Origin of the sequence: Bacillus sp. SH7-1 (genome assembly GCF_008042405.1) — a bacterium.
Lineage (GTDB): Bacteria > Bacillota > Bacilli > Bacillales > Bacillaceae_G > Bacillus_A > Bacillus_A thuringiensis_N.
Genome location: NZ_QNUD01000041.1, coordinates 1 through 115,343, shown reverse-complemented (window position 1 = coordinate 115,343; position 115,343 = coordinate 1). Strand labels below are relative to the sequence as shown.

Genomic DNA, 115,343 nt, shown 5'->3' with positions numbered 1-115,343 from the left:
AACATTGCGTTAAGTGATTTAGAGCTATTAGCGACAGGGGGATATAGCCCGCTTACTGGTTTTTTAGGAAAGAAAGATTATGATTCGGTTGTAGAAACGCTTCGTTTAGCAAATGGGAGCGTTTGGAGTATACCAATTACATTACCAGTCACAGAAGAAGTTGCAGAGACTCTAAAAGCTGGAGAGGAAGTAAAACTTGTTAACGGTGGAAAAGTATATGGTGTTATTCAAATAGAAGATATTTTTGTGCCTGATAAGGAAAAAGAAGCGTTACTAGTGTATAAAACGACGGATGAGGCTCATCCTGGAGTGGAAAAATTATACGAAAGATCGAACGTATACGTTGGAGGAGCTATTATTCTTACAAAACGTTTTGAAAATAATCCGTTTCCTTCTTATCATTTAGATCCAATTGAAACGAGGGAAGAATTTAAAAAACGTGGTTGGAAAACGGTAGTCGGATTCCAAACGAGAAATCCGGTACATCGTGCCCATGAATATATTCAAAAATCTGCTCTTGAAATTGTAGATGGCCTCTTTTTAAATCCGCTCGTTGGGGAAACGAAGTCAGACGATATTCCTGCTGATGTAAGAATGGAAAGCTACGAAGTATTACTTCAAAACTATTATCCGAAAGATCGTGTCTTTTTAAGTGTATTTCCTGCAGCAATGCGTTACGCAGGACCGAGGGAAGCGATATTTCATGCATTAGTCAGAAAGAATTTTGGATGCACCCACTTTATTGTAGGGCGTGATCATGCAGGGGTAGGAGATTATTACGGTACTTATGAAGCACAAGAAATTTTTACAAACTTTACAGTGGAAGAGTTAGGGATTACACCGTTATTTTTTGAACATAGTTTTTACTGCACGAAATGTGAAGCGATGGCTTCGACGAAAACATGCCCACACGGAAAAGAGGATCATGTCATTTTATCAGGTACGAAAGTAAGAGAACTATTAAGAAACGGTGAGGTTCCACCGAGTACATTTAGTCGTAAAGAAGTAGTGGAAGTGCTAATTAAAGGTTTGAAAAAAGAAGTAGTAACAGAATAGGGAGAGAATGACATGGATACGAATATTACTTGGCATGCAGCTTCTGTTTCAAAAGATGAGAGAAGAGTGAAGAATGGGCATCATAGTTTTGTAATTTGGTTTACTGGTTTATCAGCTTCGGGTAAATCTACAGTAGCGAACGCGGTTGCTCGTAAACTATTTGAAAAGAATATTGGAAACTATGTACTTGATGGAGATAATATACGCCACGGTTTAAATAAAGACTTAGGTTTTTCTGAAAGTGATCGTATGGAAAATATAAGACGGATTGGCGAAGTAGCAAAGTTATTTGTAGATCAAGGTACTGTTGTTCTTACGGCGTTTATTTCACCGTTTCGAGTAGACCGAAAACAAGTAAGAGATCTATTAGCTGCCGATGAGTTTATAGAAGTGTTTGTAAAATGTCCAATTGAAGAGTGTGAGAAACGTGATCCGAAAGGGCTTTATAAAAAAGCAAGAAAAGGTGATATTAAAGAGTTTACAGGTATCGATTCACCGTATGAGGAACCAGAGAAAGCGGAATTAATTGTAGAAACGCATAAGTATTCTATTGAAGAATGTGCAGAACAAATCGTGCAGTACTTACAAGAGCGTAGTTTTACCCCGCTATTTGGCGGGCAGTAAAACTCCCATCTCAAAATTTAGCTAGGGCAAAGAAGTTAGGTGGGAGATGAACTGCCCGTAAATGCCCGATTGGTTCAACTAATAATCAGTGGGGGATAAACACTCCCCACTGATTAAAGTTTCACTTTATATAGGGGGATAAAAAATGAGTTATGAAAAAGTATGGGCTAACAATGAAAAATTAAATCAAACTGAGAAAAATAAATTAAAAAAAGATGGATTGGAAATCTTTAATGATATTCCTTACTATGCAGAGAATGGCTTCGAATCTATTCCGAAAGAAGAGTGGGACGCATTCAAATGGGCAGGGTTGTATTTACAAAGACCGAAAGAAGCTGGTTATTTTATGATGCGTGTAAATATTCCTTCGGGGGTGATTACGAATGCACAGGCAGAAGTGCTTGCTTCTATCGCTGAGGATTATGGGCGCGACGTAATAGATATTACGACAAGACAAGCGATTCAGTTTCATTGGTTGGAAATTGGGCAAATTCCAGATATTTTTAAAAGATTAGCAAGAGTTGGGTTATCTTCAGCTGGGGCGTGTGGTGATATAACGCGTAATATTACAGGGAATCCACTTGCTGGCATTGATGCAAATGAACTGTTTGATACAACTGGTATTGTGAAAGAGGTATATGACTATTTCCAACATAATGAAGAGTTTTCTAACTTACCACGTAAATTTAAAATGTCTATTAGCTCTAACATTTATAACTCAGCTAACGCAGAGATTAACTGTGTTGCATTTACACCTGCTACGAAAGAAATAGATGGTGTGAAAAAAGTTGGTTTTCATATAAAAGTAGGCGGTGGGTTATCAGCTCGTCCGTATTTAGCTGATGAATTAGATGTATTCGTTTTACCAGAAGAAGTGAAGGCAGTAGCGATTGGGATTGCTACGATATTCCGTGATTTTGGATACCGTGAAAAACGTCATTTAGCTCGTTTGAAATTTCTTGTTGCAGACTGGGGAGCAGAGAAATTTAAAGAGAAACTAATAGAGTATACAGGACCATTGCAAAGTAAGGGAGAAAGTGCAGTTAAAGGCTGGAATGCAGGATACTTTTATGGTGTTCAAAATCAAAAACAAGATGGATTAAAATATGTAGGTTTTAATGTGCCGGTAGGACGCCTACATGCAGAAGAAATGTTTGAAATTGCAAGAATTGCTAAGCAGTATGGGAATGGACAAATTCGTACATGTAATTCGCAAAACTTCATTATTCCGAATGTTCCGCCAGAGAATGTAACTGGTTTACTAAATGAACCGTTGTTTGAAGCGATATCAGCAAGTCCAAAATCGTTTATTGGTCACGCGGTTTCTTGTACTGGTATTGAATATTGTAATCTTGCTTTAGTAGAAACGAAAGAAAGATTGCGAAAAATTGCCGAATACTTAGATACACAAATTGCACTCGATGTTCCGGTTCGTATTCATATGGTAGGATGCCCGAATTCGTGTGGTCAACGTCAAATCGCTGACATAGGATTGCAAGGTGTGAAAATGAAAACGAAGGAAAAAGGAATCGTTGAAGCATTTGAAATATATGTAGGTGGAACGTTGTTGGATGGCGGTGCTTATAATCAAAAGTTAAAAGGAAAAATAGATGGCGAGGATCTACCTGATGTACTTGTATCATTTATAAGTTATTTCAAAGAAAATAAATTACCGGCTGAAACATTTTATGATTTTGTGGGCCGTGTGGGTGTAGAGACATTACAAATAGCGTTAAATAACGTGTTAGAAGAAGTAATAGCGTCTTAGGAGGGGCAATATGGATTTATATCGATTTGAAGCTGTATTAGTAAATAGTATTGTGCCAATTGTTGTTGTTGCTGAAAGTGAAGAACAGGCATTTAAGATGGCGGAGATTGAACTTGAAAAACATTTTTTACCGTTACCAGAGGTAAAGGAGATTGCTTTATTTGAAAAAAAGAAAATTCGAAAAAGCGCAGCCTTTGTTATTCACGAGTAAGGAACATTGAAATATGAAGAAATGTAAACTTCCATTCATATATAAGGATGGAAGTTTCACTTTACTAGTAGAAATGAGGAGAGATGATGGGAAAAGTATATATCGTTGGAGCGGGCCCTGGTGATCCAGATTTAATTACTGTAAAAGGATTGAAGTGTATTGAGAAGGCAGATGTCATTTTATACGACCGTCTCGTGAATAAAGAGTTGCTATCATACGCGAGGCCTGAAGCGGATTTGATTTATTGCGGGAAACTCCCGAATTATCACACGATGAAGCAAGAGACAATTAACACATTTCTGATTAAATATGCGAAAAAAGGAAAAGTTGTAACGAGGCTTAAGGGTGGTGATCCATTTATATTTGGTAGAGGAGGAGAAGAGGCTGAAGCGTTAGCAAAGCAAGGTGTACCATTTGAAGTTGTCCCAGGTATTTCAGCTGGAATAGCTGCACCTGCATATGCTGGTATTCCGGTGACACATCGTGATGCAAGTGCGAGTTTTGCTATTGTGACAGGGCATAGGAAAGAAGGTGCTGAAGAGGAAGTGAAGTGGGAAAATTTAGCGAAAGGTGTAGAGACTTTAGCTGTATATATGGGGGTTAGCAATTTACCCTACATATGTGAACAACTGATGAAGCATGGAAAAGATAAAAGGACGCCTGCTGCTATTATTGAGCGTGGAACGACATCTATGCAGCGCACAGTTGTAGGGACGCTAGGAACAATTGTAGATGTTGCGAAAAAAGAACAAATTCAAAATCCGAGCATGATTGTAATTGGTGAAGTCGTCCGTTTTAGAGAAAAAATCCATTGGTTTGAGAAACAGACAGAAAGTACGTATCAAGTAAGTGGAGTGTTATAAAATGAAAGCCGTCTTATATATATGTCATGGAAGTCGCTTGAAAGCAGCTAAAGAAGAAGCGGTTGCATTTATTAAGTCATGCATGAACCGTGTAGAGGCAAGTATTCAAGAAGTTTGTTTTTTAGAGTTAGCGAGTCCAAATATTGATGAAGGATTCCGTACATGTGTGAAGCGTGGTGCTACAGAGGTTATTGTTATTCCAGTTTTTTTATTAGCGGCAGGTCATGTGAAAACAGATATCCCGTTTGAATTGGAGAAGTTAACTAATCAATTTTCGAATGTTAAAGTGACCTATGGTAACCCGTTTGGTGTATCAGAAACACTTGTTAAATCGGTGTATAGCGGAAGTGGCATTGAACAGGAAGATAAGAATGAAGTGACGTTACTTCTCGTTGCAAGAGGGAGTAGTGATCCTGAAGTATTAAGAGATATAAACTGGATCGCTTCTTTATTTCAAACAGAAGAGAAGATTAAAAAAGTAGAAGTTTGTTATTTAGCGGCTGCAGAGCCAAAATTTGAGGAGAAGTTAAAGGAAGTTGTAGAACGAAAAGAAAAGAACATCGTTGTGCTGCCCTACTTATTATTTACAGGTTTACTTATGAAACATATTGAAAAAGAAGTGCGCCAATATGAGTTGGATGAGATAAAAATAAGTCCGTATTTAGGAAAGAATGAAGCGTTTCGGTATATGTTAATTCAGAAAACGAAGAAATTATTGAAGGGAGATCAATATGTATCCACTTACAGTGCGAGTTGAGAAGAAACGTGTTGTTGTCATTGGTGGAGGGAAAGTCGCGGGATTTAAAATTATTCCTTTACTAAAACAAGGTGCAGATATAGTTGTGATAAGTCCTGAATTGGATGCGAATTTAGTGAAACTTGTAGAAGAAAAGAAAATTCGTTGGTATCAAAGGGAGTATGAAAAAAGTGATATTAAAGACGCTTTTTTAGTTGTTGCAGCGAGTAGTGATGCTGTATTAAATGAACAAATTGCTGAAGATAGCGCAGAGAATCAATTAGTAAATGTTATTACGAACCCGGAAAGTGGTAATGTTCATTTTCCGGCAGCGATGCATCGTGGATTACTGAATGTGGCTGTTTCTACCGGAGGGGCAAGTCCGAAACTTGCAAAAAAAATTCGTGATGATATCGCAAATAAATATGATGAGACGTATGAAGCATATCTTGATTTTTTATACGAAGTTAGAGTAAAAGTGAAAGCATTACAAATAGAGAAAAGGCAGAGAAATATATTGTTGCAAGAGGTATTAAAGTCGATATATGTTCAAAATGAGCAAAAAAGAGAATTGTTTTTACAAGAATTAGAGAGAAGAGTACATATAGGATAATGAATAAATTGTACTTTACAACTATAAAAATATAATTTATAATCACAAGTAACTTCAATAGATGAAATCGATGAGCAAGAAGAGTATGTATATTTGATACGTTCAGAGAGCTGGGGTAAGGTGTGAGCCCGGTACGATAAAATATACAGAATGGGCTTGCGAGAGGTATGTTGAACATTGTAGTAGGCAACCCGGGTTCCGCCGTTAAAAGGATAGAGTATCGGAATTTTTCCTGTACTTGAACAAGTGGGATTTATCAATCCAATTGAGGTGGTACCACGGTATTAACATTACATATATCGTCCTCTACATGCATATTTGCGTGTAGGGGACTTTTTTATTTTCTAAAGGAGGTGTGCGGGTATGAAATGAAAGTGTATAATTAATAAAAGTTTAAATATTCAGAAAAGGAGAAATTATGATGAAAGAAACACAGCAATGGACGTCGAAAATAGGCTTTGTACTCGCAGCAGCTGGAGCCGCAGTAGGTCTTGGTGCGATATGGAAATTTCCATATGTTGCAGGTAATGGCGGGGGAGGCGCATTCTTCCTTGTATTTTTACTATTAACTTTATTTATAGGTATGCCGCTTCTTATAGCTGAATTTGTTATTGGACGTAGTACACAAAAAGAGGCAGTTACTGCGTATAAAGTATTAGTGCCAAATAGCAAGTTATATCCTTGGATTGGTCGTATGGGAGTTGTTACTTGTTTTAGTGTACTATCTTTTTATAGTGTTGTAGGTGGATGGATTTTACTTTACTTATACTATAGTGTGACAGGAAGTTTCTGGAATGGAGTGACTGATTATGGGCAATTATTCGGTGAGACGATTTCAAATCCAGTAAGCGCGATTGGAGCGCAATTTATCTTTATGCTTTGTACGATTTTTGTTGTAAGTAAAGGTGTAGAGAAAGGGATAGAAAAGGCAAGTAAGTATATGATGCCGTTATTATTTATTTTATTTATTGCGATTATTGTTCGTGCGTTAACACTTGATGGTGCTATGGCTGGGGTAGAGTTCTTCTTGAAACCAGATTTTTCAAAGCTGACAGCAGATACGATTTTATATGCGATGGGACAATCGTTCTTCTCGCTAACAGTAGGGGCCTCAGTAATGGTAACGTATAGTTCATATTTAAAGAAAGAAGAACATTTAGCGAAATCAGCAACATCTATTGTAAGTTTAACTGTTTTTGTTACAGTACTTGCAGGATTAGCGATTTTCCCGGCGATTTTCGCGTTAGGTGTTAAGCCGACTGAAGGGCCAGGGTTACTATTTATCGTCCTTCCAGCAGTATTTGCGAAAATACCATTTGGACAATTTTTCTTCATTATGTTTTTAGTGCTATTCTTCTTTGCAACGTTAACATCTGCGATTTCCATGCTTGAAATTGTAGTAGCATCTGTTGCGAAGGGGAATGAGAAGAAGCGTCCGTCAGCATCATTATTAATTGGTATTCTAATTTTTGCAGTTGGAATTCCGTCAGCTCTATCGTTTGGAATTATGAGTGATGTGAAAATATTTGGGAAAACATTTTTTGACTTAGTCGACTTCTCAGTAAGTAACGTATTACTGCCGTTAGGGGTACTAGCCATTTCGTTATTCGTACCAAATAAAATGAGTAAGGAAATGTTAATGAAAGAATTAGAAGTTACGGAAACGAAAGGGAAAACATTATTTAATATTTGGTTCTTCTTACTTCGTTATGTTATTCCGATAACTGTAATTATTGTATTTTTAAATGTGATAGGCGTATTTAAAATGTTTGCATAATAAAAAGACGGAGAAATCTCCGTCTTTTTATTATGTTGTAGGTGTATTTAATAAGCGATTATATGCTTTATAGGCTGTTACGACTGCTATGAATGATCCGATTAAAAATAATGCTGAGCCACCAAAGGTAAATAGTCGGCCAATGTAAGTTTCTCTAGCTTCTTCTATTTTTTGCTGTAATTGTGTATTCATATGATTCACCTCGTAAAATATAGGCATTTAGTTGTAGTCTATGTAGAAAGCCTATATTGTGTGAAGTGTAAATAAAAAAACTCGGTATGCACCGAGTTTTTTATAATCCGATATAAGGAGATGGGTCAACTGCGTTTGTCTTGCCGACATTCCATTCTCCAAGGTGAAGTTCGAAGTGTAAATGCTGTCCGTATGATTGACCAGTGTTCCCCATAAATCCAAGTTGAGTTCCTTGTTTTACAGTTTGTCCATTTGATACTGAACGGCTGCTCATATGAGCATATACTGTTGTGTATGTTTTCCCGTTAATACGGTGAGATAAGTACACAACATTTCCGTAACTAGATGATAATTCTGAGCGAATAACAACGCCATCAGCAGCGGCGATAATCGGAACGGTTCCTGAAGCTGCGATATCGATCCCTTTATGGTTATCTATAGAGCGCACGCCAAAACCAGAAGTTTTTGATCCAGCAGCTGGCTTAATAAAGCCGCCAATATTTGTATCATGCGGTGTTGGAGCTGCTTGCGCTTTTTGAGCAGATGTAGTAGCTTGTTTACGAGCTTCTTCTGCCTTGCGGGCTTCTTCAGCTTTACGAGCCTCTTCGGCACGTTTTTCTTCTTCAATTGCCTTTTGAACAGCTTGACGCTGATTTTCTAAAATACCTTTAGATTCTTCTAATCCTTCAATCTCTGAATCTACTTTTGTTACTTTCGTATGTAGATCACTAATAAAGGTTTGCTGCTGTTGCTGATTCGTTTGCAACTCTTGTTGTTTTTGAACTAATTTCTGTTCGGATTCTTTTAATTGTTGCTCTTTTTTCTCGACAGCCTCTTTTTCCTTTGTCACAGCATTTTGATCCGTTGTTTGTTTTTTCACAATATCGGTATCGTTGTTTAAAATTAAACTTACAGAATACATATTATCAACAAGATCAGCAATGTTTGTAGAAGTTGTTAATACCTCTGTAATGATATTTGTACGAGGTTTTTCTTGCATAGATTGCAAACGTTGCTTAATAACTTCCTGGCGTGTATCTATGTTTGTTTGTAATTGCTCTATATGTTTCTTTTTTTCAGTGATTGCTTGTTGTGTTTTACTAATTTCTTTTTTTGTATCGTTTAATTCAGCTTCGTTTTTATTAATAGAAGTAGTTAAATCGTCGATTTTCTTTTGTAATTCTTGAATTTCCTTTTCTATTTGTTCTTTCTCGGCTGATTTATTTTGTAAGTCATTTTGTTTTCCTTCTAATTCAGATTGAATATTAGATAATTTATCTTGGTTCGTTTCAGCGTATGCGGGTGGAAGTAACGGAGAAACAAAAATCGTTCCTGCTGCTAAAACACTGAACGCTGCAAATTTCTTTTTCATGGTTGTCTGGCTCCTTTCCCTATGAATGTTATATATCATAAGAAGAAGAGTGTCTATCGTTGTAACCATAATGTAAAGAAAATTTTATGAAATTGCTAAGTTTTGTCGGAATTTATCATCTTTTAACGATAATTCTCCTGGTGGATGTATTTTTTTAAATCGTATAAAAAGGATGTATTATTTGATTTCCGTTGTAAAATAAAGGGAAAATATATTTGTTTTATATAGTGAAATGTTAGATGAGAATCCAATGAAACACTGATAAGGAATCGTTCTCATGTGAGGTTTTCTGACATGGGTTTTGTTTTTGTCAAGAAAATTATTTGCGTTCGGGCAAACTTATTTTGTTGTCAGATTTAATTTTTTGATTTATGATTTTTAACAGGGACAAAATGTAGTGAATTGTCGAATAATATGTAATACTCTTAATTTCATGTTATATAGAGATAGAGTGAGAGATAGAGTGACACATCGAAGAGGGGGTTACAACAAATATGAAAAGAATAGGACTTGCATGGCAAATTTTAATAGGGCTTGCGCTTGGTATTGCAGTTGGGGCGATTTTCTTTGGCAATCCGGCAGTGGTGAGTTACTTACAACCAATTGGTGATATTTTCATCCGATTAATTAAAATGATCGTTGTACCGATTGTTGTAGCAAGTATTGTTGTTGGGGTTGCTGGTGTTGGTGATGTAAAAAAACTGGGCCGACTAGGCGGAAAAACAATTATTTACTTTGAAATTATTACAACAATTGCAATTATTGTCGGTCTATTAATTGCGAATATTTTCCAACCAGGAAAAGGCGTAAATATGGAGCAGTTAACGAAGACAGATATTTCGAAATATACTCATACGACAGAGCAAGTACAAAGTCATTCATTTGCAGATACATTTGTAAATATTGTTCCAACGAACATTATGAAGTCATTAGCTGACGGAGATATGCTTGCTATTATCTTCTTCTCTGTACTATTTGGTTTAGGTGTAGCAGCAATTGGTGAAAGAGGAAGACCGGTTCTTCAATTTTTCCAAGGTGTAGCTGACGCAATGTTTTATGTAACAAACCAAGTTATGAAATTTGCACCATTTGGTGTGTTTGCACTAATTGGTGTTACAGTTTCTACATTTGGTCTTGCTTCATTAATTCCATTAGGGAAATTACTAATTGTCGTATATGGAGCAATGATTTTCTTCGTCGTAGTTGTCTTAGGACTTACAGCGAAAATATTTGGAATTAACATTTTCCAATTCTTTAAGATTTTAAAAGACGAGCTGATCTTAGCGTATTCTACAGCAAGTTCAGAAACAGTTTTACCAAAAATCATGGAGAAAATGGAGAAATTCGGTTGTCCGAAAGCAATTACATCTTTCGTTATTCCGACAGGTTATTCCTTTAACTTAGACGGATCAACTTTATATCAAGCAATTGCAGCTCTTTTCTTAGCACAAATGTACGGTATTGATTTATCTATTACACAACAAATTACATTATTACTTGTATTAATGGTTACATCAAAAGGTATCGCAGGTGTACCGGGCGTATCATTCGTTGTATTATTAGCGACACTTGGTACAGTAGGTATTCCAGCTGAAGGTTTAGCCTTCATCGCCGGTATTGACCGTATTTTAGATATGGCTCGTACAGCAGTTAACGTTGTAGGTAACTCTTTAGCAGCTGTAGTTATGTCTAAGTGGGAAGGTCAATATGACGCTGAAAAAGGACAAGCTTATTTAAAAGAGATTTCTGAAAAGGGTCAAGCTGCTTAATTATAATATGAACAAGCTCTCACATAATATGTGGGAGCTTTTCTGTATATAGAAGAGGAGTAGATATAATGAAACGTAAATATGGTGACGGTTCTTCGTGGAAGAGACTAATAGAAAAGAGTTATACGGTTAAGCAAGTGGAAGAGGGAATGCTCGGAATACTGGATATAAAAAAGGTGAGAGAGCCTAGTTGTAAAGAATATGATGGTAAAGAACTTTGTATTGCAGCGGATCAGTATACGTGGATTCAATATTTCATAAACGGGAAAAACTTTGCGATTACAGCTATGTTAGATGATCAGAAAAAATTAGTGCAATATTACATCGATGTGACGAAAAAGTATAAAATAGACAACCGTGGTTTACCATATTTTGATGATTTATATTTAGATGTAGTATTATTACCGAACGATAAGATGTATATATTGGATGAAGATGAGCTAGAGGATGCTTATAAAAGAGGTGATGTTACAAAAGAAGAGTATGAGTTAGCTTGGTACACTACGAAATGGATAATAGATGCAATAAAAAATAATGAATTTTATTGGATTTCAATATTGGATGAAGAAATCAAAAAGTTAAAATGATTGTGGTATTCAAATTTTTGTATAATTACCAAAAAAAACTACACAAAAAATAATTGACTTTTGTTTTGTAAGCGAGTAAAGTTAGGGAAGAAATTATTATTAAAAAATAAATATGAAACCTTCTTATAAAGAGAGGCGGAGGGACTGGCCCTACGATGCCTCGGCAGCGGACTCGATTTCAGAGTGCTGTGCCAAATCCAGCAAGCATGTGCTTGAAAGATGAGAAGAGCGTTTCTTATAGATGTATAAGACCTCTTCTCATTGGAAGAGGTCTTTTGTTATTCATTAGAAAAAGGTTGAAACTAGGGAGAGATGGTACTTTGAAAGAAACGAGAGGAAATGGTTTGGCTTTATTACCACTTGGGATATTTTTGGCGCTATTTATTGGTTCTGGAATTATTACAGGTGATTTCTATAAATTGCCGATACTTGTAGCAATTTCAATTGCTGTAGGAGTCGCTTTAGCAATGAATCGTAAAGAAAGTTTTAATGTAAAAGTAGAACGGTTTGCTAAAGGTGCAGGGAACCCAGATATTATGATTATGGTTCTGATTTTTGTACTGGCAGGAGCGTTTTCTGAAACAGCAAAAGGGATGGGCGGCGTTGATTCTACAGTTAACTTAGCGTTATCCATTTTACCGCAAGGGTTTATCGTAGCTGGCATTTTTGTTATAGGGGCATTTATTTCATTAGCGATGGGAACTTCAATGGGAACGATTGCTGCATTAGCACCAATAGCTGTAGGTATTAGTGGGCAAACTGATATCTCAATTGCACTTACGATGGCTACCGTTGTTGGCGGAGCGATGTTTGGTGATAATTTATCATTTATTTCAGACACAACAATTGCAGCTGTACGCTCACAAGGAACAGAAATGAAAGATAAGTTTAAAACGAATTTTTTAATTGTATTACCAGCAGCTATTATTACAATTGTACTATTAGTAATCGTTACTTTAGGAAGTGACACGCAGATTAAAGCGCATAGCTTTGACTGGATAAAGATTTTACCGTATGCAGGAGTACTTATTACAGCGCTACTTGGCTGGAATGTACTTATCGTGTTAACTGGTGGAACTGTACTATCTGGCGTTATCGGTCTTTTAGATGGAAGTTACACGTTAGAGAGTTTCTTTAAAAGTGTAACGACTGGAATGGGCGGTATGATGGAGTTAGTATTACTTGCTATTTTAATTGGCGGTATGGTCGAACTGATTCAATATAATGGTGGCATTCAATATTTAATGAATATTTTAACGCGTAACATTCGTTCAAAAAAAGGAGCAGAGTTCGGTATCGCTGGTTTAGTAGGTATGACGAATATGTGTACAGCGAATAATACAATTTCTATTATCTTTACAGGCCCACTTGCGAAAAACATCGCAGATCAATATGAAATTGATCCTCGTAAATCAGCGAGTGTATTAGATCTTTTCTCATGTTGTGTGCAAGGGTTAATTCCGTATGGTGCGCAAATGTTAACGGCAGCAGGATTTGCGGCGTTATCTCCGGTTGAATTGTTGCCATATGCGTTTTATCCAATCTTAGTTGGAGTATGTGGAATCATTTCTATATTAATTGGTTTCCCGAGGTTTTCTAAAGTAGCGGGAAAGAAAGAGTATCATAAAACAGCATAATGAATAGTAAAGAAAGCCGTACAGAGAATATTCTCTGTACGGCTTTTTATGTGCGATAAAAGAGTGAATAATCCTATCCTACCGTAAGTTTTTTACAAAAGGCTGAATGCAACTCAGTCTTAAGTCTGAGTCGAAAACGGTTCTTAAGCTCGTTATGGAAAAATGAAAAAATAGTTAAGATAAGAGTATCAAATTGAAGGGAGGCAAGCACAAGATGAAACAATTTCTAGCGTTTATCGCGGCCGGTATTTTGGCTTTAATTGCTCTTGGTAGTCTTGCTGGCATTGTAGGATTCGCAATCGGAGCAGGAGTTGTGTACTGGAGCTATAAATCATTTGTGCGAGCACAATCATTTTTTGGAAAGTTAGCTTGGGGTATTGTAGGTTTAATCGGTTTATCCATTGCACTTTCGCACTCCCCAGCTTTAATTGGTATCGCAGCATTAGTAGTTTTATACTACGGATACCGTGAGTGGAAAAAAGAAAAAGATGTAGTTGTTGATTCTGCTTCAGAAAGTTCTAAACCATATAGCAACTTTGAAGATGAGTGGAACAAGTTAATGAAAAACTAATATTAAAATAAATCAAATTTATAAAGTAGAAGAGAGGAAGATTATAATGAAACAATCTTTATTCGGACGTGTACGCGATGCAATTTTAGCAGATTTTCATAATGTGTTAGATGAGAAAGAAAGAAAAAATCCAATTGCTATGTTAAATCAATATTTACGCGATAGTGAGCGTGAAATAACAAAAATTGAGAAGTTAATTCAGCGTCATAAAACATTAAAATCTAATTTCGCTCGTGAGCTTGAGCAAGCGCGTTATTTCGTTAATAAAAGATCCAAGCAGGCTATCATCGCTCAAGAAGCGGGCGAACTACAATTGCACGAACGTGCGTTAGAAGAGGTAGCTTATTATGAAGGGCAAGTAACTCGATTAGAAGAAATGTATGCGGGTGTTGTAGAGCAAATCGATGAGTTAGAGCGTCGTCTTTCTGAAATGAAAAATAAATTAAAAGAAATGCATGCAAAGCGTATGGAATTAATGGCACGTGAAAATATGGCACATGCAAATCGTCGTATGAATACTGCTATGCATAAAATGGATGAAAATAATCCGTTCTTACGATTTGAAGAAATTGAAGATCATATTCGTGACTTAGAAACTCGTATGAATGAAGAGCATGAACGTGACACATTTGATATGAAAATTGCAAAGCTTGAGCGTGAAATGAAAGAAAAGAATGATGTATCGTTAACGAAAGAGTTAACAAAATAATAGTAGTATATTATAAAACAGGCTTATGATATAGTGATAGGAGAAAAGGTGTTGGAAAGCAATGCCTTTTCTTCTATGTATATGTGACAAGAAGGGGGGGAGCTGAAATGAAGAAGCATTTTTCAAAAACACAATTAATGGGGATGCTCCTCATCATATTTGGATTCGGTCTTTTTCTTGATATGATACTTGGACATTTTGAACCAGGTGGTCTCATTTTTGCATTTATTATGCTTATGTTTGGAAGGCATTATCGTAAAAAGAATCGTTATGTACGAGGAAATGTATTTTTATTTGTTGGTGGTATCGTATTTTTATTCTTCTTATTTTCATCAGCAGCATTTGTTCTTGTCGTATTTGCTTGCTTAGCTTTAATTGGTTATCAATTGATTCAACAAGGACATCAGCAAAAAGCAATGAAGGTTGAAATTAAAGAAAAAGGGATTATAGATGAAGAGAAGCAAATATATCGTACAGAACCATATGTGAAAAATATGTTTGTAGGTAATGTACGAATGATGGATCATATTTATGAACTTGAGGATATAAATGTTCAATATGGTGCTTGCGATGTGGAAATAGATTTAACAACTGCTATGATTCCAGAAGGGGAGACAGTAATTGTTATTCGAGGCATCGTTGGAAATATTCGTTTATATGTGCCATATGATATTGAACTGTCTTTAAATCACTCTGTTATTGTCGGACGTGTGCTCTTGCCAGGACATGAAGAGACAGGTTTTAATCGCAATGTTACATTTAGAACAGAGCAGTATAAAGAAGCTCCTCGTCGTATTAAAATTATTTCTTCGCTTGTCGTAGGCGATACGGAAGTGAGGAAAGTATAATGAAGAAACAAAAAAATATTTCGTGGATGTATATTCGTTATTCTATGTTGTCCTCTGTTAGTATCGCACTTATTTGTACAATTGTATATGTATGGAAAAGCGAACAACAAGTGTATGATTTATTATGGAAGGAATCCATCGCTTCTGTTCCAATTGGCTTGTTTATTATGACTTCAAGTTTACTTATCGGGGGGATTGTAGGATATGCAATCGGTTACTATATAGAGCAGCGTATACAAGGATTAAATACTTTTCTATTTGAAGTAGAGCGAGGGAATTTTCCGAGCGATGTTTCGTTTACTGCAGATGATGAATTTCATGAAGTGGAACGAAAAGTAATCGTTCTGGCTCGTCGATTAGAGGAGCAAGCTGGACTCTTTCAAAAGGTAACGAATGAACGAGCTCATTGGAATGAAGAGATGAGACAAGAAGCGATTTCCCAAGAAAGGCATCGATTGGCGAGGGAGCTGCATGATTCTGTAAGTCAGCAGCTTTTTGCAATGTCGATGATGATGTCGGCTATTAATGAACAAGTAGCTGAATTTCCAGAAACGACGAGAAAGCAATTGCAACTCGTTGAGAATATGGTTGTAAATGCACAATCAGAAATGAGAGCGTTGCTTCTTCATTTACGACCTGTACAATTAGAAGGTAAGAAACTGACACAAGGTATAGAGGAATTATTGACGGAATTATCGCGAAAGCAACATATGAAAATTGAATGGCTAATTGAGCCAATAGAATTGAAAAAAGGTGTAGAAGATCATTTATTTCGTATTGTGCAAGAAGCTTTATCTAATACTTTACGACATGCGAAAGCGAAGAAAACGGAAGTACGTCTTCGGAAAATTGATCAATATGCAATTCTAAAAATTATTGATGATGGCGTTGGATTTGAAGTCGGAGTGAATAAGGCTGGTTCATATGGTTTAAGATCAATGCAAGAGCGTGTTCATGAAATTGGTGGGACATTAAAAGTACTTAGTTTCCCCACTAAAGGGACGCAAATAGAAGTAAAAGTACCGATTATGATTGAGAGAGGGGGAGAATCATGATAAAAGTGTTACTTGTCGATGATCATGAAATGGTTCGAATGGGTGTATCAGCATATTTATCAACGCAACCAGATATCGAAGTAGTTGGAGAAGCTGAAAATGGAAGAAAAGGTTCAGAGTTAGCACTGCAATTAAGACCGGATATTATTTTGATGGACCTTGTCATGGACGAGATGGATGGGGTTGAAGCAACACGTGCTATTATTCAGGAATGGCCAGAAGCGAAAATTGTAGTTGTAACGAGCTTTTTAGATGATGAGAAATTGTATCCTGTTATTGAGGCCGGAGCGACAAGTTATTTATTAAAAACATCAAGAGCGAGTGATATAGCGGACGCTGTACGGGCTACTTATGATGGAGAAACAGTATTAGAGCCAAAAGTTACTGGTAAAATGATGTCTCGTATGCGTCAGAAGAAAGAACAACCTTTGCATGAGGAGTTAACAGAAAGAGAGTCTGAAATTTTGTTATTAATTGCAGAGGGGAAAAGTAATCAAGAGATTGCAGATGAATTGTTTATTGCCCTCAAAACAGTAAAGACGCATGTGAGTAATATATTAAATAAGCTAAATGTAAGTGACCGGACACAGGCGGTTATTTATGCGTTTAGACATCAATTGACGAAATGATAAAGTGAAACTTTAATCAGTGGGAGGGCTATCCCCACTGATTATTAGTTTGCACCAAATCTTTTTATTGACGTTAATAAATGTAAGCGTTATCATTAAGTTGTTAACAGTACATACAAAGGGGAGAATGTATATGTTAGTTCAAACTATATTTGGTATGGATAAGTCTAAAAAATTAGGGGATTATGTTAACGCATTACAAGCACTTTGTGAACAATATAATGTTGAAACAGATAAAATTGCAATTGTTGAGGCGACAGAAGAGTACTATTTATTTTTAGTAAAGCAAGAAGATTGCTACGATGTTGTCAAAGTAGAAACAGTGGATACAAATATAGACTATTATACGAAAGCGTATAAAATAAGTAGTTTTAATCATACTGCTTATCAAAAGTAAAAAACTCCCGAAAGGGAGTTTTTTAGGATGCTTTTACTTCATGAGATTCGGTAAGTAAGGGTACTCTTTCCGCACCTCTTAGCTTAGCGATTATAAAGCCGATAAGAGCTCCGGCTAATGCTGGTATTAGCCAGCCAATTCCTTCATTATATAAAGGGATAAATTCAAAATATGGTGTGATATATGAAATTGAAATACCACCTTGTTTTAATCCATCAAATACGCTCACTACAGCTGCACCAATTAAAGCACCTACATAAACAGAGCGATATCCGCCGAAGTATTTATGCAGTAACGATAGTAGAACGAGTACGATTGCAATTGGATATACAATAAGTAAAATTGGAACAGAGATGGCAATGATTTTTGTTAAACCTAAGTTAGCAACTAGTAACCCTAAAGCGCAAATGATACTTGCAAACATTTTGTATGAAAATTTTGTAAATAATGTTGAGAAATATTGACTACATGCAGATACGAGTCCAACACATGTCGTTAAGCAAGCGAGTGTAACAATCAGAGCTAGTAGAAGTAAGCCGTATGGACCGAATAATTGTTGTACGATTACAGTAAGTAGTTGTCCACCATTCTTTGCGTATCCGAGCGAGACGCTAGTTGCACCGAGCCAGCCAAGTGCACCATATACAAGTACGAGACCGGTAGCGGCAATAAGTCCTGCTTTCGCTGTTGCGATGGCAATGGACTTACGATCCGTCACACCTTTAGAACGAATGGCATTTACAACGATAATTCCAAATGCAAGTGCTGAAATGGTATCCATCGTTAAGTATCCTTCCATAAAGCCTTTGAAGATTGGAGAAGTTTGATACTCTTGCATTGCTGGTCCTGATTGCCCGAGTGGTGTAAATACACTTTTAGCAAATAATAAGAAAATAGAGAGTAATAAAATAGGTGTTAATATATTTCCAATGCGATCGACAAGTTTAGATGGATTTAAACTAAGCCAAAATACGATAGCAAAGAAGATGACCGTGTATAAAAATAGTGCTAGGTTACTAGAGCGAATTGTTTCTGGTAAAAAAGAACTAACACCCATTTCATAAGCGACATTTGCAACGCGTGGAATTCCCATCGAAGGACCGATTGCGATGTATACAACTACCGTGAAGAATATTCCGAATAATGGATGAACATGACTTGCTAGTTGTTGCATACCGTTTCCTGATAAAGAAATTGCAATAACAGTTAATAATGGTAAACCGACTCCTGTTAGTAAAAATCCAATCATTGCCGGCCAAAAGTTTTCACCTGCATTTTGTCCAAGCATGGGAGGGAAAATTAAATTACCTGCCCCAAAAAATAAAGAAAATAGCATAAGACCTGTGAAAAAGATATGTTTTTTTGATACAGTGTTCATTGTTTTTCCTCCTTTTTTTAATTCATTTGTAAGAACACAAAAAACTCGTCCCTAAAGAAAGGGACGAGTTATATTTACCCGCGATACCACCCTAATTTATACATGTAGAAATGATTCTATATGTATACGGCTTTACAACGTACAACATGATACGTGTTCCTTGTAACGGGGGACAGCCGGTAAGAACTTACTGTACATTCGGTTCTACTTCTCGGAGATGATTTTCGGCTACGCACTGAACGTTGGCTTTCAGCAAATCGCCAACTCTCTGGGGGACAGTCCTATAACGTACTCGTTCTCGTCAATGAATTTTTATTCAAGTATTCTGACAGTATTGTTGCATGTTTTTTTGCGAAAGTCAATATTTTTTTAAAAAGATATATTTATATGGAGAAATATCAAAAGTAATATGCTTTGTTTTGAAGTGAAGGGGTGATGTAAGTTAGATTGTAAAACGAGAGTAAAAATTTGTAGAGAATTGTAAAATTTGTGGAGAAAGTTGATATTTATAGGAGCAAAGAAGGTATTATTTGAATTTACAGAGAATAATACAACAATCCACTTGCTGGAAAGAACAAACCAAAAGAGGTGACTGGAATGCTTGCGATGGGAGTATTATTTGGCATTATTGCTATAATTGGTTTTATGTGGTTATATTATTCGCGTTCGTTTAAACAAGCAGAAGTTTTACTCTTTCAAAAAGGTAGTTTGTTGACAAATCATTCTAGATATTTAGTATGTCCGAAGTGTGGAAGTGCACAGGCCAGAAGTGGAGGATATCAAGAGTGTTGCAAAATTAGATTATGAAAGAAAGAAGCCTCACATTATTTTGTGAGGCTTCCTTCCTTACAATTTCAAGGCGCTCCAAATTGTCCACCGATCTCTTTCGATAATAGGAGAGGTGTTTTGTAATGCAGCCTGGATCTGTTGTAGAAGTTGAGAAAGTTCATGATCTGTTAATTCGTATAGAATAGATCTACCTGTTCGAGGTGATAAATCTTGTAGCAATGCATCTACAGAATCATGTATTTTTCGTACTTCCCATTGTGTTTGAGTGGGGAACACGTGAAGAAAGTGTCTTTGTAATTCTTGTTGTATCGTGGTGGTTTCTGGCCGTCTTTTCGATTCTATTTCAATGAGTTTTGGAAAGATAGAGAAAAAATATCCACGAATGTGTTCGGGGCTTCCGGGAATTGTACAATCTTCAATAGTTCGGTCTTGTATAATAAGTACACCGTTTTTCTTTAATATGCGAGAAGCTTCACATAGAAATGTAGGAATGTCTTGTAAATGATGAATAACTGCGCGCGAAATAACAATGTCGAATGTATCATTAGGATATGGGACGCTATGTGCATCGCCGTGAATGAATGAAATGTTTGGAAAGCCGCTACAATTTTCTTTTGCAGACTGTAATATTTCTTTTGAAAAGTCAAGCCCAACAACACTTTCTGCTCCCATAAGAGCAAGTTCTTTCGTATAAATCCCGCCCCCGCAGCCGATATCAATTATTTGCTTGTTTTGTATATTTGTAATATTTTTTATCATTTCCCCCCAAGAAATATGGGCGTTTCGCTGTGCATATGTGTATTTATTATTTGCGTCGTGAAAATTAATGGACATGAAAAAACCTCCTTTCAATGCTTAGTATAGCGTATTTTATAGTGTGTCACGTTTTTGTTTTTTATATGAAGATTATAAGAATTTCTTATTGTAAAAGGGGGATTACGTTGAAAAGGAAATATGTATTGCTGTTATTTGCTATGTTACTAGCATCTTGTAGTCAAGTTGAGCAAAAAAAAGAAACAAAAAAAGTGGAAGAGACGGTGAATGAAGTGAAAGAAACAATAGGGGTAACCGTTATACAAAAAAAACATAAAGAGAAAAAATTACAAGAATCAGAAGCTAAGGTAGTAATAGACATTATGGATAAAGCTGAGAAACAAGAAATAACAGGTAGCTTTGGTGAACCTGAATATGAAATACAAATTAGTAGAGATGGAAAAAAAGAAACATATTATGCATGGCTAAGAGGGGAAGACAGAAGAGGATGGGTACAACATAAGAAAGCTATGTATATGCTGAATAAAAAAGATACGGAAAAGCTTTTGGCTATATTTCCAAATGTTTCAGAACAAAAAGAAGATGAGGTGCAGGTAGGTCCTTTAACAGAAGTAACAAAAAAAGATTTGCAGATTACCACGTTCCATATTAAAGCAGGCGATCAAAAAGTGAATTATACGGTACGGTATACGATTTCACAATCATTATACAACAAGTTAGAGAAGGAACAAGAATACTATTTGCAAGTTATTTTCCCAGAAAAAGTTCAAAAATTAATTGGAGCAAAAGAAAGCGAAAAAATTTCAGGTGAAAAGGTAAAGGAAGGGTATAAACAGTATGAATTGCATGCTACTGTTCCGGTAAAAGATGCTTCAGAATCACAATTAAAGTCATTAGAAACATATTATGAAAATTATGATTTGAAAATATTAAATAGTAAAAAAGAAAAAATAGGTGTTTTTCAAAATATCATTCAAATTGTTAAAGAGTATGGTGAAAAAATGAATTTACAAAGATAAGGTGAAACTTTAATTAGCCCTGACGGATTGGGATGAATGTAATTTGTAAAGTCTATATGGCCTTTCCTAGGAAATGATAATAGAGAGGGGAACCCCCCTCTCTATTACTTTGCTTTTGCAGATGGCTCATTCATTGATTTTCGTGTAATAAGAAAAGAAATCATAAGAGCGGAAAGGATGATAAGAGTGATAAAGACATGATTGGGCAACAAATCTAATAATAATACGTAACTAACGGTATAAAAAATAAGAGTTGAAGCTAAAAACGATAGAACACCTATTATGAGAGATTGTAAGTTCATTCATATGCACCTCCTTTTATTTATATTTTTGTCTAAAAATGGATTAAATAAACATTATTTCTAACAATAGAAAAAAATATGTCGTAATAGAGAAAACAACAAGTTTTGATGAATGAAGATGATTCATGAATGAGAGATAAAGGAGAGGAATATGAAAAATAATAAAAAAGGATTATGGGGAATTATTGTTGCAATAGGGCTATTTTTACTTTCTAAGTTAAAGTGGGTATTTGCAATTTTTAAATTAGCAAAGTTTTCAACGGTATTTAGTATGTTTTTATCGCTTGGAGTATACGCGGTTATTTATGGTTGGAAATTTGGAGTAGCACTCATTTATTTGTTGTTTGTTTATGAAATGGGCCATTTATGGGCGGCAAGAAGAAAAGGGATACCAACATCGCCCGTGATCTTTATCCCGTTTATGGGAGCTCTTATTGGAATGAAGGAAGATGCCGAAAAATGCAAAAGATGAAGCGTATATATGCCTATATGGGACCTCTTTTTGGATTACTTTCATTTTTACCGGCTATTCCACTTTACATGATAACGAAAGAGCTGTTTTGGGCGCTCATTATTTTACTTGGAAGCATGATTAATTTCTTTAATTTAATTCCAGTGTTCCGGTTAGATGGGCCAATTAAGGAATTAGGATATAGAATTGAAGGAATGAAAGAATATGTTGCAAGGCTTGAAGAGGAGTTAAAAGAAACGGGTGCAGTACATCGAAATATATATATGATGCAACATGAAATAAATGTATTAAGGTAAAAAGAAAGAGAGAAAGAATTAAAAACAGGAGAGTTTCAAAAGATTGAAGTGTTAGAGTATCTATTACCAAAGTTAGGGCGGCCGAATTACGTCCCATACGAAGATGAAAAAGAAACACATACAATTCATATAAGAGAAGCATTTGAATTGTCAGAAATAAAATTACAGGAATGGGTTACAGAAAAGAGACAACAGGAGAACTATTATAAAGTGGATACGGAAACGAAATGGACGGTATTTGCTTGTTATATCGGATTAATGGCTATACTTGGTTACACAGTTTATGAAGGATATATTGTTTTACAAGAATATTTGCCAACGAGAAATGTATAGAAGAATATTGTCGAAATGATAGGAAGAATTTATACAGGAATTATATTTCTACGAGAGAATGTTACAAGTATAGTCATACGTTGTAATATTTTTAGTAGAGAAGGGGTTCTGTATATGAAGAAATTGTTAAGTGTATTCGGGATTATTATCGTGATGATCATTGCGAGCTATAGTCTTATGAAAGTGCTGTTACATTATGCGAATAAGCCTGCAGAGGTAAATACAATAGCTCAAATAGAAGATGTGCAAGAAGAGACAAAAGTACTAGATTTTATTCGTATGACACATGAAAGTTATAATAATTTCTTAAATTATGGTAAAGCAGAGAATTATACAGAAGGGGACTGGAGCCAATTTAAACAATGGTTTCAACAACAAGAATCATCGTTAAAAAATATACATACAGACATAAAGAATGAAAAAATAAAACGCGATGTAAATAGAAGCTATGAGATTGTAAAAAAAGGTGTAAAACTCCAAAATATTGAGTATGTAGTTTATGCACATCGTGTATACCATGACTTAGATATTATCGTAAATAAATATAGAGGTGAAACGAACATCTGGGGGTATACGGAGTTTGGAGAAGGGAAAGATATAAAGGTAATTGAACAAGCTATACAGTCCAAATAATAAGCGAGCTAGCATTCTAGTTGGCTTATTTTCTTTTGTAAATGCAATGTTCATATATTTTTCACAAAAACACCGTGTTAATAGTGATTAAAATCACAATCTGTATTATACAATTCAGTTAAACTAAAAACAGTTAAGGAAATAGAGGAGTGGGATACAATGTTAAGTAAAAAAACAATTGAAATCGTAAAGTCAACAGTACCATTATTACAAGAAAAAGGCGTTGAAATTACAACGAGATTTTATGAAATTTTATTTTCGGAACATCCGGAGTTATTGAATATTTTCAACCATACAAATCAGAAAAAGGGAAGACAACAACAAGCGCTAGCGAATGCTGTTTATGCAGCTGCAACGTACATTGATAATTTAGAAGCTATTATTCCAGTTGTAAAACAAATTGGTCATAAGCATAGAAGTTTAGGTATTAAAGCAGAGCATTACCCGATTGTAGGTACATGTTTACTACGTGCAATTAAAGAGGTCGCAGGTGCACCAGATGAAGTTTTAAATGCATGGGGAGAAGCTTATGGTGTCATTGCTGATGCATTCATTAGCATTGAAGCAGAGATGTATGAACAAGCGGCACATAAAGAAGGTGGATGGAAAGATTTCCGTAACTTTGTAGTTGTTAAAAAAGTGAAGGAAAGCGATGTTATTACGTCATTTTATTTAAAACCTGAAGATGGAGGGAAAGTTTCTTCATTCATTCCAGGACAATATGTAACGATTCAAATAAATATTGAAGGTGAAATATATACACATAATCGTCAATATAGCTTATCAGATGCTCCAGGAAAAGAATATTATCGTATTAGTGTAAAGAAAGAAAAAGGTGTAGATACACCAGATGGTAAAGTATCTAATTATTTACATGATTATGTAAAAGAAGGGGATATGTTACCAGTAAGTGCACCAGCAGGAGATTTCGTATTAAATATGGATTCAACATTGCCAGTTGTACTAATTAGTGGTGGAGTAGGTATTACACCAATGATGAGTATGCTAAATACGTTAATTGAACAAGACTCAAAACGTAATGTGTATTTTGTTCATGCAGCGATAAATAGTAATACACATGCAATGAAAGAACACGTTAAGGCAGTAGATAATGAATACGAACAAGTTAAAGCATATACTTGTTATTCTGCACCAACTGAAAAAGATTTAGAAATGAAGAACTTTGATAAAGAAGGTTTCGTTGAAAGAGAATGGTTACAAACTATTATTCCGACAATTGAAGCAGAGTTTTATTTCTGTGGTCCAGTAGCATTTATGAAGCATATAAATGCTGCACTAACTGAGTTAGGTGTGAAACAAGAGCATATTCATTATGAATTTTTCGGTCCAGCAGCAAGCTTACAATAGATTGGGCTTGAATAAGCAAAAAAACGAGGTATTATTTTACCTCGTTTTTTATTTGTTCTCGTAATAGTCGATTTACTGTTTCGCGGCGTATACCAATCAGTTGACCAATTTCGGTTTGTGTTAATATTTCGTATATTGGAATGTCACCTAAATATAGTGTGAACCACTCTTGTAAGCGATGAAGACGTTCTTTCGGAGAGACGGTTGTCAATTGATCGATACGCTGTTGCATCATTCTTAATTTGGATTGTAATTGCATAGCGATATTTGCATAGGATGCAGGATTTGCCTGGAGTTGATCGTACCATTCATTACTAATTATAGGTTCAACTTCTGTTTTTATTAAAGCGATTGCTGTACCGTGATATTCCTTTGATGAAATTAAAGAATGGTGAGGTATCGTTTCACCTGGAACGATAATGTTGAATAAAAACGGTGTTCCATCTTCTTCTATTCTTACTACTTTTAATAAACCTGTTTTTATAAAATATAAAGGACCATCCTCGCCTTGACGGAATAGTACGTCTCCCTTATGTAGAATCAATGTTAGCCCCCCAATTTAAACATTTCTATATCTTCTATTTTAGCGTATAGGTATAAAGACAATATACTATTTAAACTGCAATTTCATTGACGAAATATATGCTATTACAGTAGTATACTATTTAGTGTGTAATAGTACTAGCAATGAATACGCTGTAGGGGGTTTAGTATATTGTTAGATGCGATAAAAATGACGGATATGAGAATTCCGGCGAATGCTATCATTCATGTAGAAGAGATGAAAGGTGGAGTCGTGTTATCCGTTGAAGTAGACGGCCAAATTATTTATACGATGGCTTATGATGAAGAAACAGATAGTTATGCTGAATTATATGATCGAAACGATAAGAGGGCGTGCCAAGTACATGAGGATTTTATGGGATGGTCACTTCTTCATTAAAAAAGATGTCAATATGACATCTTTTTTTATTAAACCGATAGAATATACAAAGAAATGAAATATAAGGATAAAATTTGTAATAAATGATTTTGCATTGTTAGCACTTTGTAACTGCAAGTGAATTATTTTTTCGCTATCATAAAGATAACAGTCGCAGTTATAGGAGTGGTCAACTTGAAGAAAATACATATTTCCAATTATATGTTATTATGTGTTTGTTTAATTTTATTTGTTCTCTTAGGAGGGTTTTTATATTCATGTGTATAAGAAAAACGCATTCTAAAAAGAACGCGTTATAAAAAAGAAGTAATGATTAATCTAGTTCCGAGAATCATTAATGTAATACGTAATAAATTAATTACGGCCTTACCGCTCAATTTTGTATTGATATAAGCCCCGATTTTTCCACCGATCCATGCACCAGGAATAAGAATTAATGCATAAATCCAGCTGACATTTCCAAGGGAGATGTGAGTTGCAGAACTTACAATTGCTGATAGAAATACGATAAACATCGAAGTTGCTACAGCAATATGTGCTGGGAATGCAAAAAGGAGCATCATTGCGGGAACAAGTAAGGCACCGCCACCAATTCCAAATAAACCAGATATAAAACCAACTATAAAGGCGATAAAGATAGCGAGAAGCGGTGGAAATTGATAGTGTACAGTGTTTCCTTCGTTATCTGTAAAAGAACGCTTAATTACAGTCATATTTGATAAAGAAAGGGGTTTTAATTTGTCTCGTAACATAAGAAGGATGGAGACAAAAATAAGGAAAATCCCAAAATATAAAGAAAATGTATCTTGGTTTAAAAATTTGTTTGCCCATGAGCCGATGATACCACCAGGGCCACTCCCGATAAATAAAATAAGACCACTTTTGTAATCTACTCGTTTATGTTTCATATAAGTAAGGGTGGAAGATAGTCCTGTAAAAACGACTGTTACCATTGAAGTTCCTACTGCAAGTTGTGGTGATAGACTGTGTAATCCGATTAATAACGGAACAATAATAATTCCGCCACCAAGTCCGACTAGGCTCCCGACTGTCCCGGCGATTAGCCCGATGAAAAGTAACATGATGTATTCCAAAATTGCCAACTCCTCTATATAACTTATCCACCAATTATTATACACGCTTTTTAAAGAGAAAAAGGTTTGTTCACAAAAAAGTCGTCTTCCTAGAAAAATAAGGAAGACGACTTTTAATTAAAAGATTAAGTGTAATAAAGAGTAAAATAAAGCAGCTAATGAAGCTGAAATAGGAAGTGTGATAACCCAAGTAATTAACATGCGTTTTGCTGTTCCCCATTTTACACCTTTTACACGGTGAGAAGCACCAACCCCTAAAATAGAAGAAGAGATAACGTGCGTCGTACTAACTGGCAAGTGAATAAATGTTGCACCGAAAATAACAAGTGATGATGATAAATCGGCTGCTACACCATTTACAGGACGAATTTTCATAATTTGTCCACCGACAGTTTTAATAATTTTCCATCCACCGACAGAAGTACCAAGACCCATTGCGATTGCACAAGATAATTGTACCCAGAACGGGATGTCGCTAGAAGTATGATAGTTATTGGCCATAAGAGCCATCGTAATGATTCCCATTGCTTTTTGCGCATCGTTCGTACCATGTGTATAAGCTTGCAATGCGGCAGTGAAAATCTGGAATATACGGAAGTTTTTGTTCGTTTTCGTTAAGTTAAAGTTTTTAAAGACTACTTTAAAAATACTGTATACGATATAACCAATAACAAAAGCGATAATCGGTGAAATGATTAAAGCTTCAAGAATTTTTATGAATCCTTTAAGATTTAACGAGCTAATACCAGCAGCAGCGATAGCTGCACCTGCGATTGAGCCAATAATCGCATGCGAAGAACTACTTGGAATACCGTAGTACCAAGTAATTAAATTCCAAGCTATTGCTGCAAGCAAAGCAGCTAAAATTACAAGAGAACCATTTTGCAAGGCAAATGGGTCAACGATATCTTTTGTAATCGTTTTTGCTACACCTGTAAAAGTCATCGCACCTAAAAAGTTCATAATAGCTGCCATAATAATTGCATGTCTAGGCTTTAGAGCTTTCGTTGAAACAGCCGTTGCAATAGCGTTTGCTGTATCGTGAAATCCATTGATAAAGTCAAAAGCTAAAGCGCAAATGACTACTAAAACGGTCAGTATCAAGAGTGTATCCATGATCAAACTCCTTACGCGTTCTTCATAATAATTGTTTCTAATACGTTTGCAACGCTTTGGCAGCTATCCGCTACTTCTTCAAGCTCTTCGTAAATCTCTTTGTATTGAATAATCTTAATCGGATCTTTCTCACGAGAGAATAAGTGCTTAATCGCATGACGGCGAATATCATCACATTGTGATTCGTAATCCTTAATCTTAATCGCATTTGTGCGAATGTCGACTAATTTCTTTTTAGACAGTAGTTCAACAGAATTTGCAATCTCAATCGCACATTGATTAATTGCTTCAACGAATTTAATCATGTATTCATCAGCTTCTGTAATAGAATACATTTCGAATAGACCAGCACTATGATCTAATCCGTCTAATACATCATCCATACTCATTGCAAGTTGTAGGATGTCCTCACGTTCAATAGGAGTAATAAACGCTTTGTTTAGCTCCATAATGATTTCGTGAATAAATGAGTCACCTTTTGACTCATACTCTTTCATGCGCATAGAAAACTCTTTTAAATCGCTAGCATTTTTAATTTTATACTCCACGAAAAACTGCGCGCCTTCTTTTAAATTTTCGGAAACATTCATTAACATTTCAGAAAATTTATCTTTTTTTGATTTAAAGACCATTATTAGTTACCCCCACAAAAGTAATATATGTAAAATATATTGGCTAGTCAATTCTAACAAAAAACTGTCGTTTTTTAAAACATTTTATCGAAAAGTTTACAAAAACTTAACATAACTCTCATTGTTGTATTAATAATATTAATAATCAATATTGAATATCTTACTTGTAGAATGTCCTTTTCTTGCAAAAAGTATGAATGTGAAAGAAAAGCTTTACACTACAGGAAAGACTACGTTATTATAATAAATTTAAAAGGAGGTAGATTCTTCCTTTTGAAAAGAAGAGTGTAAACAAACGAAGGAAGTGAACGAATGAAATTGAAGAACACTCACTTAAAAAAAATGCAGGAGTGGTTCAACAAGAGGAAGAAACTTCGTAATTCATTAATTGTATTAGGAAGTTTACTTGCTACTTTATTTATTGCTATAAATATAATAATTTCTATTCAAGACATATCTGAATTAAAGCAAGCTGTTCCACAACCGACCTTAATTTATGATGCAAATAATGAAGTTGCGACTAAATTAGCTTCTTCTAAAACAGAAGGTGTTAAGAGGAAAGATATTCCTGATATTATGGTTCAGGCAATTGTTGCAGTAGAAGATAAGGAATTTTTTAACCATCATGGTATTTACTATAGTGGAATTATAAGTGCAGTTTTTAAAAATATTACAGCAGGAGAAGTTGTAGCAGGTGGGAGTACAATTACACAACAACTTGCGAAAAATGTATTTCTGACACAAGACCGTACGTTCTCGCGTAAAATAAAGGAATATTTTTTAACAAAAAAAATAGAACGTACGTATACGAAAGATGAAATTATCGAAATGTACATGAACCAAATTTATTTTGGGGAAGGCGCTTGGGGTATAAAAAGAGCAGCTAAGTCTTATTTTGATAAAGATGTAAAAGATTTAACAATTTCAGAGGCTGCAACGATTGCGGGTTTGATTAAAGCACCGTCTGCGTATTCGCCTTATAAAAACTTTAATAAATCAATCGAACGACGTAATGTTGTATTGAGTTTAATGAAAGAGCAAGGATATATTTCTGACGAACAGTATAATAAAGAAAAAGAGAGCGGTCTTGTGTTAAAACGTGGTGTTGATGATAAATACAAGGGGAAGTACTCTCAATATGTAGACTATATTGTTAGAGAAGCGATGGACAAGTACGAATTAACACAAAATGAAATTTTAGCAGGTGGTTATCGTATTTATACAGAGCTTGATCCGAAAAAACAACAGGCTGTAGAAGACGTTGTGAATAATGATGGTTATTTTAAAGATAGTGGCTCAGACCAACTTATGCAAACAGGTGTAGTTCTTATGAATCCAAAAACAGGTGGTGTACCAGCGTTAGTTGGAGGTAGAGGGCCGTATCAGTTTTTACAGTTTAATCATGCAACCCAATTAAAAAGACAACCTGGCTCAACGTTAAAGCCTCTGGCTGTATATGTACCAGCGTTAGAGCAAGGGTATGAAGTGTACGATGTATTAAAAGATGAACCATTTAATATTAAAGAATATAAACCGCAAAATAGCGATCATACTTTTCACGGTGATGTGACAATGTATGAAGCTGTGGCAAAGTCGTACAATGTTTCAGCTGTTTGGCTATTAGAGCAAATTGGATTAGATAAAGGATTGAAGTCTTTAGAGCGATTTGGTATTCCGTTAGTGCCAGAAGATCGTACGTACCCAATTGCTTTAGGCGGGATGCATGTCGGGACCTCTCCATTTGTAATGGCTCAAGCATACAGTACATTTGCAAATGACGGTGTTCAAGTGGAAGCTCATGCGATTAGGGAGATACAAAATGCTGAAGGTGAAACAATTGGAAAGTGGTATAAGAAAGAGACACGGGTGACGAGCGAGAAAATTGCTCAAAAGATGACATATTTATTAAAAGGTGTTGTCGAAAAGGGTACGGGCGAAAAGGCGAAAGTTAATAATGTCGATACAGCAGGTAAAACAGGGACTACTCAAATTGTAAATGGACCAAGCAACGGTGCAAAGGATTCGTGGTTTGTTGGATATACACCAGATTTAGTAGGTGCGATTTGGGTAGGATATGATAAAACAGATAGCGATCATTATGTTCCAGGTGGGAGTCAAATTACGACGACAATGTTCCGGGATATTATGAAAAAAGCGAATGCCAATCCAGCTCAAAAAGCATTCCAGTTATCGCTCATATCTGAGGCTGATTATAAAAAACAATTGAATACAATTGAAGAGGAAAAACGAAGAAAAGAAGAAGAGAAGAGAAGGCAAGAAGAGGAACAACAAAGAAAAAAAGAGCAACAAGAATGGCTTGATAAAGTGAAAGAGTGGATTCCATCATTTTGGTAAAAGAAAAAGGCGAATAACGAAATTCGCCTTTTTTTGTATGAGAAATTAAGTGAAACTTTAATCGGTGGAGAGTTTTATCTATCTTTACTAGTTGTTAGCCCATAGCAATTGATATAAATGGTATTACTCGTTAAATGTAACATTCGTACTGCCAAAGGATTGAGAATCGTACGTGACGATTATTTTGCCTTTACTAATAGGTTCGTAAGGTATTTCTTCTTCGTAATTACCATTATTTTCATTATGGATAGAAAGCGTGATTTCATCAATTTCTTTATTTGTATACTGATCTTTAATCGTTTCAGCAATTTGGAGTAATGCTTCGGAACTAGAAGCCTGCGTAATAAGCATTCCTTTTATAACTTTTTTTTCATTCTTTGTGGCATTTGAATAAGGGATGTTGCTTTGTTTTGTATACAAAAGTTTGTATGGAACAGTTATTCTCTCTGCTTTTGATATAGTGGAATATTTTAGAGTTAAAAAAAATCCTACACATAAAATAATGCATACCATAAGAGCAAACCAAATGCGTATTAGTGACATAACTCTCATTTTCATCCCTCTTTCATATCTTTGACTTCACTATTTATCATACAAAATGAGGATTAAGATAGAGTAAATTTGAGGTAAAGAAACGTAAAGAAGGAGCACTTATCCTCCCAAATAAGTGCTCCTTTCTATATAAAGAGAGATTTAATGCACGGTTAAACGATACATATTATTATAAATATACTTATTGATTGAAAATTAGTAAATTCGGAATACGGATAGTGTTGCAGTTGTATCACCTGTGTTAGGAATAGAAATTGTGTTTGCTGTAGGCTGTACAGCAATCGTTGTACCAGCTTGTAAAGTAACGATTGTAGAGAAAGAAACAGCACTACCGATAACGTTAGTTGAGAAATTACGAGTAGGTGGTTGGCCATTGAATGAAATACCGAATCCAAATGGTGAAGATCCTGGGAAAGTTGTAGACGCTGAGAAACTAATATCATATACGCCTGTTTCTAAAATTGTTAAAGTATCTGAAGTATCGTTGAAAGAGATGTTAGTTAATTCGAAAACTTGGTTGAATTGGATGTTTGTTCCAGGGGATATGGTTTGTGGATTAGAGTTTCCGATTGCTGCGATAGTTACAGGAATTGGAGTACCCGCTGGTCCTGTTGCGCCAGTAGCCCCAGTAGCCCCTTGAGCCCCAGTAGCGCCAGTAGCACCCGCTGGCCCTTGAATACCTTGAGCCCCAGTAGCACCCGCTGGCCCTTGAATACCTTGAGCCCCAGTAGCGCCAGTAGCACCTGCTGGCCCTTGAATACCTTGAGCCCCAGTAGCGCCAGTAGCACCCGCTGGCCCTTGAATACCTTGAGCCCCAGTAGCGCCAGTAGCACCCGCCGGTCCTTGAGGTCCAGTAGCCCCAGTAGCTCCTCCTCCAAGGCAATCTGATCCGTATTGAAACAGGATAGTTTGGATCTCTGTTATGAGTTTAACTAGTTTGTCGATAGTACAGCAATCTACTTTGAATAACTTAGCGATATACAATAAATAATTAAGCAGGCTTTGTAGCTCAACGTACAATGCTCCGCACGAGAAAGGTGTTGTTCTTAAAATAGTTAATAGATTAGCAATAATAGAATTTCCAATTTGTTTTTGGGCAGGAGACAAATCTAAGCAATTGAGGAATTTTTGTAGGTTATTTAGGGCAACAATCAAGTTATCGATATTAGCTTGAGAAGGATTTTGAAAGACAGCTTGAATAGCTTGACCAAGAGCTTGAAGAAGTCTAACGAATTCTGTAAGTTCGGACTTAGAGATGTTAATATGACTGCAAGCTCTGACTTCGCAACAATCATTACCATAAAATACTTTTCCATTATTTTTATTGTTCATCTGTTCATTCCTTTCTTTCATAGAATCAATAGTCATTACTATATATTAAAATGAAATTTAAACTAAATTCGTGATGGACAAACTACTATTTCTAAAAAATAAGAAATTGGCCCACCTAGCACAAATAAGTAAATTATAGAGAAAGTTTTATATGATTTAAAGAAGAAAAGTTCAACATAAAAAAACTGCATGCCAACTGTTGAGGGATTTAACAATTGGCATGCAGTTCGTGGATTGGATTTTATTTGTATTGATTTAATCTTTCAAGGGCTGTTTTAGGTAGGATTGGAATTGAAATAGTAAAAGTTGTACCATCTTCATTACTAGTCATTTTTAATGTACCATTATGATTTTGAATAATTTTTTTCGTTACTGACAAGCCGAGCCCTGTGCCGGAATCTTTTGTTGAGAAGAATGGATCAAAGATATATTCTTGAATGGCTGGTGGAATACCAATCCCATTATCAGTGAAAGTAATACGAACAAAATTATCTAGGCGGTAACTAGTGATTTGGATAGAAAGTTTGTTTTCGCCTTGAGCATCGACAGCGTTCTGGAATAAGTTTAAAAAAACTTGTACAAGTTCATGACGATCAATATGGACTAATACATCATCTAATTCGGTAGAAAAATTATAATCAATTGAAATGTTATGTAAAAAGACTTCACTAGCTAGTAACTGTTGAATATACTCACGTAAAAATGTATTAATAGGAAACGGTTCTCTTGTAAATTCGCGTGTTTTTGAAATAGATAAAAATTTTGTAATGATACTATTTGCGCGATCTAATTCAGGAATAAGTAAGTTTTTAAATAGTTCTTTATTAGATGGAGAAACACTCTCTTGCAAAAATTGTAAATATCCTCGTACGGTTGTAAGAGGATTGCGTACTTCATGTGCAATCCCAGCTGCGATTCGCCCTGCTAACGAAAATTTCTCTGCATCACGTTCTGTGTTTAAATAATGAAAAACACTAATAACTCTAAAAATCTCTCCGTTATAATCACGAATAATTCGGTTATTTAAAATGCCATAGTTTTTGTCTAAAACTTCTTCATTATATATTTCAGTGCCCGTTCTTAATGTTTCAAGTGCTTTAATTTTTTCTTCTGGCAAGTTTAGTAATTGTTGAATTGGCTTCCCAATTATATCATTTCGTACTACACCAAAATCATCTGCGGCAGCTTGATTACATAAAGTTATATTTCCTTTACTATCAACAAAGGTTACATGATGTGAAAAAGCATCAAAAATATGAACAAAGTATGTTTCAAGTTGTTTAAATAAAAACAATGAATCGCAAGTAAGTTGAAAATCAGCCTCTTTATTCTCTTTTGGTATGTTTTGAATGGAATGAGTCGATCTCGTTTTCTTTATTTGTAAACCAATATGTGGATTTTTATATGTGAAATGATGTGGTAATTGATTCACAAGTTTTTCATAAAAACGTACTTTATTTTCTAGTTCTTCTATTCGTTTTTCATGAGATACAATATCATCGTTTGGAAGCATAAATAAATAACCCCTCAATTTAAAAATTCTTCCATCTAGTATATCATATTTTTATAAGGAGACTCTTAAAGAAGGGACTACTTAATGAAATTGATTGGTCGAAGTGTTCAGGAAGTGAGTAGAATGAATAGAAGATGAAGCTGAAAAGGGAGGGATATATTTTGCTTTTCATTGGAGTGACAGGGTGGGGAGATCATGATTCTTTATATATAGACCCCTATGAAAATAGAAATAAATTACGAACATATAGTGAGTATTTTCCTATAGTCGAAGTGGATAGTTCATTTTATGCGATGCAACCTGCACGAAACTATACAAAATGGGCAATGGAAACACCGAAAGATTTTTCTTTTATCGTAAAAGCATATCAAGGGATGACAGGACATATGAAAGGTGAAATCCCTTTTTCTACGTTTGATGAGATGTTTGATGTGTACAAACAATCTATTCTTCCTTTAATAGAAGCTGATAAATTAAAAACGATTTTATTTCAATATCCACCATGGTTTGATTGTAAAAAGAAAAATGTGGATTTTCTTCGATATACGAAAGAAAAAATGGAAGGGTTGCCGTGTGCGATAGAATTTCGAAATCAAACATGGTTTTATCCAGAAATGAGAGATAAGACGTTACAGTTTTTGGAAAAGGAGAAATGGATTCATACAATTTGTGATGAGCCACAGGCAGGGATGGGTTCAGTACCGCTCATATTAGAAGTAACGAATGCAGAGATGGTGTTAATACGTTTTCATGGCCGGAATGTTCATGGTTGGCTTGATAAAGGAGAAAATTGGAGAGCGGTTCGCTGTTTATATCGCTACAATAATAAAGAATTAGAAGAATGGGTAGAAAGACTAGAACAATTAAAAAAGAAGACAAAGGACATATATATACTATTTAATAATAATTCAGGCGGAGATGCAGCTGATAATGCGAAACAGCTTATGAAAATGATGAACATTACATATGGTGAGCCAAAGCCTGAGCAATTAAATTTGTTTGAATGATAATAAACAAGAAAGGCACTGTACAAACAGGGGGAATGTACAGTGCCTTTCTATATGAAAAAGAGGGGTAACAATGTTACTGAGCGTTTGGTTGATTCATCAATTGTTGGCTTCATAATAAATGATAATGGTTATCATTATCATTGTCAATAGTTTTCCGAAAAATAAATAAAAAACTTTTTATGAGATATTAACGATAGGGAGATCCCTAATAGAAGTTTGGCTGAAGTAAAGAATTGTTTCGAGGCAGATTTCCAGCAGCCCCCTGATAAAGTATAAAAAAAGAACAGCAATTAATGCTGTTCTTTTCCAGTGACGAATTGTTGTAAATCAAAAGGAGTTATCGCTTGGATAAATTCTTTTGAGATAAGTGTTTGAACAAGAGTACTTTCAGAAATAGAAGCACCTGTTTTCTTTTCATAAGCTTGTTTTAATAAATCAAGTTTTTCAGCCGTTTCTTTCGGTAATTCAATTGTTAATGTGTTCATAATTTCTCCCCCTTACTATTAGAGTACCACTACAATATAGGAGAGACAAGCAAAGAGAGTGTGAAACATAAAAAAGGTTACCATTTATAAATGGTAACCTTTTTTATGTATAAGAGTTATTAAGCAATACCGATATACTTTAAAGTTTTTGATGGAGTACTATGGTCAAAGAAGTGTTGTAAAAATGCAATGTCAACACCTGATTTGTATGCACAATATCCCCAAGTTTTTCGAAGTGTATGTGAGCTAATCCCTTCTAATCCAACTTCTTTTGCAGCTTTGTTTAAAATGTACCATGCATGTTGTCTCGTAATAGATTTTGTTCCCTTTTGAGACTTTAATAACGGTTCATTACGTTTCCAAGTTTTACGTTCTTTCATGTAGTCTTCGATCGCGTGCTGTAAGTCTTCATTTACAGCAAACCATTTATGTTTCTTTACTTTTTCATTGTAAAATAAAATGGAATGGCGAACATTTTCATTTTCATCGATTACATCACTAACTTTTAATTGTAAGATTTCACTTACTTTTAAGCCAGAATTTACAGCTAATACGAATAATAAGCCATCACGTTTCGAAGATTGTAAAAGTATATTTTTGATAGTTTCTAATTGTTTTTCATTTTGAATAGGTTGTCCTGCTTGTTTCATTTCACGCACTCTCCTCTTTTATATGTGTAAAGGAAAGGATTAACTTGTTTCTTACTATAAAGGGAGAGTGTGAATTTCATGTGAACTCCTAGTGAAATTAAGACAAATTATTTGACTTCTTTTACTTTTTGTAAATTAAAGTAGAATACAACACTATTAGTCGTGTTATATACGCCGTATTCGGCATGGTGGAGATCTAAAATGTTTTTTACAATAGATAAACCGAGACCAGTACCACCAGTATGACGGCTACGAGATGCGTCTAAACGGTAGAAACGATCCCAAATTTTTTCAAGACTTTCTTCTGGAATAGGGTTTCCTGTGTTTTCGATTTCGACTTTTACTGTATCTTCCATTGCCATAACGGAGACTTGTATTTTTTCTCCATCTGGCGTATAGCGAATTGCATTGCTAAGTAAGTTCACAACCACTTGCTCAATACGACTACGATTCGCTTTCACAAATATAGAAGGGTCTACATCTATATTCACTTGTAAATGTTTTTCCTCCATGCTAAATAATAACTTTGTATAGACTTGTTGAATTAATTCACCGATTGAGAATGTCGTCATATCTAGTTTGTACGTACCTGATTCTAATTTTGCTAATTCTAACATTTCAACAATAAGTCTGTTCATGTTTTCTGTTTCTTCTAAAATAACATCTGTGTAATACGTCGTATCTTTACTAACACCATCTTTAATTCCTTCTGCAAAACTTCTAATTACACTAAGCGGTGTTTTTAATTCGTGTGATACACCAGAAATGAATTCTTTTCGCGTTTTCTCTAATTGACGTTCACGTTCAATATCTTGTTGTAATTTTGTGTTGGCAACATTTAACCGATCGATTCGATCTTTTAAGTTTACAGATAACGTATTAATACTACCGGAAAGCCCGCCAATTTCATCGTCTGCTGTCACAGGTAATTTCTCACTAAAATCAAAATTGGCCATTTTCTTTGTAACGCGATTAATTTTAATTAATGGTTTCACAATGATTTTTGAATAGTAGAAGGATAACAAAATAATTACGAGAAAAACGATGATTAAAGCATAGACATAATAATCCTTTAAAACGAGCATTGCTTCATTAACAGGTTGCAAAGATGCTATTGCAAAAGCATATTCTGTAATTTTTCCATCTTTCATAATAGGTTTTACAAAGATACTATTTTTTATATTCTCCCCGCCATCTATTATATAAGTGTTCAATTGATGTGAGTTAGCAGTACCATTTCTAATAATTTCTGCAAAATATTGAACGGCTCGTAATGTTTCAATATCATTTGCAAGACGAACCTCGGCTTTCGATGGAAGCTGTAACTTAGATACAATACCAGTGAATTCAATTTGAGTCACAGGTTTGTATCGGCTTGTAAGTCTATTTTTAGAAGGGTTGCCATTAATGGATGAAAAATCTGAATTGAAACGTTCGTTTTGCCATCGATTATAACTTGTTGTTAATTCTATTGGTGTTATTGTTTTCTCTCGTACCAAACCGACGACATTTATCATGTCATCTTTTTTCAATCCTAAGTTTTCGAATTTTTTATATTCTTCGGGCGTTAAAAGATTATTGAGCGGAATGGAATATGTTTCATTATTTTTAGGATTAGTGACATCAATGTAGTAATTATTGTCACTTTTAATAATGCCTTCAGAATTTAAAAATTGCATATCAGCATTTGTTTTATCATGAAATTCTTGTTTTAGTTTTCTAATTTCTTCATAACTTTTACCACTTTTTTCGTAAGTATCTACGAACTTCTCAAAAGCAGTTTGAACTGTTTTTACTTTTTTATTAATATAAAATTTCTCTAAAAATAGAGATTGTCCTAGGAAAAAGAGGAGGAATATGATTGTAAATAATGTTGATGTTAATAAAAATAGTTTAAAGACGATACTTCTGTTTTTCACTGCGTCACCTCTTGTGAGAAATACTGTAAATGATTACTTTATTATAACAAACGTTACAAAAAAGTAGAGGAGAAAATCTGTCTCTTCCGAAAGTAGTTTTTAATAAAAAGTCACATAAAAAGAACTCGACAGACGTATGACGAGTTCTTTAATGTATTATTGTTGAATTGCTGCATCTAAAGCGATTTCAATCATTTCGTTAAATGTAGTTTGACGTTCTTCTGATGTAGTTTCTTCACCAGTGAAGATATGATCGCTTACTGTTAATACAGATAACGCATTTACACCGTATTTCGCTGCTAATGTGTAAAGAGCAGTTGTTTCCATTTCTACTGCTAGTACACCGTAATCTCCAAGTTTTTTAACCATGTCCATGCTTTCACGGTAAAATACATCTGCTGTTAAAACGTTACCAACACGAACGTGTAAGCCTTTTTCAGTTCCAGCATCGTAAGCTTTCTTTAAAAGGTCGAAGTTTGCAGCTGGTGCAAAATCAAAACCAGGGAATGTTAAACGGTTCATATTAGAATCCGTACAAGCTGTCATTGCAATAATAACGTCACGTACTTTTACGTCTTTTTGAATGGCACCGCAAGTTCCAACGCGAATTAAATTTTTAACTCCGTAGCTTTGGATTAATTCGTTTACATAAATAGAAATAGAAGGAACCCCCATACCTGTACCTTGAACAGATACACGTTTTCCTTTATAAGTTCCAGTGAAACCTAACATACCACGCACGTTATTATAGCAAGTAACGTCCTCTAGAAATGTTTCAGCAATATATTTTGCACGTAATGGATCACCTGGTAATAGAATAGATTCAGCAATTTCGCCTTGTTTTGCTTCGATATGTACACTCATGAAAAAGTCCTCCTTATAATGTATTGATAGAAATCAATATCATTTGCATTATACACTACGAATCCTTTCAATTAAAATCTTTTTATTATTTGTAATATGTGCAAAGCAGGAGGATTTCATAAATCATAATCTAGAATATATATGTAAGAAGTTTTGTATAAACAGAGACAATAAAAATGGTAGGTGATGTTTTGAAAAATCTTGTCATTGGACTTGTTGCTTTACTATTTATTGTAGTAGGAGGATTTTACATAAAAAAGTATCAGGAAACTACAGAGACTGTAGGTGATGTTCAGGAAGTAAAATGGGATGTGTCAAATGGAAAAGGAAATGAGAAGGTAAATATTTCGTTTCAATTATTAAATAATAAAAATAACGAAGTTCGTGGTGTGAATGATCAAATTCGGGCAATTATTGTAGACGGACAATTAAAGCATGTACAACAAATGAAACCTACATTCGCAGGGAATGGATCATATAAGGTATCTTCTAAAATAGCGAAAGATGAAGGATATACAATATTTTTATATGAAGACAAAAATAAGTCTGTGCAATCATTTGCGAAGAAAGATTTTGGGAAAGAAATGGACGAGAAAAATAAGAAAAAAGTAAAATTTCCAATCGATAGTGTACTTACAAAAAAAATAGGGGAGTATGAAGTTTCTCTTTTATTTGGTGCATTGCATCCAAATGAACCAGTGACGTTAACATTTCAATTCCAAGCGAAAAAGGGTGAAAAATTGAAATTACATTCAGAAAGAGGAGAAGTAGAGGCGCTCTATATCGTGGACGAAACGAGAGAAAACTTTTTATACGCAATACCTGTTGATACAGATGAGCAATTACAATATCGTATTACATTTCCTAGTGAAGGAACGTATAAAATATGGGGGGATTTCTATATAAATGGTAAGAAATATGAAAAAGAATTTATTGTACAAGTTCAAAAAAGAAAAAACAGCTAAATCTTTAGCTGTTTTTTCTTTTTCCTATTAATTTTGTTACAGAGAGCATTGTAAGTGGTAAAGAATGATTCTTTCTAAATGCCAAATATTTACCGCTCCATGCTGGTTTATATTTTTCTTTAAAATGTCGTAACCCGCTGAAGCTATACGTATATCGAACATTATTAAAGATGGCAGCAGCAACCCGTTCAGACCAGAAAGATTGTGTCGATAAACCTACATTTGAAAGTGGTGCCATACCAATATTAAAGGAATGATATTCATTTTCTTTGGCCCACTGGAATAGGTGGATGAAAATTGCATCCATAATGCCGCTAGGTGCATCTGGATAATATCGCATTAAATCAACAGATAATGATCCGTCTTGATATACGGGCATAAAGGTTGTGAATGCGATGATTTTTCCATCCACATCAGATAATGTAGCGATAGGTGCTCGGCTAATATATTCACGATCAAAGTATCCGAGTGAAAAACCTTTCTCTTTTTTACCACCGAGCCACGCATCTGAAACTTTTTTTAATTCTTCATATAGTTCGTCTGAGAACGGTGGCTGGTGAATAGAGAATGTATAGCCTTCTCTTTCAAAACGGTTGAAAGTAGCTCGCATACCGGCACGTTTTTTTCCTGTTATTGTAAATGCATTCAAATCAACGACAGCCTCTTCACCAAGCTTAAAGAAGTTATAACCAAAATCATGATATAAACTCATCCATTTACTTTCGATTTGGTAGAATACACAAATGTACCCAAATCGATCAGCCTCAGCTAAAAACTCTTGTAACACAGTACGGTAGGAGGAAGAATCACCAATTGGATCACCTAGTACAATAAGACGCTTTCCAGTTATAGAGAAGAGAAGGAGTGCTTTCCCATCACTACTGAAGAAGAATTGTTTATCACCTAAAAATCCTAAATGACTAAGTACATTTCCGTTATGTTCATCTAAAAAGTTTTGTAACCTTTTGTCATTAGCTGGTTGCCCGGGAAATTCATTTCGATAACGATTGGCAATGAGTGAGCCAATCAGTAAAAAGGTAGGAACGAAAAAGGCAGCTGCTAATGCACTTCGTTTCACTTGTGTAATATTACGAACAACAAAATCAGGTTTAAAAGCTTCTTTTGCACCTGCAAATAAAATACCTAGGTTTTTATATAAATATAACGTTACAAGTAAGAATATAAAAACTTTTACCATATCAGAAAGTGAGACTTCCATTTTCTCGCGCACAAATCTTTTTCGAAGCATATATAATACCGCGAGTACGATTAATAAAATAAACGTTTCTTCAATATCAATTCCTTTTAGTGTATTAAAGATAGCCGCTCCAATTAAAGAAACAATCGTCATATAATAAGAGCGTTTTGTTCCATAATATATCCCACGTGAAAGGATTAGGAGGAGAATACCGAATGTTAGTGATAAGCTAAAAGAAAATTGAATAAGATGTTTTGGAGCTAGAATATGTAAGGCGTGTGCTCTGTTTATACTTGTCGGTAGAATGGTCGATAAAATAACCATTAGTCCAGCAAATACTGTTAAAGCAGCAGATGCCCATGAACCAAGCTTTCCTAGAAAATCACGCTGCAAAGTCCATATAACACCAGTTGTTTCTAATGCAGGCGCAATAAAAGGTTTATCTTCAAACTTTTTAATGGCCACACCTGTCATTTCAAAAGCTGCAAAAATAAGGCCAAGGCAGAAAGGTAAAATGTAATAGACGAGGCGATATAATAACATAGCAGGTAGTAATACACCTGTATCAATGCCGTACTGTCCGAGTCCAGTTAAAAAGACAAGATCAAATGAACCAAGTCCACCAGGTACAAGACTAACAACGCCAGCTAAAGCAGCAATTACATACACACCTAAAAACTTTTGAAATTCGATGTCAATACCAAATAATATTAATATGACATACATAACAATACCAGCAGATACCCACTCAACTAATGAAACTAGTGAGTATAAAACAGTTGGGTTTTTCTCTTCTCCTTCTTCTTCTTGTCCTTCAGTTTGCTTTGTTTTTCTATTTTTTAGTTTAGAAAAGCCAATATATATAGGGACGAAAAGAGCGAAAAAGATAAGAACAGGCCATAGCCACGGTTTTTCATGCAAAATAAAACTTGTGTCTAATATTCCAATCAGGCCGAGGAATGAAAGAATGGCTAATCCGTTAATAAAAGCAGTTGTCATCCAGGCGATACTTTTAATAAGTTTGCCATTTTCTTTTATGTATGGACGATAAAGCATTGTGCGTACACCAGCTCCAACGAGACCACCAAATCCGATAAAGCCATTTAAAGTATTAGCAATCCATGAGATGCGGAAAATCTTTTGGACTGGTATATCAGCTTTTAAATAACGAAGCATAACATAGTCATAAAAGAACATTGTTGATACGGCAAATGCGCCAAGTGTAATTGCTAAAAAAACTCCTCCGGTTGGAATGTTTTTAATTGTATCGATTGCTTCTAAAAAAGAAATGCCTGCTAATTCTTTTTTTGCTTGAAAGAATACAATTGTTAATACAACAAATGGGAAGATAATTTTCCCGATTTGTAAGAAACGTTTCCATGAAAACGACATAAATACAACTCTCCTTGTATAAGAAAACTGAGACAATAATATTATTATGACAAACTTCAAGAAAAATAAAAAGGTAAATTCCTGTATGGGGAAGCTATTTTTTATAAGGATTATATTTGAAAGAGTATTTCGTTTGTCAGAAAATTAAGTTAAAATGAAATGAAAGAAGGAAGAGAGGGGAAGTAGATGATAATAATAGGTTATGCGGGATATGAGTTAGAGAAAGCAAAACCTAATACATCAGAAGATTTTTTTAATAGATCTGAAGTGACATATATATTAAATGATAAAGAAAGAACCTTTTCTGTTTTATATGTTCGGTATTTTGAAGAAGTTTTACAAGAAATTACTCCTTTTGAAGGAAATCCATTATGTAAAGTAGAAAATCAAGACATATATTTGCGGGATATTGTAGCGATATGTTGTTTACTAAAAGAGAATGAGCTACGTACGCAAAAACGTTTGTATTTAAATAATATAGAAGTATTTGAAAAATATTTTGATAAGGAAACGGTGTTGAAAGTACAAGAAATATTGGCTGAATTACATAAAAATAAAAGAGTAGAAATAGCGTGAAATGGCAAAGGAGAGGGAAAAAATGTCTAATCTGATGGTTGAAAATCAAACAGAACAAGTTTCTATATTTTTAGAAGATGTTATTACTTTGATAACCAATTATGTAAATTATCATACGTTGCCTTCTTTATTAGAAGAGACACCGACAGGGAACGAGCAATATTATATAGGGTTATTAGCATCAATAAGGCGTCTTCTCGTTTTTTGTGAAGAAGGACATGATGCATGTTTTGTTTTGTTGAATAGCCAGCCATTTCGAAAAACAGCAGCTGAAAAAATTTTATATAAAATTTATCATCAAGTAATTGCAGAGTTTTTTTCACCAAAGAGTGATCATTGGTATGAAAATAGTCGCTCTGCCTATACAGGGAAAAATTCCATCGTGTTTCAACAAACGCCACCTGTATCTATAGAGCAAGTAATGAAGAATTTAGAAGGTAAATTTCAATTGATGCGTGAAGAACTAGAATATTATGAGACGGATTACCAAACAAAGATGTTACACAAATATTAATTGCGAAAAAGAAGCTAAGGGGACTTAGCTTCTTTTCCTTTTGTACAGTTATATAAGGGATTTCCTTTGAATATATTTAAGGGGATAGCATTAAGGAGGTGTAACATGAGTCAGCAAGGTGTATTTACAGATTACTTTCATGAAGTAGAAAGCTGGTGTGAAAGTGTTCTTCACGTATTAGATAGCCGTGCGATGGAAGTGTATGATGTCCATATGCTTGCTTATAAAATTCAAACGTTATTAGACCGTATGAAAGAGCATGAGTATGATACAGATGCAGAGTTTATGTATGAAATAAGTGATGATGTAGAACATATTCAGCATCATTTGCAGGAAGTATTTGTACAGGGAGAAGAGGAATATGAACTATATGAAAGAGGGGATAGTGAACGAGCTGTTCCAATTGGAGGGCATACACTCCCACCATTACCATATCCGTATAATGCGTTAGAACCGTATATATCTAGAGAAATTATGATGTTACACCATGATAAACATCATCGCAGTTACGTGGAAGGATTAAATAAGGCAGAGAAGATGATGGAAGAAGCGAGAAAAACAAATCAATTTGATTTAATTAAGCATTGGGAAAGAGAAGCGGCCTTTCATGGATCAGGTCATTACTTACACACGATATTTTGGAATAACATGAAAAAAGGTGGCGGCGGAAGTCCAAGAGGGGCTCTTTCACACCGAATTGAACAAGATTTTGGAAGTTTCTTGCGTTTTCAAAAACATTTCACAGAAGCAGCCTCTAAAGTGGAAGGTTCAGGATGGGCGATTCTCGTTTGGGTGCCACGATCGGGAAGATTAGAAATTTTGCAGAGTACACTTCATCAATTATTTACACAATGGGATACGATACCGCTCCTTGTACTAGACGTGTGGGAACATGCGTATTATTTACAATACCAAAATCGTAAAGATGAATATATAAAAAACTGGTGGCATGTTGTAAATTGGCCTGATGTAGAAAAAAGATTTGAAAGTGCAAAACAAATTGAATGGACACCGTATTAGACGCATATTGTATGCGTCTTTTTTATCCCGTAAACGCCCGAATATTGAGGGCTATTAATCAGTGGAGGATGGACAAAGCTCTAACTAATTAAAGTTTTGCTTTATTGAGAAGAGAAGGAGATTTCGTTCATATTTTAAAAGGCCAAGCATACACTTGTACAAAAAGTGCCAAAAGGACGTGGGGGGAAATATGAGACGAATTTGTGTAATCATTACGCTTCTTATTATGTATGCAAGCGTTATGCCAATTCCTACATATGCAAAGATGAACAGCAATGTCAGTGCTCGTAATGCTGTATTAATGGAGCAACATTCTGGACGTGTATTATATGGAAAAGCAGAACATGAGCCGCAAAAAATTGCTAGTATAACAAAAATTATGACTGCCTTGTTAGCTGCTGAATCAGGAAAAATGAAAGAAATGGTCTCGGTTAGCAATGAAGCAGTGAGAGTAGAAGGATCAGCAATTTATTTGAAGCCTGGACAGAAAGTAAAGTTAGAGGATTTAGTATACGGACTCATGCTTAGATCTGGTAATGATGCAGCACAAGTAATTGCTGAAAATGTAGGAGGGAGTATAGAAGGGTTTGTATATTTAATGAATGAAAAGGCGAAACAAATTGGAATGAAAGATACTCACTTTTCAAACCCACATGGTTTGGATGGAGATGGATCCCATTATTCATCGGCCTATGATATGGCACTTTTAACGAAGTATGCAATGGGGAACGAAACCTTTAAGAAGATTTTTGGGACAAAAACGTATAAATCAGATTCGTGGGATTATCCGTGGAAAAACAAACATAAACTTGTGACGTCTTATTATGAATTTGCAACAGGAGGAAAAACAGGCTTTACGAAGAAAGCAGGACGGACGCTTGTTACAACAGCATCAAAAGATGGACTAGATCTAATTGTCGTAACTTTGAGCGCTTCTAGCGATTGGGATGATCATATGAATTTATTTGATAAAGGTTTTAAACGTTTCAAGCAAACGAACGTTGTAGGACAAGGAGCGCTTGCTGAAATAACTGAAAAGAAATATGCCAATCATGTTTATACGAAAAATAGTTTTGCGGTGCCATTAACTGAGCAAGAAAGAAAGGATGTCGTAGTAAAAGTTGAACTCGATAAAAGTGCAAAACTTAAAGATGGCGTAAAGGTTGGGAAGACAGAAATTTATGTTGGCAATGAGAAAATTGGAGAACGGAATTTATTTTATAGTAAACGAAAATTAGTAGCTACAACGGGAATGTACTGGAATAATGTGAAAGAAATCTTTTCTCATATGATAGGTGTTGGGAGCGATGGTTAATCTCGTATGGGTAGCGATGGCAGTCATAGGGATCGTATATGCCATGATAAATGGAACGATGGAAGCAATAAATAAAGCTGTATTTGATGGAGCAAAAGACGCAGTAACAATTTGTATAGGACTCATTAGTGTTTTAGTATTTTGGCTCGGTTTAATGAAAATTGCAGAAGAAGCAGGATTGTTAAGGAAGTTAGTGTCACTTTTTATGCCGATAGTCAAAAAGTTGTTTCCAGAAATACCGAAAGATCATCCGTCAATGGGATTTATTTTATCGAATATGATGGCAAACTTTTTTGGATTAGGTAATGCAGCAACGCCGCTTGGTATTAAAGCGATGGAACAACTGAAAGAGTTAAATGGAGGAAAAGATTCGGCGAGCCGTTCAATGGTGACGTTTCTCGCTTTAAATACATCAGCTATTACTTTAATTCCTACGACTGTCATCTCGATTCGAATGACTTACGAATCAGCGAATCCTACTGAAATTGTTGGGGTAACATTCATTGCACAAGTGCTTTCTATGATTGGAGCAATTTGGATTGACCGCTATTTTTACCGAAGAAGGAGTAGGAAGGGGCGGAAAAAATGAGTATTGTAAATACGATATCACTATGGGTAATTCCTTGTGTAATTGGTTTTATCCTTCTATATGGCACGATAAAGAAGGTTCCGACCTATGAATCTTTCGTTGAGGGAGGAAAGGAAGGGATTCAAATTGCGATCTCTATTTTACCGTTTATGGTTGGAATGCTCGTATCTATTTCCATATTTCGAGCTTCAGGTGCATTAGATGCAATGATATCAGTAATGAAGCCGATGTTAGATTTAATTCATGTTCCAGCAGAAATTGTTCCACTAGCACTTATACGCCCTATTTCAGGCTCTGCTGGTTTAAGTATAACGACCGATTTAATTGCCACATATGGGCCAGACTCGTTTATTGGAAGATTGGCTTCTACGATGCAAGGGAGTACAGATACGACTTTTTATATTTTAACAGTATACTTCGGAGCTGTTGGAATTAGAAAAATGGGAGATGCATTAAAAGTAGGACTTTTTGCCGATTTAATCGGAATTATTTGTTCAATTGTGTTTGTTTCTTTAATGTTTAAGTAATACTATTCATTTTTTATGCTATTTCGCTTATAATATGTATACGACCACTATTAAGGTGCTGCTTAATAGTGGTTTTTTTATGTGGTATTTTTGACAAAATGATGAACTTTTATTGTGAGCAATATGAAAAAAATGGACAATAATAAAAGGTAAAAACATGATTTGACCTTTATATGTTTATTATCATCGCTATGTTGTTTAAGTAAGATGAAGCGAACAGCCGTCAAGCGTATGCGGTTGCCAAGTCTTTCTAATGTAAGGTAAGATAAATTCGAGGTGAAAAAAAGAAATGGAACGATTACAAAAAGTGATTGCACAAGCAGGTATTGCATCGAGAAGAAAGGCTGAGGAATTAATTCAGCAAGGAAAAGTGAAAGTTAATGGAAAAATAGTGAAGGAGTTAGGAACGAAAGTAACTCCTCAAGATAAAGTAGAAGTAAATAACATCCCTCTTGAAAAAGAAGAACCTGTTTATTTTTTACTATATAAACCAACTGGCGTAATTTCAAGTGTATCAGATGATAAAGGCAGAAATGTTGTAACAGACTTTTTCCCAGAGATTACACAACGTTTATTCCCAATCGGACGCTTAGATTATGATACGTCTGGCGTATTATTAATGACAAACGATGGGGACTTCGCAAACGTATTAATGCACCCTAGATATAAAGTTGAAAAAACATATGTTGCAAAAATAAAAGGTCCTCTAACAGGTGAGAAAATCCGCATGTTAGAACGTGGTGTGACGTTAGAAGACGGGAAAACAGCACCAGCGCGTGTGAAGATTATTTCTTGGGACAAGCGTAAAGAAATGGCGATTGTACAATTAACAATTCATGAAGGACGTAACCGTCAAGTACGTCGTATGTTTGAAGCGTTAGATTGTAAAGTAGTGAAACTAAAGCGTGAACGCTATGCTTTCTTAGAAGTAGGAAGTCTGCGACCTGGTGATGCAAGAGAATTGACACCACATGAGGTGAAACAATTACGTGCATTGGCTTCTACAAAGCCTCGCTAATCGATATTGTGAAACTTTCACCAGTGGAATGCTCCGCTGGTGATTTATTAAAAAATACATATATTCATCACTCGTCGAAGAGAGGGGAGACAATATGAAAAAAAATCGCTTATTATTTCGCGTTATTATTCTACTCATTTTATGCGGTGCTGTAGGATTTACACTTTATCAAGGATTCTTTGCTGATAAAGAGAAAATGCAAATTGGAAAAGAAGCACCTAACTTTGTTGTGACAGATTTAGAAGGAAAGAAAATTGAATTAAAAGATTTAAAGGGAAAAGGTGTATTTTTAAACTTTTGGGGCACTTGGTGTAAACCTTGTGAGAAAGAAATGCCTTATATGAATGAACTATATCCAAAGTATAAAGAAAAAGGCGTTGAAATTATTGCGTTAGATGCAGATGAAACAGAAATTGCTGTTAAGAACTTTGTGAAACAATATGATTTGAAATTCCCAGTTGCTATTGATAAAGGAACAAAAATCATAGGGACATATGGAGTAGGACCGTTACCGACAAGCTTTTTGATTGATAAAGATGGAAACGTAGTGGAGCAAATTATAGGTGAACAAACGAAAGAACAGCTAGAAGGTTATTTAAAGAAAATTACGCCGTAATAAAGAAAGCCTTTACATAGGAGGTGCTTACCTATAGTGCCTCTGGTTTAAAAATTCTGAGTATTGCGGTAACTTAAGGTTAGAATATACAATAGTACATATAGATACAGGGCGGTGAGAGTGTTGAAAGAAATTAAGTGTGAATGTGGACATGTGAATCCAATAGGAACTGTTTTTTGTGAAGCTTGCGGGAAACCATTTGAAAGTAATGAAAATATAAAACTATTGGATATGCGCTATGAGGGGAGTGCTCGTAGATCTCTCACGCAAACAAAAACGATCGTCGATAAAATTTGGAGCTTTTTCTCTTCTGTAAAAGTAGGTGTATGGCTCATTGTAATCACTTTAGCTGCATCGGCGATTGGAACTATTTTTCCGCAAGAAATGTACATAACTCCAGGGGTTGCACCAGATGAATATTATAAACAAGAATACGGATTTTTAGGACAATTATACTATCAGTTAGGATTTAATAATTTATACGGTTCATGGTGGTATATGATGTTAATTGCTTCAATTGGTATTTCACTTGTGATATGTAGCTTAGATCGTGTTATTCCGCTTTATAAAGCTTTAAAAAAACAAGGGGTGAAAAGACATCCTAGCTTTTTAAAGAGACAAAGATTATACGGCACTGGTACACCGCAAGCTGGTGATTTGGAAAGAATCCAAATGAATTTAAAGAAAACGAACTATAATGTGAAAGTGGAAGACGGAAACGTTTTAGCAGAAAAGGGACGTTTCTCGCGTTGGGGTCCATATGTGAATCATATCGGTCTTATTATCTTTTTATTCGGTGCAATGCTTCGTTTTTTACCGAGTATGTACGTAGACGAAGCGCTTTGGTTACGTGATGGTGAAACGAAAGAAATACCAGGGACGGATGGGCAATACTATTTGAAAAATGAGAAGTTTATAAAGGAAGTTTATGATAAAAGTAAGGACAAGGAAGTTTATGATGAAGCAATTGACCGTGTAGGTGATAAAATGATTGCGAAAAACTTCCAAACGAATGCTGTATTATATAAAGCGATCGGCGAAAATATAGCAGGACAAAAACCGAAATTGGAAAAGGTAAAAGAAGCGGAAATTCGAGTGAATGAACCGCTGAAATTTGATCAATTTGCTATTTATCAAGTGGATTATAAAGAAAGTGAATTTAAAAGCATGTCCTTCCATTTGCAAAATAAAGAAAATAATCAAAAGTGGGGACCAATTAAAGTTGATTTAACGAATCCTACAGAAAAATATGATTTAGGAAATGGTTATTCTTTAGAACTATTAAGCTATTTCCCTGATTTTTATTTTGATGAGAATGGAAGACCGAACACAAAAACGAAATTACCAAACAATCCTGCATTCGTCTTTAAAATGTTTACGCCTGAAACACCAGATGGTGAAGTGAGTTTTGTTGGTATTCAGCAAAATATAGAACCTGATGGGAACAATAAGTATAAAATGTCATTCGCAGGTGTTGAAATGCAAAATGCAACAGCACTTACTGTAAGGAAAGATTTAACGCTTTGGATTCTCGGTATTGGAGGATTTATATTTATGGTTGGTGTCATTCAAGGAATGTATTGGAATCATCGCCGTATTTGGATACAACGCGTTAATGATGAATGGTGGATTGCAGGACATACGAATAAAAATTGGTTCGGTTTAAAGAAAGATATTGAAAGAGTACTAGAAGGTACAGCAATTCCGCAACCAAACGATAAAGTAATCGATAAAAAAATTAGTTAAGGTGGGGAAACGATATGGTGCAAATAAGTAGTAACTTTCTCTTTACCGCATTTATTTTATATTTAATTGCAACTCTATTTTTCGGGGGAGCAATTAAAGAAAAGGGTCATAAATGGGCAAATGTAGGAATAACGATTACAATTTTAGGGTTTATTGCACAAACAGTATATTTTATTACAAGATGGATTGCATCAGGACATGCACCAGTTAGTAACTTTTTTGAATTCGGTACGTTTTTCGGCATGATGCTAGTCGGAGCATTTATTGTCATGTATTTTATGTACCGCGTAAGTATAATTGGACTCTTTGCATTACCAGTTGCGCTTTTATTAATTGCCTACGCGAGTATGTTTCCGAGGGAAATATCGCCGCTTATTCCATCTTTGAAAAGTAATTGGTTACATATTCACGTGACGACTGCAGCAGCAGGACAAGCGATCTTAGCGATTAGTTTTATAACGGGCGTTATGTATTTATTGAAAAATGTAGATCAATCAACGAGAAGCAAACGTACATTTTGGTTAGAAACTGTGGTGTTCACACTTGTTTGTACAGTTGGATTTATTGGAGTAACAACGGTATTTTCTAGTATGAAATATGAAGCGAAGTTTCAATGGATTGATAAAAATGAACAACAAGTGGAGATGAAGTACAATCTTCCGGCTTTAGTGGGACCGCATGAAGGGAAGTTATTGACAGAAAATAAATTAGAACCGACAGTTGAAGTTCCGGCGATTGTAAATGCCAAAAAATTAAATACTGTAATTTGGTCAGTGTTAGTTGGAACATTACTTTATATTGTATTAAGACTTATTTTAAGGAAACGAGTATCAGCAGCACTTCAGCCACTAGTGAAAAATACGAATAGTGATTTACTAGATGAAATCGGATATCGCTCTATTGCAATTGGATTCCCAGTTTTCACATTAGGTGCATTAATTTTTGCGATGATTTGGGCTCAAATAGCGTGGACACGTTTTTGGGGATGGGATCCGAAAGAAGTTTGGGCACTTATTACTTGGCTCTTTTATGCTGCGGTATTACATTTACGTTTATCAAAAGGGTGGCACGGAGAGAAGTCAGCTTGGCTAGCGGTAATTGGTTTTGCAATCATTATGTTCAACTTTATTGTAGTAAACTTAATTATCGCGGGTTTACATTCATACGCATAGAGAAATAAAATAGGAGAGTGAATGTCACTTTCCTATTTTATTTTTGTCAACTTTTCTTCTTTTTTGAGAAAAACATGACAAAGTAGCGGTTGATTTTGTAAAATGATGTCGAGGACATTATATACCGTTCAAAAAAAATACATAGTTTTGGAAAAAAATTGAACAAACTTTATTATTCTTGTGAAGCATAATATGGGAAGTGAAACATTTAGAAGATTGCTTAAATAAACGAGAATAGCGCAACATAATAGTGTAGAAGGGTAGGTGTGAACCGTTGTGGTAAAAGTACGCAACGGGTAAAAATGGAAAATGAATCAAGAATTTTAATTGTAGACGATGAGGATCGTATTCGTCGTTTGTTGAAAATGTATTTAGAGAGAGAACAATACACAATTGATGAAGCAGACAATGGTGATACAGCTTTAGAAATGGCGTTACAAAATGATTATGATTTAATCCTATTAGATCTTATGATGCCTGGTAAAGATGGTATCGAAGTATGTAAAGGGGTCCGTGAGAAGAAAGCGACGCCAATTATTATGTTGACAGCAAAGGGTGAAGAAGTAAACCGAGTACAAGGGTTTGAGGTAGGAACTGATGATTATATTGTGAAACCATTTAGCCCACGTGAAGTAGTGCTTCGTGTGAAAGCGGTCTTACGCCGTTCTGTACCAACAACATTCTTTACACAAGATACAACGACAAAAGATGTTACTGTGTTCCCTCATTTAACAATTGATAATGATGCACATCGTGTTACAGCAGATGGTAATGAAGTGAACTTAACACCGAAAGAGTACGAATTACTATTATTCTTAGCGAAAGCTCCTGATAAAGTATTTGATCGTGAGCAATTGTTAAAAGAAGTATGGCAATATGAATTCTTCGGAGATTTACGTACAGTTGATACGCATGTAAAGCGTTTACGTGAGAAGTTAAGCAAAAAATCACCAGATGCTGCGAAGATGATTGTTACCGTTTGGGGCGTAGGTTACAAGTTTGAGGTTGTGAACGACTGATGCTTTGGAGAAGTGTAGTAGGGAAGTTATGGATGACCATATTACTTCTCGTTTCGTTTGTACTTGGATTTGTTGCGATTTTACTTTCACAGTTTTTTAGAACATATTATGTTGATATGAGTGAAGCTAGGCTTCAAAAAGTTGCAACAAGTGTTTCAGAGTTAATTGAAGAAGGTGCCGATGTAAAAACGATTGAGAATATCGCGTACAAATTCTCTGATCCACTTTCAAGGATTATTATTGTAGAAGATGGTAAGGAAATTTCATCTTCACCGAAACAAGAAGGATTAGTCACTCTTACAATGGATGACTTAAAAGAAGATAAAGAATTAGCGGCTGTTTTTACAGACAAAAAAGAAATTAAGAATAACATTAGAAAAGCCTCTAATAGTAGAAAGAATAAAAATACTGAAAATGATATTATGATTGTCGGAAAACCAGTACACTCCAAAAATCAAAGTGCAGTGTTCGTATACGAATCTTTACAAGTTCCGATACAAGGTATGGAGAGAACGACTGATTTTATATTCTTATCAGCGGGGATTGCAATTATATTAACAACTTTCTTTGCATTCTTCTTATCTACTCGAATTACAGCACCACTCCGTAAAATGCGTGAGGTTGCTTTTGAGGTTTCACGTGGGAAGTTTGATGCGAAAGCTCCTATGGTATCTCAGGACGAGATTGGTGAGCTTGCAACGGCCTTAAATCAAATGGGGAAACAGTTGAAGTTTAATATGAATGCTCTGCAGCAAGAGAAAGAACAGTTAGCTAGTATTTTAAGTAGTATGGCAGATGGGGTTATTACGTTAAATCAAGAAGGTGAAGTCGTTGTAATCAATCCGCCAGCGGAACATTTCTTGCAAGTTTGGCAAGAAGAGAAAGAAGTAGAGTTAAGTAAAAAGCTCCCTTCTGAACTTGTTGAACTATTCCATCTAGTTGTAGAAAGCGAACAACAACAAGTGGTTGAAATTAATTTACAAAAAGGTAACTATGTAGTTCTTATGACTCCGCTTTACAATCAAACGAAAATTCGCGGGGCGGTAGCTGTATTACGTGATATGACGGAAGAACGCCGTCTGGAGAAGATGCGTCAAGACTTTATTGCGAACGTATCACATGAACTTCGTACACCGATGGTCATGCTTCAAGGGTATAGTGAAGCAATTTTAGATGATATTGTGCAAACGAAAGAAGAAATTAATGAGTTTGTTCAAATCATTTATGATGAATCTGTTCGTTTAGGTAAACTTGTAAATGAATTATTAGATTTAGCGCGTATGGAAAGTGGTAATGTAGAGTTACATATAGGTGAAGTTGATATTCATCCTTTCGTTGAAAAAATAGGTCGTAAATTCCAAGGTATTGCAAAGGATAAAGAAGTTGCATTAACGGTTGATTTCCAAAATCCAATTGAGCAATACCCGTTTGATGCAGATCGTATGGAACAAGTATTGACAAATTTAATTGATAACGCAATTCGTCATACAAATGCAGGTGGACATGTAACGCTTGTAATTGATACGAAAAATAATGGTCTTATTTTTGAAGTGCAAGATTCGGGCGCGGGCATTCCTGAAGAAGATATTCCATTTTTATTTGATCGTTTCTACAAAGCTGATAAAGCAAGAACACGTGGAAAAAAAGGTGGAACAGGACTCGGGCTTGCGATTGCAAAAAATATTGTGCAAGGCCATGATGGGAAAATTACTGTTTCAAGTGTTGTTGGAGAGGGAACTACATTCTCTGTATATTTACCGAATCGTATAATTTAGATATGCGTTTTTAAAGTTGATAATAAATAAAGTTCTACTGTTTTTTATTTTTTTGTAAAATCAATTAAATAAATAATAGTAGAACTTTTTTATCGTAGTTGAATGAAGAATAAGAGGGGTGTCGTAAAGCAATGAAATTATACACAAAAACAGGAGATAAAGGGACAACAAGTGTAATAGGTGGCAGAGTGGATAAAGATGATATCCGAGTGGAAGCATATGGAACGATAGATGAGGCGAATTCACATATTGGATATGCGATGACTAAGCTTCAAGGCGAGTCTTTTGGAGATATTTACAATGAACTTGAAAATATTCAACATGAACTATTTGATTGCGGAGGAGACTTGGCGATAGTATCGGGGAAAATTCCTTATAAAGTAAAAATCGAAATGGTCGAATGCTTAGAAAAAAGGATTGATTCGTATATAGAAGAAGCACCGCCATTAGAGCGCTTTATTTTACCAGGTGGAAGCGAGTCGGCAGCTGCTATTCATATTGCACGTACAGTTGTAAGGCGAGCAGAACGATGTATAGTGTCCTTACAAAAAGAAGGGGAAATAAACGAAGTTGTTCTAAAGTATGTAAATAGATTATCTGATTATTTGTTTGCAGTAGCTAGAGTAATAAACGCTCGAGTACAAGTAAAAGATGTGGAGTATAATCGCAGTGCAATCGTTTTTCGTGATAAGAAAGAGAAGGAAGTGGAGTGATCCACTTTCTTTTTTTGTATACTTTTTTCTGTAATATACCAAAATAGAGAAGGTATGGTGGTAATTAGAAAACGGAGGATGTATATGAAAGGTTTAAAATACGGCGTCATGTTATTGACTATATTGTTTTTATCTCAATTACATGTGTACGCAGAGGGAAACCGGTGGACATGGCCTGTTGAAGGGCAGATAAGTGATTATTTTGGGACAAGGCATGGAAAACACTACGGTATAGATATAGCGGCACCGATCGGCGCGGCGGTGGCAGCTATTCAAGATGGTAAGGTAACGAAGTCTTATTATTCAAGTAGTTATGGAAATGTTGTATTTATTAAACATGGAGAATATGAGGCTGTGTATGCACATTTAAATAAGAGATATGTAGTTCAAGGGGATTATATTTCAAAAGGAGAAATAATTGGAGAAGTAGGGAATACAGGAGAATCTCGAGGTGCACACTTACATTTAGAAGTTCATCAAGGAAGATGGACGATGGGAAAAAAGAATGCGATGAATCCATTGCTTGTTTTACATGAACAAAGAAACGAAGTCGTTTCTTCATCGTTATATGTCGTTCAAAAAGGGGACACTTTAGTTAGCATTGCACGGAAATTTAGCATGTCTGTTAAGGAAATTAAAGAAAAAAATGGGCTGCAGCAAGAGCTGATTTATCCAAATCAACAATTATACGTAAAGTAAAAAAAGAGCTAGTTTAACTAGCTCTTTTTTTTACCAAAAAATAAAGACACATATAAATCCAGAAATAGCTAAGTAGCTATATAAGTAAAATACCTTTGTTCTGGTTTTTTCGTTTGTTCGAAAAAGTACAATAGTCGGTTCAATTAAACCGATTGTCAAACAAAGTAGACCAAGGAGCATACAACCAATTGAAATGGAGTACAGGGCGATTTGTGGTGCTTGAAATGGAATCATCCATTTTAATAAAAATGCAATAAGTGCAGTGTAGCAAATGCTGCCGATGTATTTATTCAACGGCGCATTAGAACGGAAACCTGGAAGCTTTTTTAAGAAAGAGCGGGAAACAACTTCAGTTTGTAAAGATGTATGCTCTTCGATTATTTTTTGAGCTTCTTTTCCTTTTTGGAAAAGGGATAATATCCAGTTTCGCTTCCCTTGAAAAATAAATTGAGAAGTTGTTAAATAATGATCCACCTTCACTTTATTCCAACTTTTCCACGGATGACGCTCACACAATTTTAATTTACTCTCTGTTTTTTTATCATACTGATAAATACTGATGCCATCTTCGTCGAAAGTAGCATAGTATGTCTCGCTTGAGAATGTGCCTAAATCAATTGGACAGTAGAAAAGTAATTCTTTTTTTAAGTAAAAGTATTCTTTTCTTAAGTTTTTTTTCATTGTTTCTCGAATAGAGTGTCTCTTTTCTTTCTTCATGACATTTCCTCCATAATCCAGAAAATGTTCTTATCTTAACAATTCAACATCTTATCACTTTTAATTATATATGACTAGGGGATTTATAGGAGAAATGCCGAATGCTAAAAAATATGGGGTGTATTGTAAAATATAATGAATGGTTTTGATTATGTAAAATTAATAACTTATTTTTAATAAGTTACGATTTTTTTGTTCACAATCCAATCATGTTGTTGTATAATGAAGTGGAAAATAGAATATCGGTCTATCTTCGGGGCAGGGTGAAAATCCCGACCGGCGGTGATGAACTATATGTGATTTTGTTCTAAGCCCGCGAGCCGTTAAGGCAGGATTTGGTGTGATTCCAAAGCCGACAGTATAGTCTGGATGGGAGAAGATGGAGGTTCAAGCGTTCAAAAAAGATATGGATTTGAACGTCTGTTTGATGTGCCTTAAATTCTCCCTTTGTGTAAAACACAAAGGGTTTTTTCGTTCTATGAAAAAGTAGGCATAGCAGAACCTTTCCACTTTCCATGAGATGATCGATGGAAAAGGAGAGAGAAAGATGAAACAAAAAAACAGTGTAGTGCAGATGGTGAGTGTAGCGATGCTAAGTAGTATTGCATATTTACTGATGATGTTGGATTTCCCGTTCCCAGGGCTTCCGCCATTCTTAAAAATTGATTTTAGTGATGTACCGGCTCTAATTGCAGCGATTATCTTCGGACCAATTGCGGGAGTAATTGTAGAGGCGATAAAGAATATTTTACATTACGGGATTCAGGGAAGTTTAACGGGAGTACCAGTTGGAGAAATAGCTAACTTTATTGCAGGATGTTTATTTATTGGACCGGCAGCTTTCTTATTTAGGAAGTATCGTACTGTTAAGAGTTTAACGACAGGATTAATGCTAGGGACAATTACAATGGCGCTTATTATGAGTGTATTAAATTACATCATCATATTCCCAGCTTACACTTGGTTTTTAAATTCGCCAGCTATGTCTAGTGAGGCTATAAGAACAACGGTTGTAACGGCAATCTTACCGTTTAATTTGATTAAAGGGATTGTTGTGACAATTGTATTTGTAGCGTTATTCTCACGCTTGAAAGTATGGATGTTTGCAAAAATGAAAAATGCATAAAATATAAAGTGAAACTTTAATCAGTGGGGGTGTTCATCCCCTGCTGATTATTAGCCCTCACCAATCGGGCTGCCCGGCAAATAGCGAGGGCAAAAAAACCATTAGTAGTATGGAACTACTAATGGTTTTTTTATAAGTATCATGAAAACAAAAAATGTCCCTCATTAATATGAGGGACATTTTTTGAAGTTAATAAAAGACTATTCGAATTTTAAAGCATCGCCGTCAAATGATTCGTCAGCAACTTTAATTGAGTCAGTTGGACAACCTTCGAATGCATCCATCATATCTTCAAGTAATACATCTGGAATTTCAACGATACCTTGGTTATCGTCTAATGTTACGAATGCAATACCTTCATCATCATAGTCATAAATGTCTGGTGCAGCAGCGCCACAAGCACCACATGCAATACAAGTATCTTTATCAACGATTGTATATTTTGCCATCTTTTTTCCCTCCTGATAATATGTATGTGAAAAGCTCGCCATAAAAATTATAACCTTATTGTAAAACGGTTTTTAAAACTTTTCAACATAAAATTATAATGATAATGCTTATCAATTAGGGTGTCAACTAATTTTTGCATTATGTCATAAGATTTTCAAAATACGTAAATGTTATTTCGTTTGGTACAATAGAATATATACAAGTATATTTTGCCGATATGATAAGTTAGTGCAATCATACCAAAAAGCAATTAAGTTAGATTGAAAGGTGGAAGCGGGAATGCAACTACAATATACTTTATTGTATTGTTTAAAACAATTGAATGGTGAAAGGACCGTTTCTTCTATTTATTATTTATTAAAGGGAAAACGATCTTCGCAAACATTACAAGATGGAAATATGTTTCAGGTTTCTTTTTTGTTTGGAATATATAAATCATTAAATAGAATTGAATATGATCGTGAAGTTGCAAAGTTGTTGCAAGCAGATTTGATTCAAGAAATACATGGAAATACATATTTGTTAACACCTAAAGGTAAAATGCAGTTGCATACATGGGAGGGAGTGTATGCTTTTCCAGCGCATTTACATGGTTTGCACTATGGTGAATTAGGTGAAACATTTTGGAAAAGATTATCTTTAATTATTCAAACTATATCTAATTTACAACAGAATAATACGAAGTTTATTCCTATTCAACAAGATACAGAAATAATGATGTGGGTGAAACGCTTTTTAACAGGTATGCCGTATAGGCGAAATGAATTGGCGAAAAGATTATGGAAAGAAATACATAATCTTTTAGGGAAATGTGATGTGGTAGAAGCGACGATTGTAACATATAGATTAACAGGATATGAACGTATCGGTTGTACATTGCAGCAGTTAGCGGAAATTACGAAACAAGATATATTCAGGGTGTACTTTTTATTTTGGGGTGCAATTCATTTCCTTATACAAGAAGTTCGCGATAAAGGAAATGAATTTCCGTTATTAGCTGAGATTATTTCTTATCCGAATGAGAGAGCTGAATTATTTAGTTTATCAACGAAAAAAACATATAATTTTTGGAGGCAAGGGCGCTCATTAGAGGAAATAGCGACAATTAGAAATTTAAAGGTTGCAACGATAGAGGATCATTTTGTTGAAATTGCTTTGAGAGAAAGAGATTTTTCTATCGAGATGTTTATGGAAAAAGACAAAATAGATAAAGTAACAGAAGTAATTGATGCATTACAAACACGTAAGTTGCGTGAGTTGAAACAAGCGGTTGGAGAGGATATCTCTTATTTTGAAGTTCGTCTTGTATTGGCGCGGATGGAGGGTATAAATGAAACTTGAGGAATATTTATATAGGTGGTTTGGATATTCTGAATTTCGTCCAGGTCAAAAAGGGGTAATTACAGATTTATTGGAAGGAAAAGATGTTATAGCGATGCTTCCGACCGGAAGAGGGAAGTCTATGTGTTATCAGCTTCCAGGGCTAATGCAAGAAGGGACAGTACTTGTTGTATCACCATTATTATCTTTGATGGAAGATCAGGTTACACAATTAAAATATATTGTGAAAAACCGAGTGATAGCATTTAATAGTTTTCGGACATTACATGAAAAAAGAGAAGCGATGAAAAGATTAGCTTCATATAAATTTATTTTTGTTTCACCAGAGATGTTGCAGTCGGAATTGTTAATAAGAGAATTGAAGAAAGTTCATATTTCATTATTTGTTGTGGATGAAGCTCATTGTATTTCGCAATGGGGTTATGATTTTAGACCAGATTATAAAAAATTAAATGTAGTCATTGAGAATATCGGGTCTCCTACGGTGCTAGCATTAACGGCAACAGCGACGAAAGACGTACTCCGAGATATAGCAGAGAGTTTAAATTTGGAGAATGTGGCGCAGCATGTATACTCTATTGATCGTCCAAATATTGCAATGGAAGTACAATTTGTTACGACGATAGAAGAGAAGAAAGAAGCGCTTTTGGAACAGGTAATGTATTTACAAGGCCCAGGGATTGTATATTGTTCAAGCCGAGCGTGGACAGAACGTTTAACGGAATATTTAAGAGGAAAAGGCGTTACTGGTGTCGCTTTCTATCATGGTGGTATGGAACATGAAGAGCGTATGTTAATTCAACAGCAGTTTATGAATGACCAGTTGCAGCTTGTAATATGTACAAGTGCTTTTGGTATGGGAGTAAATAAGTCGAATACGAGATATATTATTCATTTCCATTACCCGACTAATATCGCTTCTTATTTACAAGAAATCGGAAGAGCTGGAAGAGATGGTGAACCGAGTATAGCTATCTTACTATGTAGTCCGTTAGATCACGATTTGCCAATTTCAATAATTGAAGATGAATTGCCAAGTCAGTCACAAATACAATTTTTATTTTCTTTACTACAAGAAAGAATGTTTCAAACGAAAGAATTACCAATAGAAGAGGTAGAAGAAATTTGTTATAATGCAGCAAGATTTAATGAACAATATTGGCGTTTCATCCGCTATCATCTTGAACAGCTTGGAATCATACAACAGCGAAAATTAATATTAGAGAGCTTGTCAGATGAAATTATGAACAGATTAATAGCTGAAGTGGAAATAAGGCTACGTAATAAATATAGTGAGCTAGAAAACATGAAATCGTGGATACAAGTGAAAGGATGTAGACGTGAATATTTGCTGCAACAGTTCGGTTATAGAAAAGAGGGCGAGTTAAAGAATTGCTGCGACTATTGTCATATTACAAAAACAGATTATAAAAAAAGACAAGCGCAACAATCGGATTTCGACTATAATTGGGAAACAGAGTTACAAAAGCTTTTCGGTCTAGAAAAGATGGGGGAATGATGAACATTCAAAGGCATAATATTGAAGATATGAGTCCGAAAGAAATAAGGCTGAATCTGTATATTACACAGTTCATTATTATCGGTATTGGTTGTTTACTAGCATATATACTATTCCGAGATATAAAATTGGTGTATAGTCTGTGGAAATGGGAACCGGTGTCTATACTTATAATAGGTGGCTTGTTAGCGAGTGGTATTGTGTTATTAGATTATGTTGCAATGCGAGTATTTCCAGAGTCTTGGTTTGATGATGGTGGTATTAACGATAGGATGTTTCAAGGGATGTCAGTTATGCATCTACTCGTTATTACGTTCATTATCGGCTTTGCAGAAGAATTTTTATTTAGAGGTGTAGTGCAGACGCACTTTGGAATTGTAATAGCGAGTTTAGTATTTGCAGTGTTACATATTCGGTATATAAAAAAGCCATTTTTGTTTTGTTTCGTCTGTTTCATTAGTTTTGTCTTTGGTTATGTATTTGAATGGACAGGAAATTTGTTTATAACAATCTTTGCACACTTTCTTGTTGATTTTATAATGGGACTCCAATTAAGAAAATAAATGGAAGGTGGTGGTGAACAACATGAGAAAACGAATTCCTGATTTTGAAGAGGAATTAGAAGTTGAGCGAGTGGAAGAAAAAGAAGGTTTACCGCCGCGTAGTGAAATTCATAGAAATAAAGAGAAAAAACAAAAGTTTAAAATGAATCATATTTTCGTCCGAGTTTTAACATTTCTATTCATATTACTACCAATTAGTATCTTATGGTATACAGATAAATATATTCAGGTGAAAAGCGATGGTAATAACGCTGGAAAAAGTGCATTTGAGGTCATTTTCTTTGATTCAGCTAAATCTGAGTCCGAGGCACCATCTGAGAAAGTCGTCACGCATACGGTGAAAGAGGGAGAAACTTTAGAAAGTATAGCGAAGCAATATTTTTCAGATGAAACTGGGATCGAAGTGATTAAAAAGTATAATCATTTACAAGAAAATGAAGTGAATGTAGGTCAAGAATTAAAAATTCCGATAAAAGATAAGTCCACAAAGCAAGAGAGTTAGTAAAATACTTACTATAAAAACTGAGGATTCTCTTTATGAGGAGGGGAGTAAAAAAATATATGATATGGATTATCTTATTAAGTACTCTCATATGTATTGGTATTATATTTCTTCTTGTAATGTATACAGAAGCAATGCGTGATACGGTGCTAGAACATACTTTAACATTTGAAGAATTTCCGAAAAGTTTTCAAAAAGTAAATGTATTTTTTATATCTGATATTCATAGAAGGATCATTTCAAATTCGTTAATTGAACAAGTAAAAGGAAGAGTAGATCTTGTAATTATTGGTGGTGATTTAGCGGAAAGAGGTGTCCCTTTATCAAAAATCTCTGCAAATATACAAAAGTTAAGAACGATAGCTCCTGTATATTTTGTATGGGGAAATAATGATTATGAGATTGAATATCATGAGTTAGATGCTTTGTTATTAGAAAATAATGTGAAAGTTTTAGATAATACAAGAGTTGTATTTGAGTCTGAATTAGGAGAGAAAATTTGTTTGCTCGGTGTAGATGATGTTGGTTTGGAACGTGATCGTTTAGATTTAGCGTTGGCTGATTGTAAAGAAGATGGTTTTCGCATATTAATTAGCCACAACCCTGATATTATAAATAAAATGTCTGGAAAAGAACAAATTTCACTTGTGTTAAGTGGACATACACATGGAGGGCAAATCCGATTATTCCCATCTAAAAAATATTTAAAAGGTGGCGTATATAAGCATTCAAATGTGACTCTTTTTGTTAGTAATGGGTATGGAACAACGTTGATTCCACTTCGCTTCCGAGCACCTGCTCAAACACATATTATAACGTTATGCGGAGGGAGATGATGCCAACTCTAAACGGAAAATATAACATAAAAGCTGTTTCGAATATAATTGGAATTCAGCCGAGCACACTTCGTGCATGGGAAAGACGATATCAAATTATTGCCCCAAAGCGGAATCATGCGGGGCATCGATTATATACAGAAGAGCATATTCAAATTTTGAAATGGTTAATGGACAAGGTTTCTTCCGGTATGATGATTGGACAAGCAGTTCAATTATTAGAAGGGAATCGTTTGCAAAGTAATGTTCAAAATGAAATACATTCCAATAGAGAAGTTGTTTTAGTGGACGATTTACTACAAGCTTTGTTAAAATTTGATGAAATTACAACTTCTGCATTGTTAAACGAGGCTTTTAGTATTTATGCAACAGAAAAAGTTATCGCAAATATTGTTCTTCAAGTGTCAAATAAATTGTTAATATTAAAAAATAATAATGAAGTTACAATGGTGCAATTCCAATATGTCGTATCATTTTTACAAACGCGTCTAGGGATGGTGTATCATAATGCATCATCGTTTTCTTCTATACACAAAGTTGTCGTGTTAGAAAGTAATATGTTGAGAGGGTTTGTTTTCTCAACGTATTTACGATTAAAAGGATATGAGGTGATATATATTAGGGTAAGCTTAGCGGAAGATAGTATTTCGTTAGCTGTTGAGCAAATAAGACCTAAATATGTAGTAATCTCTTTTGATGACGGACGAGAACTTAAGAACGCAATGAACTACGTGAATGTGTTGCGAGAAAAAAATGAGAACCTTACTGTTGGGGTTATAGGAGAAATAGGTGCTCGAGATCAGTTGAACATTCAAACAAGCCTAATTGGTGATACGAAAGAAGAATGGGATGATTGGTTAAAAATGTTAGAATAGTTGTTCGAAAAGAACCATCTATTTTCTATTTCATATAATAAAAATTATATTCATTGGTTGCGTAGGGAGGGTATGAGATGAGGCTGGAACGATTAAATTACAATAAGATAAAAATTTTCTTAACATTTGATGATTTAACTGAACGAGGATTAACGAAAGAAGATTTGTGGAGAAATGCACCGAAAGTACAGCAATTATTTCGTGATATGATGCAAGAAGCAAATAAAGAATTAGGATTTGAAGCGGATGGTCCGATTGCAGTTGAAGTATTTTCTCTACAAGCGCAAGGAATGGTCGTAATTGTAACGAAAGAACATCAAGAAGCGGATACAGATGATGAGTTCCGTGACGAGTTTATTGAAATGCAAGTGACTCTAGATGAAAGTGAGCATATCCTTTATGAGTTTGCTACACTAGATGACGTAATTAACCTGTCGAATCGTTTATATAACCTTGATGTAACTGGCGGAAAATTATATACGTGGGATGGGCGTTTCTATCTTTGGATGGAAGAAGAGGAGCAAATACAGTTACTGAAGGCAGATTTTATAGCTATTTTAGCGGAATATGGTAATCCGTCTACAGCAACTATTTATCGTCTAATGGAGTATGGTAAAGAATTAATGTCTTCTCAAGCAATTGAACAAATACACAATTACTTTGTGAAAAAACAAAACCTTAGCTAATATAACATAGCTAAGGTTTTGTTTTTTTATTTGGAAAACCTAAAATGTTGATTTGAAAATTTTAAAACGATCCACGGTATAGAGGGGATCATAAATATTTGAGGATTCTTTATTGTACTTAAATATATATATTTTCAAGGTATTGCATGTAAGTAAAATGAAAAATATTTAAATATTTAAGTATTTTACTTTTCTAAAAGCAATAAAAGGACTATAATAATAGTGAAAACGCTTGCAATAGAAAATAGTTTGTATATATTTGTTAGCGTTTTCTATTGCATTCCAAATTTAACGGTGTATACTAGGCAATGAAGGTTTACTAAACAAGTGAAATTACAGGGGGTTTACTTACTATGGTAGCCGAAAAGGGAACTCAAACAAAAACACAACAACAAAGGGAACAACATTTTGAACTATTGAATTCGACACAAATTGTTATTAGTGAAGCATTAGAAAAATTGGGTTATCCAAACGAAGTATATGAATTATTAAAAGAACCAATTCGTATGATGACAGTGAAAATACCAGTTCGTATGGATGACGGGACTGTTAAAATATTTACAGGATATCGTGCACAACATAATGATGCTGTTGGTCCAACGAAAGGTGGAATTCGCTTCCATCCGAATGTAACAGAAAATGAAGTGAAAGCACTTTCAATCTGGATGAGTTTAAAATGTGGTATTGTTGATTTACCATATGGCGGAGGTAAAGGTGGAATTATCTGTGACCCACGTGAAATGTCATTCCGTGAGTTAGAAAGATTAAGCCGCGGTTATGTACGAGCAATTAGCCAAATCGTAGGACCGACGAAAGATATTCCAGCTCCAGATGTATTCACAAACTCTCAAATTATGGCATGGATGATGGATGAGTATAGCCGTATTGACGAATTTAATTCACCAGGATTTATTACAGGTAAGCCACTTGTATTAGGTGGATCGCATGGACGTGAAACAGCAACGGCGAAAGGTGTTACAATTTGTATTCGCGAAGCTGCAAAAAAACGCGACATTGATATTAAAGGTGCGCGCGTTGTTGTTCAAGGATTCGGCAATGCTGGTAGCTTCTTAGCTAAATTTATGCATGATGCAGGTGCGAAAGTTATTGCAATCTCAGATGCTTACGGTGCATTGCATGATCCAAACGGATTAGATATTGATTATTTATTAGACCGTCGTGATAGCTTCGGTACAGTAACAAAATTATTTAATAATACAATTTCAAATAAAGAATTGTTAGAACTTGATTGCGATATTTTAGTTCCAGCTGCAATTGAGAACCAAATTACAGAAGAAAATGCTAATAATATTAAAGCGAAAATCGTTGTTGAAGCTGCAAACGGTCCAACAACATTAGAAGCAACTAAAATCTTAACAGATCGCGGAATTTTACTTGTTCCAGACGTATTAGCAAGTGCTGGTGGTGTAACAGTATCTTACTTTGAGTGGGTACAAAATAACCAAGGTTACTACTGGACTGAAGAAGAAGTAGAACAACGTTTAGAAAAAGTAATGGTAAGATCATTTGATTCTATTTATGAAACAGCACAAGTTCGTAAAGTGAACATGCGCTTAGCGGCGTATATGGTCGGTGTTCGTAAAATGGCTGAAGCAAGTCGCTTCAGAGGTTGGGTATAATATTATAGCGCGAAAAAACGTGATTCCTTTCGAAGGAATCACGTTTTTTTTTGTTGAAGTATTAAATTGAGGTGTTATATATGGAAGATAAAATAATGGAACGAGTAGAACAATTAGAAGAAAAGGTTAAGAGGTTAGAGGGAGAGCTCGCAAAAACGATGAAAGCTCCAAAAACAAGTATCGTTCGGGTGTTCGGAGAAGGGTTACTGTTTTTAATATTTGGTGTGGTTGTAGTAGGACCGATTATCGCTGTTGTAATCTCCATCCTTACTTGGCTTGCTGAAAAATAAAATAAAATAAAAATGAAAAAGAACGCTTGTTCTACACGAACAAACGTGCTATACTTTCCTTAGATAAACAAAACGGAAATGATTTTAAGGAGAGATAAATGATGAAAATGACAGTAGACCAAAGATTTATGATGCCAGCGGATGTTGTAGAACGAGTGGAAGTATTGCGAAACAAGCAAAGTAAGCGTGGCACATTATTACAATCAGTAAACAAATTTTTCGGTTTAGATACGAAAGAAGATTGTGTTTGGTTTTACGGTTTTTATGGAGTGGCTGTAAGTATTTTATTATTTATGGTGTTCACATCAAATATTTTCGATTTTCTCTTCGCGTAAGAAATATGCTATAAGGACATTGCTACCGAATACATATATAAGGAAGTAAGGTAATCTTCTGAAGCGGGAGTTGGTAGTAATGGCGATGTTTCCTATAGAGCGTAATTATATTGGATATGGAAGTTCACGACCGGGAATTCCTCTCTCTAAAGTAAGGTTTATTGTAAGTCATGATACGGGGAATCCTGGTAGCAATGCGATAGGGAATCGGGATTATTTTAATGAGATACAACCGAAAGCCTCGGCACATACATTTATAGATGACAAAACAATATTAGAAATTATCCCCATAAGTGAAGTTGCTTATCATGTTCGATATGGTGTGCCGACAGATAATGACTTATATGGTTATGATGCAAATAAGGCTGCTATTGGAGTGGAACTTTGTTATGGCGGTGATGTTAACTTTTGGGAAGCATATACACGTTTTACGTGGTATCATGCGTATTTATGTCAAAACTTCGGCTTGAATCCGAAAAAAGATATCGTATCACATAAAACACTTGACCCAGCTAGAAAGATTGATCCTGAAAATGTATTAGGGAAACAAGGTATTAAATTTCAGCAGTTTTTAGCAGATGTCTATCGGATGTACGTTTCGTTTAGATGACAAATATATGAAAAATGAATACAATAAAGATAGGTGCCTACTGCTGTAAGTAGGTTTTTTCTTGTTTTTATAAATAGTGCAGAGGTAGAAGACTAGGAGTGGACGAGTATGCAGAAAGAAACAGTTATTATAATCGGAGGCGGTCCGTGCGGATTAGCAGCAGCAATTTCATTGCAAAAGGTAGGGATAAATCCGTTAGTAATTGAAAAAGGAAACATTGTAAATGCCATTTATAATTATCCAACTCATCAAACATTTTTCTCTTCTAGTGAAAAATTAGAAATTGGTGAAGTAGCTTTTATTACAGAAAACCGTAAGCCAGTTCGAAATCAAGCGCTTGCGTATTATCGTGAAGTAGTAAAGCGTAAATCTGTACGTGTAAATGCTTTTGAACGAGTAGAGAAAGTTCAAAAAGATGGAGAAGTCTTTAAGGTTGAGACGACAAAACGTGACGGAAGTAAAGAAATGTATATGGCGAAATACATTGTTGTAGCAACTGGATATTATGACAATCCAAATTATATGAATGTTCCAGGTGAGGAACTGAAGAAAGTAGCTCACTATTTTAAAGAGGGGCATCCTTATTTTGACCGAGATGTAGTAGTTATAGGTGGGAAAAACTCGAGTGTAGATGCCGCGTTAGAACTTGTTAAAGCGGGTGCGCGTGTAACGGTACTATATCGCGGAAGTGAGTATTCACCAAGCATAAAGCCGTGGATTTTACCGGAGTTTGAGGCATTAGTACGAAACGGCACAATTCAAATGCATTTCGGAGCTCATGTGAAAGAAATTACTGAACATACATTAACGTATACAGTTGATGGTGAGGAAAATACAATCCAAAATGATTTTGTATTTGCGATGACTGGTTACCACCCTGATCATAGTTTCTTAACGAAGATGGGTGTTCGGATTGATGAAGAAACAGGGCGTCCAATTCATGCAGAGGATACAATGGAAACGAACGCTGAAAATATTTTCATTGCAGGTGTAATTGCTGCTGGAAATAATGCGAATGAAATATTTATCGAGAACGGTAGATTTCATGGAAATGCGCTTGCGCAAACCATTGTAACAAGAGAAATGTAAAAAGAAGCTGTCGAAATAAACTTCGACAGCTTCTTTTTTAATTGTGCATAAACATATTTTGGATTGCATCATGAGAAGTTGTATTCTCTAATGCAACTAATAATTTAATACGTGCTTTTTGAGCATTTAAACCGTATGTGAATACAATACCCATATCCTTTAATTGTTTGCCGCCGCCTTCATATGAATATACATCTTGAACGATGCCGTTGAAACAGCGAGAAACTAATACGACAGGAATTCCTTTGTTTATTAATCGTTCTAGACTAGGAAGTGTTCTTGGAGGTAAATTACCTTGTCCAAGTGCTTCGATAACAATCCCGTCTACTGGAAGGTTTTCAATGGCTGCTAACAATGTATCGTCCATACCCGCGTATGCTTTTAGAACGACTACGTTTTTAGAAACCTTATTTACTGAATATGTTTCGTGATGTACTAAAGCATGGTGGAATACAACACCACGTTTTGTTACCATGCCAATTGGTCCATACTGTGGACTTTGGAATGTTGCTACATTACTTGTATGTGTTTTCGTTACATTTGTAGCGCAATGAATTTCGTCGTTTAATACGACTAGAACACCCTTTTCTGCAGCTTCACTACTGCTAGCGACTTTTACAGCTGATAAGAAGTTATATAGACCATCAGCACCTAATTCATTGCTAGAACGCATTGCGCCAGTCACAACGATCGGAATAGTTGCTTGGACTGTTAAATCTAGGAAATAGGCTGTTTCTTCTAATGTATCCGTACCATGCGTAATGACTACGCCATGAATGTTTTCTTGTTTTACTCTTTCATCAATGATGACTTGTAATTGTAACATTTCGCTCGGTGTCATATGAGGAGATGGTAGATGGAACACATCTTCAACGATTAAATCAACATCGCCTTCTAAATCAGGAATAAATTTTAAAAGAGGATTTTTTTCACCTGGTTGTACGACTCCAGTTTCTTTATCTTCCTCCATTGCAATTGTTCCACCTGTGTGTAAAACTAGGATTCTTTTCAATGCTTATACCCCTTTCAAGTTGAAAAATACATTTAGAACATAACATGTTTTGAGTAAATTCGACAATGGAAATGTATAAAAGTATGCCTCGAAAATGACAATAAAATTAACTACTATATGTACGATGTATAAAATCACGAAACGAAATATATAAATATGGGATAGAAGGGAGCGATTACCTTGAAAAAGGTGGAGAAAATTTTTATTCGTATATTAATAATACAATTTATTTGTCTTTGTGTTGTGCAATTGTTATTTATACATAAGTCATCAGTGAAATATTTATCTAAAATTGTTTATTATGAAGGTGTCACGGTAAAAAACAAAACAGAAATCTTACAGGTGAATAGGTAGTTTTCATTTTCTTCTAGGAAGGATTATGCTACAATAATTGAGGATTTAATGACGTGAAGCAAATGAGAAGAAGCAGGAGAATACCTGCTTTTCGTTTTGTTTTATAAGTGAAAAAATGAGGTGTTACAATGGATAAACAAATTTCAATTGCTATAGATGGTCCAGCAGCTGCTGGAAAAAGTACAGTCGCGAAAGTTGTAGCGAAGAAACTTTCTTACGTTTATATTGATACGGGGGCAATGTATCGTACAATTACATATGCAGCCCTTGAGCAAAAAGTGGATATTGAAAATGAAGAGCAGTTAATGGAAGTTGTAAAGAATGTAAATATTGAGTTTCAGCAAGGAGAAAATACACAACTTGTATTTTTAAATGGACAAGATGTTTCTGAAGTAATTCGTACACCTGAGGTGACGAATCGAGTATCTATTGTGGCGAAACATCGCCTTGTTCGTGAAGAAATGGTACGTCGTCAACAAGAGCTAGCGGAAAAAGGCGGCGTTGTAATGGATGGCCGTGATATTGGTACACATGTGTTACCAGATGCTGAAGTGAAGATCTTTATGCTTGCCTCTGTTGAAGAAAGAGCAGAAAGAAGACATTTAGAAAATATAAATAAAGGTTTCGATTCTAATTTAGAGCAGTTAAAAGAAGAAATTGCTCAGCGTGATAAATTAGATTCAGAACGCGAAGTTTCTCCTCTGAAAAAAGCTGATGATGCATTGGAATTAGATACAACTTCTTTATCAATTGAAGAAGTTGTCCAAAAAATTATGGGCATTGTTTCAGGAGTGTTTGCGAAATAAAGAAAGGGGATAGCCTCTTTCTTTTTTGTTTGTATAGAAATGTAAAGGATACGTGAATTGTGAGTCTCTTTCCTTGACAAATGATCGGATTTGTAAGAAGTTAGTAAAAGAGAGATAAAACTTTCAGAATATATTCGCTATTATATTTCAAAACATACTTTCTTCAAGATGATTTTGCTGTATACTATTTATATAGGTTTAATATATTTTCTGGTGAAATGTATGAAAACTGAGTATGTGATGATAAATTCTTAAACATGCAAATGAAAACATTTGTTTTCATTTCGTATATACATAAAAAATGCTTTGTCAATTCTGTAGGGAGGTATTTCCATGGTAGAGAAAATGAATGAAGAAGTTATGGATTCAAAAGAATTACAAGTTGGTGACGTTGTTACAGGTTCTGTAACGAAAGTTGAAGAGAAACAAGTGCTTGTAAATGTTGGATACAAAACAGATGGCGTAATTCCAATTAGTGAATTAGCTAACGTTCATATTGAAAAAGCAAGCGATGTGGTAGAATTAGATCAAATACTAGAATTAAAAATTATTAAATTAGAAGAGGATGATCTTGTCTTATCTAAACGTGCTGTTGATGCAGAAAAAGCATGGGTAGAATTACAAGAGAAATTTACTTCTGGTCATGTATTTGATGTTACTGTAAAAGATATCGTGAATGGTGGATTAGTTGTGGACCTTGGTGTTCGTGGGTTCATCCCAGCTTCACTTGTAGAAGTACATTATGTAGAAGATTTTACTGACTATAAAGGCAAAACATTAGCTGTGAAAATTGTTGAATTAGACCGCGAAAAAAACCGTGTAATTCTTTCGCATAAAGCAGTAGTAGAATTAGAACTAGATTCTAAGAAAAAAGAAGCAATTTCTTCATTAAAAGAAGGAGACGTTGTTGAAGGAACAGTGCAACGATTAACGGATTTTGGTGCTTTCGTTAACGTTGGTGGTGTGGATGGTTTAGTTCATATTTCACAAATTTCACACGAACGTGTAGAGCAACCTTCTGAAGTATTAGAGCAAGGTCAAAAGGTAAAAGTAAAGGTGTTATCAGTTGATGCTGATACACAACGTATTTCTTTATCAATTAAAGCAGCTCAACCGGGACCTTGGGAAAATGTTGCTGGAGAAATAAAAGCTGGAGATATTCGTGAAGGAGTAGTAAAACGCCTTGTTACGTTCGGTGCATTCGTTGAAATTTTACCTGGTGTTGAAGGTCTTGTGCACGTATCTCAAATTGCAAATCGTCACGTGAAAAATCCAAATGAGGCATTGGAAATGGGACAAGAAGTAAAAGTGAAAGTACTTGAAGTCCATGTAGCAGAGAAACGTATTTCTTTAAGTATAAAAGAAGCGCTTGAAGAAAATAATGTAACTGAAGATTACAGTCAGTATGAACCAAATGCTGATTCTGCTACTTTCCAATTAAGTGATATTATCGGTGAACAACTGAAAAAATTAAAGAAATAAAGAGGGGTACAAGTGGTAAGGGCAAAACGTAAATTAGATCATATTGAATACGCTCTTTCTACTGGTCAGTCTCGTACGCATGGCTTTCATGATATTGACTTTGTGCATCAAAGCTTGCCAAATTCAAGTTATGACACAATAACATGTGGAACAAAAATCGGCGAACTTTCACTAAGTTCGCCGATTTTTATCAATGCGATGACTGGTGGTGGAGGAGAGAAAACATTACATATTAATGAGCAATTAGCATATGTAGCGAAACATCATCATCTTGCTATGGCTGTAGGTTCGCAAATGGCAGCGTTAAAAGATGAAAGTGAGGCTGCATCTTTTAAGATTATCAGGAAGGTAAACCCAAATGGTACTTTCTTTGCTAATTTAGGTAGTGAGGCAACTATCGAACAGGCAAAGCGTGCTATTGATATGATTCAAGCGGATGCATTGCAAATTCATTTAAATGTTATACAGGAGTTAACAATGCCAGAAGGAGACCGTGACTTTACTGGTGTACTTCAACGCATTGAGAAAATTGTTTTAAAGAGTAAAGTTCCTGTCATTGTAAAAGAAGTTGGATTTGGGATGAATAAGGAAACAGTGCAACAGTTAGCGAGCATAGGTGTAACGGCAATTGATATTGGTGGACAAGGTGGTACGAATTTTGCTGCTGTTGAAAATGAAAGAAGACAGCGAATGCTTTCTTATTTTAATAACTGGGGCATACAAACAGCAACCTCGATTATTGAAGCAACCTCTACAAATAATAACCTCTCTTTTATTGCATCTGGGGGTATACAAACAGCGCTTGACGTAGCGAAAGCAATCGCATTAGGGGCGAATACAACTGCGTTTGCTGGATACTTTTTACGCATTTTAATGCAAGATGGTATCGAGAAGTTAGTGGATGAAATTGATCTATTACATACAGATTTGAAATTTATTATGACTGCTCTTGGTGCGAAGACGATAGAAGAGTTACAATCTGTACCTCTTGTTGTAAAGGGTGAAACATACCATTGGTTAACGCAGCGTGGTATTGATACGACGCATTATAGTAGAAGATAAAAAATCAACCGTTTGGTTGATTTTTTTGTTTTCTGTTCCTTTTTATTAATATAAAGTGAAGGATGGAATTAATATTCTATCAAAATAGAAGTAAAATAAAATTATTCTTATATATGTTATCTTGTCAAAATTGCGATTGAAAAATGTAGATAGTATGCTACTGGATTATTGAAGATGATTTAATTTTGCTAAGGGAAGTAGGTAGAGATAAATTTGAATCCTAGGAAGATTCATATATAAAATATTATTTTGATATAAGTAAAAATAATTGAAATAATTATGTAAAAGACGGTTTCGTACAATATCGAAACCGTCTTTTTGTATTCATTAGTGCTGATTTTGTTTTCGAGCTTGCTCTGGTGTATCAAGCCTAGTCGCACCCGGATATTGTAATGATTGGTCACGGTCAGATTCAACGCGGCGTGATTCTCTTAATTTTCGTTCTTGACGATCTTTACCCATAATGAATTGCACCTCCTTATTAAAAGTGTTGCTGTAATATGAAAAAACTATGCGCGAAGAAAGTGGATTAACTTTCATAAAAAGTTCCCATAATGGAAAACATAGGAGGTGAAATGATGGAAGGGAGTACTTTTTATTTTGTAGCTTGGATAGGGTGGATTATCGTAACTTTTTTTATGAAAAAGGACTCTATTCGTTGGAAGATAAGCGCCTGTATATTGATTTTTATTATTTGCTCTCCGTTACATGTAACGATTGCTTCATTCACGGTATCAGTAAATGCACTTTTACTTTCAGTTGTTGCATTTATAGGAATCACACTATATTCTATTTGGAAAAAATTATATAGCTTACTTTCGGCGCTTATTATTGCAATGTTATATACAAGTTTTCATTTGTTAGAAGTATATGATCCGATTTGGATTGTGATGGACAGGTTGTTTTTGTTAAGTGGTGCTCTTGTGTATGCATCGGTTTTATTACACGAGGATCGCATATTACGATTATGTTCTCTTTATATAGGAATGTTACAGGGAGAAATGTTAGTGACACTTATTTTTCGAAAGCTACATTTTCCTTACGATTACGGTAGTTTAGCGTTTTTTGATATCGTCGCCGTTTCTACATTTTTCATGTCAATTTTGTTTTGGATGGCAAAAGCATCAGTATATATGGAACAGTTCAAGAGAAAAACACGTAAAAGAAAGGCGAGGGTAATACATGACTGAATATACACCGGCCATTTTATGTGGCGTAATAGCGGGGACAGTAACAAGAGTGTTAATGCTCCGGACAGATACGCGGCAATATCCGACGAGGCTCCATGGGAAAATTATTCACATTGCGATGGGGTTAATTGCAGCGGCCTTAGGAGCAATTGCGATCCCGTCAATTTTGAAAAAAGATTTTTCTGCCATTACGTTTCTTACGTTAGCAGCAACACAGTTTCGTGATGTACGTAATATGGAAAGAAATACACTCCAACAATTAGATGGATATGAGCTCGTACCACGTGGAAATACATACATTGAAGGAATTGCATTAGTTTTTGAAAGTCGTAACTATTTGGCGATGTTAACGTCGTTTGCAACGACGTTTGCGTATATAGGATTCCGTTCATGGGTTGCTGGAGTAATTATGGCTATAATCGCATTTTTTATCGCGAAAAAATTAATGTCTGGTAAGAGGTTACATGATCTTGTTGAAATCGAGCATGTTCCGCTTCGTTTTGAAGGGGCGGGGCTATATATTGATAATATTTACATTATGAATATTGGATTGCCAGCAAGACAAGAGGAAATTATGAAATATGGAATGGGTTTTATTCTAAAGCCGAAGTCAATTGATGCGATGGTTACAATTGCAAATTTAGGGCAACGACAAGCTATTTTGCACGATGTTTCTGTTGCTTTAGGGATATATAGAGATTCTGGTACACCAGCGCTTGTACCGTTAGCAAAGCGTGATTTAGAGGATGGAAGAGTTGGGATCTTTGTCTTGCCACAAGATCAAGATGCAGAGAAAGCGATAGGCGTCATAGGGAATGTGCCGACGTTAGAGAGTGCCGTTCATATGTCATCGGAAGCCCCGAAAGGAAGGGGAGATAAGAGATGATGTTAGAAAGCGTTATTCTCGCGGTTATTACAACGAAACCAGAGAAATTTGGAGGTGGTGCTCCTTTGTTTACTTGTGAGACGACAGAGGAACTAGAATTTGTTGCAAATAATTTAGAAGCTATTTTAGATGGCATTGCGCATCGCTTACAAGAGAATGTATATATTATTGTGAAACATTAGCAACGTGTGGTATAATACGAGGTGTTTTGATACGTTGAGAATTATTCTGGAATGCAAATCCCTTCTTGCACAAAGAAGGGTTTTTTACATAATAAACAGAAGCAAGTTGAAAGGATGAAAGTATATGCCGAAACCAGTAATAGCAATAGTAGGCCGCCCGAACGTAGGAAAATCTACTATTTTCAATAGAATTGTTGGAGAAAGAGTTTCAATTGTAGAAGATATACCAGGTATAACGCGAGACCGTATTTATAGTGCGGGAGAATGGTTAAATCATGAGTTTAACATTATTGATACAGGTGGAATTGATATTGGAGACGAGCCATTTTTGACACAAATTCGTCAACAGGCGGAAGTAGCGATTGATGAAGCAGATGTTATCATTTTTATGACGAATGGTCGAGATGGTGTAACTGCAGCAGATGAAGAAGTTGCTAAAATTTTATACCGCTCTAAAAAACCAATTGTACTTGCGGTAAATAAGGTTGATAATCCAGAGATGCGTAGTGATATTTATGATTTCTATGCATTAGGATTTGGCGAGCCATTCCCGATTTCAGGTACACACGGTTTAGGACTTGGTGATTTGTTAGATGAAGCTGCAAAGCATTTTCCAAAGATTGAAGAAGAAGCGTATGACGATGAAACAATCCGTTTCTCTTTAATTGGACGTCCAAACGTAGGGAAATCATCACTTGTAAATGCACTTCTTGGTCAAGAACGTGTAATTGTAAGTAATATAGCGGGAACGACACGTGATGCGGTTGATACACCATATAGCAAAGATGGTCAAGATTATGTAATCATCGATACAGCTGGTATGCGTAAAAAAGGGAAAGTATACGAAAGTACAGAAAAATATAGTGTACTTCGTGCACTTAGAGCGATTGAACGTTCTGACGTTGTTTTAGTCGTTTTAGACGGAGAAGAAGGAATTATTGAACAAGATAAAAAAATCGCTGGATATGCTCATGATTCAGGACGTGCTGTTATTATCGTCGTAAACAAATGGGATGCCGTGAAAAAAGATGAAAAAACAATGAAAGCATTTGAAGAAAACATTCGCGCTCATTTCCAATTTTTAGAGTATGCGCCGATTGTATTCTTATCTGCGAAAACGAAAAAACGTACACAAACATTATTACCAGTTATTAATGAAGTAAATGAAAGTCATAGTATCCGTATTCAAACGAACGTATTAAATGATGTAATTATGGATGCGGTAGCGATGAATCCAACGCCGACTCATAATGGTAGCCGTCTGAAAATCTTCTATGCAACACAAGTTGCGGTAAAACCACCAACATTTGTTGTGTTTGTAAACGATACAGAATTAATGCACTTTTCATATGAGCGCTTCTTAAAGAATCGTTTACGTGAAGCGTTCGGTTTTGTAGGAACGCCGATTCACATTATCGCTAGAGCAAGAGACTAATGGAGAGGATGTGATTTTATGACAAAAATCACAGTAATAGGAGCAGGTAGCTGGGGAACAGCGTTAGCGATGGTATTAGCTGACAATGGACATGATGTACGTATTTGGGGAAATCGTACTGAACTTATGGATGAGATTAATACGAAACATGAGAACAGTCGATATCTCCCAGGCATTACATTGCCAAGCACAATCGTAGCCTACTCTTCTTTAGAAGAAGCATTAGTAGATGTAAATGTAGTACTTCTTGTAGTACCGACGAAAGCGTATAGAGAAGTGTTGCAAGATATGAAGAAATATGTAGCAGGTCCGACTATTTGGATTCATGCAAGTAAAGGAATTGAACCTGGTACGTCAAAGCGTATTTCGGAAGTGATTGAGGAAGAAATTCCAGAAAACTTGATTAAAGATGTTGTTGTACTGTCTGGACCAAGTCATGCTGAAGAAGTCGGCTTACGTCAAGCGACAACTGTTACATCTGCAGCAAAGCGTATGGAAGCGGCTGAGGAAGTGCAAGACATGTTTATGAATAGCTACTTCCGTGTATACACAAATCCAGATATCGTTGGAGTTGAGCTTGGCGGTGCGTTAAAAAATATTATCGCATTAGCTGCTGGAATAACTGATGGACTTGGATTAGGTGATAATGCAAAAGCGGCATTAATGACACGTGGTTTAACAGAGATTGCTCGTTTAGGAAGAAAGATGGGTGGAAATCCGTTAACGTTTGCTGGTCTAACTGGAATGGGAGACTTAATAGTAACGTGTACAAGTGTTCATAGCCGCAATTGGCGCGCTGGAAATATGCTTGGAAAAGGACACTCTTTAGAAGAAGTGTTAGAAAGTATGGGTATGGTTGTAGAAGGTGTAAGAACAACGAAAGCTGCTCATGAATTAGCAGAGAAAATGGAAGTTGAAATGCCGATTACAGCTGCTTTATATGACGTACTGTTCAATGGGAATAACGTAAAAGATGCGGTAGGCTCATTAATGGGACGTGTTCGAAAACATGAAGTGGAAGCTATTCCTGACTTGCTTTAAAGAAAAGCGACAGAAGTACATTTGTACTTCTGTCGCTTTTTTATTTTTTGGGTCTTTTCACCATTTTTTTATTTTTGCATAGGATGAAGAGTAACTTGAGGAGAGGGTGAAAAGAATGGATAATAACATTTTTAATAACATTGAAAAAGAAGCGAAAGTGAATAAAGAAGATATTTTTAAATTAGCATCATCTGTACAAAATGCGAATTTACGTGATGAGACTGTACTTCGTCAATTGATTCATCAAGTGGCTCTTATGGCAGGACGTGAAGTGCCGAAAGAACAAGAGGATCAAATTGTAAAAGCGATTATTAACAATAATATGCCGGCAGATTTTGGCTCGTTAAGCAAAATGTTTAAAAAATAAAATATGAGAAACAAAGAGTTTGTAGATTGCATATGATAGCCATGAAAGTATGGGAATAGAGCTGTTTTGGGCATATTTGGTCAACCGAAGCGAGGGATACACTCGTTTCGGTTTTTATTTTTATATACATTAATGGAAAATGTGGAAATTCTGTTGATTAAAGTTATATATTAGCAAATTCGTAGTAAAATGTTCTTTTTGTATTTGTTTAAAGATTTTAATTTGTTAAAATAGTATAAAAATAGATTAATAAAAAGGGGTGTGTATATGTCGGAAGGGCTTATAAAAATGTGGTTTGCTTTAGGGGCAATTGGATTTATGTTTTTTGCAGTAAGTTTTATTTTACTAAGTAGATATAAAATAAAGAATAAATTTTTGAAAGGGATTACAGCGTTAGTAGCGTACACCCTTATGATTGTGTCAGGAATTGTTATTTTTCTTGTTGTATTTAGTGGACCTGTACAGCAGTAAAGAGGATGGTCTCAAAAATGCTACATACGAAGCAAGTTATATTAGTATGAAAAGGTGATTGCTAGTGAAAAAAGTCCATATTATTTTAATATTTTGTTGTATGAGCCTTTTAACAGGGTGTTTGTATCCGAAAGAAAATATGAAACAAAATGCTGTTCCTTATGAAGATCAGCTACAAGTCGTTCAAAAAGCTGTTGCGACATTTAAAGAACAAAATGATGGGATATTGCCAATTAAGACGCGGGATATGAGTACGCCTATTTATCAAAAGTATCCAATCGATTTTCAAAAGATTGCTCCGCGTTACATACAAGAAGCACCGGGGAACGCATATGAAAGTGGTGGAGTATATCAGTATGTATTAATAGATGTTGAAACGAATCCAACTGTAAAGTTAATTGACGTAAGGATGGCTGAGCAAATTCAGGAATTAACATTGAAACTTAAAATGTACCGTGATGACCATCAATATCCACCTTTTAAAAAAGTAATTTCAGATGGTGTCTATGAATTAGATTTCAAAAAACTAGGATATAAAGATATACCACAAGTAACAAGTCCGTATTCTGGTAAAGGATTGCCTTTAGTAATAAATGAAAAAGGGGAAGTTTTTGTTGACTATAGAATGGATCTATATGAAGCATTAAAACAAAATGAAGGCCCATTTAAGGAGGGAGAAGATATCCGGAATATACTATCGAAAGATTCTCCATTTGTTCCTGCCTATTCTCTACCGTATACGGTAAAAGATGGAGAACCAATTTTTTTTAAATGATAAGTCATGAACCTTTCTTTTAGCGAATAAGTTCTAGAAGAAAGGTTTTTTATGTTATACAACTTGTGATGCAAACAAACGATATTTTTAAATAGTCATATGAAATTGGACAAAATTATATGATATATTGTCCGAACTTCTAGAATACCATTATATTATATCAGATATTATAGGCAACGTTAGAGAAGGTATTAGTTGACTATAAACGTGGAATTATTCCCAAAAATTTTGAGGGAGGGAATCACTTGGAAAAGGTAGATATTTTTAAAGATATTGCGGAACGCACAGGCGGTGATATTTATTTTGGAGTTGTAGGAGCTGTTCGAACAGGGAAATCAACATTCATTAAAAAATTTATGGAACTTGTAGTTATTCCTAATATTGAGAATGAGTCTGACCGTCAAAGGGCGCAGGATGAACTGCCTCAAAGTGCTGCTGGACGTACAATCATGACGACGGAACCGAAGTTTGTTCCAAACCAAGCGGTTTCTATCGAAGTAGATGAAGGTCTTGAAGTGAATATTCGATTGGTAGATTGCGTCGGATATACGGTTCCAGGAGCAAAAGGCTATGAAGATGAGAATGGCCCGCGCATGATTAATACTCCTTGGTATGAAGAACCTATTCCGTTCCATGAAGCTGCAGAAATCGGAACACGTAAAGTAATTCAGGAACATTCAACAATTGGTGTTGTGATTACAACAGATGGAACGATTGGTGAAATTCCAAGAAGAGATTATATAGAGGCAGAGGAACGCGTAGTAAATGAGTTAAAAGAGGTAGGAAAACCTTTCATTATGATCATTAACACTGTACAGCCATATCATCCAGATACAGAGCAATTGCGTCAAAGTTTATCTGAGGAATATGATATCCCAGTCATTGCAATGAGTGTCGAAAGTTTAAGAGAAACAGATGTGTACAATGTGCTTCGAGAGGCGTTATTTGAATTCCCTGTTTTAGAAGTGAATGTTAACCTTCCGAGCTGGGTAATGGTGCTAAATGAAGGGCATTGGTTACGCCAAAGTTATCAAGAAGCCGTTCAGGAGACTGTCAAGGATATAAAACGTCTTCGTGATGTGGACCGTGTTGTTTGGCAGTTTAGTCAGTATGAATTTATTGATCGAGCGAGTCTGGCTGGCATTGATATGGGGCAAGGTGTAGCAGAGATTGATTTATATGCACCAGATGAATTATATGATCAAATTTTAAAAGAAGTAGTAGGGGTAGAAATTCGAGGGAAAGATCATTTATTGAAACTTATGCTCGATTTGTCTCATGCGAAAGTAGAATACGATCAAGTGGCGGATGCCCTGCGTATGGTAAAGCAAACAGGATATGGTGTAGCGGCGCCTGCGCTAGCTGATATGAGCTTAGATGAGCCGGAAATTATTCGTCACGGTTCAAGGTTTGGTGTGAAATTAAAAGCTGTAGCTCCGTCTATTCATATGATTAAAGTAGATGTGGAGTCTACGTTTGAGCCAATCATAGGTACGGAAAAGCAAAGTGAAGAACTAGTTCGTTACTTAATGCAAGATTTTGAAGATGACCCATTATCAATTTGGAATTCTGATATATTTGGACGTTCGCTTAGCTCTATTGTTCGAGAAGGTATTCAAGCGAAACTATCTTTAATGCCAGAAAATGCGAGATATAAATTAAAAGAAACGCTAGAAAGAATTATTAATGAAGGATCTGGCGGATTAATTGCGATTATATTATAAGAAAAAAATCCCTCTCATCGCAGAGGGATTTTTTTTGATTTTCGCGTATAGAATAGAGAAATAAACAGTCATTATCTAATATATTGTTGTAAATTGTCAAGTTTCATCAGATTTTCACATTTTAAGAGTAACAATTTCCTTAAAAATATTGAATTATAAAGGAGAATCGTATAATATAGGCGTTGATAATGATTTATCTACATCTTTGTAGTATAGAATTTGCAAAAATTGCCTACAAATGAAAGTAAGACTCATTTTATGATCATTATACAGTCTTATCTTTGGGAGGAGGTGAATGGCATGAACAAGACAGATTTAATCAATGCTGTTGCAGAAGCAAGTTCCCTTTCTAAAAAGGACGCAACAAAAGCAGTAGACGCTGTTTTTGATTCTATCTTAGAAGCTTTAAAACAAGGTGATAAAGTACAACTGATCGGATTCGGTAACTTCGAAGTTCGTGAGCGTGCGGCTCGTAAAGGTCGTAACCCACAAACAGGTGAGGAGATTGAAATCGCTGCAAGTAAAGTACCTGCATTCAAACCTGGTAAAGCGTTAAAAGATGCGGTTAAATAATCCTTACATATTAACAGGGAAGAAGAGTTTCCTTTTTGGGAACTCTTCTTTTTGCTTTTAAAAACATAAATATGCTAGAATGTGTTCGTATCACTTTTAGGTTTTCGGGAGGGCTAGCGGATGGCAAAAGTTAATTTAGAACAAATTGAACATGCAGTACGCCTTATTTTAGAGGCGATCGGAGATGATCCAAATCGTGAGGGAGTACTTGATACACCAAAGCGTGTTGCAAAAATGTACGCAGAAGTGTTCGCGGGTATGCATGAAGATCCGAAAGAACATTTGCATAAAGTGTTCGGAGAAGATCACGAGGAGCTTGTATTAGTAAAAGATATACCGTTTTATTCGATGTGTGAGCATCATTTAGTTCCATTCTATGGAGTTGCTCACGTTGCATATATTCCGCAAGGCGGAAAAGTGACAGGGTTAAGTAAATTAGCTCGTACTGTAGATACAATTGCACGTCGTCCACAACTACAAGAACGTATTACATCAACAGTAGCGAACTCTATTATGGAAGTACTAGAGCCGCATGGTGTAATGGTAGTAGTAGAAGCGGAACATATGTGTATGACGATGCGTGGTGTGAAAAAGCCAGGTGCGAAAACAGTAACAACAGCAGTACGTGGTGTGCTAGAAAATGATGCTGCGGCACGTAGTGAAATTTTATCTTTTATTAAAACGAAGTAAAGAAAAGTGGGAAACTGCTTTTCTTTTTTTTTTTTTTGTAAATAAATGATATAGTTTTAGCAAGGCAGAGCGAGAATAGAAAGACTACTAAAAAGAATGGAAGATATTATTTAGTTCGATGGAAGTTTGGAAAGAGTAGCCAAGTTTTGGTTATAGAAAATAGAATGTATGTGTTATAATAAGTTTTATGAATTAGAAAACAAGGGTGATTTTTGTGTGTGACATCTACGGAGGGTATGCGGGTATAAGAGAGAAATTGATGGAGAAATTACGCCATCCTTATTTTATAAACTATATTGAAGAACCATTTATTGATGAAGAAAAAATAGCATTGTTATATGGTGCTTTAAAAAGTGCAAATTTACATATAGAACAAATTGAGCATTATGTAGTAACGATTATGCTTGTACAAATTGCGCTTGATACACATGAAAGAGTATCAAATAAAGCAGGGGAAGAAGCAAATGAATCGCATAAACGTCGCCAGTTAACAGTACTTGCTGGTGATTACTATAGCGGGTTATATTATTACTTATTGTCTATGAATCGTGATATTGTTTTAATTCGTGCGCTTGCTGAAGGAATTAAAGAAATTAATGAACACAAAATAATGTTATATCAAAAAGCGCACAAAACGATGGATGACATAATGGAAAGTGTAGTAACGATTGAGTCTGCACTCTTGCAAAAAACATGTGATCATTTTCATTTATCGCATTGGAAGCCGTTTATAACGTATGTACTAGGAAAAAATCGTCTTCAAAAAGAATGTGAACTATATGTTGATAAACAACATTCACCTGTTTTTCTAGCAGTTCAAGGAATTTTGAACGATAAAGCGGATGTAGAAACAGTTATTAATGGATGGAAGATGGAACTCAGAAAGAAAGAAAATCAATTTTTAGAAAATCACACAGATATAAGCGAAATAAACTCTGTGTTAAGAGATAAATCGAAGACATAAGCAATTTTACATTGGAAGAAGGTACGAGCATGCAACAATCAAAAGAAGAAAGAGTACATGATGTATTTGAGAAAATCTCTGATAAATACGATGTAATGAATTCTGTAATTAGTTTTCAAAGACATAAAGCGTGGCGTAAAGAGACGATGCGCATTATGGATGTAAAACCAGGTAGTAAAGCGCTTGATGTATGCTGCGGGACAGCAGACTGGACAATTGCGCTAGCTGGAGCGGTAGGTGAACAGGGCAAGGTTGTTGGTTTAGACTTCAGTGAAAATATGTTATCTGTCGGTAAGCAAAAGGTAGAAACGTTACAATTAAAACAAGTAGAACTTCTACACGGGAATGCAATGGAACTTCCATTTGAAGATAACACATTTGATTATGTAACGATTGGATTTGGTTTACGTAATGTACCGGATTATATGCACGTATTAAAAGAAATGACACGTGTAGTAAAACCAGGTGGAAAAGTAATTTGTTTGGAAACATCTCAACCAACAATGATTGGTTTTCGACAAGGGTATACTTTATACTTTAAATATATCATGCCGTTATTTGGAAAGTTATTTGCGAAAAGCTATAAAGAATATTCATGGCTACAAGAATCTGCTAGTACATTCCCTGGTATGAAAGAATTGGCTAATATGTTCGAAAAAGCTGGACTTGAACGTGTACAAGTGAAGCCGTTTACTTTTGGGGTAGCAGCGATGCATTTAGGCATGAAACCAGAATCAAAATAGAAAAAAGAAAAAAGAAAAAAGAAGTTTTAGGTTAAGGTGAACAATATGAAGTTACAACTTATGTACTCTTTTTTACGATCGGATATTAATGTGATAGAAAAAGAATTAAAAAGAACAGTTGCTTCTGAACAGCCATTAGTAGAAGAGGCGGCATTACAACTTATTGAAGCTGGTGGGAAGCGAATTCGTCCTGTATTTGTGTTGCTTGCGGGGAAATTTGGAGATTATAAGTTAGACGCAATTAAGCATGTAGCTGTTGCGTTAGAACTTATTCATATGGCTTCTCTTGTTCACGATGATGTTATTGATGCTGCATTTTTACGACGTGGTAGCGCAACTGTGAATGCGAAATGGGGAGATCGTATTGCAATGTATACAGGCGATTATCTATTCGCTAAGTCTCTTGAATGTATAACAAATATCGAAATTCCGGAGGCGCATCAGGCGCTATCGCATACCATTTTAGAAGTTTGTAAAGGTGAAATAGAACAAATTAAAGATAAATATAACTATGATCAAAACTTGAGAACGTATTTAAGAAGGATAAAGCGAAAAACAGCGTTATTAATTGCTGCGAGTTGTCAATTAGGAGCAATTGCAGCTGGCGCTAGTCGTGATACGGTAAATCGACTATTTTGGTATGGGTATTTTGTAGGAATGTCGTATCAAATTATTGATGACATTCTAGATTTCGTTTCCACAGAAGAGAAGCTTGGGAAACCTGCTGGCGGAGATTTGTTACAAGGAAATATTACGCTTCCTGCCCTATACGCTATGGAAGATTCAGTGCTTTGTAAGAAAATCAGATCTGTACACGAAAATACACAAGCGGATGAAATGAAAGAAATTATTGAGGCTGTAAAGAATAGTGCTGCTATTGATAAAGCATTTGCGTTTAGTGAACGTTATTTACATAAAGCATTAGAAATTATAAAACCACTCCCACGTGGACAAGCGAAGTATGCATTACAAAATGTAGCAAAGTATATTGGGAAACGAAAATTTTAGTGTTTTTTCTAAAAAATAAAATAATCTCTCTATTTCAAAACTATTGCACAATTGTGATAAGGGTGTTAATATGTGTGTGGGGATATACAATTACATACATAATTCAGAAGTGGAGAGATTTTTTATGGAAAAAACATTTCTAATGGTTAAACCAGACGGTGTACAACGTGCCTTCATTGGGGAAATTGTAGCTCGTTTTGAGAAGAAGGGCTTTCAATTAGTTGGTGCAAAATTAATGCAAGTTACTCCGGAAATTGCTGGACAACACTATGCTGAGCACACAGAAAAACCTTTCTTTGGTGAATTAGTAGACTTTATTACATCTGGCCCTGTATTTGCAATGGTATGGCAAGGTGAAGGTGTAGTAGATACAGCTCGTAACATGATGGGTAAAACAAGACCACATGAAGCAGCTCCTGGAACAATTCGTGGAGATTTCGGTGTAACTGTTGCGAAAAACATTATCCATGGTTCTGATTCGTTAGAAAGTGCAGAGCGCGAGATTGCTATTTTCTTTAAAGAAGAAGAATTAGTTGACTACTCAAAATTAATGAATGAATGGATTTACTAATTATTTTGAAATAATTTGTAAACGCTTTAATTACTGTGATAATAGTAAAAAGTGCAAGAAGAATAGGGGTATTCTTCTTGCACTTTTTTTATTTCAATTAGTTACGAAGTTAGAGCCGTTATGATATATTGATATGTAAAGTAAAAGGCCTATCGGAGAATAAGCGAATGGCTGATCAATTATATAGTTTCTTTCATATTTTTAGAGTAATGAAAGATAAAATCATTGCTTAATATAGCGAGATAAATACATATACGAAAAGAGGAATAACGTATGCGATATATTACAGCTGGTGAATCTCATGGTCCACAACTTACAACGATTATAGAAGGTGTACCAGCAGGACTACCTTTAGTAGCGGATGATATAAATGAAGAGTTAGCTAGAAGGCAAAAGGGATATGGGCGTGGTAGACGCATGCAAATTGAAACGGATCAAGCGCAAATCGTAAGTGGTGTTAGACATGGAGAGACATTAGGTTCTCCAATTGCACTTGTTGTTGAAAACCGTGATTTTGCACATTGGACAAAAATTATGGGTGCAGAGCCGTTAACGGAACAAGAAGAAAAAGAAATGAAAAGGAAAGTAACAAAACCAAGACCTGGACATGCTGATTTAAATGGTGCGATTAAATACGGGCATAGAGATATGAGAAATGTACTGGAACGTTCTTCAGCTCGTGAAACAACAGTACGTGTTGCTGCTGGTGCGGTTGCAAAAAAAGTGTTAGCGGAACTTGGTATTACAGTAGCGGGCCATGTAATTGAAATTGGCGGTGTACAAGCTAAGGAGACTACGTATCGTTCAATTGAAGAATTAAAAAGCATTACAGAAGCATCACCGGTACGTTGTTTAGATGAAGAAGCTGGTAACCAAATGATTAAAGCAATTGATGATGCGAAAGCAAATGGTGATTCAATCGGTGGCATTGTTGAAGTAATTGTGGAAGGCATGCCAATTGGAGTAGGGAGCTATGTGCATTATGATCGAAAACTGGATGCAAAATTAGCAACCGCAATTATGAGCATTAATGCCTTTAAAGGTGTTGAGATTGGAATTGGTTTTGAAGCAGCACATAGACCGGGTAGCGAAGTTCATGATGAAATTCTTTGGAATGAAGAGTGTGGATATACACGAAGAACAAATAATGCAGGTGGATTAGAAGGTGGTATGACGACTGGAATGCCAATTGTTGTGCGAGGTGTGATGAAACCGATACCTACACTATATAAACCTCTTCAAAGTGTCGATATTGATACGAAAGAGCCTTTTACAGCAAGTATTGAACGTTCAGATAGTTGTGCTGTTCCGGCAGCTAGTGTCGTTGCAGAAGCGGTTGTAGCTTGGGAATTAGCTACAGCTTTAATAGAACAATTCGGATTAGATCGTATGGACCTTATTCGTGAAAATATTGAGAAACATAATGAATATGCGAGGGGATTTTAATGGGAAACATACATATTCAAACGAAATCAAAAGAATATGATGTGCATGTAGGAAAAGAATCGTTGTCACATTTGACAACAATCATTCAAAACATGCAGCCATCTGTATCAAACATCATGATCATTTCAGATGAAGCTGTTGCAACTTTACATTTACAGACAGTTGTAGATGCGTTGCAAATAGAGCAAAAAGTATTTTCATTCATTGTACCGAGTGGCGAGAAAGAGAAGTCTTTTGAAAATTTCTATGCAGCTCATACGTCAGCTCTTGAAAATAAATTAGATAGAAATTCTTTAATTATTGCACTTGGCGGCGGGATGATTGGAGATTTAGCTGGCTTTGTTGCCGCGTCGTTTATGCGTGGAATCCGCTTTATTCAAGTTCCAACGACTTTATTAGCTCACGATAGCGCAGTAGGTGGGAAAGTAGCCATTAATCATCCGTTAGGTAAAAATATGATAGGAGCATTCCATCAACCAGAAGCAGTTGTATATCATACGCCATTTTTACAGTCTCTTCCCGAAAAAGAGTGGCGTTCAGGTTATGCAGAAGTGATAAAACATGCACTAATTGGTGATGTAAAGCTGTATCATTGGCTAAAAGAAGAAGTGCAAACATTAGCAGATCTTCATGATGAGAAGTTAATCCATATATTAACGAAGGCGATTCCTGTAAAGGCAAACATTGTAGCACAAGATGAAACAGAAAAAGGTGTACGTGCTCATTTGAACTTTGGACATACGTTAGGCCATGCTCTTGAAAAAGAACTAGGATATGGAAATATTACTCACGGTGACGGAGTAGCGATTGGAATGTTATTTGCCTTGTTTTTAAGTGAGCAAGTGTATAAGGTTGATCTTTCTTATGAAGAGATGAAGCAGTGGTTCTTAAAGTACGGCTATCCAAAAATGCCAAGTGATTTGAATGTAGAGCGTCTCGTTCAATTGATGAAACAAGATAAGAAAGCGAATGCTGGAGCAATTCATATGGTGTTAATGCAGGAATATGGGGTAGTGAATGTCGTATCTATTTCAGATGAGACTGTTCATATTGCGTTAGAGGCATTTCAAAAAGATATGGTTTAAAATGGATAGCGAAGTGCTGTGAAGTGCTCATTTAGAGGTATTCTCGTAATAGTGACGGTTATGATAAAAGATTACAGTAAGGGGCTATAACTGTATTGTAATCAAATTGAATGAAATGACTGGGGGAAGAAAAATGAGAGTGAAAGAGCAATTGTTAACTTTGAGAGCGTATGTGCCTGGGAAAAACATTGAAGAAGTAAAAAGGGAATATGGATTATCAAAAATTGTGAAATTAGCATCGAACGAAAATCCATTCGGTTGCTCAGCACGTGTGACAGAAGCATTAACTTCTTTAGCAAGCCAATATGCCCTTTATCCAGATGGATATGCCTTTGAACTTCGGACAAAAGTAGCGGAACATTTAGGTGTAAAAGCAGAACAACTATTATTTGGTAGTGGATTAGATGAAGTCATTCAAATGATTAGCCGAGCGTTACTACATGAAGGAACAAACATTGTAATGGCGAATCCTACGTTTTCACAATATCATCACCATGCTGTTATTGAAGGAGCAGAAGTTCGTGAAGTATCACTTAAAGATGGTATTCACGATTTAGATGCAATGCTAGAGCAAGTAGATGAGAAAACGAAAATTGTATGGATTTGTAATCCGAATAATCCGACAGGTACATATGTTGAGAAACAAAAATTACTTTCATTTTTAGAATCAGTTCCTAAGTCAGCGCTTGTTATTATGGACGAAGCATATTATGAATATGCGAGAGCAGAAGACTATCCGCAAACATTACCACTTCTTGAAAAGTATGAAAATATTATGGTATTACGTACATTTTCAAAAGCATATGGTTTAGCTGCTTTCCGTATCGGCTATGCGATTGGGGATGCGAAGTTAATTGGGCAGTTAGAAGTAGCAAGGTTACCATTTAATACATCGACTGTAGCGCAATCTGTAGCAATAGCTGCATTAGAAGATCAAAAGTTTCTAGAAGAATGTGTGCAGAAAAACGCTGAAGGTTTAAATCAATACTATGCATTTTGTAAGGAATATAACGTATTCTATTATCCATCTCAAACAAATTTCATTTTCTTAAAACTTGGTATTCCTGGTAATGAAGCTTTCGAACGATTAATGAAGAAAGGATATATTGTTCGTTCTGGAGCTGCATTTGGTATACATGATGGTATTCGTATTACTGTCGGTTTGAAAGAAGAAAATGATGAAATTATAGAATTACTGAAAGGGCTTGTAAAAGAGCAAGTAAAAAAAGAAGAAACATACTCTTAAGAGTTTGTGAAGGCTCCTATTATAGGAGTCTTTTTTATTTATATAAAGATTGAGGTTAAGAAGGCCTATAAATCTCGATCTGTGCGGGGCAATAATGAATAAGGAAAGTTATTTGCATGGTAATGAAAGAAAACGGTACAATAGAAAGTAGTAATGCGGTATCGGTGTCATATTCGAATCGTTATCAGTGAAAGTACAAGAAGAAGTATGCTCATTCTAAAGGTTGCGTTCTTACACCTAGTTGCTTATGATAAATGAACAGAAAAGAATATTTTTTAGAATTAAAGGAGACGTTTATGCAAAAGTTTGAACAAGCTGTTTCATATATTGAAAATGGTGAAGCTGAAAAAGGGTTACAATTATTAAAAGAACAATTAAAAATTGCGAATGATGAAGAGAAGTATGATATCGCTCGCTATTATCATACACTTGGATTTACGGATGAAGCGTTAGCTATTACAGAAGACTTACGTTTATTGTATCCAGAAGAAAGTGAATTCACTGTATTTTTAGCAGAATTATATATTGATCTAGACAAAGAAGATGAAGCGATTGAAGTGCTTCATGATATTCCAGAAAATGATGATTTATATGTTCAATCGTTATTACTTGTTGCGGATTTATTCCAAATGCAAGGTTTCGATGATGTAGCAGAACAAAAACTACTAAAGGCGAAAGAAATGATGCCTGATGAGCCTGTTATTACGTTTGGCTTAGCAGAGTTATATAGTAGTAAAGGTGAAGAACAAAAGGCAATCACTCATTATGAGTCGCTATTAGCGGAACATAAAGTAATGGGTGGTGTTGTCATTGCACTTCGCCTCGCAGAAACGTTAAGTGCGATTGGAAATTGGGAAGAAGCGATCTCTTACTACGAAGCAGGTTTAGAGGAACAAAAAGATATCCATTCATTATTTGGATATGCCTTCACACTATACCAAGGTGAAGAATACCAAAGAGCAATTGGTGCTTGGCAAGAACTAAAAGAATTGGATCCTGAGTATGCATCACTTTACATGTATTTAGCGAAAAGCTATGAAAAAGAAGGGATGCTTCAAGAAAGCTATGAAACACTTCAAGAAGGAATTAAAGTAGATGAGCTTTCTGTACCATTTTATGTAGAAGTAGCGAACATTGCGGCGAAATTAGGGAAAATAGCGGAAGCAGAGGAAGTGCTTCAAAAAGCACTTGAGTTAGATCCAGGACATTTAGGTGCAACATTAAAATATGCGTATATCTTAAAAGAACAAGAAAAGTATGAAGAGCTAATTGGAGTTGTAGAGCGTGCTATTGATAGCGGAGAACCGGATACACAACTACTTTGGGATCTTGCGTTTGCAAAAAAACAATTAGAAATGTATTCTGATGCATTAAAACACTATGAAAGTGCATATACTTCTTTTAAGAATCATCCAGACTTCTTGGAAGAGTACGGTTATTTCTTATTGGAAGAAGGTATGCGAAAAGAGGCGAAAGAAGTATTTACACAGTTAATACAACTAGACCCGACACAAATTCATATTGAAGAATTGTTATATAATTTAGAGGATTTTTCATAAGTTGGAAGGAAACTGAATGCCGCTTCTTGAATCTAAAAAGAAAAGAGAAAGACAGAGGAGGGACTTAATTGCTATGAATACCCCTGTTTCTGTAAACGAGAAGAAGGATTTTGTAAAATGGTTTTTGAATAATTACCAACTGAAACAGCGTGAATGTGTATGGATTTTGAATTATTTAATGAGTCACGACCAATTGATGCATAAAGTCCACTTCGTAGAGCATGCAAAATATTGTCCGCGTGGCTTAGTGATGTCCGCGAATTGTGTAAAAGATACACCGTTTCACTTTTTCAAACAAAATGTTATGACAACAGATGCTGAAAAATCGTTTCATGATATTCGTTTAAATCGAGATGAAGACATTTATATTCAACTCAATTTTAAATCATCATTTCAAAATGCTAATTATGTAGCTGTATTAGAAGAAAACCCGTATTTACCAAAGCATATTGAAGTAAATGAAAAAGATCGTTTACTTGCAGAAAGATTTTTAGAAGAAAGTGTATTTTCTTTTAGAAGAGAACGTCTTTTGAAACAAATTGATGAAGCGCTGGATAAGCAAGATAAGGAAGCGTTTCATAGGTTAACAGCGGAGTTAAAGATGTTATAGAATTCATTTGGATTCATTAAATTTTACAAATTTCAGACTTTTTAAGAAAAACTACCTTAATATAGGTAGTTTTTCTTTTTTTACCTCTTTTAGTATGGTTTAATATATATAAAGTGAAAGTTCTGTCATTAATAGGCGAGGGGAGGGAAGAAATTTGAAATGGATTGTAAAAGATGTGGAACAGTTTGAGCAAGCAAGAGAATATGTAGATACAGGTGTTATACCACTTTTATCAATTTCGGCAGCGAAAGAAATGAAAATGGTAGTAGAACAAGGTGAATTTATCGAATTGTTGAGTATGGAGTTGGAAAGAGAATATAAAGGAAGGGTGCTTTTACTACCTGCATTTACGTATTTAGTAGAAAGTCAAAAAAATGAAAAAGGTCGTTTGCAAGAATGGACAAATCATTTACAAAAGCAAGGTTTTAAGCATATTGCTTATGTTACAAGTGATTTTTCATGGAAAGAAGATATGCAAGAATTACAAGGGGATTTATTTTGGTTTCCTTCGTTAGCTTTAGAACAATTTAGTGATCAAGCGAAAAGAGAAGTTATTCATGCGCATATAAAAAATATAATGGTGATGTTAGAAGAAAAATGGGGAAAGTAACAATAAACAGAAAGTTCTTATTATTATGAGTAGTATGATATTGACCTGTGCATGAGCGTATTATATCATGATAGTGTCCTAGTTTTTATTTTTTATATAATTTATCACGAGGGGACAATTTCTGATAGAGGGGGGAAATTTTCGTGAGCGAGAAAGAACATCGTGTGTCAAGAAGACAGTTTTTAAATTACACCCTTACAGGGGTAGGAGGCTTTATGGCAGCGGGTATTTTAATGCCGATGACGCGATTTGCGCTTGATCCGGTGTTAAGAAAAGAAGCGGGAACGGATATGGTTGCTGTTGCACAAGTAAAGGATATTACAACAGAGCCGAAACGTTTCGACTTTAAGGTGAAACAGGTTGATGGTTGGTACAAGTCTGAAGAGCCAAAATCAGCTTGGGTTCATAAAGATGAAAGCGGAGACATTGTTGCGTTCTCTCCAGTATGTAAACATTTAGGATGTACAGTTAACTGGAATTCGGACAAAGCACATCCGAATCAATTCTTTTGTCCATGTCACGGGGGCCGTTACACAAAAGACGGGATGAACATTAAAGGCACGCCGCCCCTTGCTCCACTTGATGTATACGAATCTAAAGTGAAAGATGGAACGTTGTATCTAGGAAAAGCGAAGCCAAGAGGGGGTGCAAAGTAGATGCTAAATAAAATTTATGATTGGGTAGATGAAAGGTTAGATATTACACCAATATGGCGTGATATCGCTGATCATGAAGTACCTGAACATGTAAACCCGGCACATCACTTTTCTGCATTCGTTTATTGCTTTGGCGGACTTACCTTTTTCGTTACTGTAATTCAAATTTTATCTGGAATGTTTTTGACGATGTATTATGTGCCTGATATTAAAAATGCTTGGGAATCGGTTTATTATTTGCAAAATGAAGTTGCATATGGGCAAATTGTTCGTGGTATGCACCACTGGGGTGCTAGTCTCGTAATTGTAATGATGTTTTTACATACACTTAGAGTTTTCTTCCAGGGTGCGTATAAAAAGCCTCGTGAGCTAAACTGGATTGTTGGTGTTCTTATTTTCTTTGTTATGTTAGGTCTTGGTTTTACCGGATATTTATTACCGTGGGATATGAAAGCGTTATTTGCTACGAAAGTAGGGATTCAAATTGCAGAGCAAACGCCACTCATTGGTCCTTACATTAAAACATTACTCGCTGGTCATTCCGAAATTGTTGGCGCTCAAACATTAACTCGCTTCTTTGCTATTCACGTCTTCTTCTTACCAGCAGCACTTCTAGGTTTAATGGCCTTCCACTTCATCATGATTCGCAAACAAGGTATTTCCGGTCCACTATAAGAGATTGCTAAATTAAAGGGGAAAGAACTAAAGGAGGGAGATTATGCATCGCGGCAAAGGGATGAAGTTTGTAGGAGATTCTCGGGTACCAGTAGCTCGGAAACCAAATATTCCAAAAGACTATTCTGAATACCCAGGGAAAACAGAAGCATTTTGGCCGAATTTCTTGTTAAAAGAATGGATGGTTGGTGCAGTTTTTTTAATCGGTTATTTATGTTTAACAGTGGCACATCCGTCACCGCTTGAGAGAATGGCGGATCCAACTGATGCCGGATATATACCACTTCCAGATTGGTATTTCTTATTCTTGTATCAGTTATTAAAGTATTCTTATGCTTCTGGCTCATTTACTGTAATTGGAGCTTTTATTATGCCAGGGATTGCGTTTGGCGCATTACTATTAGCCCCATTTCTTGATCGAGGACCAGAAAGACGCCCATTGAAGCGTCCTGTAGCAACTGGATTTATGCTTTTAGCAATTGCATCGATTATCTTTTTAACTTGGGAATCTGTAGCACACCACGATTGGGAAGCTGCAAAAAAACAAGGAGCAATTGTAAAAACAGCACCAGTTGATAAAAATGATGACGGCTACAAATTAATGCAAAAAAATACTTGTTTAACATGTCATGGTGACAATTTACAGGGCGGGGCAGCAGCACCGGCACTGCAAAACTTAACTTTAAAGCCAGAAGAAATTGCTAAAATTGCGAAAGACGGAAAAGGTTCCATGCCTAAAGGTGTATTTAAAGGTACAGATGAGGAACTGAAGAAGCTTTCGGAATTTGTTGCAAAGTATAATAAAAAATAATAAAAAGCTGACTACAAAATTTGTAGTCAGCTTTTTATTTTGATGATAGAAAGTTTACTATATAATGGAGTAGAGTTTGATGAAAGAATGAAAGGTGTTGGACATACAGCTTGGTTTACTTGTATGCAATGTTAAGGCAACGCTCCGTATTATTATTTTTATTAGTTGTTAACATATTAGGTACAATTTACGGATTTATATGGTATGGAAATCAATTAAAAGAAACTTCCCCTATATTTTGGCCGTTTGTACCTGATAGTCCTATGGCGAGTCTCTTTTTTGTCTTTGTTTTAATTGCTTTTTTAATAAAGAGAAATTGGGGATTAATAGAGGCGCTAGCGATTGTTACTTTAATAAAGTATGGAATATGGGCTGTTGTTGTAAATGGGGTTACGATCTATGTAAAAGGTCCTATTGGTCTTATCGGGTATATGCTAATGCTTTCACATTTTGCGATGGCAGTACAAGCAGTGCTATATGCACCGTTTTACCGTATAAAAAAATGGCATTTTGCGGTAGCAGCTATATGGACATTACATAACGATGCAATTGATTATTTATTTTGGCAAATGCCGAGATATGGAATTATGCATTTGTTTGTAGGAGAAATTGGTTATTTTACGTTCTGGCTAAGCATTGCTGTGCTTTGTATGACATATTATTATTGCTTACGTGAGAACCGAAAACAGTTTTCTTTATGATAGTTAGGACATTTAGGGGGAGAAAATGAAGAAAAATAAGAGTGGTATAAAAATATTGGATCGATTGATTATGATAGTTGTTTCATATAGCATAGCATTTTCTATATTTGCACTCGCAACAACGGCGGTTGTATACGGAAAATGGCTATATTATTTTGAAATTGATTTTTTAAATATTCCAGATTTAGCTGATATGACGAAAGATGACATTAAGAGAAATTATGATGTGCTTATCACATATTTATCGCCGTTTTATGATGGAGCATTACAGTTGCCTACATTAGATATGTCTACAAATGGTCGTATTCATTTTGTAGATGTTAAAAATATTTTAGTAAAGATTCAATATGTGATGTATGCGACAATTATGATTACAATGGTAGGCGGCATTTATTTATTAAAAAAGAAAAATGAAAAGTTTTTACTACACGGATCGATTTTAACAATTATCTTTCCGATAGCGCTCATGTTACCGATTGCTATTAATTTTGAAAAGAGTTTTGTATTATTCCATAAGCTTTTATTTAGTAATGATTATTGGATGTTTGATATTGAAACGGATCCAATTATATTAATGTTACCAGAAGAATTCTTTATGCATGCTGCGTGTGCTATTTTATTATTTATTTTATGCGGCAGCATACTTTGTTACAGCTTGTATAAATATTTCGTAAAAAAGAAAAGGATTTCAAAGGAAAAATTCTCTGTTTAAAGAGAATTTTTTTGTTTGTAAAACGATAATATATTTTTCGGTCCAGTTCTGTTCTATTCTTGTCCAAATTAACATATTTTGTACTAGTAGTTATAGGGGGGACCGTGATGAAGAGAACATTAATTGGATTGATAGCATTTCTAATTATAATGTTTCCGTTACGTATATATGCTGAAGAGTGGAGTGAACTAACAGGTTTGTTAGACGACTCATTACAATTAGTGAAGCGTAATGAAGATGAAAAAGCAGTACAAGTATTACAACATTTCTCGGAACAGTTTGTAATAAAGGGGAATGAAAAGAAGCAAGAAGTAACACCAGATCAAGTTAGAGTTATTTCTTTAGCTTATGACAAGGCGAAACAATCACTTGTGGAAGAAGATTTCAGTAAACAAGTTAAAATTGATAATGTGTTAGCCCTGCAGTTCGCGGTTGATGCGCAAGTATCAAAGTATCAACCACTTTGGATGGAAAGAGAAAGAAAAGTAATGGATGCCTTTTCTCAAATGGAAAAAGCGATGAAAAAAGAAGATACGGGACAGTTTCAACAAACGTTAAACACATTTTTACATGAATTTAATATTATTTATCCAAGTTTAATGATCGCCTTGCCAGAAAACGAAGTGCAGCGTGTAAATGCCCATTTATCTTATTTGGATGAATTTCGTAACGTTATGTTAAAAACGAAAGGTGGGCAAATGCAATTAGGAATCATTAAAGGGGATTTGCAAAAAATATTTCACACAGTAAAAAAAGATGAAATTGCACCCTCTCTCATTTGGTTTATGACAATTACTGGAGGCCTTATTTTATTCACATTGACTTACGTTGGGTGGAGAAAGTATAAAGGGGAGAGAGAAAAAAGAAAAAGTAATGCACACTCTAAGAATAGATAATGTAATAAATAAAGATACGGATTGTAAGGTTTATTCATTGACAATGATGGCAGAAGAAAATAGAATGAGAAGTACTATAATTAAAACTTCAATGGAGGTTCAGAGATTCATGATGTTTTATTTAATTTACTTCGCGATCATTTTGATCATACCGTTGTATGCACAGTCAAAAGTACGTAGTGCCTATAGCAAGTATTCACAAGTTTATTCAACATCAGGTATGACAGGAGCAGAAGTGGCTCGGAAAATTTTGGATGAAAATGGATTGTACAACGTAGCTGTTGAAGAAACACCAGGTCATTTATCAGACCATTATGATCCAACTGCCAAAACAGTTCGCTTATCAACAGATAACTATTACGGTCATTCAGTTGCTGGAACTGCAGTAGCAGCGCATGAAGTAGGACACGCAATTCAAGATGCAAAAGATTATAACTTTATGCGTATTCGTCATTCGTTAGTGCCAGTTGCAAACTTTGGATCGAATATTTCTTGGATATTTATTATGATTGGTGCCTTTGCATCTATGTCTAACTTATTGTTATTAGGTATCATCTTAATGGCAGCAGGTGTTGTGTTCCAACTTGTTACATTACCAGTTGAGTTTGATGCATCAAAGCGTGCAATGCAACAAATTGAAGCATTAGGTATCGTATCAACAGATGAATATGGGCAAGCTCGTAAAGTATTAAATGCGGCAGCATTAACATATGTAGCGGCTGCAGCTGTAGCGGTATTTGAATTATTACGTCTCGTATTAATGTATACTGGTATGCAGCGTAGCGACGACTAAAGACTATCAATTTTGATAGTCTTTTTTTGTTGTGTAGATTGAATTATATAATGTATTGCAAATAGAAATAATAAAAGTAATGTGGAAAGGCGGTGGGGGAATGAAATATCCAGACCATTTAGTAAAACAAGTGAAAGAGCGTAGTGCTCCTTATCAATTAGAAGGTTTTTTAAGTGGACAAGGTCCTGAAAATCCCAAATTTATGTTGTTAGGAGAAGCGCCTGGTGAAACAGAAATTCATAATGGGATTCCGTTTAGCGGGAGGGCGGGAAAACAATTAATGGGTTTTTTAGAACGTATTCACGTTACAAGGGAAGAAGTATATATTACGAGCGCTGTTCGAAGTAGACCTTATAAATGGCGAGAGAAAAAAGAACGAAATGGTGAAATCATACAAAAAAAGTATAATAGAACGCCAAATCAAGGAGAAGTAGTTGCCCATGCGTCTTTGTTAGATTATGAATTAGAGAAAATAAATCCGAAGCTTATCGTAACGCTTGGCAATATCGGTCTTCAACGTTTAACAGGAAAAGATAAAAAAATCACAGATGTACACGGGCAATTATTAAAACAGCCCATTCAAAAATTAAAGAATATGCAAAGTGCAGAGTTTACATGGTCAGAGAAAGAATATCATATTTTTCCGACCTTTCATCCAGCTTCCATTTTTTATAATCGGAGCTTATTGGAGCTTATTCATGAGGATTTAGAGAAACTTAAAAAATATGTAATAAAAAACTAGAAAAGCTAGAGAGCTTTTCTAGTTGTGTTTATGTATGTAATGGATTTTTATTTTCATCCAATGTAAAACCTTCACCAACTACATCATGTACATCACTTACAGCAACAAAGGCATGAGGATCTACAGAAGTAATAATGTTTTTTAATTTCACAATTTCATTTTTGGCAACAACGCAATATAATACGTTCCGTTCCACTTTTGTATACGATCCAACAGCTTTTAAAAAGGTTGCCCCTCGCTCCATCTCAGACAAAATTTTGGCAGCAATTTCATCGTTTTTATCTGAGATAATAGTTGCTCCTTTTGCTGCATAGGCTCCTTCTTGCATAAAATCAATGACTTTCGCCCCAATAAAAACAGCAACTAACGTATACATACCCTCGCGATATGATAAATATGTAAGGATAGAGACGATAATAACGATAGCATCAAACATAAACATCGTTTTCCCCATACTCCAGCCAACGTATTTATGAGCGAGTCTCGCAATAATATCTACACCGCCAGTAGTTCCGCCGTATTTAAATATGATCCCAAGACCGATACCAATAAATGCCCCAGCAAATAAAGCCGCGAGTGTCATATCGTTTTGTAAGTTTAAATGTAAGTTGAGAACTTCGTAACGCTGAAAAATCCATAGAAATAAAGATACGCTAAAGGTACCGATTAGTGTATAGATAAATGTTGTTCTTCCAAGTAATTTCCAACCAATGAAAAATATAGGGATATTTAAAATTAAGTTTGAATAAGAAGGATCAAACTTAAATAGAAAATACAATAATAGTGTAATACCGGTAAATCCACCTTCTGCAAGGTGATTTTCAATATTGATATTCACAATACCGAAAGAAAAAATAGCGGAACCGATTAAAATAAAAATGATATTTCGAATCTTCAAATTTGATGTCATATAGAAATCCCCCTAATTATGTAAATGGCATTGCTCCGCTGAAACGGTAAAACATAATGATAAGTAATTTCTAGTTGTTAATAAAAATAGTGAAGGCTATAAAAAAACAATTGATTTTAGCTGATCTTTTGCCAAAACCGCAAAAGAAAGTTTCACTTCATTATAGTCTATCCAAAAAAGGGTCGCAAATAGGTGTTTGGCGGGGAATAATATTTGTCAAATCGCGATGAATTGGCTAACATGAAAGAGGAAGGATTAGAGGTGAGTTGTATGGAAGCGAAAACGATGAAGGATATGCAGAAAGAAGTAGATGCATATATTGGTCAGTTTAAAGAAGGTTATTTCAGTCCACTTGCAATGATGGCCCGTTTAACGGAAGAAATGGGTGAGCTTGCAAGAGAGGTAAATCATTATTATGGTGAGAAACCGAAGAAAACAACTGAAAAAGAACGTAGTATTGAAGAAGAGCTTGGAGATGTATTATTTGTTATGATTTGTATGGCAAATAGTTTAAATATTGATCTAGAAACAGCACATAACATTGTAATGAATAAATTTAATACTCGCGATAAAGATCGCTGGACACGTATTGATGAGGGAGAGAAAGAATAATGAAAGAAATTAAAGTAATTATCGCTGGACCAAGAGGACGTATGGGACATGAAGCAGTTCTTCTTATGGAAAGAACAGAACATTTTAATTTAGTAGCAGCAGTGGATTATAAGCATGGTGGAGAGAAAATCTCTGATTTACCTGGAATGCCAGCGTTAGATGCACCTATTTACGCGGATTTACATACTTGTTTAGAGGAAGTAGAAGCAGATGTGTTGTTAGATTTAACAACGCCAGAAGTTGGGAAACAACACGTTACACTAGCAGTTGAGCGTGGACTTCGTTCTGTTATTGGTACAACTGGATTTACAGAAGAAGAACTAAAGCAATTAACAGAGAATGCGAAAGAAAAAGCAGTAGGAACAATTATCGCTCCAAACTTTGCAATTGGTGCAGTTCTTATGATGAAATTCTCACAAATGGCAGCGAAGTACTTCCAAGATGTTGAAGTAATTGAATTGCATCATGACCAAAAATTAGATGCGCCATCTGGTACAGCTGTAAAAACAGTGGAATTGATTCGTCAAAATCGTGAATCCAAGCAGCAAGGTCATCCAAATGAAGTAGAGCAACTAGAAGGTGCTCGTGGTGCAAATGTAGACGGCATTCACATTCATAGTGTACGTTTACCAGGACTTATTGCGCATCAAGAAGTAATGTTTGGTGGAGATGGACAAATGTTAACGGTTCGTCATGATTCATTCAATCGTGCATCATTTATGTCGGGTGTAAAACTATCAATTGATACAGTAATGAATCTAGATCATCTTGTGTACGGTTTAGAAAATATTATCGACTAAAGGGGAGACAACGGATGAAAATTGCCTTAATCGCACATGACAAAAAGAAAAATGATATGGTTTCGTTTGCGTATGCATATAAACCAATTTTTGAAAGGCATGAATTATTTGCAACAGGAACGACAGGACTTCGTATTATGGAGGCAACTGGTTTAGTTGTAACTAGATATCAGTCAGGTCCTCTTGGCGGCGATCAAGAAATTGGTGCAATGATTGCGAAAAATGATTTAGACATGGTAATTTTCTTCCGCGATCCATTAACAGCACAGCCGCATGAACCGGATGTGAATGCATTGCTTCGTTTATGTGATGTATATGCAATTCCACTTGCAACGAATATGGCAAGTGCTGAAATGTTAATGCACGCATTAGAGCGAGGAGATTTAGATTACCGCAAGTTAAGAAAATGAGGGGAACAATTATGAGTGGATTACATATATTAGCGTTTGGTGCTCATGCCGATGATGTTGAAATCGGCATGGCTGGTACCATTGCTAAATATACGAAGCAAGGGTATGAAGTAGGTATTTGTGATTTAACAGAAGCGGATCTTTCTTCTAATGGAACGATAGAGTTGAGAAAGGAAGAAGCAAAGGCCGCAGCTCGTATAATGGGAGTAAAAACGAGACTAAATTTAGCGATGCCAGACCGTGGTTTGTATATGAAAGAAGAGTATATACGTGAAATTGTAAAGGTAATTCGTACATATAAACCAAAACTAGTTTTTGCGCCGTATTATGAAGATCGTCATCCAGATCATGCAAATTGTGCAAAGCTTGTGGAAGAAGCTATTTTTTCAGCTGGAATCCGTAAATATATGCCAGAGCTTCCACCACATCGTGTGGATTCTTTTTATCATTATATAATTAATGGTTTTCATAAACCGAATTTTTGTATAGATATTAGTGAATACGTATCGCAAAAAGTGGAAGCATTAGAAGCGTATGAAAGTCAGTTTTCAACAGGGAGTGATGGTGTGAAAACGCCGTTAACAGAAGGTTACGTTGAAACTGTGGTCGCTCGTGAGAAAATGTTTGGAAAAGAAGTTGGAGTTTTATATGCCGAAGGGTTTATGAGTAAGAAGCCGGTTTTATTACATGCTGATTTAATAGGGGGATGTAAATGAAATTAAAAATAGGTATTACATGTTATCCTTCTGTAGGTGGTTCTGGAGTTGTTGGAACAGAATTAGGAAAGCAATTAGCGGAACGCGGGCATGAAATTCATTTTATTACATCGGGTTTACCATTCCGGTTAAATAAAGTGTATCCAAACATTTATTTTCATGAAGTGACGGTAAATCAATACTCTGTATTTCAATATCCACCTTACGATTTAGCATTAGCGAGTAAAATGGCAGAGGTTGCACAAAGAGAAAACCTAGACATTTTACATGTGCATTACGCAATACCACATGCCATTTGTGCTTATTTAGCAAAACAAATGATTGGAGAGCGTATTAAAATTGTTACAACCTTGCATGGAACAGATATTACTGTGTTAGGTTCCGACCCGTCTTTAAATAATTTAATTCGTTTTGGTATTGAGCAATCTGATGTTGTTACTGCTGTCTCGCATTCATTAATTAACGAAACGCATGAGCTTGTTAAACCAAATAAAGAAATTCAAACAGTATATAACTTTATAGACGAACGTGTATATTTCAAGCGTGATATGTCTCAATTAAAGAAAGAATACGGTATAAGTGAGAATGAAAAGATACTAATTCACATTTCAAATTTCCGTAAAGTGAAACGTGTGCAGGATGTTGTTCAGGCATTTGCTAAAATTGTTACAGAAGTAGATGCGAAGTTGCTTCTTGTTGGGGATGGACCAGAGTTTTGTACGATTTTACAGTTAGTGAAGAATTTACATATTGAAGATCGCGTCTTATTCCTAGGAAAGCAAGATAATGTTGCAGAACTACTTGCGATGAGTGATTTAATGTTGCTTCTATCGGAGAAGGAAAGTTTTGGTCTTGTTTTATTAGAAGCGATGGCGTGTGGTGTACCTTGTATTGGAACAAGGGTTGGAGGTATTCCAGAAGTCATTCAACATGGTGAAACAGGGTATTTATGTGAATTTGGCGATGCAACGGGAGTGGCCAATCAAGCAATTCAGCTATTAAAGAATGAGGAACTTCACCGTAATATGGGAGAGCGGGCAAGAGAAAGTGTTTACGAGCAGTTCCGCTCGGAAAAAATCGTCTCACAATATGAAACGATTTACTATGATGTGCTAAGGGATGACAAAAATGGAAAGATTTAAAAAAGCTAGTTCTATTATTGAGACATTAAAGCAACAAGGACATGAGGCTTACTTTGTTGGTGGGAGTGTAAGAGATCTCATTATCGATAGGCCAATTGGAGATATTGATATTGCGACATCTGCTTTACCAGAGGAAGTGATGGCTATATTTCCAAGACATGTGCCTGTTGGTCTTGAGCATGGAACTGTAATTGTTGTAGAAAATGGTGAGCCGTATGAGGTAACCACTTTTCGAACAGAAAGCGAATATGAAGATTTTCGAAGACCTAGTAGTGTTCAATTTGTTCGTTCATTAGAAGAGGATTTAAAACGTCGTGATTTTACAATGAATGCAATTGCTATGACAGAAGAAGGCGAAATGGTGGACTTATTTGCCGGACAGGAAGCGATTCAAAAGAGAGAAATTATGACAGTTGGAAATGCTGCAGATCGCTTTCAAGAAGATGCCCTGCGAATGATGCGTGGTATTCGGTTTGTAAGTACGTTAGGATTTTCTTTAGAAACAAAAACGAAGCAAGCAATTGAAACATATGGACATTTACTAGAACATATAGCGATTGAACGAATTACAGTGGAGTTTGAGAAACTGTTAACTGGTACATATTGCGTGAAGGGCTTACAGGAATTAGTAGAAACGAAGCTATTTTCTCATCTACCATATTTACAAATGTCAGAAGAGAGATTGTTAAAAGCTACGCAGTATAACTGGGATTTTTTTGAAACAGATATTGAGGCATGGGCATTTTTCTTATATTGTATCGGAGAAGAGCATCCATCTGTCTTTTTACGTCAATGGAAGTTTTCGAATAAAAAAATAAAAGATATCGTCGCAGTTTTATTAACAATCCGTACAAGAAAGGAGAAGGATTGGGATACAGTTCTTCTTTATAAAACGGGAGTTCATATCGCTGAAATGGCAGAAAGAGTATATGAAGCGATGATTGAAAGCTATGATAGTACATCTGTTAAACGGGTACAAACGTTGTTTCAAGCATTGCCAATCAAGAGTCGACAAGAAATGAATGTGACTGGGAATGATTTGTTAAACTGGGCAAATAAAAAGCCTGGTCCGTGGGTTGCTGAAATGATTCAAAAGATTGAAGAAGCAATCGTACAAGGAAACGTAGTTAATGAGAAAGAGTGTATAAGGGAGTGGCTGCAAGAATGCAATCTACTATAAGAAAGCAGTTATTGCAAGTTTTTTCTGAAGCGGATGGCGAGTTTGTATCTGGCCAAACGATTAGTGATAAACTTGGTTGCTCGAGAACCGCTGTGTGGAAACATATGGAGGACCTTCGTAATGAGGGCTACGAACTTGAAGCTGTACGTCGATTAGGTTATCGAATTGCGAGTAAGCCGGACAAAGTGACTGCGAATGAAATTCAGTTAGGATTACAAACGAAACACATTGGTAGAACAGTGTATTTTGAAGAGTCTGTTGAATCTACGCAGCATATTGCAGCAAAACTTGCTTATGAAGGTGCAGAAGAAGGAACAATTGTTGTGGCAGAAGAACAAACAGCGGGTAGAGGTCGTTTAAGCAGAAAATGGCATTCACCAAAAGGGACAGGAATTTGGATGAGTATTATTTTACGTCCATCAATTCCGGTTCATCATGCACCACAACTTACTTTGTTAGCGGCTGTTAGCGTTGCGCAAGCAATTGAAAAGTGCACAGGTGTAAATGTAGGAATAAAATGGCCGAATGATATTTTAATTCAAGGGAAAAAGGCTGTAGGTATATTAACAGAAATGCAGGCTGATCCTGATAAAATCAATGCTGTCATTATGGGCATTGGTATTAATGCGAATCAAAAAGAAGAACATTTTGATGAGGAAATTCAGCATATTGCTACTTCTTTAGCAATTGAATTAGGTAAGCCAATTGTTCGTGCAGAACTTATGCAACAAATCTTTTTACAACTAGAAAAACTATATGAAGAATATTTACAAAACGGTTTCTCTGTCATTAAAATTCTTTGGGAAAGTTACGCTGTGAGTATCGGGAAAGAAATTACAGCTCGAACGATGAGACAGTCGCTTACAGGGCTAGCAAAAGGAATTACAGAAGAGGGTGTATTGCTTCTAGAGGACCATGAAGGAAAGATACATCACATTCATTCTGCGGATATCGAAATTAAGTAAAAGAAGTTCCTCCTTTGGAACTTCTTTTTTATTACAATATTTTTGAGCTGCGTTTGCAATATGGTAATCCATTTTTGAATATCGTTTGGTTGCCTATATTTATTATTTGACGATTATTTTGCCATCCATCCCTTTCAGGAGATGGTACCGACATATTAATTCATATGTACCGGTACTTTTAGGGTTTACAGTAATGCTTTTTTCTTTTCCCGACTCGACTACGACATCAATATCGAGTTTTTTTACTGTAAAGGTATGTTCATTCTTACCTTTGTTTTTTAATAACAATGTTGTTGATTCTTTAATTGGAATCGTGATGACGTTTGGACGAAAGTAATCATCGTTTAGTTCGACCTCAATTACTTTCGTTGAATCGATAGGTTGTGTTACGGTGTTAACTGAGGCATATGCATGGAAGGAGCTAAAAGTTATCATCCATACAATCATCACAAGCAAACTGATGAATCGAAAGAACCATTTGTTTATAGACATTCGCAATTCTCCTTTTGTAAGTATGTGTCCTCAATTAACCTGCATCATTATTTTAAGAGTTATACTATGCATTTAAAAAGGTGTTTATCTTTCTATGTTTGAGTTATATATGAAATTTCACATACCGTAATAAGGATAAAAATTATTTTTTCAAAAAAATGTAGTAATTTCTTTTCAGAGTTTGCTATAATTAGTTCGAATGTGGGCAGTATCAGAGCGAACTGCACCATGATTCGATGCAATACAAAAAATAATAACTTGGATTCTGCCTTGATCCAATAACGGACTGGGACAGAGGGATGAATAATGCCGACTAACACACAACCCTTCTGCCCTTTTATGGCCAGAGGGGTTTTTTATATGATTTCGGCCATCTCCTCTCTCCTGTATAAAGGAGGAGTAGTTTTTGAAAACGAAAACAGATTTTTTGAAAATGAAAGAGCAAGGTGAGCCGATTACAATGCTAACGGCGTATGATTATCCATCTGCCAAATTAGCAGAAGAAGCTGAAGTTGATATGATTCTAGTTGGAGATTCTCTTGGGATGGTTGTACTTGGCTACGATTCGACAGTACCCGTAACAGTAGAGGATATGATTCATCATACGAAAGCTGTACGCCGAGGAGCGAAAGAGACGTTTATTGTAACTGATATGCCATTTATGTCGTATCATGTGTCGTTACAAGATACGATGGTGAATGCACGCCGCATTGTTCAAGAGAGTGGTGCTCATGCACTGAAGGTAGAAGGTGCAGGAGAAGTGATATCAACTATTCATTACTTGACGAGTGCGGGAATTCCTGTAGTGGCACACTTAGGCTTAACTCCTCAATCTGTAGGAGTACTAGGTGGGTATAAAGTACAAGGAAAAGATGCTGAAAGTGCAAAAAAATTAATAGAAGATGCGAAGAAATGTGAGGAAGCTGGTGCGATAGCACTTGTATTAGAATGTGTGCCAATGCAGCTAGCAGAATTAATTTCGAAGCAACTAACGATTCCAACGATTGGAATTGGAGCAGGACAAAAAGTGGATGGGCAAGTACTTGTTTATCATGATCTTATCTCATACGGCGTAAATCGTGTTCCAAAATTTGTGAAGCAATATACGTCTGTTCAAGAGGAGATTGTACGCGGGATTTCTCAATATGTTGCTGAAGTAAAGACAGGGCAATTTCCAGAAGAAAAACATTCATTCACAATGAAAGAGGAAGAATGCTTAGCGTTATACGGAGGAAAACAATAATGAAAATCGTAACTACAGTGCAAGAGATGCAGCAAATTACAAACAAACTTCGTACAAATGGAAAAAGTATTGGCTTTGTTCCGACGATGGGCTATTTGCATGAAGGACATGCGACTTTATTACGTAAGGCAAGAGAAGAAAATGAAACTGTAGTTTTAAGCGTGTTTGTCAACCCGCTACAGTTTGGGCCGAATGAAGATTTAGATCGATACCCTCGTGATATTGATAGAGATGAAAATGTAGCAAAAGAAAACGGTGTAGATTATTTATTCTATCCGAGCGTAGGAGAAATGTATCCAGTAGAACAAACGACAACAGTAGAAGTTGTGAAGCGTACCGATGTATTATGCGGTAAACAAAGACCTGGTCATTTCGCTGGTGTTGCGACTGTATTAATGAAACTATTTAATATTACATTGCCAACGCGTGCTTATTTCGGTATGAAAGATGCACAGCAGGTTGCTGTCATTGAAGGATTTGTCGCTGATTTTAATATTCCGGTTACCATCGTACCAGTTGATATTGTAAGGGAAAAAGATGGATTAGCGAAAAGTTCTCGTAACGTGTATTTATCACAAGAGGAGCGTGAAGAGGCTCCTCATTTATACCGCAGTCTATGTATAGCGAAAGAAAGCATTGAGGCAGGCGAACGTAATTCAGAAATCATTACAACTCTTGTGAAAGAGTATATTGAGAGGTATACGAAAGGCACCGTAGATTATGCTGATTTATATGCCTATCCTTCATTACAAGTAATGGATAAAATTGAAGGACGAATCATTTTAGCGATTGCAGTTAAATTTGAGAATGTACGATTAATTGACAATATAACATTAACGGTAAAATAAGGGGGAGCATCTATGTTTCGCACAATGATGAGAGCGAAGTTACATCGTGCAACAGTAACAGAAGCAAATTTAAATTATGTAGGTAGTATTACAATTGATGAAGATTTAATGGATGCAGTAAATATTGTAGAAAATGAAAAAGTACAAATTGTAAATAACAATAATGGTGCTCGCTTAGAGACATATGTTATTAAAGGAGAGCGCGGTAGCGGTGTTGTTTGCTTAAATGGTGCAGCTGCAAGGCTTGTACAGCCAGGGGATAAAGTTATTATTATTTGCTACGGTTTAGTGACAGAAGAAAATATTCATAAACAAGAGCCGAAAATTGCAGTATTAGACGATAATAATCAAATTATTGAAATGTTAGGTGCTGAAAAAGCGGGTACGATATTATAAGTAGGAAGGCTATCTCTATTACAGGGATAGCTTTTTTGTGCATCTTTTCATTAAGATGAGATAAAACGTGGTATAGTAACATTATATAATTTTGTGTTTGATAGGTAAGAAATTGAGGTGTTACATATATGAGTAAGCGTTATGTCGTTGTGGATTTAGAGACGACAGGGAACTCCTGGAAGGATGGGAAGGATAAAATTACCCAAATTGCAGCTGTTGTAGTGGAAGATGGAGAGATATTAGAGATTTTTTCATCTTTTATTAATCCGAAGAGAGAGATTCCACCATTTATTACAGAACTAACAGGGATTGATGAGGGTATGGTTAAGCAAGCCCCGTTATTTCAAGATGTAGCCCCGATGGTTGTTGAGCTATTACAAGGTGCAGCTTTCGTTGCACATAACGTTCACTTTGATTGGAATTTTTTAACGGAAGAATTAAGGCAGGCTGGATATACAGAAGTACATTGTCCAAAAGTTGATACAGTTGAGTTGGCGCAAATTCTATTGCCGACGGCTGATAGCTATAAATTACGTGATTTAGCTAAACAGCATGAACTAGAGCACGATCAACCGCATCGTGCGGATAGTGATGCTCTTGCAACAGCGGAATTGTTTTTACAATTTTTAAATGAAATTGAGAAGTTACCACTTGTCACCTTGCAATCACTTTATGAATTGAGTGATGTTTTTCAAAGTGATATAGCGGATGTACTTTCTGAAAATATTTTAAAGAAAATGATGCATGGTAAAAAAGAAGTAGAGGGATATGAAGTGTATCGAAATATTGCACTTCGAAAACGGAATTATTCTTTAAATCTCAGTGAAACATGTTCATCTAAATTTGATGCTTTTTTGCATAAGACAATCGATAAACTTGCATTGAATATGCCAAAGTTTGAAAAAAGAGAAAGCCAACAAATTATGATGAAGGAAATATATACAGCACTAAGAGATTCTAGGTTTTCCCTAATTGAAGCAGGAACAGGAACAGGGAAGACTCTTGCATATTTACTTCCAAGTATTTATTTTGCAAAGAAAAAAGAAGAACCTGTCATAATAAGTACCCAAACTGTACAACTGCAACAACAAATACTAGAAAAAGAAATTCCATTATTACAGAAAATAATGCCATTTTCATTTGAAGTAGCTCTTTTGAAGGGAAGAAAGCATTATCTTTGCCTACATAAATTTGAATATGCTTTGCAAGAGGAAGAGAAAAATTATGATATGGCGCTCACAAAGGCAAAAATTTTAGTGTGGTTATTGCAAACGGAAACTGGCGATCGGGATGAATTAAATATTCCTGAGGGCGGAAAGTTACTTTGGAACCGTATTTGTAGTGATGTACATAGTCCGGGCGGGATGCAAAGCAACTGGTTTAGTCGTTGTTTTTATCAACGAGCAAAGAATAAAGCATTATTTGCAGATATCGTTATTACAAATCATGCTTTATTATTTCAAGATTTTTCAAGTGAAGAACCATTGTTTGCTTCGTGTGAACATATTATTTTTGATGAGGCTCATCATATTGAAGAAGCGGCGAGTAGAACATTAGGTGAACAGTTCTCCTGTATGTATTTCCAGCTAGTTTTATCTCGTCTCGGTACGCTAGAAACAGATGAGGTACTTTCTAAAGTATATAAAATGATGAAAAAAACAGAACAAGCCTCCCGTTCGACTTTCCGTATGGTAAGTCATAGTTTGAAGGAATTGAAATTTGATGCGGATGAGCTATTCCAAATGTTACGTGCATTCATCTTTAAACAAACAAAGCAGGAACAAGGGATAAGCAATATGCCACTCATTTATCGATATAACACGGAAGTAGAGAAAGGTAAGTTATGGGATAGCATTACCGAGTTAACAAATCGTTTTGTATATGATGTAAGAAAATTATTAACTACACTTGAGAAGCAAGTTGAAATATTGCAAAGTAAATTAGAGTGGGAGATGCATGTTGTTACAGGTGAATTTATACATTTAATTGAGTTGTTGAGAAAGATGGCACAATCTTTACAATTACTCATTTTAGAAAAAAATTCATATGTGACATGGATGGAAACTGAAACGAAGGGAACAATTCATTCAACTGTTTTATATGGGCAACCTGTTCATATTGGTGAAAGATTTGCTGATGAATTTTTAACACAGAAAAAGAGTGTTATTTTCACATCAGCAACGTTAACAGTAAATGATTCATTTGACTATATAAAAGAAGAGCTAGGTTTACATGATTTTGCTCCTAATACATTACAGGTTCCGTCACCATTCCGTTTTGAAGAACAGATGAAGTTAATGGTTTCAACGGATGTGCCTTTTATTAAGAAAGCAAGTAATGAAGAATATATTGAATCTGTATCGGCACATATTGCAAAAATAGCGAAAGCTACAAAAGGTAGAATGCTCGTCTTATTCACCTCGTATGAAATGTTGAAAGAAGCGTATACGAATTTGAAAAATGATGAGGAATTAGAAGGGTATTTATTATTAACACAAAGTGTGAATAATAAGAGCCGAAGTCGTCTCATTCGTAAGTTTCAAGAGTTCGACAAATCGATTTTGTTAGGAACAAGCAGTTTTTGGGAAGGGATCGATATACCTGGAGATGCCCTTAGCTGTCTTGTTATTGTCCGCCTTCCCTTTACGCCTCCTCATCAACCGATGATAGAAGCAAAAGGAGAGTGGTTAAAAAATCAAGGAGAAGACGTATTCGCTAAGTTAGCACTCCCGCAAGCAATACTGCGTTTCAAACAAGGATTTGGTCGTCTCATTAGAACAAGTACAGATACCGGAACGGTATTTGTATTAGACCGTCGTTTGACAAGTGCTTCTTATGGGAAACGTTTTTTACAATCAATCCCAACTGTCCCGCTTTATGAAGGCCCTTTAGAGGAATTGTTAGAACAATTAAGAGAACGGCCAACTGAATAAAATTGGAAGAAAAATACGCCTGAAGTACATTTAAACTTCAGGCGTAAAAAATGTGGGTAGGAGGAATTTTATTTTTCTTACTTCTTGTATACAAAATGTATTGGTTTTCGACTTGAAACCTTTTTTTGCAGTACATGTCCTGCTATAATAGATGGGTGATGAAGCAGGGGTTGTAAAGAATGTACTCTTATTGTAACCGCATTGCGTTCTTCTATAATTAGAAATTTTTGTGTAACGGAGGAGTTTTTTCATGGATAAGAAAATCGAAGTCCTATCAACGACGCGTATTAAATATTCGTCTGACTTGTATAAAATCGTTGATAGTTTGAATCGTACGTTAAAAGAGCAGGACCTCATGTTCGGATTAGCATTAGACGAAAAAGATAAAGAAACAGCTGTATTTACGATTTACAGAACGTAGTGATAAAATGAAAAAGTGGATCTTTACAATCATTATCGTAATCGTTGCTAGCGGAATATATGGGGCGTATGTTTATAATAAAGCAATGGAAAAGAAAATCCCTAAAGAGGCAAAATCTGTAGAAATTGCAAAAGAAAAAGCAAAGCTTACAAAAGTAAAATCTGTGGATTATTATAACGGAGAATCTTCATATACAGTCGTACAAGGTACAGATGAAAAAGGAGAGCAACTTATTGTTTGGGTGCCTGAGAAAAAAGGGGAAACAATAGTAAGAAAAAAGAGCGAAGGTATCTCTGAAAAAGATGCTTTACAAAGAACGATTGAACAAGTCGGATATGAAAGTAAAGAGCCCAAAAGTAAGCCTAAAGAAATTTTAAAAGTAAAATTAGGCGTTGAAAATAATATACCACTATGGGAAGTTACATATATTGATGATGACAATCGTTATATTTACTACAATCTTTCATTTCAAGATGGTCAGTTTTTAAAACGATATAGCATTGAAAAATAGATGTAGGGGGAACTACAAATGAAATTAGCAAAGCGAGTAGCTGCTTTAACACCATCTGCAACTTTAGAAATTACAGCAAAGGCACAAGCATTAAAAGCAGAAGGTCATGATGTAATTGGATTAGGTGCAGGAGAACCTGACTTTAATACGCCAGAACATATTATGAATGCTGCACATAAAGCGATGTTAGAAGGACATACGAAGTATACACCAACAGGTGGATTACAAGCGTTAAAACAAGAAATTGTGAAGAAGTTTACTCGCGATCAAGGAATTGCGTATGATCCGTCTGAAATTATTGTATGTAACGGTGCAAAGCATGCATTATATACATTATTCCAAGTGTTACTTGATGAAGGAGATGAAGTTATCATCCCTACGCCATACTGGGTAAGTTATCCGGAACAAGTAAAGCTTGCTGGTGGTAAGCCAGTTTATGTAGAAGGCCTTGAAGACAATGAATACAAAATTACAGCGAAGCAGCTGCGTGAGGCAATTACAGAGAAAACGAAAGCAGTTATTATTAATTCACCGAGTAATCCAACAGGAATGATTTACAGCAAAGAAGAATTACAACAGCTTGGAGAAGTATGTTTAGAACATGATATTTTAATCGTTTCAGATGAAATTTATGAAAAATTAATTTATAGTGGAGCAGAATATACTTCGGTTGCCCAGCTTTCTAATGCATTAAAAGAACAAACACTTATTATTAATGGTGTATCTAAATCTCATTCTATGACGGGATGGCGTATTGGATATGCAGCAGGAAATAAGCAGCTTATTAAAGCGATGACGAACTTAGCAAGTCATAGTACGTCAAACCCTACTTCAATCGCTCAATACGGCGCAATCGCGGCATATGCAGGCTCACAAGAACCTGTAGAAACAATGCGTCAAGCATTTGAAGAGAGATTAAACATTATTTATGATAAATTAATTCAAATCCCTGGCTTTACTTGCATTAAACCACAAGGCGCATTTTACTTATTCCCTAATGTAAAAGAAGCAGTAGCTTTATCAGGATACGAAACTGTTGATGATTGGGCAAAAGCTCTATTAGAAGAGGAAAAAGTGGCTCTTGTACCAGGTACAGGATTTGGTGCTCCAAACAACGTTCGTTTATCATATGCGACATCTCTTGAACAAGTAGAGAAAGCATTAGAACGTATTCATACGTTTATGAAAAGTAAAGTGCAAGCTTAATTGTATATTTTATTAACGCAATACAAAAAACCTTCCTACATAATAGGGAGGTTTTTTTGACGAATTGTGGCAAAAAGAAATAGCGAAAGGTGTGTTATACTAGAGAGCGAGGTGTTTGGTGATGAAAAAGAAAATGATGTTACAGTGGTTTGAACAGGGAAGCATTGCAATTCCAAAATTACTTATGATGCATTATAAAAAATTAGGGTTAAATGAAACGGAATTTATGGTTGTACTTCATGTACACACATTTTTAGAATCAGGCAATTCGTTTCCGACTCCGTCAGAGATTTCAGAACGGATGACGATTACTGAAATGAAATGTATGGAAGTGATTCAGACATTGATTCAAAAAGGTTTTTTATCACTAGAAGGTGGACAAAGATCAGAAGCGATGATGTGTGAAAGTTATTCTTTACAACCACTATGGGAAAAAATATTGCATTTCTTAATGAATGAATCAATAGAAGAAGAACAAAAAGAAATAAAACAACTGCAAGTAAATTTATATACAGTATTTGAAAAAGAATTTGGAAGACCACTTTCTCCATTTGAATGTGAAACGTTGGGAATGTGGGAAGATCAAGATCAACATCATCCGAATTTAATTCAAGCGGCCCTCAGGGAAGCTGTAATGAGTGGTAAGCTTAATTTCCGATATATTGATCGCATTTTATTTGAGTGGAAAAAGAATGGTATTAAAACAGTAGATCAAGCCCAAAATCAAGGGCGAAAATTTAGAGCAAATCAACAACGAACGCAGCAAACGACAAAACAAGAGACGAAATTTACTGGAAAAGTGCCTTTTTATAATTGGTTGGAGCAGTAATGTAGGAGGAAGTATATGTTAAATAAAACGCAAATCCGCTATTGTTTAGACACAATGGCGGATATGTATCCAGAAGCACATTGCGAATTAATTCATGATAATCCGTTTGAACTAGTAATAGCGGTAGCATTATCTGCACAATGTACAGATGCACTTGTAAATAAAGTGACGAAAAATTTATTTCAAAAATATAAAACACCAGAAGATTATTTAAGTGTTTCTCTGGAAGAATTACAACAAGATATACGTTCTATTGGATTGTATAGAAATAAAGCGAAAAACATTCAAAAATTGTGCCGGATGTTATTAGATGATTACAATGGGGAAGTGCCGAAAGATCGAGATGAGCTTACGAAGTTACCAGGTGTAGGACGGAAGACAGCGAATGTTGTAGTATCGGTAGCTTTTGGAATACCGGCAATTGCTGTCGATACGCATGTAGAGCGGGTGAGCAAACGATTAGCGATTTGTAGATGGAAAGACTCTGTATTAGAAGTCGAAAAAACATTAATGAAGAAAATTCCGATGGATGAATGGGGCGTTACACATCACCGTTTGATTTTCTTTGGACGTTATCACTGTAAAGCACAGCGACCACAGTGTGAAGAGTGTCCATTGCTAGAAGTGTGTCGAGAAGGAAAGAAGCGAATGAAGGGGAAATAAAGGATGGAGCGAGTTATAGAAGTACCGAGAGAATTTCGGTACTTACCATTTTTTGAAGAAAGTGTAAATTCAATTGAGTATCATACAGAACAGTCTTTTGAAGAAATCATACAATGTACTTACTTTATATTTGATATAGAAAGACAATACGAACCGTGGAATGAAATTGAAAACAGTATTCCGGTAATGTTGAATGTATGGAAAAATAAGCATGAAGACATTGCCACATTATTTCGAAACAGAAAGAAACAAGAAGCTGAAGGTCCGATGATTCTTTTTGCAGCGCATTTGTTATCAATTGTATATTGGCTAAATGAGCAACCTGTTCATAGTTTGGATGAAATGGAAGATTTCACGAGTAAATTGGAAGTACAACCAGTTAATTTTATGGAGAGATATTCGTTCATTATAAAGAAACCGAATAATTATCATTCTTATATTCAGTTAGCGCAGTTGTATATTGAAATAGAAAAGTTATATGTAAAGAAAATGATAACAAAAAAGAAGTCCTT

General features: G+C 35.5%; 125 protein-coding genes, 1 pseudogene, 2 riboswitches and 2 other annotated features (1 of these 130 running past the window's edge). Of the genes and pseudogenes, 103 read left to right on the top strand and 23 right to left on the bottom strand.

Annotation, left to right across the window (positions count from 1 at the left end; translation table 11 throughout):
* From sat to DN390_RS25800, 8 genes are all read left to right on the top strand, one after another.
* Positions 1-1,056, top strand: the 3' portion of a protein-coding gene (sat, locus tag DN390_RS25835; protein ID WP_147808833.1) for a sulfate adenylyltransferase. It extends 81 nt beyond the left edge of the window; only the last 1,056 of its 1,137 coding nucleotides appear in the window; the start codon falls outside the window, past its left edge; it ends in the stop codon at positions 1,054-1,056.
* A 12-nt stretch (positions 1,057-1,068) separates the two neighbouring features.
* Positions 1,069-1,680, top strand: coding sequence for an adenylyl-sulfate kinase (gene cysC / locus DN390_RS25830; RefSeq protein ID WP_147808832.1), 612 nt, complete (start codon positions 1,069-1,071; stop codon positions 1,678-1,680).
* Between the two features lie 145 nt (positions 1,681-1,825).
* Positions 1,826-3,448, top strand: a complete 1,623-nt coding sequence (locus DN390_RS25825; protein ID WP_098199007.1) for a nitrite/sulfite reductase — start codon at positions 1,826-1,828, stop codon at positions 3,446-3,448.
* Positions 3,449-3,458: 10 nt separating this feature from the next.
* On the top strand, positions 3,459-3,659 hold the full coding sequence (locus DN390_RS25820; RefSeq protein ID WP_000366912.1) for a DUF3906 family protein: 201 nt from the start codon (positions 3,459-3,461) through the stop codon (positions 3,657-3,659).
* A gap of 86 nt (positions 3,660-3,745) precedes the next feature.
* Entirely contained in the window at positions 3,746-4,522 is a 777-nt protein-coding gene (gene cobA, locus DN390_RS25815) for a uroporphyrinogen-III C-methyltransferase (protein WP_147808831.1), read from the top strand.
* A 1-nt stretch (position 4,523) separates the two neighbouring features.
* Positions 4,524-5,279: a sirohydrochlorin chelatase gene (locus DN390_RS25810; protein ID WP_147808830.1), complete on the top strand. Its 756-nt coding sequence runs from the start codon at positions 4,524-4,526 to the stop codon at positions 5,277-5,279.
* Positions 5,254-5,871, top strand: coding sequence for an NAD(P)-binding protein (locus tag DN390_RS25805; protein WP_147808829.1), 618 nt, complete (start codon positions 5,254-5,256; stop codon positions 5,869-5,871). Before DN390_RS25810 ends, DN390_RS25805 begins: the two co-directional genes overlap by 26 nt.
* A gap of 61 nt (positions 5,872-5,932) precedes the next feature.
* Positions 5,933-6,181: a binding site (T-box leader), on the top strand.
* A gap of 111 nt (positions 6,182-6,292) precedes the next feature.
* Positions 6,293-7,648, top strand: coding sequence for a sodium-dependent transporter (locus DN390_RS25800; protein WP_147808828.1), 1,356 nt, complete (start codon positions 6,293-6,295; stop codon positions 7,646-7,648).
* A 30-nt stretch (positions 7,649-7,678) separates the two neighbouring features.
* Here DN390_RS25800 and DN390_RS30840 read toward each other — a convergent pair whose 3' ends face one another.
* A complete protein-coding gene (locus tag DN390_RS30840; protein WP_001096003.1) occupies positions 7,679-7,840 on the bottom strand; it encodes a hypothetical protein in 162 nt (53 codons plus the stop codon).
* 100 nt (positions 7,841-7,940) lie between these two features.
* Positions 7,941-9,212, bottom strand: coding sequence for a murein hydrolase activator EnvC family protein (locus DN390_RS25795; protein ID WP_147808827.1), 1,272 nt, complete (start codon positions 9,210-9,212; stop codon positions 7,941-7,943).
* 494 nt (positions 9,213-9,706) lie between these two features.
* On the opposite strand from DN390_RS25795, the gene gltP reads away from it, so the two are divergent.
* The 9 genes from gltP to DN390_RS25750 all read left to right on the top strand — a co-directional run bounded on the left by gltP (position 9,707) and on the right by DN390_RS25750 (position 17,414).
* The gene (gene gltP / locus DN390_RS25790) at positions 9,707-10,981 is read left to right on the top strand and encodes a glutamate/aspartate:proton symporter GltP (RefSeq protein WP_147808826.1); all 1,275 of its coding nucleotides are present in this window, start codon (positions 9,707-9,709) and stop codon (positions 10,979-10,981) included.
* A 68-nt stretch (positions 10,982-11,049) separates the two neighbouring features.
* Complete coding sequence (locus tag DN390_RS25785) at positions 11,050-11,568, top strand: ribonuclease FAU-1 family protein (protein ID WP_147808825.1); 519 nt, start codon at positions 11,050-11,052, stop codon at positions 11,566-11,568.
* Between the two features lie 120 nt (positions 11,569-11,688).
* A riboswitch (SAM riboswitch) is annotated at positions 11,689-11,794 on the top strand.
* 94 nt (positions 11,795-11,888) lie between these two features.
* A complete protein-coding gene (locus DN390_RS25780) occupies positions 11,889-13,205 on the top strand; it encodes a Na+/H+ antiporter NhaC family protein (protein WP_147808824.1) in 1,317 nt (438 codons plus the stop codon).
* A 214-nt stretch (positions 13,206-13,419) separates the two neighbouring features.
* On the top strand, positions 13,420-13,776 hold the full coding sequence (locus DN390_RS25775; protein ID WP_060630128.1) for a lmo0954 family membrane protein: 357 nt from the start codon (positions 13,420-13,422) through the stop codon (positions 13,774-13,776).
* A gap of 46 nt (positions 13,777-13,822) precedes the next feature.
* Positions 13,823-14,485, top strand: a complete 663-nt coding sequence (locus tag DN390_RS25770) for a PspA/IM30 family protein (RefSeq protein WP_000814138.1) — start codon at positions 13,823-13,825, stop codon at positions 14,483-14,485.
* Positions 14,486-14,592: 107 nt separating this feature from the next.
* Positions 14,593-15,333: a cell wall-active antibiotics response protein LiaF gene (gene liaF / locus DN390_RS25765; RefSeq protein ID WP_060630129.1), complete on the top strand. Its 741-nt coding sequence runs from the start codon at positions 14,593-14,595 to the stop codon at positions 15,331-15,333.
* Positions 15,333-16,388, top strand: a complete 1,056-nt coding sequence (locus DN390_RS25760; protein WP_147808823.1) for a sensor histidine kinase — start codon at positions 15,333-15,335, stop codon at positions 16,386-16,388. The genes liaF and DN390_RS25760 overlap by 1 nt, the downstream gene beginning before the upstream one ends.
* The gene (locus tag DN390_RS25755) at positions 16,385-17,017 is read left to right on the top strand and encodes a response regulator (protein ID WP_000598709.1); all 633 of its coding nucleotides are present in this window, start codon (positions 16,385-16,387) and stop codon (positions 17,015-17,017) included. Before DN390_RS25760 ends, DN390_RS25755 begins: the two co-directional genes overlap by 4 nt.
* A 58-nt stretch (positions 17,018-17,075) precedes the next feature.
* Positions 17,076-17,414 carry a DUF3922 domain-containing protein gene (locus DN390_RS25750; RefSeq protein WP_140350493.1) on the top strand — a complete coding sequence of 113 codons (339 nt, stop codon included), beginning with the start codon at positions 17,076-17,078 and terminating at the stop codon, positions 17,412-17,414.
* Between the two features lie 22 nt (positions 17,415-17,436).
* On the opposite strand, the gene brnQ3 is transcribed toward DN390_RS25750, so the two are convergent.
* A complete protein-coding gene (gene brnQ3 / locus DN390_RS25745; RefSeq protein WP_147808822.1) occupies positions 17,437-18,792 on the bottom strand; it encodes a branched-chain amino acid transport system II carrier protein BrnQ3 in 1,356 nt (451 codons plus the stop codon).
* Between the two features lie 56 nt (positions 18,793-18,848).
* Positions 18,849-19,106 (bottom strand) — a binding site (T-box leader).
* Positions 19,107-19,389: 283 nt separating this feature from the next.
* On the opposite strand from brnQ3, the gene DN390_RS25740 reads away from it, so the two are divergent.
* Positions 19,390-19,599 carry a hypothetical protein gene (locus DN390_RS25740; RefSeq protein ID WP_049107420.1) on the top strand — a complete coding sequence of 70 codons (210 nt, stop codon included), beginning with the start codon at positions 19,390-19,392 and terminating at the stop codon, positions 19,597-19,599.
* Between the two features lie 39 nt (positions 19,600-19,638).
* On the opposite strand, the gene DN390_RS25735 is transcribed toward DN390_RS25740, so the two are convergent.
* A complete protein-coding gene (locus DN390_RS25735; RefSeq protein ID WP_097951209.1) occupies positions 19,639-20,415 on the bottom strand; it encodes a class I SAM-dependent methyltransferase in 777 nt (258 codons plus the stop codon).
* Positions 20,416-20,522: 107 nt separating this feature from the next.
* Here DN390_RS25735 and DN390_RS25730 point away from each other — a divergent pair, with 107 nt between their 5' ends.
* Positions 20,523-21,374, top strand: a complete 852-nt coding sequence (locus tag DN390_RS25730; protein ID WP_147808821.1) for a YhfM domain-containing protein — start codon at positions 20,523-20,525, stop codon at positions 21,372-21,374.
* 104 nt (positions 21,375-21,478) lie between these two features.
* Here DN390_RS25730 and DN390_RS25725 read toward each other — a convergent pair whose 3' ends face one another.
* Positions 21,479-21,676, bottom strand: coding sequence for a hypothetical protein (locus tag DN390_RS25725; RefSeq protein ID WP_060630134.1), 198 nt, complete (start codon positions 21,674-21,676; stop codon positions 21,479-21,481).
* A gap of 151 nt (positions 21,677-21,827) precedes the next feature.
* On the opposite strand from DN390_RS25725, the pseudogene DN390_RS25720 reads away from it, so the two are divergent.
* The 3 genes and pseudogenes from DN390_RS25720 (at position 21,828) to hmpA (ending at position 24,778) form a co-directional block, all read left to right on the top strand.
* Positions 21,828-22,777 (top strand): annotated as a pseudogene (locus DN390_RS25720) (site-2 protease family protein).
* A gap of 114 nt (positions 22,778-22,891) precedes the next feature.
* Complete coding sequence (locus DN390_RS25715) at positions 22,892-23,410, top strand: hypothetical protein (RefSeq protein WP_098264988.1); 519 nt, start codon at positions 22,892-22,894, stop codon at positions 23,408-23,410.
* 159 nt (positions 23,411-23,569) lie between these two features.
* Positions 23,570-24,778 carry an NO-inducible flavohemoprotein gene (gene hmpA, locus DN390_RS25710; protein WP_147808820.1) on the top strand — a complete coding sequence of 403 codons (1,209 nt, stop codon included), beginning with the start codon at positions 23,570-23,572 and terminating at the stop codon, positions 24,776-24,778.
* A 31-nt stretch (positions 24,779-24,809) separates the two neighbouring features.
* On the opposite strand, the gene DN390_RS25705 is transcribed toward hmpA, so the two are convergent.
* Complete coding sequence (locus DN390_RS25705) at positions 24,810-25,322, bottom strand: Crp/Fnr family transcriptional regulator (protein WP_147808819.1); 513 nt, start codon at positions 25,320-25,322, stop codon at positions 24,810-24,812.
* 171 nt (positions 25,323-25,493) lie between these two features.
* Here DN390_RS25705 and DN390_RS25700 point away from each other — a divergent pair, with 171 nt between their 5' ends.
* Complete coding sequence (locus tag DN390_RS25700; protein ID WP_000882907.1) at positions 25,494-25,721, top strand: hypothetical protein; 228 nt, start codon at positions 25,494-25,496, stop codon at positions 25,719-25,721.
* Positions 25,722-26,014: 293 nt separating this feature from the next.
* Here DN390_RS25700 and DN390_RS25695 read toward each other — a convergent pair whose 3' ends face one another.
* The 3 genes from DN390_RS25695 to DN390_RS25685 form a co-directional block, all read right to left on the bottom strand.
* Positions 26,015-26,815, bottom strand: coding sequence for a sulfite exporter TauE/SafE family protein (locus tag DN390_RS25695; RefSeq protein WP_060630138.1), 801 nt, complete (start codon positions 26,813-26,815; stop codon positions 26,015-26,017).
* Positions 26,816-26,932: 117 nt separating this feature from the next.
* Positions 26,933-27,931, bottom strand: a complete 999-nt coding sequence (locus tag DN390_RS25690; RefSeq protein WP_060630139.1) for an inorganic phosphate transporter — start codon at positions 27,929-27,931, stop codon at positions 26,933-26,935.
* An 11-nt stretch (positions 27,932-27,942) separates the two neighbouring features.
* The gene (locus DN390_RS25685) at positions 27,943-28,563 is read right to left on the bottom strand and encodes a DUF47 domain-containing protein (protein ID WP_000231446.1); all 621 of its coding nucleotides are present in this window, start codon (positions 28,561-28,563) and stop codon (positions 27,943-27,945) included.
* 312 nt (positions 28,564-28,875) lie between these two features.
* Between DN390_RS25685 and DN390_RS25680 the strand changes: the two genes are divergently transcribed.
* Positions 28,876-30,918 (top strand): transglycosylase domain-containing protein, encoded by a 2,043-nt coding sequence (locus DN390_RS25680; protein WP_060630140.1) that lies wholly within the window; start codon positions 28,876-28,878, stop codon positions 30,916-30,918.
* A 123-nt stretch (positions 30,919-31,041) separates the two neighbouring features.
* Here the strand turns inward: DN390_RS25680 and DN390_RS25675 are convergent, their stop codons facing one another.
* The 3 genes from DN390_RS25675 to DN390_RS25660 form a co-directional block, all read right to left on the bottom strand.
* The gene (locus DN390_RS25675; RefSeq protein ID WP_147808818.1) at positions 31,042-31,470 is read right to left on the bottom strand and encodes a hypothetical protein; all 429 of its coding nucleotides are present in this window, start codon (positions 31,468-31,470) and stop codon (positions 31,042-31,044) included.
* Positions 31,471-31,665: 195 nt separating this feature from the next.
* The gene (locus DN390_RS30835) at positions 31,666-32,802 is read right to left on the bottom strand and encodes a Gly-Xaa-Xaa repeat protein (RefSeq protein WP_179955782.1); all 1,137 of its coding nucleotides are present in this window, start codon (positions 32,800-32,802) and stop codon (positions 31,666-31,668) included.
* A gap of 241 nt (positions 32,803-33,043) precedes the next feature.
* Positions 33,044-34,315 (bottom strand): ATP-binding protein, encoded by a 1,272-nt coding sequence (locus tag DN390_RS25660; protein WP_060630143.1) that lies wholly within the window; start codon positions 34,313-34,315, stop codon positions 33,044-33,046.
* Between the two features lie 161 nt (positions 34,316-34,476).
* Between DN390_RS25660 and DN390_RS25655 the strand changes: the two genes are divergently transcribed.
* Positions 34,477-35,322: a DUF72 domain-containing protein gene (locus DN390_RS25655; protein WP_060630144.1), complete on the top strand. Its 846-nt coding sequence runs from the start codon at positions 34,477-34,479 to the stop codon at positions 35,320-35,322.
* A 293-nt stretch (positions 35,323-35,615) separates the two neighbouring features.
* On the opposite strand, the gene DN390_RS25650 is transcribed toward DN390_RS25655, so the two are convergent.
* The 4 genes from DN390_RS25650 to deoD all read right to left on the bottom strand — a co-directional run bounded on the left by DN390_RS25650 (position 35,616) and on the right by deoD (position 39,243).
* A complete protein-coding gene (locus DN390_RS25650) occupies positions 35,616-35,810 on the bottom strand; it encodes a DUF3924 domain-containing protein (protein ID WP_001094861.1) in 195 nt (64 codons plus the stop codon).
* Positions 35,811-35,929: 119 nt separating this feature from the next.
* Positions 35,930-36,460 carry a tyrosine-type recombinase/integrase gene (locus DN390_RS25645; protein WP_000806236.1) on the bottom strand — a complete coding sequence of 177 codons (531 nt, stop codon included), beginning with the start codon at positions 36,458-36,460 and terminating at the stop codon, positions 35,930-35,932.
* A gap of 107 nt (positions 36,461-36,567) precedes the next feature.
* Entirely contained in the window at positions 36,568-38,379 is a 1,812-nt protein-coding gene (locus tag DN390_RS25640; protein ID WP_060630145.1) for a sensor histidine kinase, read from the bottom strand.
* A 156-nt stretch (positions 38,380-38,535) separates the two neighbouring features.
* On the bottom strand, positions 38,536-39,243 hold the full coding sequence (gene deoD, locus DN390_RS25635) for a purine-nucleoside phosphorylase (protein ID WP_000110707.1): 708 nt from the start codon (positions 39,241-39,243) through the stop codon (positions 38,536-38,538).
* A 176-nt stretch (positions 39,244-39,419) separates the two neighbouring features.
* Here deoD and DN390_RS25630 point away from each other — a divergent pair, with 176 nt between their 5' ends.
* Positions 39,420-40,208, top strand: a complete 789-nt coding sequence (locus DN390_RS25630) for a hypothetical protein (protein ID WP_060630147.1) — start codon at positions 39,420-39,422, stop codon at positions 40,206-40,208.
* 4 nt (positions 40,209-40,212) lie between these two features.
* Here the strand turns inward: DN390_RS25630 and mprF are convergent, their stop codons facing one another.
* The gene (gene mprF / locus DN390_RS25625; RefSeq protein WP_147808817.1) at positions 40,213-42,798 is read right to left on the bottom strand and encodes a bifunctional lysylphosphatidylglycerol flippase/synthetase MprF; all 2,586 of its coding nucleotides are present in this window, start codon (positions 42,796-42,798) and stop codon (positions 40,213-40,215) included.
* Between the two features lie 186 nt (positions 42,799-42,984).
* On the opposite strand from mprF, the gene DN390_RS25620 reads away from it, so the two are divergent.
* The 14 genes from DN390_RS25620 (at position 42,985) to DN390_RS25555 (ending at position 56,097) form a co-directional block, all read left to right on the top strand.
* Complete coding sequence (locus DN390_RS25620; RefSeq protein WP_098951083.1) at positions 42,985-43,374, top strand: hypothetical protein; 390 nt, start codon at positions 42,985-42,987, stop codon at positions 43,372-43,374.
* Positions 43,375-43,396: 22 nt separating this feature from the next.
* Positions 43,397-43,888, top strand: coding sequence for a YpuI family protein (locus DN390_RS25615; RefSeq protein ID WP_147808816.1), 492 nt, complete (start codon positions 43,397-43,399; stop codon positions 43,886-43,888).
* Between the two features lie 105 nt (positions 43,889-43,993).
* A complete protein-coding gene (locus DN390_RS25610) occupies positions 43,994-44,908 on the top strand; it encodes a superoxide dismutase (RefSeq protein ID WP_060630150.1) in 915 nt (304 codons plus the stop codon).
* Positions 44,909-45,098: 190 nt separating this feature from the next.
* Positions 45,099-46,223 (top strand): D-alanyl-D-alanine carboxypeptidase DacB, encoded by a 1,125-nt coding sequence (gene dacB, locus DN390_RS25605; protein WP_147808815.1) that lies wholly within the window; start codon positions 45,099-45,101, stop codon positions 46,221-46,223.
* Positions 46,216-46,812, top strand: a complete 597-nt coding sequence (spmA, locus tag DN390_RS25600) for a spore maturation protein SpmA (RefSeq protein WP_060630152.1) — start codon at positions 46,216-46,218, stop codon at positions 46,810-46,812. Before dacB ends, spmA begins: the two co-directional genes overlap by 8 nt.
* Complete coding sequence (gene spmB, locus DN390_RS25595; protein WP_000029511.1) at positions 46,809-47,339, top strand: spore maturation protein SpmB; 531 nt, start codon at positions 46,809-46,811, stop codon at positions 47,337-47,339. Before spmA ends, spmB begins: the two co-directional genes overlap by 4 nt.
* A gap of 289 nt (positions 47,340-47,628) precedes the next feature.
* Complete coding sequence (rluB, locus tag DN390_RS25590; protein WP_060630153.1) at positions 47,629-48,357, top strand: 23S rRNA pseudouridine(2605) synthase RluB; 729 nt, start codon at positions 47,629-47,631, stop codon at positions 48,355-48,357.
* A gap of 94 nt (positions 48,358-48,451) precedes the next feature.
* On the top strand, positions 48,452-48,973 hold the full coding sequence (gene resA / locus DN390_RS25585; RefSeq protein WP_060630154.1) for a thiol-disulfide oxidoreductase ResA: 522 nt from the start codon (positions 48,452-48,454) through the stop codon (positions 48,971-48,973).
* 120 nt (positions 48,974-49,093) lie between these two features.
* Positions 49,094-50,719 carry a cytochrome c biogenesis protein ResB gene (gene resB / locus DN390_RS25580; RefSeq protein WP_147808814.1) on the top strand — a complete coding sequence of 542 codons (1,626 nt, stop codon included), beginning with the start codon at positions 49,094-49,096 and terminating at the stop codon, positions 50,717-50,719.
* A 14-nt stretch (positions 50,720-50,733) separates the two neighbouring features.
* Entirely contained in the window at positions 50,734-51,891 is a 1,158-nt protein-coding gene (gene resC / locus DN390_RS25575) for a cytochrome c biogenesis protein ResC (RefSeq protein WP_060630156.1), read from the top strand.
* A gap of 302 nt (positions 51,892-52,193) precedes the next feature.
* Entirely contained in the window at positions 52,194-52,910 is a 717-nt protein-coding gene (gene resD / locus DN390_RS25570) for a DNA-binding response regulator ResD (protein ID WP_002017976.1), read from the top strand.
* The gene (gene resE / locus DN390_RS25565; protein ID WP_097949109.1) at positions 52,910-54,685 is read left to right on the top strand and encodes a sensor histidine kinase ResE; all 1,776 of its coding nucleotides are present in this window, start codon (positions 52,910-52,912) and stop codon (positions 54,683-54,685) included. Before resD ends, resE begins: the two co-directional genes overlap by 1 nt.
* 131 nt (positions 54,686-54,816) lie before the next feature.
* Entirely contained in the window at positions 54,817-55,398 is a 582-nt protein-coding gene (locus DN390_RS25560) for a cob(I)yrinic acid a,c-diamide adenosyltransferase (RefSeq protein WP_147808813.1), read from the top strand.
* An 84-nt stretch (positions 55,399-55,482) separates the two neighbouring features.
* A complete protein-coding gene (locus DN390_RS25555; protein ID WP_147808812.1) occupies positions 55,483-56,097 on the top strand; it encodes a peptidoglycan DD-metalloendopeptidase family protein in 615 nt (204 codons plus the stop codon).
* Positions 56,098-56,127: 30 nt separating this feature from the next.
* On the opposite strand, the gene DN390_RS25550 is transcribed toward DN390_RS25555, so the two are convergent.
* Positions 56,128-56,814, bottom strand: coding sequence for a hypothetical protein (locus DN390_RS25550; protein WP_060630159.1), 687 nt, complete (start codon positions 56,812-56,814; stop codon positions 56,128-56,130).
* Positions 56,815-57,059: 245 nt separating this feature from the next.
* A riboswitch (FMN riboswitch) is annotated at positions 57,060-57,199 on the top strand.
* A 162-nt stretch (positions 57,200-57,361) separates the two neighbouring features.
* On the opposite strand from DN390_RS25550, the gene DN390_RS25545 reads away from it, so the two are divergent.
* Positions 57,362-57,940 carry an ECF transporter S component gene (locus DN390_RS25545; RefSeq protein ID WP_060630160.1) on the top strand — a complete coding sequence of 193 codons (579 nt, stop codon included), beginning with the start codon at positions 57,362-57,364 and terminating at the stop codon, positions 57,938-57,940.
* Positions 57,941-58,140: 200 nt separating this feature from the next.
* Here DN390_RS25545 and DN390_RS25540 read toward each other — a convergent pair whose 3' ends face one another.
* A complete protein-coding gene (locus DN390_RS25540) occupies positions 58,141-58,389 on the bottom strand; it encodes a ferredoxin (protein ID WP_001151996.1) in 249 nt (82 codons plus the stop codon).
* A 280-nt stretch (positions 58,390-58,669) separates the two neighbouring features.
* On the opposite strand from DN390_RS25540, the gene DN390_RS25535 reads away from it, so the two are divergent.
* The 12 genes from DN390_RS25535 (at position 58,670) to DN390_RS25480 (ending at position 68,676) form a co-directional block, all read left to right on the top strand.
* On the top strand, positions 58,670-59,731 hold the full coding sequence (locus DN390_RS25535) for a YpbB family protein (RefSeq protein WP_147808811.1): 1,062 nt from the start codon (positions 58,670-58,672) through the stop codon (positions 59,729-59,731).
* Positions 59,721-61,250, top strand: coding sequence for a RecQ family ATP-dependent DNA helicase (locus tag DN390_RS25530; RefSeq protein WP_097949105.1), 1,530 nt, complete (start codon positions 59,721-59,723; stop codon positions 61,248-61,250). The genes DN390_RS25535 and DN390_RS25530 overlap by 11 nt, the downstream gene beginning before the upstream one ends.
* Positions 61,250-61,813: a CPBP family intramembrane glutamic endopeptidase gene (locus DN390_RS25525; RefSeq protein WP_097949104.1), complete on the top strand. Its 564-nt coding sequence runs from the start codon at positions 61,250-61,252 to the stop codon at positions 61,811-61,813. The genes DN390_RS25530 and DN390_RS25525 overlap by 1 nt, the downstream gene beginning before the upstream one ends.
* A 22-nt stretch (positions 61,814-61,835) precedes the next feature.
* Positions 61,836-62,315 carry a LysM peptidoglycan-binding domain-containing protein gene (locus DN390_RS25520; RefSeq protein ID WP_060630164.1) on the top strand — a complete coding sequence of 160 codons (480 nt, stop codon included), beginning with the start codon at positions 61,836-61,838 and terminating at the stop codon, positions 62,313-62,315.
* Positions 62,316-62,374: 59 nt separating this feature from the next.
* Entirely contained in the window at positions 62,375-63,151 is a 777-nt protein-coding gene (locus DN390_RS25515; RefSeq protein WP_060630165.1) for a metallophosphoesterase, read from the top strand.
* Positions 63,151-64,026 (top strand): MerR family transcriptional regulator, encoded by an 876-nt coding sequence (locus DN390_RS25510; RefSeq protein ID WP_147808810.1) that lies wholly within the window; start codon positions 63,151-63,153, stop codon positions 64,024-64,026. The genes DN390_RS25515 and DN390_RS25510 overlap by 1 nt, the downstream gene beginning before the upstream one ends.
* 77 nt (positions 64,027-64,103) lie before the next feature.
* Entirely contained in the window at positions 64,104-64,712 is a 609-nt protein-coding gene (locus DN390_RS25505) for a genetic competence negative regulator (protein WP_060630167.1), read from the top strand.
* Positions 64,713-65,065: 353 nt separating this feature from the next.
* A complete protein-coding gene (gene gudB, locus DN390_RS25500; RefSeq protein WP_000225171.1) occupies positions 65,066-66,352 on the top strand; it encodes an NAD-specific glutamate dehydrogenase in 1,287 nt (428 codons plus the stop codon).
* 80 nt (positions 66,353-66,432) lie between these two features.
* Positions 66,433-66,642, top strand: coding sequence for a hypothetical protein (locus DN390_RS25495; protein ID WP_147808809.1), 210 nt, complete (start codon positions 66,433-66,435; stop codon positions 66,640-66,642).
* Positions 66,643-66,740: 98 nt separating this feature from the next.
* Positions 66,741-66,977 carry a DUF3961 domain-containing protein gene (locus DN390_RS25490; protein ID WP_001983018.1) on the top strand — a complete coding sequence of 79 codons (237 nt, stop codon included), beginning with the start codon at positions 66,741-66,743 and terminating at the stop codon, positions 66,975-66,977.
* A 79-nt stretch (positions 66,978-67,056) separates the two neighbouring features.
* A complete protein-coding gene (locus tag DN390_RS25485) occupies positions 67,057-67,587 on the top strand; it encodes a peptidoglycan recognition protein family protein (protein ID WP_001240646.1) in 531 nt (176 codons plus the stop codon).
* A 108-nt stretch (positions 67,588-67,695) separates the two neighbouring features.
* On the top strand, positions 67,696-68,676 hold the full coding sequence (locus tag DN390_RS25480; protein ID WP_060630169.1) for a YpdA family putative bacillithiol disulfide reductase: 981 nt from the start codon (positions 67,696-67,698) through the stop codon (positions 68,674-68,676).
* A gap of 37 nt (positions 68,677-68,713) precedes the next feature.
* On the opposite strand, the gene ansA is transcribed toward DN390_RS25480, so the two are convergent.
* Positions 68,714-69,688 (bottom strand): asparaginase, encoded by a 975-nt coding sequence (gene ansA / locus DN390_RS25475; protein ID WP_147808808.1) that lies wholly within the window; start codon positions 69,686-69,688, stop codon positions 68,714-68,716.
* A 180-nt stretch (positions 69,689-69,868) separates the two neighbouring features.
* Between ansA and DN390_RS30830 the strand changes: the two genes are divergently transcribed.
* The 4 genes from DN390_RS30830 (at position 69,869) to DN390_RS25460 (ending at position 73,392) form a co-directional block, all read left to right on the top strand.
* Complete coding sequence (locus DN390_RS30830; protein WP_060630170.1) at positions 69,869-70,042, top strand: YpfB family protein; 174 nt, start codon at positions 69,869-69,871, stop codon at positions 70,040-70,042.
* Between the two features lie 128 nt (positions 70,043-70,170).
* The gene (gene cmk, locus DN390_RS25470; RefSeq protein WP_060630171.1) at positions 70,171-70,848 is read left to right on the top strand and encodes a (d)CMP kinase; all 678 of its coding nucleotides are present in this window, start codon (positions 70,171-70,173) and stop codon (positions 70,846-70,848) included.
* Between the two features lie 333 nt (positions 70,849-71,181).
* Positions 71,182-72,330 (top strand): 30S ribosomal protein S1, encoded by a 1,149-nt coding sequence (gene rpsA / locus DN390_RS25465; RefSeq protein ID WP_063224167.1) that lies wholly within the window; start codon positions 71,182-71,184, stop codon positions 72,328-72,330.
* A gap of 12 nt (positions 72,331-72,342) precedes the next feature.
* Entirely contained in the window at positions 72,343-73,392 is a 1,050-nt protein-coding gene (locus DN390_RS25460; protein WP_147808807.1) for a type 2 isopentenyl-diphosphate Delta-isomerase, read from the top strand.
* Between the two features lie 327 nt (positions 73,393-73,719).
* On the opposite strand, the gene DN390_RS25455 is transcribed toward DN390_RS25460, so the two are convergent.
* Entirely contained in the window at positions 73,720-73,854 is a 135-nt protein-coding gene (locus DN390_RS25455; RefSeq protein WP_147808806.1) for a YpzI family protein, read from the bottom strand.
* Positions 73,855-73,970: 116 nt separating this feature from the next.
* Here DN390_RS25455 and DN390_RS25450 point away from each other — a divergent pair, with 116 nt between their 5' ends.
* From DN390_RS25450 to DN390_RS25310, 29 genes are all read left to right on the top strand, one after another.
* A complete protein-coding gene (locus DN390_RS25450; RefSeq protein ID WP_060630174.1) occupies positions 73,971-74,582 on the top strand; it encodes a YphA family membrane protein in 612 nt (203 codons plus the stop codon).
* On the top strand, positions 74,575-75,468 hold the full coding sequence (locus DN390_RS25445) for a YIEGIA family protein (RefSeq protein ID WP_060630175.1): 894 nt from the start codon (positions 74,575-74,577) through the stop codon (positions 75,466-75,468). Before DN390_RS25450 ends, DN390_RS25445 begins: the two co-directional genes overlap by 8 nt.
* A complete protein-coding gene (locus DN390_RS25440; protein ID WP_060630176.1) occupies positions 75,465-75,650 on the top strand; it encodes a capping complex subunit for YIEGIA in 186 nt (61 codons plus the stop codon). The genes DN390_RS25445 and DN390_RS25440 overlap by 4 nt, the downstream gene beginning before the upstream one ends.
* 124 nt (positions 75,651-75,774) lie before the next feature.
* Positions 75,775-77,085 (top strand): ribosome biogenesis GTPase Der, encoded by a 1,311-nt coding sequence (der, locus tag DN390_RS25435; RefSeq protein WP_060630177.1) that lies wholly within the window; start codon positions 75,775-75,777, stop codon positions 77,083-77,085.
* Positions 77,086-77,103: 18 nt separating this feature from the next.
* Complete coding sequence (locus DN390_RS25430; protein ID WP_060630178.1) at positions 77,104-78,126, top strand: NAD(P)H-dependent glycerol-3-phosphate dehydrogenase; 1,023 nt, start codon at positions 77,104-77,106, stop codon at positions 78,124-78,126.
* A gap of 115 nt (positions 78,127-78,241) precedes the next feature.
* On the top strand, positions 78,242-78,493 hold the full coding sequence (locus DN390_RS25425; RefSeq protein WP_000369753.1) for a stage VI sporulation protein F: 252 nt from the start codon (positions 78,242-78,244) through the stop codon (positions 78,491-78,493).
* 267 nt (positions 78,494-78,760) lie between these two features.
* Complete coding sequence (locus DN390_RS25420) at positions 78,761-78,964, top strand: DUF2768 domain-containing protein (protein ID WP_001288995.1); 204 nt, start codon at positions 78,761-78,763, stop codon at positions 78,962-78,964.
* Between the two features lie 64 nt (positions 78,965-79,028).
* The gene (locus DN390_RS25415; protein ID WP_060630179.1) at positions 79,029-79,739 is read left to right on the top strand and encodes a hypothetical protein; all 711 of its coding nucleotides are present in this window, start codon (positions 79,029-79,031) and stop codon (positions 79,737-79,739) included.
* 245 nt (positions 79,740-79,984) lie between these two features.
* Positions 79,985-81,463, top strand: coding sequence for a stage IV sporulation protein A (gene spoIVA, locus DN390_RS25410; protein ID WP_000416522.1), 1,479 nt, complete (start codon positions 79,985-79,987; stop codon positions 81,461-81,463).
* A gap of 300 nt (positions 81,464-81,763) precedes the next feature.
* On the top strand, positions 81,764-82,036 hold the full coding sequence (locus DN390_RS25405) for an HU family DNA-binding protein (protein ID WP_001043860.1): 273 nt from the start codon (positions 81,764-81,766) through the stop codon (positions 82,034-82,036).
* A gap of 120 nt (positions 82,037-82,156) precedes the next feature.
* Entirely contained in the window at positions 82,157-82,726 is a 570-nt protein-coding gene (gene folE, locus DN390_RS25400; RefSeq protein ID WP_001151478.1) for a GTP cyclohydrolase I FolE, read from the top strand.
* Positions 82,727-82,940: 214 nt separating this feature from the next.
* Positions 82,941-83,690, top strand: a complete 750-nt coding sequence (locus DN390_RS25395; RefSeq protein WP_147808805.1) for a heptaprenyl diphosphate synthase component 1 — start codon at positions 82,941-82,943, stop codon at positions 83,688-83,690.
* A gap of 29 nt (positions 83,691-83,719) precedes the next feature.
* Positions 83,720-84,433, top strand: coding sequence for a 2-heptaprenyl-1,4-naphthoquinone methyltransferase (gene menG, locus DN390_RS25390; protein ID WP_060630181.1), 714 nt, complete (start codon positions 83,720-83,722; stop codon positions 84,431-84,433).
* A gap of 45 nt (positions 84,434-84,478) precedes the next feature.
* Positions 84,479-85,441 (top strand): heptaprenyl diphosphate synthase component II, encoded by a 963-nt coding sequence (gene hepT, locus DN390_RS25385; RefSeq protein WP_147808804.1) that lies wholly within the window; start codon positions 84,479-84,481, stop codon positions 85,439-85,441.
* A 124-nt stretch (positions 85,442-85,565) separates the two neighbouring features.
* Positions 85,566-86,012 carry a nucleoside-diphosphate kinase gene (gene ndk / locus DN390_RS25380; RefSeq protein ID WP_000415885.1) on the top strand — a complete coding sequence of 149 codons (447 nt, stop codon included), beginning with the start codon at positions 85,566-85,568 and terminating at the stop codon, positions 86,010-86,012.
* A 273-nt stretch (positions 86,013-86,285) separates the two neighbouring features.
* Complete coding sequence (aroC, locus tag DN390_RS25375) at positions 86,286-87,458, top strand: chorismate synthase (RefSeq protein ID WP_147808803.1); 1,173 nt, start codon at positions 86,286-86,288, stop codon at positions 87,456-87,458.
* Positions 87,458-88,543: a 3-dehydroquinate synthase gene (aroB, locus tag DN390_RS25370; protein ID WP_147808802.1), complete on the top strand. Its 1,086-nt coding sequence runs from the start codon at positions 87,458-87,460 to the stop codon at positions 88,541-88,543. The genes aroC and aroB overlap by 1 nt, the downstream gene beginning before the upstream one ends.
* A gap of 133 nt (positions 88,544-88,676) precedes the next feature.
* Positions 88,677-89,789 carry a histidinol-phosphate transaminase gene (gene hisC / locus DN390_RS25365; protein WP_147808801.1) on the top strand — a complete coding sequence of 371 codons (1,113 nt, stop codon included), beginning with the start codon at positions 88,677-88,679 and terminating at the stop codon, positions 89,787-89,789.
* Positions 89,790-90,085: 296 nt separating this feature from the next.
* The gene (locus DN390_RS25360) at positions 90,086-91,348 is read left to right on the top strand and encodes a tetratricopeptide repeat protein (RefSeq protein WP_147808800.1); all 1,263 of its coding nucleotides are present in this window, start codon (positions 90,086-90,088) and stop codon (positions 91,346-91,348) included.
* Between the two features lie 73 nt (positions 91,349-91,421).
* Positions 91,422-91,958, top strand: coding sequence for a ReoY family proteolytic degradation factor (locus tag DN390_RS25355; protein WP_001095923.1), 537 nt, complete (start codon positions 91,422-91,424; stop codon positions 91,956-91,958).
* A 154-nt stretch (positions 91,959-92,112) separates the two neighbouring features.
* Positions 92,113-92,568: a YpiF family protein gene (locus tag DN390_RS25350; protein WP_060630187.1), complete on the top strand. Its 456-nt coding sequence runs from the start codon at positions 92,113-92,115 to the stop codon at positions 92,566-92,568.
* Between the two features lie 143 nt (positions 92,569-92,711).
* Entirely contained in the window at positions 92,712-93,224 is a 513-nt protein-coding gene (gene qcrA / locus DN390_RS25345) for a menaquinol-cytochrome c reductase iron-sulfur subunit (protein WP_001290420.1), read from the top strand.
* Positions 93,225-93,899 (top strand): menaquinol-cytochrome c reductase cytochrome b subunit, encoded by a 675-nt coding sequence (gene qcrB / locus DN390_RS25340; RefSeq protein WP_000932700.1) that lies wholly within the window; start codon positions 93,225-93,227, stop codon positions 93,897-93,899.
* A gap of 43 nt (positions 93,900-93,942) precedes the next feature.
* Positions 93,943-94,710 (top strand): menaquinol-cytochrome c reductase cytochrome b/c subunit, encoded by a 768-nt coding sequence (gene qcrC, locus DN390_RS25335; RefSeq protein ID WP_000554601.1) that lies wholly within the window; start codon positions 93,943-93,945, stop codon positions 94,708-94,710.
* A gap of 110 nt (positions 94,711-94,820) precedes the next feature.
* Entirely contained in the window at positions 94,821-95,411 is a 591-nt protein-coding gene (lhaT, locus tag DN390_RS25330) for a lipoprotein heptaprenylglyceryl N-acetyltransferase LhaT (RefSeq protein ID WP_110093224.1), read from the top strand.
* Positions 95,412-95,436: 25 nt separating this feature from the next.
* Positions 95,437-96,123, top strand: a complete 687-nt coding sequence (lit, locus tag DN390_RS25325; RefSeq protein WP_097949091.1) for a lipoprotein intramolecular transacylase Lit — start codon at positions 95,437-95,439, stop codon at positions 96,121-96,123.
* A 107-nt stretch (positions 96,124-96,230) separates the two neighbouring features.
* Positions 96,231-97,019, top strand: coding sequence for a sporulation protein YpjB (gene ypjB, locus DN390_RS25320; protein WP_098264999.1), 789 nt, complete (start codon positions 96,231-96,233; stop codon positions 97,017-97,019).
* Positions 97,020-97,131: 112 nt separating this feature from the next.
* On the top strand, positions 97,132-97,812 hold the full coding sequence (locus DN390_RS25315; protein ID WP_033659816.1) for a zinc metallopeptidase: 681 nt from the start codon (positions 97,132-97,134) through the stop codon (positions 97,810-97,812).
* 100 nt (positions 97,813-97,912) lie between these two features.
* Positions 97,913-98,554 carry a uracil-DNA glycosylase gene (locus DN390_RS25310; RefSeq protein ID WP_147808799.1) on the top strand — a complete coding sequence of 214 codons (642 nt, stop codon included), beginning with the start codon at positions 97,913-97,915 and terminating at the stop codon, positions 98,552-98,554.
* A 28-nt stretch (positions 98,555-98,582) separates the two neighbouring features.
* Here the strand turns inward: DN390_RS25310 and DN390_RS25305 are convergent, their stop codons facing one another.
* Entirely contained in the window at positions 98,583-99,464 is an 882-nt protein-coding gene (locus tag DN390_RS25305) for a YitT family protein (RefSeq protein WP_000203305.1), read from the bottom strand.
* Positions 99,465-99,734: 270 nt separating this feature from the next.
* On the opposite strand from DN390_RS25305, the gene DN390_RS25300 reads away from it, so the two are divergent.
* The 7 genes from DN390_RS25300 to DN390_RS25270 are packed head-to-tail and all read left to right on the top strand — an operon-like array spanning position 99,735 to position 105,289.
* On the top strand, positions 99,735-100,076 hold the full coding sequence (locus DN390_RS25300) for a nucleotide pyrophosphohydrolase (RefSeq protein ID WP_002108639.1): 342 nt from the start codon (positions 99,735-99,737) through the stop codon (positions 100,074-100,076).
* On the top strand, positions 100,076-100,876 hold the full coding sequence (dapB, locus tag DN390_RS25295) for a dihydrodipicolinate reductase (protein ID WP_000658799.1): 801 nt from the start codon (positions 100,076-100,078) through the stop codon (positions 100,874-100,876). Before DN390_RS25300 ends, dapB begins: the two co-directional genes overlap by 1 nt.
* Positions 100,877-100,890: 14 nt before the next feature.
* Entirely contained in the window at positions 100,891-101,286 is a 396-nt protein-coding gene (gene mgsA, locus DN390_RS25290) for a methylglyoxal synthase (RefSeq protein WP_060630193.1), read from the top strand.
* 11 nt (positions 101,287-101,297) lie between these two features.
* Positions 101,298-102,002: a bacillithiol biosynthesis deacetylase BshB1 gene (bshB1, locus tag DN390_RS25285; protein ID WP_060630194.1), complete on the top strand. Its 705-nt coding sequence runs from the start codon at positions 101,298-101,300 to the stop codon at positions 102,000-102,002.
* The gene (bshA, locus tag DN390_RS25280; RefSeq protein WP_060630195.1) at positions 101,999-103,144 is read left to right on the top strand and encodes an N-acetyl-alpha-D-glucosaminyl L-malate synthase BshA; all 1,146 of its coding nucleotides are present in this window, start codon (positions 101,999-102,001) and stop codon (positions 103,142-103,144) included. Before bshB1 ends, bshA begins: the two co-directional genes overlap by 4 nt.
* Positions 103,131-104,324 (top strand): CCA tRNA nucleotidyltransferase, encoded by a 1,194-nt coding sequence (locus DN390_RS25275; RefSeq protein WP_147808798.1) that lies wholly within the window; start codon positions 103,131-103,133, stop codon positions 104,322-104,324. Before bshA ends, DN390_RS25275 begins: the two co-directional genes overlap by 14 nt.
* On the top strand, positions 104,309-105,289 hold the full coding sequence (locus DN390_RS25270) for a biotin--[acetyl-CoA-carboxylase] ligase (RefSeq protein ID WP_147808797.1): 981 nt from the start codon (positions 104,309-104,311) through the stop codon (positions 105,287-105,289). The genes DN390_RS25275 and DN390_RS25270 overlap by 16 nt, the downstream gene beginning before the upstream one ends.
* A 102-nt stretch (positions 105,290-105,391) precedes the next feature.
* Here DN390_RS25270 and DN390_RS25265 read toward each other — a convergent pair whose 3' ends face one another.
* Positions 105,392-105,781: a cupredoxin domain-containing protein gene (locus tag DN390_RS25265; protein ID WP_097949087.1), complete on the bottom strand. Its 390-nt coding sequence runs from the start codon at positions 105,779-105,781 to the stop codon at positions 105,392-105,394.
* Positions 105,782-106,187: 406 nt separating this feature from the next.
* On the opposite strand from DN390_RS25265, the gene panB reads away from it, so the two are divergent.
* The 10 genes from panB to DN390_RS25215 form a co-directional block, all read left to right on the top strand.
* Positions 106,188-107,024: a 3-methyl-2-oxobutanoate hydroxymethyltransferase gene (gene panB, locus DN390_RS25260; protein WP_060630200.1), complete on the top strand. Its 837-nt coding sequence runs from the start codon at positions 106,188-106,190 to the stop codon at positions 107,022-107,024.
* The gene (gene panC, locus DN390_RS25255; RefSeq protein ID WP_147808796.1) at positions 107,024-107,872 is read left to right on the top strand and encodes a pantoate--beta-alanine ligase; all 849 of its coding nucleotides are present in this window, start codon (positions 107,024-107,026) and stop codon (positions 107,870-107,872) included. The genes panB and panC overlap by 1 nt, the downstream gene beginning before the upstream one ends.
* A 12-nt stretch (positions 107,873-107,884) precedes the next feature.
* Positions 107,885-108,268: an aspartate 1-decarboxylase gene (gene panD, locus DN390_RS25250; RefSeq protein WP_144610614.1), complete on the top strand. Its 384-nt coding sequence runs from the start codon at positions 107,885-107,887 to the stop codon at positions 108,266-108,268.
* Positions 108,269-108,396: 128 nt separating this feature from the next.
* The gene (dinG, locus tag DN390_RS25245) at positions 108,397-111,201 is read left to right on the top strand and encodes an ATP-dependent DNA helicase DinG (RefSeq protein WP_147808795.1); all 2,805 of its coding nucleotides are present in this window, start codon (positions 108,397-108,399) and stop codon (positions 111,199-111,201) included.
* A 250-nt stretch (positions 111,202-111,451) separates the two neighbouring features.
* Positions 111,452-111,622 (top strand): YpmA family protein, encoded by a 171-nt coding sequence (locus DN390_RS25240; RefSeq protein WP_000358352.1) that lies wholly within the window; start codon positions 111,452-111,454, stop codon positions 111,620-111,622.
* Between the two features lie 7 nt (positions 111,623-111,629).
* Positions 111,630-112,133 (top strand): cell wall elongation regulator TseB-like domain-containing protein, encoded by a 504-nt coding sequence (locus tag DN390_RS25235; RefSeq protein WP_097949083.1) that lies wholly within the window; start codon positions 111,630-111,632, stop codon positions 112,131-112,133.
* A gap of 18 nt (positions 112,134-112,151) precedes the next feature.
* Positions 112,152-113,339 (top strand): aspartate transaminase AspB, encoded by a 1,188-nt coding sequence (aspB, locus tag DN390_RS25230; RefSeq protein WP_147808794.1) that lies wholly within the window; start codon positions 112,152-112,154, stop codon positions 113,337-113,339.
* A 121-nt stretch (positions 113,340-113,460) separates the two neighbouring features.
* The gene (dnaD, locus tag DN390_RS25225; RefSeq protein WP_060630206.1) at positions 113,461-114,168 is read left to right on the top strand and encodes a DNA replication protein DnaD; all 708 of its coding nucleotides are present in this window, start codon (positions 113,461-113,463) and stop codon (positions 114,166-114,168) included.
* A 15-nt stretch (positions 114,169-114,183) separates the two neighbouring features.
* Positions 114,184-114,831, top strand: a complete 648-nt coding sequence (gene nth, locus DN390_RS25220) for an endonuclease III (protein WP_060630207.1) — start codon at positions 114,184-114,186, stop codon at positions 114,829-114,831.
* A 3-nt stretch (positions 114,832-114,834) separates the two neighbouring features.
* On the top strand, positions 114,835-115,343 hold a 509-nt coding region (locus tag DN390_RS25215), incomplete at its 3' end, for a YpoC family protein (protein ID WP_147808793.1).

What these genes read in the sequence shown, in the direction of transcription:
- cysC (WP_147808832.1), top strand. Translation starts at nt 1,069, where the DNA reads ATGGATACGAATATTACTTGGCATGCAGCTTCTGTTTCAAAAGATGAG.
- DN390_RS25825 (WP_098199007.1), top strand. Translation starts at nt 1,826, where the DNA reads ATGAGTTATGAAAAAGTATGGGCTAACAATGAAAAATTAAATCAAACT.
- DN390_RS25820 (WP_000366912.1), top strand. Translation starts at nt 3,459, where the DNA reads ATGGATTTATATCGATTTGAAGCTGTATTAGTAAATAGTATTGTGCCA.
- cobA (WP_147808831.1), top strand. Translation starts at nt 3,746, where the DNA reads ATGGGAAAAGTATATATCGTTGGAGCGGGCCCTGGTGATCCAGATTTA.
- DN390_RS25810 (WP_147808830.1), top strand. Translation starts at nt 4,524, where the DNA reads ATGAAAGCCGTCTTATATATATGTCATGGAAGTCGCTTGAAAGCAGCT.
- DN390_RS25805 (WP_147808829.1), top strand. Translation starts at nt 5,254, where the DNA reads ATGTATCCACTTACAGTGCGAGTTGAGAAGAAACGTGTTGTTGTCATT.
- DN390_RS25800 (WP_147808828.1), top strand. Translation starts at nt 6,293, where the DNA reads ATGAAAGAAACACAGCAATGGACGTCGAAAATAGGCTTTGTACTCGCA.
- DN390_RS30840 (WP_001096003.1), bottom strand. Translation starts at nt 7,840, where the DNA reads ATGAATACACAATTACAGCAAAAAATAGAAGAAGCTAGAGAAACTTAC.
- DN390_RS25795 (WP_147808827.1), bottom strand. Translation starts at nt 9,212, where the DNA reads ATGAAAAAGAAATTTGCAGCGTTCAGTGTTTTAGCAGCAGGAACGATT.
- gltP (WP_147808826.1), top strand. Translation starts at nt 9,707, where the DNA reads ATGAAAAGAATAGGACTTGCATGGCAAATTTTAATAGGGCTTGCGCTT.
- DN390_RS25785 (WP_147808825.1), top strand. Translation starts at nt 11,050, where the DNA reads ATGAAACGTAAATATGGTGACGGTTCTTCGTGGAAGAGACTAATAGAA.
- DN390_RS25775 (WP_060630128.1), top strand. Translation starts at nt 13,420, where the DNA reads ATGAAACAATTTCTAGCGTTTATCGCGGCCGGTATTTTGGCTTTAATT.
- DN390_RS25770 (WP_000814138.1), top strand. Translation starts at nt 13,823, where the DNA reads ATGAAACAATCTTTATTCGGACGTGTACGCGATGCAATTTTAGCAGAT.
- liaF (WP_060630129.1), top strand. Translation starts at nt 14,593, where the DNA reads ATGAAGAAGCATTTTTCAAAAACACAATTAATGGGGATGCTCCTCATC.
- DN390_RS25760 (WP_147808823.1), top strand. Translation starts at nt 15,333, where the DNA reads ATGAAGAAACAAAAAAATATTTCGTGGATGTATATTCGTTATTCTATG.
- DN390_RS25755 (WP_000598709.1), top strand. Translation starts at nt 16,385, where the DNA reads ATGATAAAAGTGTTACTTGTCGATGATCATGAAATGGTTCGAATGGGT.
- brnQ3 (WP_147808822.1), bottom strand. Translation starts at nt 18,792, where the DNA reads ATGAACACTGTATCAAAAAAACATATCTTTTTCACAGGTCTTATGCTA.
- DN390_RS25740 (WP_049107420.1), top strand. Translation starts at nt 19,390, where the DNA reads ATGCTTGCGATGGGAGTATTATTTGGCATTATTGCTATAATTGGTTTT.
- DN390_RS25735 (WP_097951209.1), bottom strand. Translation starts at nt 20,415, where the DNA reads ATGTCCATTAATTTTCACGACGCAAATAATAAATACACATATGCACAG.
- DN390_RS25725 (WP_060630134.1), bottom strand. Translation starts at nt 21,676, where the DNA reads ATGAACTTACAATCTCTCATAATAGGTGTTCTATCGTTTTTAGCTTCA.
- DN390_RS25715 (WP_098264988.1), top strand. Translation starts at nt 22,892, where the DNA reads ATGAAGAAATTGTTAAGTGTATTCGGGATTATTATCGTGATGATCATT.
- hmpA (WP_147808820.1), top strand. Translation starts at nt 23,570, where the DNA reads ATGTTAAGTAAAAAAACAATTGAAATCGTAAAGTCAACAGTACCATTA.
- DN390_RS25690 (WP_060630139.1), bottom strand. Translation starts at nt 27,931, where the DNA reads ATGGATACACTCTTGATACTGACCGTTTTAGTAGTCATTTGCGCTTTA.
- DN390_RS25685 (WP_000231446.1), bottom strand. Translation starts at nt 28,563, where the DNA reads ATGGTCTTTAAATCAAAAAAAGATAAATTTTCTGAAATGTTAATGAAT.
- DN390_RS25680 (WP_060630140.1), top strand. Translation starts at nt 28,876, where the DNA reads ATGAAATTGAAGAACACTCACTTAAAAAAAATGCAGGAGTGGTTCAAC.
- DN390_RS25675 (WP_147808818.1), bottom strand. Translation starts at nt 31,470, where the DNA reads ATGAGAGTTATGTCACTAATACGCATTTGGTTTGCTCTTATGGTATGC.
- DN390_RS30835 (WP_179955782.1), bottom strand. Translation starts at nt 32,802, where the DNA reads ATGAACAATAAAAATAATGGAAAAGTATTTTATGGTAATGATTGTTGC.
- DN390_RS25660 (WP_060630143.1), bottom strand. Translation starts at nt 34,315, where the DNA reads ATGCTTCCAAACGATGATATTGTATCTCATGAAAAACGAATAGAAGAA.
- DN390_RS25650 (WP_001094861.1), bottom strand. Translation starts at nt 35,810, where the DNA reads ATGAACACATTAACAATTGAATTACCGAAAGAAACGGCTGAAAAACTT.
- DN390_RS25645 (WP_000806236.1), bottom strand. Translation starts at nt 36,460, where the DNA reads ATGAAACAAGCAGGACAACCTATTCAAAATGAAAAACAATTAGAAACT.
- deoD (WP_000110707.1), bottom strand. Translation starts at nt 39,243, where the DNA reads ATGAGTGTACATATCGAAGCAAAACAAGGCGAAATTGCTGAATCTATT.
- DN390_RS25630 (WP_060630147.1), top strand. Translation starts at nt 39,420, where the DNA reads ATGGTAGGTGATGTTTTGAAAAATCTTGTCATTGGACTTGTTGCTTTA.
- mprF (WP_147808817.1), bottom strand. Translation starts at nt 42,798, where the DNA reads ATGTCGTTTTCATGGAAACGTTTCTTACAAATCGGGAAAATTATCTTC.
- DN390_RS25620 (WP_098951083.1), top strand. Translation starts at nt 42,985, where the DNA reads ATGATAATAATAGGTTATGCGGGATATGAGTTAGAGAAAGCAAAACCT.
- DN390_RS25615 (WP_147808816.1), top strand. Translation starts at nt 43,397, where the DNA reads ATGTCTAATCTGATGGTTGAAAATCAAACAGAACAAGTTTCTATATTT.
- DN390_RS25610 (WP_060630150.1), top strand. Translation starts at nt 43,994, where the DNA reads ATGAGTCAGCAAGGTGTATTTACAGATTACTTTCATGAAGTAGAAAGC.
- dacB (WP_147808815.1), top strand. Translation starts at nt 45,099, where the DNA reads ATGAGACGAATTTGTGTAATCATTACGCTTCTTATTATGTATGCAAGC.
- spmA (WP_060630152.1), top strand. Translation starts at nt 46,216, where the DNA reads ATGGTTAATCTCGTATGGGTAGCGATGGCAGTCATAGGGATCGTATAT.
- spmB (WP_000029511.1), top strand. Translation starts at nt 46,809, where the DNA reads ATGAGTATTGTAAATACGATATCACTATGGGTAATTCCTTGTGTAATT.
- rluB (WP_060630153.1), top strand. Translation starts at nt 47,629, where the DNA reads ATGGAACGATTACAAAAAGTGATTGCACAAGCAGGTATTGCATCGAGA.
- resA (WP_060630154.1), top strand. Translation starts at nt 48,452, where the DNA reads ATGAAAAAAAATCGCTTATTATTTCGCGTTATTATTCTACTCATTTTA.
- resC (WP_060630156.1), top strand. Translation starts at nt 50,734, where the DNA reads ATGGTGCAAATAAGTAGTAACTTTCTCTTTACCGCATTTATTTTATAT.
- resD (WP_002017976.1), top strand. Translation starts at nt 52,194, where the DNA reads ATGGAAAATGAATCAAGAATTTTAATTGTAGACGATGAGGATCGTATT.
- resE (WP_097949109.1), top strand. Translation starts at nt 52,910, where the DNA reads ATGCTTTGGAGAAGTGTAGTAGGGAAGTTATGGATGACCATATTACTT.
- DN390_RS25560 (WP_147808813.1), top strand. Translation starts at nt 54,817, where the DNA reads ATGAAATTATACACAAAAACAGGAGATAAAGGGACAACAAGTGTAATA.
- DN390_RS25555 (WP_147808812.1), top strand. Translation starts at nt 55,483, where the DNA reads ATGAAAGGTTTAAAATACGGCGTCATGTTATTGACTATATTGTTTTTA.
- DN390_RS25550 (WP_060630159.1), bottom strand. Translation starts at nt 56,814, where the DNA reads ATGAAGAAAGAAAAGAGACACTCTATTCGAGAAACAATGAAAAAAAAC.
- DN390_RS25545 (WP_060630160.1), top strand. Translation starts at nt 57,362, where the DNA reads ATGAAACAAAAAAACAGTGTAGTGCAGATGGTGAGTGTAGCGATGCTA.
- DN390_RS25540 (WP_001151996.1), bottom strand. Translation starts at nt 58,389, where the DNA reads ATGGCAAAATATACAATCGTTGATAAAGATACTTGTATTGCATGTGGT.
- DN390_RS25535 (WP_147808811.1), top strand. Translation starts at nt 58,670, where the DNA reads ATGCAACTACAATATACTTTATTGTATTGTTTAAAACAATTGAATGGT.
- DN390_RS25530 (WP_097949105.1), top strand. Translation starts at nt 59,721, where the DNA reads ATGAAACTTGAGGAATATTTATATAGGTGGTTTGGATATTCTGAATTT.
- DN390_RS25525 (WP_097949104.1), top strand. Translation starts at nt 61,250, where the DNA reads ATGAACATTCAAAGGCATAATATTGAAGATATGAGTCCGAAAGAAATA.
- DN390_RS25520 (WP_060630164.1), top strand. Translation starts at nt 61,836, where the DNA reads ATGAGAAAACGAATTCCTGATTTTGAAGAGGAATTAGAAGTTGAGCGA.
- DN390_RS25515 (WP_060630165.1), top strand. Translation starts at nt 62,375, where the DNA reads ATGATATGGATTATCTTATTAAGTACTCTCATATGTATTGGTATTATA.
- DN390_RS25510 (WP_147808810.1), top strand. Translation starts at nt 63,151, where the DNA reads ATGCCAACTCTAAACGGAAAATATAACATAAAAGCTGTTTCGAATATA.
- DN390_RS25505 (WP_060630167.1), top strand. Translation starts at nt 64,104, where the DNA reads ATGAGGCTGGAACGATTAAATTACAATAAGATAAAAATTTTCTTAACA.
- gudB (WP_000225171.1), top strand. Translation starts at nt 65,066, where the DNA reads ATGGTAGCCGAAAAGGGAACTCAAACAAAAACACAACAACAAAGGGAA.
- DN390_RS25495 (WP_147808809.1), top strand. Translation starts at nt 66,433, where the DNA reads ATGGAAGATAAAATAATGGAACGAGTAGAACAATTAGAAGAAAAGGTT.
- DN390_RS25490 (WP_001983018.1), top strand. Translation starts at nt 66,741, where the DNA reads ATGATGAAAATGACAGTAGACCAAAGATTTATGATGCCAGCGGATGTT.
- DN390_RS25485 (WP_001240646.1), top strand. Translation starts at nt 67,057, where the DNA reads ATGGCGATGTTTCCTATAGAGCGTAATTATATTGGATATGGAAGTTCA.
- DN390_RS25480 (WP_060630169.1), top strand. Translation starts at nt 67,696, where the DNA reads ATGCAGAAAGAAACAGTTATTATAATCGGAGGCGGTCCGTGCGGATTA.
- cmk (WP_060630171.1), top strand. Translation starts at nt 70,171, where the DNA reads ATGGATAAACAAATTTCAATTGCTATAGATGGTCCAGCAGCTGCTGGA.
- rpsA (WP_063224167.1), top strand. Translation starts at nt 71,182, where the DNA reads ATGGTAGAGAAAATGAATGAAGAAGTTATGGATTCAAAAGAATTACAA.
- DN390_RS25455 (WP_147808806.1), bottom strand. Translation starts at nt 73,854, where the DNA reads ATGGGTAAAGATCGTCAAGAACGAAAATTAAGAGAATCACGCCGCGTT.
- DN390_RS25450 (WP_060630174.1), top strand. Translation starts at nt 73,971, where the DNA reads ATGGAAGGGAGTACTTTTTATTTTGTAGCTTGGATAGGGTGGATTATC.
- DN390_RS25445 (WP_060630175.1), top strand. Translation starts at nt 74,575, where the DNA reads ATGACTGAATATACACCGGCCATTTTATGTGGCGTAATAGCGGGGACA.
- DN390_RS25440 (WP_060630176.1), top strand. Translation starts at nt 75,465, where the DNA reads ATGATGTTAGAAAGCGTTATTCTCGCGGTTATTACAACGAAACCAGAG.
- der (WP_060630177.1), top strand. Translation starts at nt 75,775, where the DNA reads ATGCCGAAACCAGTAATAGCAATAGTAGGCCGCCCGAACGTAGGAAAA.
- DN390_RS25430 (WP_060630178.1), top strand. Translation starts at nt 77,104, where the DNA reads ATGACAAAAATCACAGTAATAGGAGCAGGTAGCTGGGGAACAGCGTTA.
- DN390_RS25425 (WP_000369753.1), top strand. Translation starts at nt 78,242, where the DNA reads ATGGATAATAACATTTTTAATAACATTGAAAAAGAAGCGAAAGTGAAT.
- DN390_RS25420 (WP_001288995.1), top strand. Translation starts at nt 78,761, where the DNA reads ATGTCGGAAGGGCTTATAAAAATGTGGTTTGCTTTAGGGGCAATTGGA.
- DN390_RS25405 (WP_001043860.1), top strand. Translation starts at nt 81,764, where the DNA reads ATGAACAAGACAGATTTAATCAATGCTGTTGCAGAAGCAAGTTCCCTT.
- folE (WP_001151478.1), top strand. Translation starts at nt 82,157, where the DNA reads ATGGCAAAAGTTAATTTAGAACAAATTGAACATGCAGTACGCCTTATT.
- menG (WP_060630181.1), top strand. Translation starts at nt 83,720, where the DNA reads ATGCAACAATCAAAAGAAGAAAGAGTACATGATGTATTTGAGAAAATC.
- hepT (WP_147808804.1), top strand. Translation starts at nt 84,479, where the DNA reads ATGAAGTTACAACTTATGTACTCTTTTTTACGATCGGATATTAATGTG.
- ndk (WP_000415885.1), top strand. Translation starts at nt 85,566, where the DNA reads ATGGAAAAAACATTTCTAATGGTTAAACCAGACGGTGTACAACGTGCC.
- aroC (WP_147808803.1), top strand. Translation starts at nt 86,286, where the DNA reads ATGCGATATATTACAGCTGGTGAATCTCATGGTCCACAACTTACAACG.
- aroB (WP_147808802.1), top strand. Translation starts at nt 87,458, where the DNA reads ATGGGAAACATACATATTCAAACGAAATCAAAAGAATATGATGTGCAT.
- hisC (WP_147808801.1), top strand. Translation starts at nt 88,677, where the DNA reads ATGAGAGTGAAAGAGCAATTGTTAACTTTGAGAGCGTATGTGCCTGGG.
- DN390_RS25360 (WP_147808800.1), top strand. Translation starts at nt 90,086, where the DNA reads ATGCAAAAGTTTGAACAAGCTGTTTCATATATTGAAAATGGTGAAGCT.
- DN390_RS25355 (WP_001095923.1), top strand. Translation starts at nt 91,422, where the DNA reads ATGAATACCCCTGTTTCTGTAAACGAGAAGAAGGATTTTGTAAAATGG.
- qcrB (WP_000932700.1), top strand. Translation starts at nt 93,225, where the DNA reads ATGCTAAATAAAATTTATGATTGGGTAGATGAAAGGTTAGATATTACA.
- qcrC (WP_000554601.1), top strand. Translation starts at nt 93,943, where the DNA reads ATGCATCGCGGCAAAGGGATGAAGTTTGTAGGAGATTCTCGGGTACCA.
- lit (WP_097949091.1), top strand. Translation starts at nt 95,437, where the DNA reads ATGAAGAAAAATAAGAGTGGTATAAAAATATTGGATCGATTGATTATG.
- ypjB (WP_098264999.1), top strand. Translation starts at nt 96,231, where the DNA reads ATGAAGAGAACATTAATTGGATTGATAGCATTTCTAATTATAATGTTT.
- DN390_RS25315 (WP_033659816.1), top strand. Translation starts at nt 97,132, where the DNA reads ATGTTTTATTTAATTTACTTCGCGATCATTTTGATCATACCGTTGTAT.
- DN390_RS25310 (WP_147808799.1), top strand. Translation starts at nt 97,913, where the DNA reads ATGAAATATCCAGACCATTTAGTAAAACAAGTGAAAGAGCGTAGTGCT.
- DN390_RS25305 (WP_000203305.1), bottom strand. Translation starts at nt 99,464, where the DNA reads ATGACATCAAATTTGAAGATTCGAAATATCATTTTTATTTTAATCGGT.
- DN390_RS25300 (WP_002108639.1), top strand. Translation starts at nt 99,735, where the DNA reads ATGGAAGCGAAAACGATGAAGGATATGCAGAAAGAAGTAGATGCATAT.
- dapB (WP_000658799.1), top strand. Translation starts at nt 100,076, where the DNA reads ATGAAAGAAATTAAAGTAATTATCGCTGGACCAAGAGGACGTATGGGA.
- mgsA (WP_060630193.1), top strand. Translation starts at nt 100,891, where the DNA reads ATGAAAATTGCCTTAATCGCACATGACAAAAAGAAAAATGATATGGTT.
- bshB1 (WP_060630194.1), top strand. Translation starts at nt 101,298, where the DNA reads ATGAGTGGATTACATATATTAGCGTTTGGTGCTCATGCCGATGATGTT.
- bshA (WP_060630195.1), top strand. Translation starts at nt 101,999, where the DNA reads ATGAAATTAAAAATAGGTATTACATGTTATCCTTCTGTAGGTGGTTCT.
- DN390_RS25275 (WP_147808798.1), top strand. Translation starts at nt 103,131, where the DNA reads ATGGAAAGATTTAAAAAAGCTAGTTCTATTATTGAGACATTAAAGCAA.
- DN390_RS25270 (WP_147808797.1), top strand. Translation starts at nt 104,309, where the DNA reads ATGCAATCTACTATAAGAAAGCAGTTATTGCAAGTTTTTTCTGAAGCG.
- DN390_RS25265 (WP_097949087.1), bottom strand. Translation starts at nt 105,781, where the DNA reads ATGTCTATAAACAAATGGTTCTTTCGATTCATCAGTTTGCTTGTGATG.
- panC (WP_147808796.1), top strand. Translation starts at nt 107,024, where the DNA reads ATGAAAATCGTAACTACAGTGCAAGAGATGCAGCAAATTACAAACAAA.
- panD (WP_144610614.1), top strand. Translation starts at nt 107,885, where the DNA reads ATGTTTCGCACAATGATGAGAGCGAAGTTACATCGTGCAACAGTAACA.
- dinG (WP_147808795.1), top strand. Translation starts at nt 108,397, where the DNA reads ATGAGTAAGCGTTATGTCGTTGTGGATTTAGAGACGACAGGGAACTCC.
- DN390_RS25240 (WP_000358352.1), top strand. Translation starts at nt 111,452, where the DNA reads ATGGATAAGAAAATCGAAGTCCTATCAACGACGCGTATTAAATATTCG.
- DN390_RS25235 (WP_097949083.1), top strand. Translation starts at nt 111,630, where the DNA reads ATGAAAAAGTGGATCTTTACAATCATTATCGTAATCGTTGCTAGCGGA.
- aspB (WP_147808794.1), top strand. Translation starts at nt 112,152, where the DNA reads ATGAAATTAGCAAAGCGAGTAGCTGCTTTAACACCATCTGCAACTTTA.
- dnaD (WP_060630206.1), top strand. Translation starts at nt 113,461, where the DNA reads ATGAAAAAGAAAATGATGTTACAGTGGTTTGAACAGGGAAGCATTGCA.
- nth (WP_060630207.1), top strand. Translation starts at nt 114,184, where the DNA reads ATGTTAAATAAAACGCAAATCCGCTATTGTTTAGACACAATGGCGGAT.